We start from the raw sequence: 115343 nt of genomic DNA on the forward strand, positions 1-115343 counted from the left end.
AAACCAGCTTCCGCGTCCCGCTAATTGTAGCGCATCGCCGACAACAACTTGATTCGCGTCCGGTTTTTTCAGCCGTTCGCTCACAATCTGATTAAACAACGCACTGCGGGCCGCCGACAACCAAAAACTGCGTTTATTACGATCGCGCACCGGTGCACCGCTTTGCGCCCAGCGCAGCGCGCCCAGCAGGTTGCTACCACCGATACCAAAGCGCTGAGCGCCGAAATAGTTTGGTACGCCGCGTTCGTTAATGGCCTTCAGGCGTTTTTCAACGTCCTCGCGTTCGGTCACTTCGCGCAACACCAGGGTAAAGGCATTGCCTTTCAGTGCGCCCAGACGCAATTTGCGTTTATGGCGGACATACTCCAGTACCTTACAGCCCTCAAGCTCAAATTTGCTTAAATCGGGCATGGCATTGCCGGGCACGCGGGCGCAAAGCCACTGTTCGGTCACGGCATGTTTATCTTTTTGACCGGCAAAGCTCACTTCGCGGGCGTGAATATTGAGGAATTTTGCCAGCGCGTCCGCCACGAAGCGGGTGTTGCAGCCGTTTTTCAGAATGCGCACCAGGATGTGCTCGCCTTCGCCGTCCGGCTCAAAACCCAGATCTTCCACTACCACGAAATCTTCAGGGTTGGCTTTCAGCAGACCCTTGCCCTGCGGTTTACCGTGCAGATACGTCAGATTGTCGAAATCCGTCATTTGGCCGCCTTCACCAGCAGCGCCACGGCTTCACAGGCAATGCCTTCGCCACGACCGGTAAAGCCCAGCTTCTCCGTGGTGGTCGCTTTGACGTTGACGTCGTCCATATGGCAGCCCAGATCTTCAGCGATAAACACGCGCATCTGAGGGATGTGCGGCAGCATCTTTGGTGCCTGAGCAATGATCGTCACATCAACGTTGCCGAGGGTGTAGCCTTTGGCCTGAATACGACGCCAGGCTTCGCGCAGCAGTTCGCGGCTGTCTGCGCCTTTAAAAGCAGGATCGGTGTCCGGGAACAGTTTGCCAATGTCGCCCAGCGCAGCGGCACCCAGCAGCGCGTCGGTCAGCGCATGCAGCGCCACGTCGCCATCAGAATGCGCCAGCAGACCTTTTTCGTAAGGAATGCGCACGCCGCCAATGATAATTGGGCCAACGCCACCATAGGCGTGTACATCAAAACCGTGTCCAATACGCATTATGCCTTCTCCTGAGGGGTCGTACGGGTAAGATAAAATTCCGCGAGCTGTAAGTCTTCCGGGCGCGTCACTTTTATATTATCAGCGCGTCCTTCAACAAGCGTGGGGTGGAAACCGCAATACTCCAGCGCCGAGGCTTCGTCCGTAATGGTCGCACCTTCTTTAAGCGCTCGCGTTAAGCAGTCGTGGAGTAATTCGCGGGGAAAAAATTGTGGCGTCAGCGCGTGCCATAGATCGACGCGCTCGACGGTGTGGGCAATCGCCGGTTTACCCGGTTCGGCACGCTTCATGGTGTCACGCACCGGGGCGGCCAGAATGCCGCCCACTTTACTGGTTTCACTCAGGGCCAGCAGACGCGACAGATCGTCGTGATGCAGACAGGGACGCGCGGCATCGTGCACCAGCACCCACTGCGCGTTCCCGGCAGCCTGAATGCCCGCCAGAACGGAGTCAGCCCGCTCTGCGCCGCCGTCAACGACGGTAATCTGAGGATGATTCGCCAGCGGGAGCTGCGCAAAACGTGCATCGCCGGGGCTGATGGCAATAACAACGCGTTTCACCCGGGCATGCGCCAGCAGCGCCGCCACGGCGTGCTCGAGGATCGTTTTATCGCCAATTGAGAGATACTGCTTAGGACATTCTGTCTGCATACGCCGGCCAAAACCTGCGGCCGGCACCACGGCACAGACGTCCGAAAAAGTTGCTGCCATGTCGTAATCCTGGGCCTGATTATCGATTGTTTTGTGCGGAGCCCTGATTGCGTTTAGACGCATCCGGAACCAGGCGATAAAACGTTTCGCCCGGCTTAGTCATACTAAGTTCATTGCGTGCGCGCTCCTCAATCGCCTCCTGGCCGCCATTGAGGTCATCAATTTCAGCAAAAAGTTGATCGTTACGCGCTTTAAGTTTGGTGTTTGTCGCCTGCTGTGCCGCGACGTCATCGCTCACCCGGCTGTAGTCGTGCAGTCCGTTTTTGCCGAACCACAGCGAATATTGCAGCCAGACCAGCAAAGCCAGCAACAGCAGCGTTAGTTTACCCATCCTGCCCCCTGAAAAAACGGCATCATCATCCCATAACTTTCCGCTGGACTCTACTGCGGGGTTTTAATTATGCCGTAAGTTAGCCCATCAGCCATAAAAACAGCAGGCCAAAGATGACCACAACGGTGGCGATAGTGATGAGCGTACTATACAGGAGCTTGCCGTTGAAAAGGGAGTGCAGCGCCACGCCCACCACAACCGCAACGGGCATCAGCGCGAGGAAGAAAGGCCAGGTATAGAGGAAGAAAAAGAGGGTGTTTCCACCGTAGATCAAGAACGGGATACCCAGCGCCAGTAGCCACGACACAAAGCCGACAATCGCCCCAGGGAAGGACCAGGTCGTCTCGTCGTCGGTCGTTAACGGTTCCGACCCGGTGGTAATCATGTAGTTTTCACTGTTGCGCATAGCTAATCCTGTGACCGTGACTCATCGCTCGGGAAGACAGCTCCCGAACGATACCGTCTCAGGATCTGATAATATCGTCCCGTCTGAGCAGGTCTAATAATTGGCTTACTAAATTTGTTACCAATTGTTGACCTTCCAGATGAATCTCAGGGGATTCAGGCGCTTCGTAAACCGAGTCAATACCGGTGAAGTTTCGCAGCTTTCCCGCGCGGGCTTTTTTATACAGCCCTTTCGGATCGCGCGCTTCGCAGATTGCCAGCGGCGTATCCACAAACACTTCAATGAAGCGATTCCGGCCCACGCGCTCACGCACCATCTGACGTTCGGCGCGGTGCGGTGAGATAAACGCCGTCAGCACCACCAGCCCGGCATCCGCCATCAGGCTGGCGACTTCTCCCACCCGGCGAATGTTCTCTTTACGGTCTTCATCGCTGAACCCTAAATCGCTACACAGGCCGTGACGCACGTTGTCGCCGTCCAGCAGGTAGGTGCTCACTCCCTGCTGATGCAGCGCCTCTTCCAGCGCGCCTGCCACCGTGGATTTACCGGAGCCAGACAGCCCGGTAAACCACAGCACAACCCCACGGTGACCGTGGAGCTGTTCGCGCTGGGCGACGGTGACCGGATGAGGATGCCAGACGACGTTCTCATCATGGGCAGCCATTACTTGCCTCCCAGCAAATCGCGTGCGCCCCAGTGCGGGAAGTGTTTACGCACCAGCGCATTCAGCTCAAGTTCAAACGCGCTGAACTCAGAGGCCACGGTAGCCTGCGCGTTTGGCTCACGGACCATCCCGGCGCCGACGGTGACGTTGGTCAGGCGGTCGATAAAGATCAGCCCGCCCGTCACCGGATTCTGCTGATACGGATCCAGCACCAGCGGCTCGTCGAAGGTCAGATCCACCAGACCGATGCCGTTCAGCGGTAGCTCGCTCACGTCACGGTGGGTCAGGTTGTTGATGTCCACCTGGAACTGAATGCCGTCCACGCGGGCGCGGGTTTTCTTGCCAGCAATTTTAATGTCATAGCTCTGGCCTGCGGTCAGGGGCTGTTCCGCCATCCACACCACGTCCACGGATGCGCCTTGCACCGCCGCCAGCGTTTCCTGCGCGTCAACCAGCAGATCGCCGCGGCTGATGTCAATCTCGTCTTTTAGCACCAGGGTTACTGCTTCACCTGCCCCTGCTTCGTCCAGATCGCCATCAAAGGTGACGATACGGGCAATGGTCGATTCCACGCCGGACGGCAGCACCTTCACGCGCTGGCCCACGTTGACCGAGCCGGACGCAAGGGTGCCGGAGAAGCCGCGGAAATCGAGGTTCGGACGGTTTACGTACTGCACCGGGAAGCGCATCGGCTGGGTCTCAACCACGCGCTGAATTTCAACGGTTTCCAGCACCTCCAGCAGCGTCGGGCCGCTGTACCACGGCATGTTCGCGCTCTGAGAGGCGACGTTATCCCCTTCCAGCGCCGACAGCGGCACAAAGCGAATATCGAGGTTGCCCGGCAGCTGTTCAGCAAAGGTCAGGTAGCTCTGGCGGATCTCGTCGAATCGCGCTTCGCTGTAGTCCACCAGATCCATTTTGTTCACCGCCACCACCAGGTGTTTGATCCCCAGCAGCGTAGAGATAAAGCTGTGACGACGCGTCTGATCCAGCACGCCTTTACGGGCGTCCATCAGCAGGATCGCCAGGTCACAGGTGGACGCGCCGGTCGCCATGTTACGGGTGTACTGCTCATGCCCCGGGGTGTCGGCGATAATAAATTTGCGCTTTTCGGTAGAGAAGTAGCGATAGGCGACATCAATGGTAATGCCCTGCTCGCGCTCCGCCTGCAAGCCGTCCACCAGCAGCGCCAGGTCGAGTTTTTCGCCCTGGGTGCCGTGGCGTTTACTGTCATTGTGCAGGGAAGAGAGCTGATCTTCGTAAATTTGTCGCGTGTCGTGCAGCAGACGACCAATCAGGGTACTTTTCCCGTCATCAACGCTGCCGCAGGTCAGGAAACGCAACAGACTTTTGTACTGTTGGGCGTGCAGATAAGCTTCTACGCCGCCTTCATCGGCAATTTGTTGGGCAATAGTCGTATTCATGGCGGCTCCTTAGAAATAACCCTGACGTTTCTTCAGCTCCATGGAGCCTGCCTGGTCGCGGTCAATCACGCGGCCCTGTCGCTCACTGGTGGTCGACACCAGCATCTCCTCGATGATCTCCGGCAGCGTCTGCGCACTGGATTCCACCGCGCCGGTCAACGGCCAGCAGCCGAGAGTACGGAAACGGACCATCTGTTTTTTGATCACTTCACCCGGCTGTAAATCAATGCGATCGTCGTCGATCATCATCAGCATGCCGTCGCGCTCCAGGACCGGGCGCTCTGCTGCCAGATACAGCGGAACGATCTCAATATTTTCCAGATAGATGTACTGCCAGATATCCAGCTCGGTCCAGTTGGAGAGCGGGAAGACGCGAATGCTTTCGCCCTTGTTTATCTGGCCGTTGTAGTTGTGCCACAGCTCCGGACGCTGGTTTTTCGGGTCCCAGCGGTGGAAGCGGTCGCGGAAAGAGTAGATACGCTCTTTGGCGCGGGATTTCTCTTCGTCACGCCGCGCGCCGCCGAAGGCCGCATCAAAACCGTATTTATTCAGCGCCTGCTTCAGCCCTTCGGTTTTCATGATATCGGTATGCTTGGCGCTGCCGTGCACGAACGGGTTGATGCCCATCGCCACCCCTTCCGGGTTTTTGTGCACCAGCAGCTCGCAGCCGTAGGCTTTAGCGGTACGGTCACGAAACTCGTACATCTCGCGGAATTTCCAGCCGGTATCCACATGCAGCAGCGGGAACGGCAGCGTTCCCGGATAAAACGCTTTACGCGCCAGGTGCAGCATGACGCTGGAATCTTTACCGATGGAGTACATCATCACCGGGTTAGAGAACTCGGCGGCCACTTCGCGGATAATGTGGATACTTTCCGCTTCGAGCTGCCGCAGGTGAGTAAGTCGTTTTTGGTCCATAACCGTTCCTTAAGCCAAATTTACAACAGAAGCGCCGAAGCCTTCTGTGTCGGTTGTGTGTTGGAACCAGGCGAGCGAGCTGTGCAACTGCACCACTTCTCCCACCACGATCAGGGCGGGCATCGGGGCGTCTTTCGCCAGGGTTGCAAGGTCTTGTAAAGTGCCGATGGCGACATGCTGATCGACGCGTGTCCCGCGGGAGATCACTGCTACCGGCGTCGCCGCATCGCGACCGTGCTGAATAAGCTGTTCGCTGATGTCTGCCGCTTTCATCGTGCCCATATAAATCGCCAGCGTTTGTCGGCTCTGGGCGAGATGCGACCAGTCAAACGGCGTGCTGTCGGCTTTATAATGCCCGGTCACAAAGGTCACGCTCTGGGCGTAATCGCGATGGGTCAGCGGAATACCGGCGTAGGCCGTGACGGCAGACGCCGCCGTAATGCCGGGGACCACCTGGAACGGGACGCCCGCTTCGGCTGCCGCCTGCAACTCCTCGCCACCACGGCCGAAGATAAACGGGTCGCCCCCTTTCAGACGCACCACGCTCTTGCCCGCTTTCGCGGCGGCAATCAGCATTTGATTGGTGTCGTGCTGCGGCACGGAGTGCTCGCCGGCACGTTTGCCGACGCAAATTTGCTCCGCGTCACGGCGGATCAGTTCGCGAATACCGTCGGTGACCAGATGGTCGTAGAACACGACATCCGCATCCTGAAGAACCTGGAGGCCACGCAGCGTGAGCAGCCCGGCATCGCCCGGCCCGGCGCCCACCAGAATGATCTCCCCGCCCGTACTGCCGGGGTTATCCAGTTCGTCCTCGAGAATTTGTTGCGCCGCCGTCTCGTTACCGGCATGCATCAGGCTGGCAAAGCGGCCGCGAAACACACGCTCCCAGAAGCGACGGCGTTCCGTCACGCTGGTCAGACGCGTTTTAAGGTGGTTGCGCCAGTAGCTGGCCTTCTCCGCCATGCGCCCGAGGCTGGTCGGCAGCAGCGCTTCGATTTTTTCCCGCAGTACGCGCGCCAGCACCGGCGCGGTGCCGCCGGAGGAGATCGCCACCAGCAGCGGCGAGCGGTCAACAATCGACGGGAAGATAAACGAGCACAGCGGCTGGTCGTCTACCACGTTCACCAGACGGTGACGGTCCTGAGCTGCGTCGGAGATTCGGCGGTTGAGCGCCCGATCTTCGGTTGCCGCAATCACCAGCACCACGCTGTCGATCTGAGACTCTTTAAAATCCGCCTCTGCAACGACCTGCACCTGCGCCCCGGCGCGTTGCAGGAACGCGATTTTGCGATCGGCAATTTCACCCGTCCCGACAACCAGTACCGGTCGGTCTTTCAAGGCGGCAAAAAGGGGGAGATAGTCCACAGGCAACAACTCACTAACAACCAGGAATAAAGGGACTATAGGGGGCGGCTTAGATCGAATGAAATTACGAATTGGAATGAGTAGTTACTCAATGGAATAACGCCGTGAAAAAGCAAATATCAAAAAGTGCTTAACACGCGAAATTTCGGGCATTTAAGCGCAATTCAAATTGTGTCTACCCGATCACAGTTTCATACTATGCGGGTTAAAATTTTGCTCTGTTTTTAAGGACTCACTATGTTTTCCGCAATGCGCCACCGATTCGTTGCCCTGGCGCTCGGCGTTTGCTTTATCCTTCCGGCTCAGGCAAAAAATCAATCTTACGGTGAAATAGCCAGTATGCAGGCGCGGCATATTGCGACGGTCTTTCCGGGCCGCATGACCGGAACCCCAGCCGAAATGCTCTCGGCAGACTATATTCGTCAGCAATTTGCGGATATGGGCTATGAGAGCGACATTCGCGCTTTCCACAGCCGCTACATCTATACCTCACGCAATAAAACGCAGAACTGGCATAACGTAACCGGCAGCACGGTCATTGCGGCGCACGAAGGAAAGGCGGCTGAGCAGATTATTATTATGGCGCACCTTGATACCTACACGCCGATGAGCGACGCTGATGTCGATAATAACCTCGGCGGGCTGACGCTTCAGGGACTGGATGACAATGCGGCGGGGCTGGGCGTCATGCTTGAGCTGGCCGAACGCCTGAAGAATATTCCGACGAAATACAGCATTCGCTTTGTTGCGACCAGCGGTGAAGAAGAAGGAAAACTCGGCGCTGAGAATCTCCTTAAGCGCATGACCGCTGAGGAGAAGAAAAATACGTTGCTGGTGATTAACCTCGATAATCTGATCGTGGGAGATAAGCTCTATTTTAATAGCGGACAGAGCACGCCGAGCAGCGTACGTAAACTCACCCGCGACCGCGCGCTGGCGCTTGCCCGCACGCATGGCGTCTATGCCGCGACAAATCCGGGCGGTAACCCAGATTATCCCAAAGGCACGGGCTGCTGTAATGACGGTGAAGTGTTTGATAAGGCGGGCATTCCGGTGCTGTACGTCGAGGCAACTAACTGGGCGCTGGGCAAAAAAGATGGCTATCAGCAGCGCGCTAAATCGAAGGCGTTCCCAAACGGGACCAGCTGGCATGACGTGCGGCTGGATAATCAGCAGCACATTGATAAAACGCTGCCGCAGCGGATTGAGCACCGCAGCCGGGATGTCGTGAAAGTGATGCTGCCGCTGGTGAAGGAGCTGGCGAAAGCGGGGAAAGCCTGAGGCCGTTAAGCATAGTGCGGCCTTATGCCCTCACCCCAACCCTCTCCCACGGGGCTGAGGGTTCCCCACAAAATAATGCCTGCACAGACGGCCCCCTCTCCCTTGAGGGAGAGGGCTGGGGTGAGGGGGAACATACGGCTCTGGTGGTCATTCCGTTCACTATATGTTCCTTGCTACTCTGTCACGACATGGCCGGTGAACGTGCCAGGGTGGCTCAGTCGCCACCACCCTGGCGACCCGGGCTTCCGGCGGAAAATCGCCGCTTCGCGGTGCCTTCGGCTCATTCCTTCCGGCTTATCGGGGACGGGCGGAGGTAACATCCCTGTAAAGCCCGCCCTCTCGGCGCATCCCTGCGCCTCGCCCCGGCCTACAGGAAACGCCTCAGCGATTTACAGCCGGACCGAGGCATCGCTGAAAGCCCTCAGTTATTCTGAGGCAACGTTATCGCTTTTGCTTTCAAATTACTGGGGAACCCTCTACCCACGAAGAGAGGGAGAATTAAGCCTTTGTAGGCCCGGTAAGGCGTAGCCGCCACCGGGCGAAAAAACATTACCCTTCGTGCAGCCCGCACTCGCGCTTCAGCCCAAAGAATCGCGTCTCTTCTTCCGCCATTCCCGGTTCCCATTTACGCGTGGTATGGGTGTCGCCTACCGACAGGTAGCCCTGATCCCACAGCGGATGGTACTTCAGCCCGTGCTTTTGCAGATACTGGTACACCGTGCGGTTATCCCAGTCGATGATCGGCAGCACTTTGAACACGCCACGCTGCACCGCCAGCACCGGCAGCGTTGCCCGGCTCCCGGACTGCTCGCGGCGGAGCCCAGCAAACCACGTCTGCGCATGAAGATCTTTCAGCGCGCGGTTCATCGGCTCGACCTTGTTGATCTCATTGTATTTCTCGATGCCCTCAACGCCTTGCTCCCACAGCTTGCCGTAACGCGCCTCCTGCCAGGCCGCGCTTTCGGTTGCGCGATAAACCTTCAGGTTCAGCTTGAGCTTGTCCGTCAGCTCGTCGATAAACTGATAGGTCTCCGGGAACAGATAGCCGGTATCGGTGAGGATCACCGGAATGTCCGGACGGATCTGATTCACCAGATGCAGACTGACCGCCGCCTGAATGCCAAAGCTCGACGAAAGCACATAGTCTCCCGGCAGGTTTTCCAGCGCCCACGCCACGCGCCCTTCGGCGTCGAGCTTTTCCAGTTGGGCGTTAGTTTCTGCCAGAGCCAGAATGCGTTCAACTTTTGGCAGGTCATTAAGGGCGTTTAGATCGAGTACGGACATAAGAACCTCGTTTGCCTGTTTCGCCGGGCGGCACTGCGTTTGCCCGGCCTACAAAACCCGTAGGCCCGGTAAGCGAAGCGCCACCGGGCAAAGGATGGGTTATTCCCAGAAATCCCTTGCGGGATCGAGCACCGGGCGAATGATGCCCGCACGTACCGTAAAGTCGCCGAAGCCTTCACCCGCTTCGCGCTCTTTCGCCCAGCGTCCGATAAGCACGTCGAGGGAATCGAGAATTTCCGGCTCGGTGATGTTCTCGCGGAACATACGCGGAATACGTGTCCCGATACGGTTACCGCCCAGGTGCAGGTTATAGCGACCCGGCGCTTTCCCTACCAGACCGATTTCGGCCAGCATCGCGCGGCCGCAGCCGTTCGGACAGCCCGTCACGCGCATAACAATATGCTCGTCCGGAATACCGTGTTTTTCCAGAATCGCCTCCACTTTATCAGTGAAGGACGGCAGGAAACGCTCGGCTTCGGCCATCGCCAGCGGACAGGTCGGGAACGATACGCAGGCCATGGAGTTTTCACGCTGCGGCTTCACCGCGTTCATCAACCCGTGCTCGTGCGCCAGCTCTTCAATTCTCGCCTTTTCGCTTTCCGGCACGCTGGCGACGATCAGGTTCTGGTTGGCGGTAATACGGAACTCGCCTTTGTGGATCTTCGCGATTTCCAGCAGGCCGGTTTTCAGCGGACGGCCCGGATAATCAAGAATACGGCCGTTTTCGATAAACAGCGTCAGGTGCCAGTTATTGTCGATGCCTTTCACCCAGCCGATGCGATCGCCGCGACCGGTGAATTCGTAAGGGCGGATCGGCTCAAACTTGATGCCCGCGCGACGCTCCACTTCTTCTTTGAACGTCTCGACGCCTACGCGCTCAAGGGTATATTTGGTTTTCGCGTTTTTACGATCGGTACGGTTACCCCAGTCGCGCTGGGTCGTAACCACCGCCTCTGCCACGGCCAGCGTATGCTCCAGCGGCAGGAAGCCGAACTCGCTCGCGGTGCGGGCGTAAGTTTTCTTGTTACCGTGCTCAATGGACAAACCGCCGCCCACCAGCAGGTTAAAGCCGACCAGCTTGCCGTTTTCGGCAATCGCCACGAAGTTCATGTCGTTGGCGTGCAGGTCGATATCGTTCTGCGGCGGGATCACCACCGTGGTTTTAAACTTACGCGGCAGGTAGGTCTGACCGAGGATCGGCTCTTCATCGGTGGTGGCGACTTTCTCCTGATCGAGCCAGATCTCCGCATAGGCGCGGGTACGTGGCAGCAGATGTTCGGAGATTTTTTTCGCCCACTCGTACGCTTCGGCGTGCAGCTCAGATTCGTACGGGTTCGAGGTGCAGAGCACGTTACGGTTCATGTCGTTGGCAGTCGCCAGCGCGTCCAGACCCACGGAGTGCAGCATCTGGTGCACCGGCTTGACGTTCTTCTTCAGAATGCCGTGGAACTGGAAGGTCTGACGGTTGGTCAGACGAATGCTGCCGTAGATTGTGTTTTCACCGGCAAACTTGTCGATCGCCTGCCACTGTTTCGTAGTGATTACCCCGCCCGGCAGACGACAGCGCAGCAGCATCGCGTGACGCGGCTCCAGCTTCTGTTCGGCACGCTCGGCGCGGATATCGCGGTCGTCCTGCTGGTACATACCGTGGAAACGGATCAGCAGGAAGTTGTCGCCTTTGAAACCGCCGGTCAGGCCGTCATTTAAATCTTCGGCAATGGTACCGCGCAGGTAGTTGCTCTCTACCTTCATGCGCTCGGCATCAGTCAGTTTGCCTTCGACCACCAGTGGGCCAGGATGTTTTTCGCTCATTAGTAGACATCTCGCTGATAACGGCGCTCTACGCGCAGCTCACTTAAAAATTCATCCGCCGTTTCGGCATCCATACCGCCGAATTCGGCAATCACTTCCAGCAGTGCCTGCTCAACGTCTTTCGCCATGCGATTGGCGTCGCCGCAGACATAAATGTGGGCGCCGGCATTGATCCAGCGCCACAGCTCTGCGCCCTGTTCGCGCAGTTTGTCTTGTACGTATACTTTTTCTTTCTGATCGCGGGACCAGGCCAGATCGATGCGGGTCAGCACGCCCTCTTTGACGTAGCGCTGCCACTCAACCTGGTAGAGGAAATCTTCAGTAAAGTGCGGGTTGCCGAAGAACAGCCAGTTTTTACCCGGCGCGTCGTCTGCCGCACGCTGCTGCATAAAGGCGCGGAATGGCGCAATACCGGTGCCTGGGCCAATCATAATCACCGGCGTTTCGGGGTTCGCCGGCAGGCGGAAGTTGTCGTTGTGCTCGATAAAGACGCGAATTTCACCCTCTTCTTCCACGCGGTCTGCCAGGAAGCCTGACGCCCCACCCGCGCGCGCGCGGCCTTCGATGTCGTAACGCACCACGCCAACGGTGATGTGGACTTCGTTTTCCACTTCCGCCTGCGAGGAGGCGATGGAGTACAGGCGCGGGGTCAGCGGACGCAGCAGGCCGACCAGCGCGTCAGCATCCAGCTGTGCCGGAGAGAAACGCACCATATCGACAATCGGCGTTGTCGCCGCGTATTGCTGTAACTTTGCCTTGTCCCCGACCAGCGGAAGGAGCGATTCGCTGCGGGTTAAGGTGGCGTAGTTTTCAACGGTGTTGGCGGTGTTCACCGTCAGTTCGAAATGCCACTGGAGCGCCTCGGAGATCGAGAGCGTTTTGCCATCCACGGTAACCGGTTCATCGCCTTTCAGCCACAGCAGCTCGACCAGCTCTTTCACCAGCGCCGGATCGTTCTGATACCAGACGCCCAGCGCATCGCCAGGCTGGTAACGCAGGCCAGAGTCACCGAGATCGATTTCGATATGGCGCACGTCTTTTTCTGAATCACGGCCCGTGATTTTCTGGTTTACCGACAGGCTCGCCGTCAGCGGCGCCTCTTTCGTGTAAGGGCTGGTGTGGATTTCGTTAACGGTGCCGGCTACGGTAACGGCGGCCTGCGCTGGCGTCTCTTTCGGGACGCGGGCCTTCAGCACCTCAACGATGCGCGCCCGCCATTCGGCGGCGGCAGCCTGGTATTCCACGTCAGCGTCTACGCGATCCAGCAGGCGCTCTGCGCCCAGCTCCGCCAGCTTGCTGTCGAAATCTTTACCGGACTGGCAGAAAAATTCATAGGACGTATCACCGAGGCCGAAGACGGCAAAGGCGGTGCCCTCGAGCTTTGGCGCTTTTTTCGAGAACAGGAACTTATGCAGCGCGACGGCTTCTTCAGCAGGCTCACCTTCCCCCTGCGTTGACGCCACCACCACCAGCAGTTTTTCTGACGCGATCTGTTTGAATTTATAATCCCCGGCGTTGACCAGGTTAACGTTCAGCTTCGCGGCGAGCAGGTCATCACGCAGCGCTTCGGCCACACGACGGGCATTACCCGTTTGCGAAGCGGAGATAAGCGTGATGGCAGGAATTTCAACGGCCGTTGGCGGTACGCCTGCCACAGCACCCGGCTGCTGGTTCAGCATTCCCCAGAAATAGCCGGAGACCCAGGCAAGCTGGGTGGGTGAAAAATCGGAAGTCGCGGCCTGGAGGCGCGCCAGTTGCTCCGGGTTAAGGGGAAGCAAATTTGAAGGTGGGGCCTGTGTTGTCATGCGTCGTTATGTTCCAGTAGCAAAGCGGACTTTAAGCGAATAAATCCAAACTGAAGATAAGGTTAACGGCGGGGATAATAACAATTAAAGAAGGGATGGAAATAATAAATAACCAAATGGACTAACCTGTTTTAGTTATCGTTCTTAACGATAAAAGCGATTAAATAACCATATGAAATAAAACAACAAAAATCGATAAACACCATGAATACGAGGCGTTGACCGTTCAGAGCCGTTTTAGTTAATGATAAAAATTGTGCTTTCCGGTACTATGCGGCGGTTTTTTCCGCATTCCTGAGAGCTATGATGTCCACCACACTGTTTAAAGATTTCACCTTCGAAGCCGCACACCACCTTCCACACGTTCCTGCCGGGCACAAATGTGGCCGCCTGCATGGACACTCGTTTATGGTGCGTCTTGAAATCACCGGTGAAGTCGATCCCCATACGGGCTGGATCATGGACTTTGCCGAACTGAAGGCCGCGTTTAAGCCGACCTACGATCGTCTCGATCACTACTATCTGAATGATATTCCGGGCCTTGAAAACCCGACCAGCGAAGTGCTGGCGAAATGGATTTGGGATCAGATGAAACCGCTTGTGCCGCTGCTGAGCGCGGTGATGATCAAAGAGACCTGCACGGCAGGCTGCGTCTACCGCGGGGAGTGAATCTCCTCCGTTTCGGCCTCAAGAGGCACGAGCGGCGTAAACTCATAGAGCACCAGCGCATTACTCTCCAGTGATTCTGTCAGTTGCCAGCCGTCATCAATGCGTTCATCGTATAGGGAAAGCGTTGGACGCGCTTTGTGCGCTATCCAGCGCCACATCTCTTCGTCAGGGCCGCTTTCGCTGCCTACCCCTTCAAGCAACGGATAGAGCGCGCCGTTATGCTGATCGAAAAGATGGCGTTTAATTCGCCAAATACCGCGCATTCCCTTCAGGTGTAAATGATACTGCTGGCGAAAACGCTGGATGAATGCTTCTTCACTGGAAAGGAGCGGATTAAAAACCACCACATTACGCAGCAGCAACTGGTAACCATTGTGATGGCGCGTGAGCAGAACACGCCCGTCGTTTACCAGCACCTCGCCCCGCAGGCGTTGCCAGAGCCAGAGTACCCAATAAACCGGCCGTGGGAGACCATGGTTGTACTGTAGCGCAAGGCTTGACGTATCGATGGTATTGTTCGCACGAGCTTCACCCTGAAGGCCCGAATTGAGCCAGAATCCCCCTAGCCAGACCTGTTCCGATAGCCCGAGCAGGCTCTGCATCAGCAGCGCCCCACGAAAAAACCAGCCGTTTGTCGCCCGCGTGTTCCCGGTTAGGGTATTCCAGGAGAGAAGCCAGACGGGAAGCGAACATTTGCGCAGACGAAGGGCGGCGATAATCTGGCGGATCTTCTGTACCGGATAATTTTCTGTAGAAGAGAGTTGGGCTGGCTCCCGCTGCGCAGGATCGAGAAGTTCATTGGCATCGGCTGAACAGGCAAGAAAATCGGCCTGCATCAGGATGGCTGAGCTGAACAGGGTATTGTCGCTCACGCCCGCGTTGTCGGGTGAAAATCGATGCCATAAACCAAACTTTGCCTGTGGCAGATAGTTGCGTATGACGTTTTGCTGCGCCAGCCAGACCTGCTCCCGGGTCTCCTCACTCGCCTGTGTTGACCAGTGCATGACAAAGTGCCAGCCCGCGGTGATCTCGGGCGAAAAATGATTGACCGACCGTTGTAAAAAACGGGCAAGTAGATCGCGACGGGTCGTTACGCCGGTGTGCAGCAGCACCGTCCATTGCTTTTTTGCCAGCCAGGTGAAGAGCTGATGCAGATTGTACCAGCAGGCGTAGCCCGCCATCTGGGGGTCATCCCACCCGGTGGCAAACAGACGGCTGCTGAGAAAAGGTTCGGCGATATCAATTCCCTCTATGGGAATGGCCTCATTTATCGCTTCAAGATTCTGACGAACGTCCTCACGCAGTAAATCGTCGAGCTCACGCAGGGTAATGACCACCCGCATACGACGCAGCGAGGTGGAGAGAGGATTAAGCTGCTCAAGATCCAGTGTCTGCTCCTGCTGCGGTCGATCGATAAGCGGGGAGGCTCCCCAGCCGCGCGCCACCGGTTCATTGAGCAGGCTAAACAGCTTATCCATGGCCACCGGATAGCGCTGCTCACACCTGTCCGTACGAACACGTGTGGCCTCCGGGTGCTGGCGTCGGGACTTACGAAACTCACCCGGGGACATATTGTGAACACGCCGAAACCGATCGGTCATCATACGCGTGCTGGCGAAACCCTGCTCAAGCGCAATCTGATGCAGCGGTCGGTTCGTCAGACGGAGCGCGTCAGCCGCCTTTTCCAGCCGCAGGGTGGTGATGTACTGCATGAAACTGATCCCCACCTCCTTTCTAAAGAGACGAGAGAGCCAGGCTTCAGAGACATATTCACTCGCGGCGATTTCCGCAAGCGTAATACGGCGAGAATAACTGGCATTGATCCGCTCTATCACCCGGGCAATGCGTTTGCTGTGCGCTGGGGAAAGTTCACGGGACAAAAACCGGGCGGGCTGCTGAAAGCGGCTGGTCAGCAACAGCAATATCTCGCTCAGCCAGCGGTACGCCTCCAGCCGGTAGCGGTGTGGATCGTTGATGAGGGTGACCACAAGAAGCTGGCGCAGCAGATCGCGAAGCGCATCGCATTGGGGCCAGACGCCTCCGGCTTCTGCCGGTATAGCGTAATCATGGACAAAAAAATCATTGCAGAGCTGGACCACCCAGCGCCCGGAAAGGGACACGCGCAGGGTGATATTTGCCGTTTCGCTCGTGAACTGCCAGCGCCGATGACGGTTGATGATGGCAAGGGTATTGGCCTCCAGGATGTCACGTCCCACATCGGTATTCAGCTCAGCCCGCCCTTCCAGCACCCAGAGCAACGTTAGCGTATCGCCTTCATCCTCCACCCAGTGGCGAATGTCCTGGATCTCCACCCAAAATTCATCTCCCCGCTGATTCATCTTTCCCCTCATCAAAGACAAATAATGACCGGCTCTTTTTTGTCATAACGGAATTGTATGAAAAACAATCAAAACAAAACCGTCGCTTTACAACAAAAAAATGCATTTTCTGGCAGTGCGATCGTCATAGACTCGAAATTATCACCGTTTGGCATAAAAAGGATAACAAAAATGACACATCCAATTATCGAAGCTCTGCGCGGCAAAGAAGCCCAGTTCACTGAATTACGTCGCTATTTTCATCAGCATCCTGAAATTGGTTTTGAGGAGCACAATACGAGCGATCGCGTTGCGGCGTTGCTTGAGGAATGGGGATATGAGGTTCATCGCGGCCTGGCGAAAACCGGTGTGGTCGGCACGCTGAAGGTGGGTAACGGGCCTAAACGCCTGGGTCTGCGCGCCGACATGGATGCGCTGCCTATGCAGGAAAACAGCGGCAAGGCCTGGAGCAGTACCGTTGAGGGTAAATTCCACGGCTGCGGTCATGACGGCCACACCACAACGCTCCTGTATGCAGCGGAGTACCTGGCACGCACCCGCAATTTTAACGGCACGCTGCACCTTATTTTTCAGCCTGCGGAAGAACTTCTGTATGGCGGACGCGTTATGGTAGAGGACGGTTTGTTTGATCTGTTCCCCTGCGACCACATTTTTGGTCTGCACAATATGCCGTCACAGCCCGTCGGAAAAATTGGTCTGCGCGATGGCGCCATGATGGCCTCATCGGACACCCTTCATATTGAGGTTAACGGCGTGGGGGGGCACGGCGCGGTGCCAGAACATACCGTAGATGCCACCCTGGTTGCCTGTCATATCACTATCGCTTTGCAGTCCATTGTTTCGCGCAATATCACCCCTTTTCAGCCTGCCGTCGTTACCGTAGGCAGCATTCAGGCTGGACATGCCCCCAACATCATCAACGACAAAGTATTGATGAAACTTACCGTGCGCACGCTGGATGAAAGCGTGCGGCAAACCGTGCTACAGCGCATCCATGATATCGCCGTTGCGCAGGCGGAAAGTTTCAATGCCACGGCTACCATTCGACACATTAATGGCAGCCCGGTACTGAAAAACAATCCGCAAGCCAATGAGATGGTGCGCAGCGTCGCCACCGATCTGTTCGGTCAGGATTCCGTCGCGGAGGTGAATGCGTTTATGGGCAGCGAGGACTTTGCGTTCATGCTCGAGAAAAATCCCAATGGCTGTTATTTCACCCTTGGCGCTGGCGATGAGCCTGACCGCTGCATGGTGCATAACCCGGGCTACGACTTTAACGACACTATTCTCCTCACCGGCGCGGCGCTGTGGGCCGCACTGACCGAACACTATCTGCGCTGATTCGCACCTTCCCGGGAGGGCTGCATTATGAGTACCGTTTCCCTGACAGACGCATCCGCCTACGCCGGTAACGATCGGCTGCTGGCGGGTATCGTCATGAGCGTTCTGACCTTCTGGCTGTTTGCCCAGTCGGTTATCAACGTGGTTCCGGCCATGCAGAATAGCCTCGACATTGCCCTCGAAACCCTTACGCTGGCCGTCAGCCTGAGCGCGTTGTTTAGCGGCTGTTTTGTCGTAGCCTGCGGTGGGTTTGCCGATAAGTTTGGGCGCATGCGCCTGACCATGACAGGCCTGATTTTGAGCATGATCGGAAGCGGTCTGCTGTTCATTTCATGGGAGCCCGTCCTGTTTCTGTTGGGAAGAGCGATACAGGGGCTATCCGCGGCCTGCATCATGCCCGCCACGCTGGCGCTGATTAAGACCTGGTATGAAGGGAAAGCACGCCAGCGCGCAATCAGCTTCTGGGTTATTGGTTCATGGGGCGGGAGTGGCCTGAGCTCGTTTGTGGGAGGCGCAATCGCCACCACGCTGGGCTGGCGCTGGATTTTTATTTTGTCGATAGTGGTGGCTCTGGTCGCGCTATTGCTTATCCGCGCGACGCCGGAAAGCCGCAGCCCTGATGCGTGTCGACACAAGCTGGATATCAGCGGCCTGGTGAGTTTTGTCCTTATGCTGGTGCTGTTCAATCTGTTTATCAGCAAAGGACACAGCTGGGGCTGGAGCAGCAGTTTATCGCTTCTTGTACTGTGTGGAGCCGTGATTGCACTGATGTGCTTTGTCGTTACCGGGCGGCGGAAGGGCGATGCGGCATTGATCGATTTCGCCCTGTTTAAAAACCGTGCCTATAGCGCCTCGGTATTCTCAAATTTCCTGCTCAACGGCTGCATTGGCACCATGATGATCGCCAGCATCTGGTTGCAGCAAGGCCATCATCTGTCACCGCTACAGACCGGTATGATGACGCTGGGGTATCTGGTTACCGTACTGGCGATGATCCGGGTGGGTGAAAAACTGCTTCAGCGCTATGGCGCCAGGCTGCCGATGATGACCGGCCCGCTGCTGACCGCAACAGGTATTACGCTGATTTCATGCACCTTCTTAAGCAAAGAGGTCTACATTGTCACCGTCTTTCTGAGCAATATTTTATTCGGGCTGGGGCTCGGATGTTACGCCACGCCCTCAACGGACACGGCGGTAATGAATGCCCCTGAAAACAAAGTGGGGGTGGCTTCAGGGATCTATAAGATGGGCAGTTCCCTGGGCGGCGCAATGGGGATCGCGGTCACCGCATCGCTGTACGCCCTATGGCTGCCGATGGGAACGGCCAGTGCCGCGCAGTATGCCTTGCTGTTCAACAGTGCGATTTGCCTTGGGTCGGCAGTCGTGACCTGGGCTTTACTGCCAACAACAAAAGCCCCGCGTTAAGCGGGGCCACAAAAGTATCAGGCAATGTTCAGATATTTGTGCGTCTGCATCGACAGGCGCCAGTTGCGGGCGATACAGGTTTCAATGCACAGACGGGTTGCATCGTCTTTCTGGCTGATAGGCTGTAGCGCGATCACGCGCTGCTTCTCATCCGTCAGCGTCGCCAGCAGTTCATCCAGCGCTTCGATGTCACGCACGCGCCCCACCGGATGTTTGATCTCATCCGCACGCTCAAGCGCCTGCGACAACACGTCATAACCGCCGCGCATATTCACTTTCGGTGAAACCGTTACCCACGTTGAATGGGAGCAGCGCACTTCATGGGTACCGCTGGTTTCGATCTGACAGCTATAGCCGTTCTTCTCGAGCAGTTCGGTGAGGGGCATCAAATCGTGAATGCAGGGTTCCCCGCCGGTGATCACCACATGCCGCGCCGTCCAGCCCTGACGACCAATAATGGCAAGCAGATCTTCCGCGCTGCCCGCGCCCCATTTATCGCTCTCTTTGGTTTTCGCCAGAATGCTGAACAGCGACACTTCCCGATCTGCGAGCTTATCCCACGTATGTTTGGTATCACACCAGGCGCAGCCAACCGGGCATCCCTGTAAACGAATAAAGATAGCGGGAACGCCGGTAAAGTAACCCTCGCCTTGCAGGGTCTGGAACATCTCGTTAATCGGGTACTGCATAGTCAACTCTGTTAAGGGAATAAACGATAAGTATCGCAGATCCCCGTCAGATGATCATGCTCCATCGGTGCTTTGCGCGCCAATTGCCGCCATAAACCGTTCCGTAATTTGCTGCGGTCGGGTGATCGCCCCGCCGACGACAACCGTATGCGCCCCCAACTCCAGACACCTGGCCGCGCGATCGGGGGTATCCACGTTACCTTCGGCAATCACGGGGATCGTGACGGCAGACAGCACCTCTTTCAAAAACGCGCAGTCATTATCCGGTAGCGAATGGCCCGCGGTCTCTGCCGTATAACCGTAAAGGGTGGTTCCGACACAATCAAACCCCAGCGCCTGCGCGGTCACGGCCTCCTGCACGGTGGCAATATCCGCCATCAGCAGCAGCGAAGGGTAACGGGTGCGGATCTGCGCGATCAGCATGTCCAGCGATACGCCACCGGGCCGTTTCCGGGCGGTCGCATCCAGCGCAACGATGTCCGGGGCGACCGCCATCAGCTCATCCACTTCTTTGAGCGTCGCGGTGATAAACACCTCGCTATCCGGATAGTCCCGTTTGATGATGCCGATGACCGGCAGTGAGACCAGCCCTTTGATAGCCTTGATATCCACCACGCTATTGGCGCGGATCGCAGCGGCACCGCCCTGGGCTGCCGCCAGCGCCATTCGCGACATAATAAACGGGCTGTGCAGCGGTTCATTTTCCAGCGCCTGGCAGGAGACGACCAGTTTTCCTTTCAGGTTATCCAGTACAGTTTTCATTACGATAAGATCTCTTCCACTTCGTTTTTGATAATGGTGACGTGCGGGCCATAGATGACCTGGACACCGTTGCCGCGGACGATAACGCCGCGCGCGCCGGTCGCTTTCAGTGCTGCTTCATTGACTTTGCTACCGTCTTTCACCGTGACGCGAAGACGCGTGGCGCAGCAGTCAACGTCATCCAGATTGTCTCTTCCACCCAATCCGGCGATCACCGCCGCGGCACGCTCGCTTTGCGGCAGGGTAGCCTCGTCAGCCAACGCCTCCTTTTCACGGCCCGGCGTGGCAAAATCAAAACGTTTAATCAGATAGCGGAAAGTACAGTAGTAAAGGAAGAACCACGGTACGCCTACCAGCGGGACGAACATCCAGTTAGTTTTCGCTTCACCCTGCAAAATGCCGAACAGCACGAAATCAATAAACCCGCCGGAGAAAGTTTGCCCGATGGTGAAATGCAGCATGTGCGCGAGCATAAACGCCAGCCCGTCAAACAGCGCATGAATGACGTACAGCACCGGCGCAATAAACAGGAATGAGAACTCGATGGGCTCGGTAATGCCCGTCAGGAAAGAGGTTAACGCCGCTGACAGCAGCAGCCCGGCTACGCGCTTCTTGTTCTCGGGTTTAGCCGTGTGGTACATCGCCAGGCAGGCGCCCAGCAGGCCAAACATCATCGTAATAAAGCGCCCGGACATGAAGCGCGACGTGCCCTCATAGAAGTGCTGGGTGTTCGGGTCCGCGAGCTGAGCGAAGAAGATCCGCTGCGTGCCCTCAACCAGGTAACCGTTAACAATTTCACTGCCGCCAAGCGCGGTGGTCCAGAACGGCAGATAAAAGATGTGGTGCAGGCCAAACGGGCCAAGCATGCGCAGGATAAAACCGTACAGCAATGTCCCCAGATAGCCGGTGGCATCCACCAGACCGCCAAGGCCAAAGATCAGCTTCTGAAAATGCGGCCAGACCACGGTCATCAGCGCGCCGACGAGTATCGCCGCCAGTGAGCTGATAATGGGAACGAAGCGCGAGCCGCCAAAAAAGCCCAGAAATTGCGGAAGCGCGATTTTATTAAACCGATGATGCAGTGCGCAGGTCACAAGCCCAATAACGACCCCACCAAACACGCCCGTTTCCAGCGTCTGAATACCCAGCGTCATGCCCTGCCCTACGGCGCCCGGGTTCTCATACGCCAGTTTTCCGGTCAGGATCAGCAGCGCATTGATAGTGGCATTCATCACCAGATAAGCGAGTAATGCCGCCAGCCCTGCCGTACCTTTATCATTTTTTGCCAGCCCAACGGCGACCCCAACAGCAAACAGTACCGACAGGTTTGCGAACACAATCGAGCCTGCACTGCTCATGATGGTAAATATGGCCTGTAGCCAGCCAACGTCTAAAAATGGATACGCGGTAAGCGTATTCGGATTCGATAGCGCCCCGCCGATCCCCAACAACAGACCTGCTGCGGGCAGTATGGCGATAGGTAACATAAAGGATTTGCCAAAGCGCTGCGCTTTTTCAAACCATCCGCCGGAAGACGCTCCGCTGAACATTTGCATCATTTTTTTATCCCCCCGGTTGTTGATGAAAATTTTTACCACATATAATTTTAATTGTGAAAATTACCACCAAAAACCAGGACGCCGATCATACTTTTTCGAAATGACTGGCATCTCTCCCCCGCTTTCCGCCACACTAGTTGGCAGAGAAACGCATTAAGGATCTAGCATGTCGGACCATGAAAACCTGCTGCTGAAGCTACGCCAGGAGGCTTCCGGGTACAGCCCAACGCAACAAAAACTGGGGGAGTTTGTTCTCAACGATCCTGCCAGGGTGCTCTACCTGACGATCACCGAGCTGGCGCGTGAAAGCGGCACCAGCGAGGCCAGCGTCACACGCCTTTGCCGCACGCTGGGCTGTAAGGGATATAACGAATTTAAAATGGCGCTTGCGCTGGATATTCAGCAGGGTTTGCCAGAGCGTCAGGCAGGAGATGCGATAGATAACGTGGTGGATGAGTCTGTCCAGGCGCTGCAAGATACCGCAAAACTCCTCGACCGGGCCCAGCTTGAACAGGCGACACTGGCCCTGCATCAGGCGCAATCAGTGCAAATTTACGGGGTGGCGGCCAGCGCGATTCTGGGGGAGTATTTGCATTACAAGCTGCTGCGACTCGGCAAACCTGCACAGCTGTTTAGCGATATGCATCGCGCCGCCATGAATGCGACGACGCTCTCGAAAGAGACGCTGGTGGTGGCCATCTCAAGTTCTGGCTCTACACGGGATCTGCTTCACGTGGTGAAACTCGCCCGCAAGCGTGGCGTTAAGGTACTGGCGCTCAGCAATACACCCCGCAGCCCGCTGGCCTCCCTGAGCGATTTACAGCTGGTTGCAGCCAAGCCCGAGGGACCGCTGAGCGCGGGTGCGCTCAATGCCAAGGTTGGCGTGATGCTGCTGGTTGAACTGCTTACCACTTCCCTTATTGCAGTAGACAGCCATTACGGTGACGTAAGCCAGCAAACGGCCAGCGCCACGCTGCCGCTTCTGCTATAGAAAACAAAAAACCCGCCGAAGCGGGTTTTTTCATAAGAACGAAAGTTCAGGCTTATGCCTGGCCTTTGATCTCTTTACGACCGTTGTAAGGTGCTTTTTCGCCCAGCGCTTCTTCGATACGAATCAGCTGGTTGTATTTAGCAACACGGTCAGAACGGCTCATAGAACCGGTTTTGATCTGGCCAGCAGCGGTACCCACAGCCAGGTCAGCGATGGTAGCGTCTTCAGTTTCGCCAGAACGGTGAGAGATAACAGCGGTGTAGCCAGCGTCTTTCGCCATTTTGATCGCAGCCAGCGTTTCGGTCAGAGAACCGATCTGGTTGAATTTGATCAGGATGGAGTTAACGATGCCTTTCTCGATGCCTTCTTTCAGGATCTTGGTGTTGGTTACGAACAGATCGTCACCAACCAGCTGGATTTTGTCGCCCAGTACTTTGGTCTGGTATGCGAAACCATCCCAGTCAGACTCGTCCAGACCGTCTTCGATAGAAACGATTGGGTACTGTTTGGTCAGGTCTTCCAGGAAGTGGGTGAACTCTTCGGAGGTGAATGCTTTGTTGCCTTCGCCAGCCAGAACGTATTTACCGTCTTTGTAGAATTCAGATGCTGCACAGTCCATCGCCAGGGTGATGTCTTTGCCCAGCTCGTAGCCTGCTGCTTTAACCGCTTCAGCGATAACAGCCAGCGCTTCTGCGTTAGAACCCAGGTTTGGCGCGTAGCCACCTTCGTCACCAACAGCAGTGTTCATACCTTTAGCTTTCAGAACTTTAGCCAGGTTGTGGAACACTTCAGAACCCATACGCACCGCTTCTTTCAGGGATTTCGCGCCAACAGGCTGAATCATGAATTCCTGAATATCAACGTTGTTGTCTGCGTGCTCACCACCGTTGATGATGTTCATCATTGGTACAGGCATGGAGTATTTGCCTGGGGTGCCGTTCAGTTCAGCGATGTGCTCGAACAGTGGCATACCTTTAGCAGCAGCTGCTGCTTTGGCGTTCGCCAGGGAAACTGCCAGGATTGCGTTCGCACCGAAGTTAGATTTGTTTTCAGTACCATCCAGATCGATCATGATCTTGTCGATGCCAGCCTGATCTTTGGCATCTTTGCCAACGATAGCCTGAGCAATAGGACCGTTAACAGCGCCAACCGCTTTCAGTACGCCTTTGCCCATGAAACGGGATTTGTCGCCATCACGCAGTTCCAGCGCTTCGCGGGAACCTGTAGATGCGCCTGATGGAGCAGCAGCCATACCGACGAAACCACCTTCCAGATGAACTTCGGCTTCAACGGTCGGGTTACCACGGGAGTCGATGATTTCACGACCGATGACTTTAACGATTTTGGACATTAGATTTTCCTCAGTACAAGTTAAACTAAAACTCCAGACAAACAACGCGTACCAAGGGTACGCGTTGCCGTTCTAACTTTTTTTACTTCGCCTGACGCTTCTGGTACTCGCTGGCGGCTTTCACGAAGCCTGCAAACAGCGGATGCCCGTCACGCGGCGTTGAAGTAAATTCCGGGTGGAATTGGCAGGCCACGAACCACGGATGGTTAGGCACTTCGATGATCTCGACTAACTGATCATCCCCGGAACGGCCTGCAACACGCAGACCTGCAGCTTCAATTTGTTTCAACAACATGTTGTTGACTTCATAGCGGTGACGATGGCGCTCGGTAATCACCGGCTCGCCGTACAGCTTGCGAACCACGCTATCGTCTGACAGCTGGCAGGCCTGTGCGCCAAGACGCATGGTGCCACCCAGATCGCTCTTCTCGGTACGGACTTCGACGTTACCGTCTTCGTCGCGCCATTCCGTAATCAGCGCCACGACAGGGTACTTACAGTCTGGCACAAATTCCGTAGAGTTCGCGTTTTCCATTCCCGCTACGTTGCGCGCAAATTCAATCAGCGCAACCTGCATACCCAGGCAGATGCCGAGGTATGGAATATTGTTTTCACGCGCATAGCGTGCAGTGGCGATCTTGCCTTCAACACCACGGTAGCCGAAGCCGCCAGGGATGAGAATCGCATCCAGATCTTTGAGAATTTCAACGCCGCGCGTTTCAACATCCTGCGAATCAATCAGCTTGATGTTGACGGAGACGCGATTCTTCAGACCACCGTGCTTCAGCGCCTCGATAACTGACTTATAGGCATCCGGCAGTTCAATATACTTGCCGACCATACCGATAGTCACTTCGCCGCCCGGATTGGCTTCTTCGTAAATAACCTGCTCCCATTCAGACAGGTTAGCTTCCGGACAGTTCAAGCTGAATCGTTTACAAATATAATCGTCCAGACCCTGTGATTTCAACAGGCCCGGGATTTTATAAATGGAATCGACGTCTTTCATTGAAATAACGGCTTTTTCAGGCACGTTACAGAACAATGCAATTTTCGCGCGTTCGTTCGCTGGAATCGCGCGATCGGAACGGCAAACCAGGATATCAGGCTGAATACCGATGGAGAGCAGCTCTTTAACAGAGTGCTGAGTCGGTTTGGTTTTCACTTCACCTGCTGCTGCCATGTAAGGCACCAGCGTCAGGTGCATGAACAGCGCGTTCTCACGACCAATATCTACCGCCAGCTGACGAATCGCTTCGAGGAACGGCAGGGATTCGATATCCCCTACGGTACCGCCGATTTCAACCAGCACAACGTCATGCCCTTCGCCACCGGCAAGGACACGCTCTTTAATGGCGTTAGTGATGTGTGGGATGACCTGCACGGTCGCGCCCAGGTAGTCACCACGGCGCTCTTTACGCAGAACGTCAGAGTAGATACGGCCAGTCGTAAAGTTGTTACGACGGGTCATTTTGGTACGGATGAAACGCTCGTAGTGGCCAAGATCCAGATCGGTTTCAGCGCCGTCTTCAGTAACGAACACTTCCCCGTGTTGGGTTGGGCTCATGGTGCCTGGATCGACGTTGATGTACGGATCCAGTTTCATCATGGTCACATTGAGGCCACGGGCTTCAAGAATGGCTGCGAGGGAGGCTGCGGCAATGCCTTTACCCAGAGAGGATACGACCCCGCCGGTCACAAAAATATAGTTCGTTGTCATGCTGAACCTGAGAAGTTAGGGTGAAACGATGGAATAACCAGGACGGGAAAGTAGTATACCCGAACACGACGAGCGCCACAAACTTTCATTCTCCGTCTCCTTCCCAGGCCATGACAAACATAAGGAGTGAGAAAATAGCCCCTTTTGGGTAAATGTTTTTGACGCAAATCAAGCGCTTGTCATTTAAAAAATCACACAAATTGCGCTTGATCGCAAAATTTCGTTAGAGATCATGTTCCTGGCGTTTTACTTCCTGCCAGACTTCTTCCATCGCCTCGAGGTCAATGCCGCTCATTTCCAGGCCGCGCGAGGCCACAATCCGCTCAACTTCGCGGAAGCGACGTTCGAATTTAATGTTCGCTTTTTGCAGGGCGGTTTCCGCTTTTACACCGAGGTGGCGAGAAAGGTTGACGGTCGCGAACAGCAGATCGCCCATCTCCTCTTCCAGCTTTGCTTCATCCACAACGGCCTGCTGCGCTTCATGCATCACTTCGTCGATCTCTTCGTGCACTTTTTCCAGCACTGGGCCGAGAGAGGTCCAGTCAAACCCTACCGCCGAGCAGCGCTTTTGAATTTTGTGCGCGCGCATCAGCGCAGGAAGGTTCAGGGGAATGTCGTCCAGCGCCGAGTGCTGGGATTTTTCAGCGCGTTCGGCGCTTTTGATCTGCTCCCAGCGCGCCAGCACTTCCGCACTGTTGCCTGCGGAGGCATCGCCAAAGATATGCGGATGACGGCGCTCCAGCTTGTCGCTGATAGCGGCGCAGATGTCGTCAAAGTTAAAGCGCCCCTCTTCCTGCGCCATCTGTGCGTAGAACACCACCTGGAACAGCAGGTCGCCCAGCTCACCGCGCAGGTCGTCGAAATCTTCGCGCGAAATCGCGTCCAGCACTTCGTAGGTTTCTTCCAGCGTGTAAGGCGCAATGGTGGCGAAAGTCTGCTCTTTATCCCACGGGCAGCCGTTTTCCGGGTCGCGCAGGCGTTTCATGATGCCAAGCAGGCGGTCGATTTGAGTCATAGTTCTGTCCTGATGTCAAAATGCCGAGTGGCGGCGTTGCCTTACCCGGCCTACAGAAGAGGATGTTCAGCCGCCGTGCAGACGACGCGCGTCAATCACATCCGGCACCTGGTTCAGTTTACCGAGCACCCGGCCCAGCACCTGCAGGTTATAGATTTCGATGGTCATATCGATGGTGGCAAGCTGCTCGCGGGTATCGCTGCGGCTGGCAACGCCCAGCACGTTGACCTTCTCGTTGGCGAGAATGGTGGTGATGTCGCGCAGCAGGCCACTGCGGTCGTTGGCAGTGACGCGCACCACCAGCGAGTAGCCAGCGGAGTAGCTTTCACCCCAGACGGCTTCCACGATACGTTCCGGCGCATGCGATTGCAGCTCAGCAAGCTGATCACAGTCGGAGCGGTGAATTGAGATCCCGCGCCCCTGGGTGATAAAGCCGACAATATCGTCACCCGGTATCGGCTGGCAGCAGCGGGCAATATGGTGCATGAGGTTACCCACCCCTTCAACCACCACGCGGCCATTGTCCTTGCTGCGCTGCTGCGGAGCGTAGGTTTTCTGCTGGAGCTGTTTCAGCGCTGCCGCATCCTGCTCTGCCGCGCTTGGCTTGTTGAACTGCGCTTGCAGGAAGTTCACCATCTGGTTCAGGCGGATATCGCCGCCGCCAATCGCCGCTAACAGTTCGTCGAGCTCGTTGAAGTTGTAGCGCGGCAGCAGGAACTTCTCCGCCTCTTTCAGGTTTATCCCGATATGCTCCAGCTCGTCGTCAAGGATCTGACGACCGGCAAGGATATTCTTGTCACGATCCTGCTTGCGGAACCAGGCGTGAATTTTAGAGCGCCCGCGGCTGGTGGTCACGTAACCGAGGTTTGGATTCAGCCAGTCGCGGCTTGGGTTTGGCTGCTTCTGGGTGATGATTTCAATCTGGTCGCCCATCTGTAGCTGGTAGGTAAACGGTACGATACGTCCGCCGATCTTCGCCCCGATGCAACGGTGCCCCACGTCGCTGTGAATGTGGTAGGCGAAATCGAGCGGCGTAGATCCTGCCGGCAGATCAACCACATCCCCTTTCGGGGTAAAGACGTAGACGCGATCGTCGAAGACCTGACTGCGCACTTCGTCGAGCATTTCGCCGGAGTCGGCCATCTCCTCCTGCCACGCAATCAGCTTACGCAGCCAGGCGATACGGTCCTCGTGTCCGGAGCGCGCGCCGCCGGAAGTGCCTTCTTTGTACTTCCAGTGCGCGGCGACGCCCAGTTCGGCGTCTTCGTGCATCTGTTTAGTACGGATCTGAATTTCCACAGTTTTGCCGCCGGGGCCAAGCACCACGGTGTGGATGGACTGATAGCCATTCGGTTTGGGGTTCGCGACATAGTCATCGAACTCATCCGGCAGATGGCGGAAGTGAGTATGTACTATCCCCAGCGCGGCGTAGCAATCCTGGAGACGCTCCGCCACGATACGCACGGCGCGCACGTCAAACAGCTCGTCAAAGGCGAGATGTTTCTTCTGCATTTTGCGCCAGATGCTGTAGATGTGCTTCGGACGCCCGTAGACCTCGGCGCGCACATTCTCCTCTTTCATCGACTGGCGCAGCCCGCTGACAAATTCCTCGATATAGTGTTCGCGGTCGATGCGGCGTTCGTGCAGCAATTTTGCAATGCGTTTGTATTCCGCCGGATGCAGATAGCGGAAGCAGTAATCTTCCAGCTCCCACTTCAGTTGCCCGATACCCAGACGGTTCGCCAGCGGCGCATAGATATTCGTACACTCTTTGGCGGCCAGGACGCGCTCGTCTTCCGGCGCATCCTTCACTTCGCGCAGATGGGCAACCCGTTCGGCCAGCTTGATCACCACGCAGCGAAAATCATCCACCATCGCCAGCAGCATGCGGCGGACGTTATCCACCTGCTCGGAAGAGACAGAATCCGTTTGCGCGGCTTTCAGTTGACGGATGGCGGCCATATCACGCACGCCGTGGATGAGCGCCACGACGGACTGGCCGACGCTTTCACGCAGCACGTCTTCCGTCACCACGTTAGCATCTGCCAGTGGGAACAGCAGTGCGGCCTGTAGCGTTTCGATATCCATGTTAAGCATGGAGAGAATTTCAACCATCTCCACGCCGCGCCACAACAGCAGTTCAGCGTCCGGATGCCCCTGCGTTGTGCGTAAACAATAGGCCCAGGTTTCGGTTAAGCGTTCACACGACTGCTGGCTGGAAATCCCCAGACTTGCGATCCATTTTTGAGGGTCAAACTCACCAGCTTTATTTAAATGTGCACTTCTTACCGCAACCATCGTCCTCTCCTTTAGGGACAAGGGCCTGTCGAAGTCGACAAGCCAAACTCATTAGATGTGCTCGAACAACACCATTGATTCCAGATGTCCAGTGTGCGGGAACATGTCCAGCATTGCCAGACGCCGAATCTGGTAACCCCCGCTCAATAATGCTTCGCTGTCACGGGCCAGCGTCGCCGGGTTACAGGAAACATAGACCACGCGTTCAGGCGCGAGTTTAATTATATGCTGCATCACGCCCGGCGCACCTGCGCGCGCCGGATCGAGCAGGATCTTATCAAAGCCCTGCTTAGCCCACGGTTGCTGAGTAACATCATCCTCAAGATTTTGATGAAAGAATGTCACATTTTGCAAGCCGTTCTGTTGGGCGTTCTCCTGGCCTTTCGCCACCAGCGCCTCAACGCCTTCCACCCCGACCACGCTTGCTGCTTTGCGGGCCAGCGGCAGGGTAAAGTTACCCATACCGCAGAACAGATCGAGCACCCGATCGGTGGGCTGGACGTCAAGCCACGCCAGCGCGTTCGCCACCATCTGCTGGTTCACGCCGTCATTGACCTGGATAAAATCCCGCGGGCTGAACGTTAAGCGTAGCCCGTCTGACGCATACCAGGGCGCGTCTCCGCTAACCTGCTCAAGTATCTCGCTTTGCGGCGCGAGGAAAAGCGCAAGCTCATGAGAATGCGAAAAGCGTTCCAGTTTTTCGCGATCTGCCCTGGACAGCGGTGCGGTGTGGCGCAGCACCATCAGCGGGCCGCCGTTGGCCAGCACCAGTTCGACATGGCCCAGCGAACGCACACCATCCAGCGATGCAAGACAGTGGTGCACGGCCGGGAGCAGTGCCTCAAGTTGGGGCACCAAAACAGGGCATTGAGTGATGGAGACGATATCGCTGGAGCTGGCTTTGCGAAAACCCATCTCCAGCCTTTCAGTTTTTGGCTGGTAGCTTAGACTCAGGCGAGCGCGGCGACGGTAGCCCCACGGCTGGTCAGCAACAATGTCACTGACGTCATGTTTTAGCAGGCGGGCCAGCGCGTTGCTTTTACTTTTTTGCTGTAATTCTGTGCTGGCATGCTGTTGCTGACAGCCTCCGCAAACGCCAAAATGGGGGCAGCGAGGCGTCACGCGCTCCGGGCTATCATTAAGACGGCGCTTGACCTGGCCGCGCGCATACTGGCGTTTGTCTTCCGTCAGCGTAATATCTGCGCGTTCTCCTGGCAGCAAACCTGTGATAAACAGTGTCTTACCCTTGTGACGCGCTACCCCCTGTCCAAAAGGATCGAGGTCAGAGGCTTCAACAGTTATGATCTGACGCGTCGTCACGCGTCGTTTTGCAGAGTAGAATTGCGCCATCGCCGAGATTGTTCTCAAATAAACATAATTAGCCTGATTGTCCCATAACGGAACTCCATGACCAACTACAGCCTGCGCGCGCGCATGATGATTTTGATCCTCGCTCCTACCGTTCTCATCGGTTTGCTGCTGAGCATTTTCTTTGTGGTGCATCGCTATAACGATTTGCAGAGACAGCTTGAAGATGCCGGGGCCAGCATTATCGAACCGCTGGCCGTCTCCAGCGAGTACGGTATGAACCTGCAAAACCGTGAATCCATTGGTCAGTTAATCAGCGTGCTGCACCGCCGTCATTCAGAGATTGTGCGCGCCATTTCCGTTTACGATGAGCATAACCGTCTTTTCGTCACCTCGAATTTCCATCTGGATCCCACGTCGCTGAAAATCCCGGAAGGTACCCCTTTCCCGCGTCATCTCACGGTCCTGCGGCGCGGCGATATCATGATCCTGCGCACGCCGATTATCTCAGAAAGCTATTCACCCGACGAATCCGCCCAGTCCGATGCGAAGTCCAGCAATAATATGCTGGGATATGTGGCGCTGGAGCTGGATCTCAAGTCGGTGCGGCTCCAGCAGTACAAAGAAATATTCATCTCCGGCGTGATGATGCTGTTCTGTATCGGCATCGCGTTGATCTTCGGCTGGCGGCTGATGCGCGACGTCACGGGGCCTATCCGTAACATGGTGAATACCGTTGACCGGATCCGCCGGGGTCAGCTGGACAGCCGCGTGGAAGGCTTCATGCTCGGCGAGCTGGATATGCTGAAAAACGGCATCAACTCAATGGCGATGTCGCTGGCGGCTTATCACGAAGAGATGCAGCACAACGTTGACCAGGCCACCTCTGACCTGCGCGAAACGCTGGAGCAGATGGAGATCCAGAACGTGGAGCTGGATCTGGCGAAAAAACGCGCTCAGGAGGCGGCCCGTATTAAGTCTGAGTTCCTGGCAAACATGTCGCATGAGCTGCGCACGCCGCTGAACGGGGTGATTGGCTTCACCCGTCTGACGCTTAAAAGCGAGCTCAACCCGACCCAGCGTGACCACCTGCATACCATTGAACGCTCAGCCAACAACCTGCTGACCATTATTAACGACGTACTGGACTTCTCGAAGCTGGAAGCGGGCAAGCTGATTCTGGAGAGTATCCCCTTCCCGCTGCGCAGCACACTGGATGACGTGGTCACGCTTCTCGCCCACTCCTCGCATGATAAGGGGCTGGAACTGACGCTCAATATCAAAAATGACGTACCGGATAATGTCATTGGCGACCCGCTGCGCCTGCAACAGGTCATCACCAATCTGGTGGGCAACGCGATTAAGTTCACCGAGAGCGGCAACATCGACATTCTGGTCGAAAAAAGGGCGCTCAGTAATAATAAGGTCCAGATTGAAGTTCAGATCCGGGATACCGGCATCGGCATTCCGGAGCGCGATCAGTCGCGTCTGTTCCAGGCGTTCCGCCAGGCCGATGCGAGCATTTCCCGTCGTCACGGCGGAACGGGCCTGGGTCTGGTGATCACCCAAAAGCTGGTGAAAGAGATGGGAGGCGATATCTCCTTCCACAGCCAGCCTAACCGGGGCTCGACCTTCTGGTTCCATATCAATCTTGATCTTAATCCGAACGTGCAAACCGACGGTCCGGTCACCGACTGCCTGAAAGGGATGCGTCTGGCCTATGTGGAACCGAACGCCGCCGCGGCGCAGTGTACGCTGGATGTTTTAAGCAGCACGCCGCTGGAGGTGGTCTATAGCCCGACCTTCTCTGCGCTGGCGAACGATCATTACGATATTCTTTTGCTGGGGATTCCGGTGACGTTTACCGGAGAACTGACCATGCAGCAGGAACGGCTGGCAAAGGCGGCCTCAATGACGGACTACCTGCTGCTGGCTCTGCCGTGCCACGCCCAAATCAACGCCGAAGAGCTTAAAAACGACGGGGCGGCGGCATGTCTGCTGAAACCCCTCACCGCCACACGGCTGTTACCTGCGTTGACCGAATATTGCCGTCTGACGCATCAGTCCCTGCCGCTGGAAAACGACGAACATAAGCTGCCGATGACGGTGATGGCCGTGGATGATAACCCGGCAAACCTTAAGCTGATTGGCGTGCTGCTTGAGGATCAGGTTCAGCACGTTGAACTGTGTACCAGCGGCGCCGAAGCCGTAGAACAAGCCAAACAGATGCAGTTTGACCTGATCCTGATGGATATTCAGATGCCGGGCATGGATGGCATCCGCGCCTGCGAATTAATTCGTCAGCTTCCGCACCAGCAGCAGACGCCCGTGATTGCCGTGACGGCGCACGCGATGGCGGGACAAAAAGAGAAACTGCTGGGTGCGGGCATGAACGATTATCTGGCGAAACCGATTGATGAAGAGAAGCTGCACAGCCTGCTGCTGCGCTACAAACCGGGGCACATTGGCGGGACGTACACCATTTCAGCTGAATCGCCGGAAATCAGCGTTAACCAGAATGCCACGTTTGACTGGCAACTGGCGCTGCGCCAGGCAGCAGGCAAAGCCGATCTGGCCCGCGATATGCTGCAAATGCTGGTGGACTTCCTGCCTGAGATCCGTAACAAGGTTGAAGAACAGCTGGTGGGCGAAAACCCTGATGGGCTGCTGGAGGCCATCCATAAACTGCACGGTAGCTGCGGCTACAGCGGCGTGCCGCGGTTGAAAAATCTCTGCCAGTTGCTTGAACAGCAGCTCCGCGCGGGTACGCCAGAATCCGATCTTGAGCCGGAGTTTCTGGAGCTGCTGGACGAGATGGACAACGTGACGCGGGAAGCGATGAAGGTGTTGGGAAGCTAAGAAAAAGCCCGGTGGCGCTTCGCTTACCGGGCCTACAGGAGCACGAACGTTAACGCGACATCCCCTGTCCCACCTTTATGGCCGCCGCAATATTCCTTGCGGCCATCTGTACATTCTGTTGCGCATTTTCCAGCGCATCCTCCAGCGAGCAGATGGTGTAAATCACGCTGAATACCGCATCCAGTCCGTGCTCGTGCACCACGCCAACATCCGCCGTCAGGCTGCCGGCAATGCCGATAACCGGTTTGTTATAGCGTTTCGCGACTCTCGCCACGCCAACGGGCACTTTGCCGTGGATCGTCTGGCTGTCGATACGCCCTTCGCCCGTGATCACCAGATCGGCGTCCGCGACCTGTTCATCGAGATGCAGGGCATCGGTGACAATCTCAATCCCCCGACGAAGCTGTGCCCCGCAAAATGCATACAGCGCCGCCCCCATTCCGCCAGCTGCTCCGCCCCCCGCCAGGTTTAAGACGTCAATGTCCAGGTCCCTGGCGATAATGTTTGCGTAATGCGCAAGCGCGTTGTCCAGCGTCCTGACCATCTCCGGCGTCGCCCCTTTCTGCGGACCGAATACCGCAGAAGCGCCAGTCTCGCCAATCAGGGGGTTGGTCACATCGCAGGCCACTTCAATTCGACAGTCTGCCAGCCGCTCATCCAGCCCACTAAGATCGATATGCGCAAGGCTTGCCAGTTCGCCGCCGCCCGGCCCAACGGGCTGTGCTTTCGCATCCAGCAGTTTTACGCCCAGCGCCTGCACCATGCCTGCGCCACCGTCATTGGTCGCGCTGCCTCCAATGCCAATAATGATATGCTTAACGCCCGCATCCAGCGCATGACGGATCAGTTCCCCGGTTCCCCACGAGGTGGTGATTAACGGGTTACGCTTTGCAGGAGCAACAAGCTCCAGACCACTCGCGGCCGCCATCTCGATAAACGCGCTTTTCCCGTCTCCGGATAACCCGAAAAACCCTTCCACGCGTTCTCCCAAAGGCCCGGTAACGGGAACATGGACAAGACGCCCATGGGTGGCTGCCACCATCGCTTCCACCGTCCCTTCGCCACCATCGGCAACCGGTAATTTGACGTACTCCGCTGAGGGGAAAATTTCGCGAAAACCGACCTCTATCGCTGTCGCCACCTCCAGCGCGCTCAAGCTTTCCTTATACGAGTCCGGAGCGATAACAATTTTCATAAGCCATCCTTACGCATGTTAGTTACGTTAAGCATACACCACGTAAGGGACCACTCATGGGAGCGGTCCCAGTTGGCTTATCGTACCATGCACGGACGTTTATTGTCGAATGTCCACTCTGGGATCAGGTATTGCATCGCCAGCGCATCATCACGTGCGCCCAGCCCGTGTTTCTGGTAAAGCTCGTGCGCTTTCATGACCTGATCCATATCCAGTTCAACGCCCAGCCCCGGCGTAGCTGGAACTTGCACCATGCCGCCTTTGATCTCAAACGGCTGTTTGGTCAGGCGCTGATTGCCCTCCTGCCAGATCCAGTGGGTGTCGATAGCGGTAATGTTGCCCGGCGCAGCAGCCGCTACGTGGGTGAACATCGCCAGCGAGATGTCGAAGTGGTTGTTGGAGTGCGATCCCCAGGTCAGGCCGAACTCATGGCACATCTGCGCCACGCGAACCGAGCCCTGCATCGTCCAGAAGTGCGGGTCTGCCAGCGGAATATCCACCGATTGCAGCGAGAGCGTGTGCCCCATCTGGCGCCAGTCGGTCGCGATCATGTTGGTGGCGGTTGGCAGCCCGGTGGCGCGACGGAACTCCGCCATCACTTCACGTCCAGAGAACCCCTGCTCTGCGCCGCACGGATCTTCCGCGTAGGCCAGCACGCCTTTGAGCTGCTTACCAATTTTGATCGCCTCTTCAAGCGACCAGGCACCGTTCGGATCCAGCGTGACGCGCGCCTGCGGGAAGCGCTTCGCCAGCGCGGCAATCGCCTCAGCTTCTTCTTCACCCGCCAGTACGCCGCCTTTCAGCTTGAAGTCATTAAAGCCATATTTTTCATACGCGGCTTCAGCCAGGCGCACCACCGCATCCGGGGTAATCGCTTCATCGTGACGCACACGATACCAGTCGCATTTTTCGTCCGGCTGGCTCTGGTACGGCAGCGGGGTGAGTTTGCGGTTGCCGATAAAGAACAGGTAGCCGAGCATTTCCACTTCGCTGCGCTGTTGGCCGTCGCCCAGCAGGGAGGCGACATTGACGCCCAGATGCTGGCCTAGCAGATCCAGCATCGCGGCTTCAATACCCGTGACCACATGGATAGTGGTACGCAGATCAAACGTTTGCAGACCACGGCCACCCGCATCACGATCGGCAAAGGTCGTACGCACGCTGGTCAGCACATTTTTGTACTCGCCCAGCGTTTTACCCACCACCAGCGGAATGGCGTCCTCCAGCGTTTTACGGATCTTCTCCCCGCCCGGGATTTCACCGACACCGGTATGCCCTGAGTTGTCCTTGATCACCACAATATTACGGGTGAAGAACGGCGCATGGGCGCCGCTCAGGTTCATCAGCATGCTGTCATGTCCCGCGACAGGAATGATCTGCATGGAGGTGACTACAGGGGTAGAAAATGTGCTCATCGTTCGATCCTTTTATCAGTGACGTCCAAATACAGGGCGCTTACGGTCAAATGTCCAGCCGGGGATAAGGTACTGCATCGGGCCTGCGTCGTTGCGCGCGCCGCCCGGCAGTTTTTTATACGCTTCATGCGCCTTGTGGATCTGATCCCAGTCAAGCTCTACGCCCAGCCCCGGCGCATCCGGTACGGCAATGGTGCCGTTTTTGATTTCAAGTGGATTTTTGGTCAGGCGCGCTTCGCCTTCCTGCCAGATCCAGTGCGTATCGATGGCGGTCGGGTTACCCGGCGCCGCCGCGCCAACGTGGGTAAACATCGCCAGCGAAATGTCGAAATGGTTATTGGAGTGGCAGCCCCAGGTGAGCCCCCAGTCATCGCACAGCTGCGCCACGCGCACCGCGCCGGAAAGGGTCCAGAAGTGCGGATCAGCCAGCGGTATGTCCACCGCATTCAGCATCACCGCGTGGCCCATTTCGCGCCAGTTAGTGGCGATCATGTTGGTCGCAACCGGCAGCCCGGTAGCGCGGCGGAATTCGGCCATCACCTCGCGGCCAGAAAAGCCCTGCTCGGCGCCGCACGGATCTTCCGCGTAGGTCAGCACGTCGCCCAGTCCTTTGCACAGCGCGATAGCTTCATCCAGCCGCCAGGCGCCGTTAGGATCGACGGTGATGCGTGCCTCCGGGAAGCGTTTTTTCAACGCGCGCACGCTGTCAATCTCCTGTTCGCCCGGCAGAACGCCGCCTTTCAGCTTGAAGTCTTTAAAGCCGTAGCGATCCTGCGCCGCCTCTGCCAGGCGTACCACCGCCTCGCCAGAGAGCGCTTCCTGATGACGCAGGTGATACCACGCGTGGCTGCCCGGCGAGCGTTCCAGATACGGCAGATCGGTTTTCGTCCGGTCGCCAACGTAGAACAGATAGCCCAGCACCGTTACTGCATCACGCTGTTTGCCTGGCCCCAGCAGTTCGCAGACCGGCACGTTCAGCGCCTTGCCCAGTAAATCAAGGAGAGCCGCCTCCAGCGCCGCCACCGCGTTAACGCGCAGTTCAAACGTCCAGGCGCCTTTGCCGAAGGTATCAAAATCAGCCGACTGGTTGCCCTTATGCACCCGCTGAACCACCTTGTTCAGGCGGGCGACCTCCTGCCCAACCACCTGCGGGATGGCGTCGACCAGCGTCTGGTAAATCACCTCTCCGCCCGGCGCTTCCCCGACGCCGGTATTCCCTGCGCTGTCGGTCAGCACCACGATGTTGCGGGTGAACCAGGCGTTATGCGCGCCGCCAATGTTGAGCAGCATGCTGTCCTGACCCGCCACCGGGATGACTTTCATCTCCGTCACAATCGGGCTTGATTGCGTTGTCATCATCCGCGCTCCCCAACAGGTTTCAGTTCGATTCGTTTGATGTCCCCCACCAGCACCAGGTAACTGAGTACCGCCACCAGCGCATGGACGCCTACATAAATCAGCGCACCATTGAAGGAGCCGGTGGTGCCGACGATGTAACCGATAGCGATTGGGGTGACAATGCCGGAAATGTTGCCAAACATGTTGAACAGACCGCCGCTCAGGCCGCTGATCTCTTTCGGCGCGGTATCTGCCATCACCGCCCAGCCCAGCGCGCCAATGCCTTTACCGAAGAAGGCCATCGCCATAAAGCCGATAATCATCCACTCCGCGCTGACGTAGTTACAGAACACCATGGTCATGGAGAGCAGCATGCCGAGCACGATTGGCGTTTTACGCGCAATATTCAGCGAACCGGTGCGACGCATCAGCCAGTCGGAGATGACCCCGCCGAGCACCCCGCCCACGAAGCCGCAGATGGCTGGCACAGAGGCGACAAAACCCGCCTTCAGAATCGACATCCCGCGCGCCTGCACCAGGTAAACCGGGAACCAGGTGATGAAGAAGTAGGTTAAGGCGTTAATGCAGTACTGGCCGAGATAGATACCGATCATCATCCGTGAGCCGACGAGCTGTTTGATCTGCCCCCATTTCTGGCTGAACGGGACTTTTGCTTTCTGGGTTTTCTGATCCATGTTGATCAGCGCCCCGCCTTCAGCAATGTAGTCCAGCTCTTTCTTGTTCACGCCCGGGTGCTGGTTTGGTTCGTGGATCACTTTCAGCCAGATAAAGCTGATGACGATCCCCAGCCCGCCCATGAAGAAGAAGACGTGCGACCAGCCCACTTCGTGCGTCAGCCAGCCCATAATTGGCGCGAAAATAACCGTCGCAAAGTATTGCGCCGAGTTAAAGATTGCTACCGCCGTTCCCCTCTCCTGCGCCGGGAACCAGGCGGCCACAATGCGGCTGTTGCCCGGGAAAGATGGCGCTTCCGCTAAACCCACCAGGAAGCGGAGGGTAAAGAGCGCAATGATAATGCCGAAGCCGCTGAAGATATCCACGAAGCCCTGTAACAGGGTAAACATCGACCAGATGAAAATGGACCAGAAATAGACCCGTTTTGAGCCAAAGCGGTCCAGCAGCCAGCCGCCAGGGATTTGGCCGATTACGTAGGCCCATGAAAATGCGGAGAAAACATAACCCATACCCACCGGATCAAGTCCGATGTCCTTTGCCATCTCAGAGCCGGCAATGGATAACGTGGCACGGTCGCCGTAGTTGAAAGAGGTGACGATAAACAGCATCACCACTATCCAGTATCGGGCGTTGGTGCGCTTCTCAGCGCTGCTCGCCGCGTGGCTTAATGTACTCATTGTTGCACTCCTGAAACATAGCTTTCGCCTGGTTCATTCTGTACAGCACCTGTAGGGTAATCAGAATGAGAGATTTGTGTTTGGTTTTGGTACGGCCCGAAGCCGTTTTATAGTGACGGGAAAAGTATATGAAGGAGTGACCGGTTCTCTCACCGTGCAGGAACACAACATTGACGGGCGTGGGGAACGTGGTTTGGGGCATAAGCCCAAAGTGGTGGAAGATACTTCACGGAATTGAGGATATGGTGCAGCTTCGTTGCCGGGTGGCGGCTACGCCCTACCCGGCCTACAGCTCGTATAGTACAGGGTTAGTTCAGGAGCGTGGCCCAATGTTCAACCCAGGGATTTGACTCGCTTTCCGGTTCGGGGTGCTCGCCAGCATCAATCAGTAACATCTCGCCGACCCGCTGAGCGTGCTGTTCCTGCAACAGCGCGTCGAACTGCTTACCGCCGCCGCAGAAATTGGCGTAAGAGCTATCGCCGAGGGCGATGATGCCATAGTGAACATCTGGCTGATAGCCAAGCTGGTCTTTAATGCCCTGGAAAAGCGGGACGATGCTGTCCGGGAGATCGCCCTGCCCGGTGGTGGAGGTCACCACCAGAATGTATTTATCTTTATACTTTTCCCAGTCCGCCAGCTCCGGGTCTTCATAGACCGTTGCTTTATGGCCCTGATTGACGAGGATTGCTTCTGCTTCCTCCGCAACCAGCAGCGAGTTGCCGTACATCGTGCCGACAAAAATACCTACTTCAGCCATGCTTTGCTCCCGTAATTATTGCGCTTGCTGTTCATCCTGAACGTTGCCTGCGGCAAACTCAACCCTTTCATTTTCGGGGAGTTGTCCCAGCCAGCCAAACTGTGACAGCGCCTGCATCCAGACCTCGTCCAGCCCCGCGCGAATAGTCAGCGGTTCGCCGGTAAACGGGTGCGTCAGGCTTAGCTCGCTGGCGTGCAGCATCAGTCGGTTACAGCCAAAGTGCTCTGCCGCGCTGCGGTTCTGCCGCAGATCGCCGTGCTTGCTGTCGCCGATAATTGGGTGGCGCAGATGTGCAAGGTGGCGGCGAAGCTGGTGCTTGCGCCCCGTTTTGGGCAAAAGCTCAACCAGACTGTATCGCGTAGTGGGAAATTTGCTGGTCGCCACCGGCAGTTCTGTGGTCGCCATACCGCGATAGTCGGTCACCGCAGGCTGCGGACCTTTATCTTCGCGGGCAAATTTATCGGCGATTTTATCCAGTTCCTCCACCAGCGGATAATCCAGCGTGGCGGAATCCGTCAGCCAGCCGCGCACAATGGCGTGGTAGCGCTTCTGGATCTGGTGCTGTTCAAACTGCTGCGACAGCAGGCGCCCGGCCTCACTGGAAAGCCCCATCAGCAGAACGCCAGAGGTTGGCCGATCCAGACGGTGGGCAGTAAAGACGTGCTGACCGATTTGGTCGCGCACGGTTTGCATAACAACCACTTTCTCATCGCGATCGAGCCAGCTTCGGTGTACCAGCCAGCCGGACGGTTTATTCACCGCCACCAGCCACTCATCCTGATACAGGATCTCAAGCGTCATGCATCGTCACCGGCGAAAAGCCCATCCAGCTTTTCCAGCTCAACCAGCATAACGTCGCGCGCCGGGTGGGTCGCCTCCAGCGCCATTTCGTAATAGGGAGAGACGGCAAACGCCTGGGGCAACGCGTGTCCCCCTTCCAGCAGCGCGTGCATGCGCGGAATTAATACCCACTGGAGCCATTCGAATGGAGACAGCGTATCCAGACAAAACGGCTGGGTGCTGGCGAACGCGTCTGGCTGCGGCGCACTTTCCTGCCACAGCTGATGCTGGCGCATAAGGGCTTCGATGGCGTGCAACTGCGCACGAACGCTATCGTGATGCGTCATAGTAACCTCAACTGAAAAACGGAATGGCGCGAAGCATAGCATTGCGGAAGAAAGAAATAAAAAAAGGGAGCACTGTAAAAACAGTGCTCCCGGTTCGTTTCGCAGCATTCCAGCTACAATACGTGCTCCCTGCTCATCCGTGACAACTTTTCCTGATGCCCGAAGGCCTGGTCATCCCTTTACCTTTTGCTTCCTGCTCACATCATCCTGACGTGTAGGTTTCGTCCTGAAACGTCCTGGCCATCCTGACCCACCGACCATCCTGACCGGCTCACGTTCTCCTTCCTGGAGGTGTCCCTTACGCATCCTGCGTGATCCACTTTGCTTCATCCTGAAGCCTTCCTGCGGCGTCGTCCTGACGTGTTCCTGGTGAGAAACGCCATCATCCTGATGTTCGTTTCTCGCGTCGGCATCCTGTCGACACAGATAGAATCCGCTATTCTGCCTCGTCTTACAACCCACCCTGTGAGCAAGGTAAGCCTGGCGAAACGGGGATAATCGTTTCAGGAAATCGCCAACCTGTTGAAAGGGAAACTAATATTAATCTGAAATCTCTAAGACAAAGCTAATTGTTTCGGCGATGTCTCACAGTGCGTGTAAGAGATCTCTCACACGTCCAGTAGCATCATGGATTACAGAAGCGGCTCAAGTCGGGTAAGAAAATCCGCAAGAGAAGGCGCGAGAACGTCGCGATTGCGGGTGCCGAGCGTCTCTTTAATGACCTCGCCAGACAGGTTGCAGACTGAAATGACGTCCAGTTCACTGTCGAGCGTCGCAATAAAGAGAGTCGGGGAGAGCTTAAGGCGTTTTTGCGTGACCAGGTGACCAATGAGGTTTTCCTGAACGCGTTGAAGATCGTCTTCGCTCCAGGTTTGCAGCAGCGTCAGCGGCTGTCCTGCAAAACATGCAGTCATATCCCCGGCAAACTGCGTGGTATAAATTGCATGAAGCGCAGGTTGTATCACAATGTCCATTGCGCGTTCAACCGCATTTACATTCTGCTCGCCCGTGAACGGTTTCGGTTGCCAGATAACGTAATCATCCTGCGAAGCGATAATGCACGGTGACGGCACGCCATATAAGTCAGTACTTTGCGGCCACGTCCCCCGCTTTTCATGCCAGGCATCGCAATAGCGGGTCGTGAAGGACGTCAGGGCATTTGCAGTTTCGATATCCACCGATTTCTCTCTTCTTGTAAGACAGGATAAACTCAGCCCCTAAGTGTACCTGTAAAGTGGCTATGAAACATGTCTTACGAAAATCATCAGGCGTTAACGGGCTTAACGCTGGGTAAATCGACCGATTACCGCGACACCTACGACGCAAGCCTGCTTCAGGGTGTGCCGCGCAGCCTGAACCGCGATCCGCTTGGCCTTCATGCCGACGCGCTGCCGTTCGTCGGCGGCGACATCTGGACGCTGTACGAACTCTCCTGGCTGAATGCGCGCGGTCTGCCGCAGGTAGCCGTGGGCCATGTCGAGCTGGATTACGCCAGCGTAAACCTGGTCGAATCCAAGAGCTTTAAGCTCTATCTCAACAGCTTTAACCAGACCAAATTTAACAGCTGGGACGAGGTACAACAGACGCTTGAACGTGATTTAAGCGCGTGCGCGCAGGGGAACGTAACCGTCTCGTTATACCGTCTGCATGAGCTGGAAGGTCAGCCCATCGCCCATTTCCACGGCACCTGCATCGACGATCAGGACATTGATGTGGAGAGCTACGAATTTAGCACCGACTATCTGGAAAACGCGGCGGGCGGAAAAGTGGTCGACGAAACGCTGGTCAGCCATCTGCTGAAATCCAACTGCCTTATCACCCATCAGCCGGACTGGGGCTCGGTACAGATCCAGTATCGCGGCCCGCAGATTGACCGGGAAAAGCTGCTTCGTTACCTGGTGTCATTCCGTCATCACAACGAATTCCACGAGCAGTGCGTGGAACGCATCTTCAATGACATACAGCGTTTCTGCCAGCCCGAAAAGCTGAGCGTTTATGCCCGCTATACCCGTCGCGGCGGCCTGGACATTAACCCATGGCGCACCAATACCGATTTTGTGCCTGCCACCGGACGGCTGGTGCGCCAGTAAGATAAATATTTTCACAATATGCGGGCGGTATTCCGCCCGAAGTGTTGTGAAACGTCATAAGCCAGGGCTATTGTAATCAACAGGGAAAGACGATAATCGTCCCATAAGGAGCTCACTTGATTACACATATTAGCCCGCTTGGCTCTATGGATATGTTGTCGCAACTGGAAGTGGATATGCTTAAACGCACCGCCAGTAGCGACCTGTATCAACTGTTTCGTAACTGTTCACTTGCTGTACTGAACTCCGGAAGCCTGACCGACAACAGTAAAGAGCTGCTGTCCCGCTTCGAAAGTTTTGATATCAATGTGCTGCGCCGCGAGCGCGGGGTGAAGCTGGAAGTGATCAACCCGCCGGAAGAGGCGTTTGTCGATGGGCGTATTATTCGCTCACTTCAGGCCAACCTTTTTGCCGTGCTGCGCGACATCCTGTTTGTTAACGGACAGATCAGCAACGCCGGTCGTTTCCAGCATCTCGATCTGGAAAGCTCCGTTCATATCACCAACCTGGTTTTCTCCATTCTGCGTAACGCCCGCGCCCTGCACGTTGGCGAAGCGCCGAACATGGTCGTCTGCTGGGGTGGTCACTCTATTAACGAAACCGAATACCTGTACGCCCGCCGCGTGGGTAATCAGCTCGGCCTGCGCGAGCTGAACATCTGTACCGGCTGCGGTCCTGGCGCGATGGAAGCGCCGATGAAAGGCGCGGCAGTAGGACACGCGCAGCAACGCTATAAAGAAGGCCGTTTTATCGGCATGACCGAGCCGTCGATCATCGCCGCTGAGCCGCCTAACCCGCTGGTTAACGAACTGATTATTATGCCGGATATCGAAAAACGTCTTGAGGCGTTTGTCCGTATCGCGCACGGCATTATCATCTTCCCGGGCGGCGTAGGTACGGCGGAAGAACTGCTTTATCTGCTCGGGATCCTGATGAACCCGGCCAACAAAAATCAGGTTCTGCCGCTGATCCTGACCGGCCCGAAAGAGAGCGCCGACTATTTCCGCGTGCTGGACGAGTTTATCGTGCATACGCTGGGGGAAGACGCGCGCCGTCACTACCGCATTATTATTGACGATGCCGCAGAAGTGGCCCGTCAGATGAAAAAAGCGATGCCGCTGGTGAAAGAGAACCGTCGTGATACCGGGGATGCCTACAGCTTTAACTGGTCCATCCGTATCGCACCGGATCTCCAGATCCCCTTCGAGCCGTCGCATGAGAACATGGCGAACCTCAAACTCTATCCGGATCAGCCGGTGGAAGTACTGGCAGCTGACCTGCGTCGCGCCTTCTCTGGCATCGTGGCGGGGAACGTGAAGGAGGTGGGGATCCGCGCGATTGAGGAGTTCGGGCCGTATAAAATCCACGGTGACCCGGAGATGATGCGCCGCATGGATGACATGCTGCAGGGCTTTGTGGCTCAGCACCGCATGAAACTTCCGGGTTCTGCCTATATTCCCTGTTACGAAATCATCAAATAAAGCGTCCTTTCCCTCCTCTCAAGCCGGATTGTCATCCGGCTTTTTTATTAGTGATGTAATTCATAGCGATCTTCAATGTTATTAACAAATCTGGCGTCTGCGCAAACGATTACCTCGTTTTTGAAACCGTAAATAATCAGCCTTAATCGAAATTACCTGCCAGAAAATCCTAAAATCCTATTTCTTTACAGCGAAAGACACCTATCTCGCGGGTCAGCCTTTTCGAAAACATGTCGTTAATGGTAGCCTTCGCGCCCGTAAATCCTCTTTGATGTTTTTTTAACAGATAAATGGTCTAAATATGCCCACATCATAAGTGGATTATTGCATTTGGGATCGCGATCACTGATAGATTCATAACGAGAATGTATCTTTCCGCCCGCCAATAGTTACGGGCAAAAATTATTAAAAAACCGTCACTGAACGAATTTCATATTACCGTCAGGCACTTTTTCATCGGATTTGACTAAAAACCTGACAATTTGCTTCCTCCAGGAGATACAGATGGAAACCACTCAAACCAGCACCGTTGCTTCGATTGAATCCCGAAGCGGTTGGCGCAAAACGGATACCATGTGGATGCTTGGCCTGTACGGCACGGCAATCGGCGCTGGTGTACTGTTCCTTCCTATCAACGCAGGTGTCGGCGGTCTGATCCCGCTGATCATCATGGCCATCATCGCCTTTCCGATGACCTTCTTTGCACACCGCGGCCTGACCCGCTTCGTGCTGTCCGGTAAAAACCCGGGCGAAGACATTACTGAAGTCGTTGAAGAACACTTCGGCGTCGGCGCAGGTAAGCTGATTACCCTGCTCTACTTCTTCGCGATTTACCCGATTCTGCTGGTGTATAGCGTTGCTATCACCAACACCGTTGAAAGCTTCATGATGCACCAGCTGCAGATGACCCCGCCGCCGCGTGCGATCCTGTCCCTGATCCTGATCGTCGGTATGATGACCATCGTGCGCTTTGGCGAGCAGATGATTGTCAAAGCGATGAGCGTGCTGGTATTCCCGTTTGTTGCAGCCCTGATGGTGCTGGCGCTGTACCTGATCCCACAGTGGAACGGCGCTGCGCTGGAAACTCTGTCTCTGAGCAGCGCATCCGCAACCGGTAACGGCCTGCTACTGACCCTGTGGCTGGCGATCCCGGTAATGGTGTTCTCCTTCAACCACTCGCCAATCATCTCCTCCTTCGCGGTGGCGAAGCGTGAAGAGTACGGCAATGGCGCAGAGAAGAAGTGCTCCAGCATCCTGGCTCGCGCACACATCATGATGGTACTGACAGTTATGTTCTTCGTGTTCAGCTGCGTGCTGAGCCTCTCCCCGGCGGATCTGGCGGCGGCGAAAGAGCAGAACATCTCTATTCTGTCCTACCTAGCAAACCACTTTAACGCACCGCTGATTGCGTGGATGGCACCGATCATCGCGATTATCGCCATCACCAAATCCTTCCTGGGCCACTACCTGGGCGCACGTGAAGGCTTCAACGGTATGGTGATTAAATCCCTGCGCGGTAAAGGCAAGAGCATTGAAATCAACCGTCTGAACAAAATCACCGCGCTGTTCATGCTGGTGACCACCTGGGCGGTAGCCACCCTGAACCCAAGCATTCTGGGCATGATTGAAACCCTGGGCGGCCCGATTATCGCGATGATTCTGTTCCTGATGCCGATGTACGCGATTCAGAAAGTGCCAGCGATGCGTAAATACAGCGGCCATATCAGCAACGTGTTCGTTGTTGTGATGGGTCTGATTGCCATCTCCGCTATTTTCTACTCGCTGTTCAGCTAATACCTCCTGCGCCGTCTGCGGATGGCGCACTCCTCCCCTCTGACTGAAGCAATGGACGCATCATGATTAGCGTATTCGATATCTTCAAAATCGGTATTGGTCCTTCCAGCTCTCACACCGTCGGACCAATGAAAGCCGGTAAACAATTCACGGATGACTTGATTGCACGCGGCATTTTGCACGACATCACCCGCGTGGTTGTCGATGTATACGGTTCCCTTTCCCTGACCGGTAAAGGCCACCATACCGATATTGCCATTATCATGGGGCTGGCGGGTAACCTGCCGGATACCGTTGATATTGACTCCATTCCTGGCTTTATCCAGGACGTGAACACCCATGGTCGTTTGCTGCTGGCGAACGGCGAGCACGAAGTTGAATTTCCGGTTGACCACTGCATGAATTTCCATGCGGATAACCTGTCGCTGCACGAAAACGGCATGCGCATTACCGCGCTGGTCGGCGATAAAGCGGTTTACAGCCAGACGTATTACTCCATCGGCGGCGGGTTTATCGTCGACGAAGACCATTTTGGTCAAACCAACGGCTCCGCCGTTGAGGTGCCGTACCCGTACAAAAACGCGGCCGATTTACAGCGTCACTGCCAGGAGACAGGCCTATCTCTCTCCGGCCTGATGATGAAAAATGAGCTGGCCCTGCACAGCAAAGAGGAGCTGGAACAGCACTTCGCAAACGTCTGGGAAGTGATGCGCAGCGGCATTGAGCGCGGGATCACCACCGAAGGCGTGCTGCCGGGGAAACTGCGTGTTCCACGTCGTGCGGCTGCGCTGCGCCGCATGCTGGTCAGCACCGACAAAACCACCACCGACCCGATGGCCGTTGTCGACTGGATCAACATGTTCGCGCTGGCGGTGAACGAAGAGAACGCCGCGGGTGGCCGCGTCGTCACCGCGCCAACCAACGGGGCGTGCGGCATTGTTCCGGCGGTCCTGGCGTATTACGACAAGTTTATCCGTGAAGTGAATGCAAACTCACTCGCGCGGTATATGCTGGTCGCCAGTGCGATTGGCTCACTGTACAAGATGAACGCCTCGATTTCCGGCGCGGAAGTGGGCTGTCAGGGTGAAGTGGGCGTAGCCTGCTCTATGGCGGCGGCGGGCCTGGCCGAACTGCTTGGCGCAAGTCCTGCGCAGGTTTGTATTGCGGCGGAAATCGGCATGGAGCATAACCTGGGGCTGACCTGCGATCCGGTCGGCGGACAGGTCCAGGTGCCATGCATCGAGCGTAACGCCATCGCCTCTGTGAAAGCGGTGAACGCGGCCCGTATGGCGCTGCGCCGCACCAGCGAACCGCGCGTGTGTCTCGACAAGGTTATCGAAACCATGTACGAAACCGGTAAAGATATGAACGCCAAATACCGCGAAACCTCCCGCGGTGGCCTGGCGATGAAGATCGTTACCTGCGATTAAGCTTCTCAGGAAGCCTCGTTTTGCGAGGCTTCTTCCTGTTTTCCCCACCATTCATAGTTTCATGCTGCGCTCAGTGTTACCCTTCCCCCATTAGACATAAGGGAGATTATCTGTGGCCGTTCATTTGCTTATCGTCGATGCACTTAACCTGATTCGCCGTATTCACGCGGTACAGGGCACCCCCTGCAAGGACACCTGTTTACACGCGCTGGAGCAGCTCATTCGCCATAGCGAACCCACCCACGCTGTTGCCGTATTCGACGATGAAGCACGCAATACCGGCTGGCGGCACCAGCGCCTGCCGGACTACAAAGCCGGGCGTGCGCCGATGCCGGACGATCTGCACGCCGAAATGCCCGTTATACGCGCGGCCTTTGAACAGCGCGGCGTTCCGTGCTGGGGCGCACACGGTAATGAGGCTGATGATTTAGCCGCAACGCTGGCGGTTAAAGTCGCGAGCGCCGGGCATCAGGCGACTATCGTTTCAACCGACAAAGGCTACTGCCAGCTGCTCTCTCCAACGGTCCGCATCCGCGACTACTTCCAGAAACGCTGGCTGGACGCGCCATTTATTGCCAGCGAGTTTGGCGTATCGCCTGAGCAATTGCCGGATTACTGGGGGCTGGCGGGGATCAGCAGCTCCAGAGTGCCGGGTGTCGCCGGTATTGGACCCAAAAGTGCCGCACAGCTGCTGACGGAGTTTCAGAATCTGGAAGGGATTTACGCAAGGCTTGAGGAAGTGCCGGAAAAATGGCGCAAGAAGCTGGAGGCGAATAAAGAGATGGCGTTTATCTGCCGGGAAATCGCAACGCTACAGACGGATTTACAGCTGGACGGGAATTTACAGCAGTTAAGGTTAGAACGTTAAAACAACTACACGATTTTGTAGGCCCGGTAAGCGCAGCGCCACCGGGCGTTACAAACGTTATCGCTCGTCGCGACGCCCACCCACGGCCGCCCACCAGCGACGGATATGCACCGTCACTTCTTCACGGTCGTGATACAGCTGACGCGCCTGGATTTCCGCGTTAATCCCGTGTTCGTCCAGTTGCTGCTGAATATAAGCCAGGTTCTGCGACACCTCTTCGTAACGCTTTTTCATCGGCAGCTTGAGGTTGAAAATCGTCTCACGACACCAGCCGTTCACCAGCCAGGAGGCCATCAGCGCCGCGACTTTCGCCGGTTTTTCTACCATGTCGCACACCATCCAGGAGATGTTGTTACGGGTAGGACGGTAGCGGAAACCATCTTCACGCAGCCAGGTGACCTGCCCGGTGTCCATCAGGCTTTGCGCCATCGGGCCGTTATCCACAGACGAAACCCACATGTTGCGTTTCACCAGCTGATAGGTCCAGCCGCCCGGGCACGCGCCAAGATCGACGGCATACATGCCGTTTGCCAGACGTTCGTCCCACTCGTCCGCCGGGATAAAGACGTGGAACGCCTCTTCCAGCTTCAGGGTTGAACGGCTCGGCGCGTCTGACGGGAAGCGCAGACGCGGGATCCCCATAAAGAACGGCGAGTTATTGGTGGTATACGAGTAGCCGGTGTAGCAACATCCTGGCGCAATAAAGAAGATATGCACGACTGGACGCTTTGGCGTTTCGTAGTTTGTCAGCACTCCCGCATCACGCAGTGCCGCGCGGAGCGGCACGGTAAACTTACGGCAGAACTTCATCAGCTCTTTGCTTTCATTGGTGTCAGCCACTTCCACGCGCAAATCGCCGCCCTTCTCCACCACGCCCTGCAACAGGCCAACAATCGGCGTGATGCGATCCTCCGGCGGAAGATCTTTCAGTAATTCGCCCGCGACAAACATCTGACGGGCGAAAATCAGCGAGCTGAACGGCAGTTCGCGCGCCAGCTTGTCGGCATCATCAGGCTGATAGCATTCAAATACCACATAGCCCGCGTTCTCTTTGACGCGAGCGAATCCGAAGACTTCACGCTTCGCCGCTTTATCGGTGATTTCCGCGGCGCACTCTTTCTCAAACCCCGGGCGACAATATAAAACAACCTTATTCATGAACAACGCCCTTGCGTTTCAGACGGATAGCTCCGATAAACATTAAAACCCAACCCGCCAGGAAGCTGACGCCGCCGACAGGTGTAACAAACGCCCACAGGCGTAAATGCGACAGCGCCAGACAGTAGAGACTGCCGCTGAACAGTACGGTACCCAGCGCCAGAAAGACGCTGCTCCAGTAAAACCAGATGCTGATACGGCGCTGCATCGCCACCGCCAGCCCAAAAATTGCCAGCGTGTGGAACGCCTGATATTCAAGGCCGGTCTGGATCCAGCCCATCTCCACAACGCCCAAAGACTTGCTTAAGACATGCGCGCCAAACGCGCCCAGAGCTACAAAAATAAAGCCACTCACCGCGGCGAAAATCAGCATGAATCGGCTGGTCATGTTTAAGTCCTGAATTAATGCGTGCCCGGCACACAAACGTTATTGTTCATACCTGAAGCGGAATTTTTCTTGCTCGCTTGCCGCTTTCGCCAGTATCCACTGCCGGAAAGCGGCTATTTTACCCAGTTCTGCCTGACTGTCATGACAAACCAGATAAAATGCATTCTTGCTGACCAGTACATCGTTAAATGGGCAAACCAGACGGCCTGCCTCAATTTCGGACTGCGCCATGACGTTATTCGCTAATGCCACGCCCTGCCCGTGAATGGCAGCCTGTAACACCATCGCGCTGTGGCTAAAAATGGGCCCCTGCTGCACGTTTATATGATTAAGACCTAACTGGCGGGTATAAGTTTGCCAGTCGCGACGCGACGCATCGTGCAAAAGCGTGTGTTGCGCCAGATCGGCGGGCGTTTTGAGCGCTTTCTCCCCCGTCAGCAGCAGTGGTGAACAGACCGGCAGCAGATATTCTGCGTATAATTTTTCAACACGCAAGCCCGGCCAGTTACCACGACCGTAAAAAATCGCCACATCCACATCGTCTGCAAGCTTGTCTTCCTGACGGTCCACCGCCTGGATTCGGACATCGATTCCCGGATAAGTTGAGTTAAAGCTTGAGAGTCGCGGCACCAGCCACTGAATGGCAAAACTGGGCAATAAACTCACAGTCAGGGCACCTTTTGCGCTCCGTGCCTGAAGCTTACGGGTGGCTTCCGTCAGCTGGGAGAAAATCTCTTTAATATCCTGAAAATAGCTCTGCCCTTCTTCGGTCAACAGCAACGAACGGTTGCGTCGACGGAACAGCTTAAGCCCCAGAAAATCCTCCAGAGACTTGATTTGATGACTTACTGCGGCCTGTGTCACAAAAAGCTCATCGGCTGCGCGGGTGAAGCTGAGGTGGCGTGCTGCTGCATCAAAAACACGTAATGCATTTAGGGGTGGCAATCGCTTGGACATGGTTATCTGGCTTAGATGTTAACGAGATTTAACATATAGGAAACAACGTTTAACCTATTAGTTTTTTTTATCTGAGCCATTATAATTTGTCCGTTGAGGAACTACCAGCAAATACCTATAGTGGCGGCACTTCCTGAGCCGGAACGAAAAGCTTTTTTTGGAATGCGTGTTCTGAAGGGCTTTTGGCTTACGGTTGTGATGTTGTGTTGTTGTGTTTGCAATTGGTCTGCGATTCAGACCACGGTAGCAACGCTACCAATTTTTCACTTCCTGTACATTTACCCTGTCTGTCCATAGTGATTAATGTAGCACCGCCAACTTGCGGTGCTTTTTTTCGCTTATCTAACTGTTAATGCTCGATTTCCTTCATCTCTTTCACGTCACTGCGATTGATCTGCTGTTTGTTCCCGTTAGCATCTTTATATGAAATCATCCCGGTATCATTATCGGTTGTCGGTTTCCCTTCAGAGACGATAGATCGACCATCGTTGGTATGCATTACGTAGTTATTTCCAGAACATGCGCTCAGGGCAAAGGTCAACGCACAGGCAGAAATGATTGCAGCTGTCTTTTTCATGATTATTCTCCTTTAGCAATTAATGCTATTCAAACCTCGATTTATAACAGGCTAAAACATCCGCCTAACACTATTTAGCATAACCTGCTTTTTCAGACTCGCCAGGATAAGCAGACAAATCTGATAGATATCAACTTCCTTGCCCTGTCGATGAATTTGCGCGACGATCGTAGAATCGATATGAGGAATTCCATGAACGCTTTCAGTCCTGCGCAGTTTCGCGCACAGTTTCCTGCGCTGGCCGATGCCGGCATTTATCTTGATAGCGCCGCCACGGCCCTTAAGCCGCAGGCGGTGATTGAGGCGACCCGCCAGTTTTACAGCCTGAGCGCCGGGAACGTGCACCGCAGCCAGTATGCCGACGCGCAGCGCTTAACGGCGCAATACGAAGCCGCACGGGATCAGGTCGCGCGCCTGATCAATGCTGACAGCGGTAAGAACATCGTCTGGACGCGGGGCACTACCGAGGCCATTAACATGGTGGCGCAATGTTACGCGCGTCCGCTGTTGAAGCCCGGGGATGAGATCATCGTCAGCGAGGCGGAACACCACGCCAACCTGGTGCCCTGGCTGATGGTGGCCGAACAAACCGGGGCACGGGTTGTAAAACTCCCGTTGGGTACAGACTTCCTGCCTGACGTGGCGCGTCTGCCTGAGCTGATTACGCCGCGCAGCCGTATTCTGGCGCTGGGGCAGATGTCCAACGTCACCGGCGGCTGTCCGGATCTGGCGCGCGCCATTGAGATTGCCCATGCCAGCGGCGTGGTAGTAATGGTCGACGGTGCGCAGGGTGTGGTGCATTTTCCGGCTAACGTTCAGGCGCTGGATATCGACTTCTATGCCTTCTCAGGGCATAAATTGTACGGGCCAACCGGTATCGGCGCGCTGTACGGCAAACCTGAACTGCTGGCCCGGATGACGCCGTGGCTCGGCGGCGGCAAGATGATTACCGAAGTCACCTTCGACGGTTTCAAAACGCAGGATGTGCCTTACCGCCTGGAAGCCGGTACGCCGAACGTGGCAGGGGTTATCGGTCTGAGCGCAGCGCTCGAATTTCTCGCAGATACGGACGTGGCTCAGGCTGAAAGCTGGAGCCGGGGCCTGGCGACGCTGGCAGAAGAAGAGCTTAAGAAACGCCCCGGGTTTCGCTCGTTCCGCGTCCAGGACTCCAGCCTGCTCGCCTTTGATTTTGCGGGCGTACACCATAGCGACATGGTGACGCTGCTTGCCGGATACGGCATTGCCCTGCGCGCAGGACAGCACTGCGCCCAGCCGCTGCTGGCGGCCATGGGGGTGAGCGGTACCCTGCGCGCCTCGTTTGCACCGTACAACACAAAAAGTGACGTCGACGCGCTGGTTTCCGCCGTCGACCGCGCCCTGGAATTACTGGTGGATTAATGACAAGTTCAGCCTTAGCCGGGCATCCGTTCGGCACCGTTATCACTGAAGAGACGTTAAAACAGACCTTCGTCCCGCTCACGCAGTGGGAAGATAAATATCGTCAGTTGATCCTGCTGGGCAAACAGTTGCCCACGCTGTCAGACGAACTGAAATCGCAGGCGAAGGAGATAGCTGGCTGCGAGAACCGCGTCTGGCTTGGGTTTAGCATATCCGGTGAGAAACTGCATTTCTTCGGCGACAGCGAGGGACGCATTGTTCGCGGTCTGCTGGCGGTGCTGTTGACCGCAATCGAAGGGAAAAGCGCCGCAGAGCTGCTGGTGCATTCTCCGCTGGCGCTGTTTGATGAGCTGGGACTTCGCACGCAGCTTAGCGCCTCGCGCGGTCAGGGACTGATTGCGCTAAACGACGCGGTGCTGGATGCCGCCCGTCAGGCTCAGGCCTGACGTTCCGCCTTCGCCATCATCTTCTTCAGGGCGTGAGAGACCGCCACAAAGCCGAAGGAGGCGGTCACCATGGTGGCCGCTCCAAACCCTGAGGCACAATCCATCCGCTTTGGCCCTTCCGCTGTGCTTTTCATTGCACAGACCGAACCATCCGCCTGCGGATAAACCAGCGCTTCTGTCGAGAACACACAGTCCACGCCCAGCTTGCCTTTACTGTTCTTCACCACGTTGAAGTCGCTTTTTAAGCGCTCGCGCAGCTTAGCGGCCAGTGGATCCTGAATGGTTTTCGCCAGATCTGCCACCTGGATCTGCGTCGGATCAATTTGTCCACCCGCGCCGCCCGTTGTCACCAGCGGCACCTTGTAACGACGACAGTAAGCGATCAGCGCCGCTTTTGGCCGCACGCTGTCGATGGCGTCAATCACATAGCTGTAGCCTTTGCTCATGTACTCCGCGACGTTATCTGCCGTCACAAAGTCGTCAATCACCGTTACGCGGCACTCCGGGTTGATGAGACGAATACGCTCCGCCATCACCTCGGACTTCGCCAGACCGACGTTATCACGCAGGGCGTGGATCTGACGGTTAGTGTTAGTGACGCAGACGTCATCCATATCAATCAACGTAATTGCGCCAATGCCGGTTCTCGCCAGCGCTTCTGCCGCCCACGAACCCACGCCACCAATGCCCACCACGCAGACATGCGCATCCGCGAACAGTTGCAGGGCTTTTTCACCGTATAACCGTGCCGTGCCGCCGAAACGCTGGCGCCAGGCATCGCTGATTACCACAGACATAAAACCTCAGATGTAAAAAGGGTGAGGTATTCCTCACCCTGAACCGTAATCCGTCTTGCGCTCAGAATACCACACTCAGCCGCTAAATACGTTCCCGGTACCCGGCGCTGTCTTCAGCACCCACACGCGCCCGTAGTGGTTATACCAGCCTGCACGGTGGCCGGCATCCGGGCCGATGCCCTGGTAAATATCGAAGTGCTGACCTTTAATCGCCCCGCCCACGTCCAGCGCCACCATCAGGCGTAATTCATACTTGCCGTTGAATTTGCCGTTGTTGTCGAGGAGAGGGACTTCCGCCAGCAGCGTGGTACCCGCTGGGATAATCGAACGATCCGATGCCACAGAAGCGCGGCCAATCAGCGGGACGGCGCTCGCCCCTTTCACCGGCGCAAAGTTCTGCGGTTTGAAGAAGACAAACGATGGATTCTGCTCAAGCAGCTCACGCACTTCCGCTTCGCTGTGTTTTTCGCCCCACTCGCGGATCGCCTGCATCGACATATCTTCTCGTTTCACTTCACCACGGTCGATGAGCACCTTACCGATGCTGCGATAGGCATGGCCGTTTTTCCCGGCATAGCTAAAGAAGTTCAGCGGCGAGCCGTCGCCAAAATCAATATAGCCGCTGCCCTGCACGTCCATGATGAAGTTATCCATCAGCGAGTTGCTGTAGGCCAGCACGTAATTTTCGCTAAGCGCACCGGCATAGATTTCAGCGCGTGACGGGAGACGACCGCGTTTTGGCGGCATGCGGTAAATCGGATACTGGAATTCGCCCTGACGCGTGTGTCGTGCCTGGACAACCGGGGTGTAGTAGCCGGTAAACTGAACGTTACCGTAGTTATCCGCCCCTTCCATCTGCCACGCGTCAATACCAAACTGGCGCATATTGCGCGTATCACCGCCAGCACGCAGCCAGTCCTGCACTGCACTATAAACGTTGTTCTGTGAGCCATACAGGCGCGGCGACGCTTTGCGGATCTGGTACACCTGCTCGGAGAAATCCCCGGCATTGATTGGAGCACCCACGGCATCTGGCTGGTTAACTAAAGAGAAAGGCTGGGATAACTTCCCGTCTTTATACTGTTGACCGCGATCGGTCGGTTTGGAAGAGCAGGCCGCAAGAATCGCTACCATTGCGCCTGTCATCAGATACTTCACCCAACGTCCTTTCATTATATCTCGTCTTTTAGTTGCCCAATTCCGCGTGATGAAGATAACAAACCCACCGTGGTAATGAAATGCGATCGCCTTCCCTTTGGCAAATTCTGGACAAAAAATAGTCCAAAGTGGCTATTCCCGTTCATTTTGCATACAAAATAATGAATTATGCGAAAAAGGGGTTGCATCACAAACCTATCCGAGTATAGTGCGCTTCCACGGACGCGGGGTGGAGCAGCCTGGTAGCTCGTCGGGCTCATAACCCGAAGGTCGTCGGTTCAAATCCGGCCCCCGCAACCAATTAAAATTTGATGAAGTATCTTCTACGACTGTAGAAAGACGGACGCGGGGTGGAGCAGCCTGGTAGCTCGTCGGGCTCATAACCCGAAGGTCGTCGGTTCAAATCCGGCCCCCGCAACCAACACTTCTTAAAACAATAAACACCCTTAAGGGTGTTTTTTTGTATCTGCCGTTTGTGAAAGTGCCGGGCGAGATACCCGGCGTAATACCCTATCCCCGCCGCGCCAGCGTTTCCCCGTCTGAGAAATAGGCCCGAATACCCGCCAGAATCGACTCCGCCACTTCCTGCTGGAATTTAGCCGTCTTGAGCTTGCGTTCCTCTTGCACGTTACTGATAAACGCGGTTTCGACCAGAATGGACGGAATATCTGGCGCTTTCAGTACCGCAAATCCGGCCTGCTCGACGCTGTTTTTGTGCAGCTTGTTGACCCGGCCCAGTTTGCCCAGCACCGCTTTACCAAACTTCAGACTGTCGGTAATGGTCAGCGACTGCACCATATCAAACAGCGTATGGTCGACGTAACGATCCCCGCTTTTACTCACGCCACCGATTAAATCCGAGGCGTTCTGCGTGTCCGCCAGGTATCTCGCGGCGGTACTGGTCGCCCCTTTCGTTGACAGGGCAAACACCGACGATCCGCTCGGCTGGCGGCTGGTGAAGGCGTCCGCATGAATAGAGACAAACAGATCCGCGCGCTGCTTCTGCGCTTTCGCCACGCGGACCTTCAGCGGGATAAAGACATCTTCGTTGCGCGTCATGTAGGCGCGCATATTGCCCTCTTTGTCGATTAACGCCTTCAGACGACGGGCAATTTGCAGCACCACATCTTTTTCGCGGGTGTGATATTTCCCAACGGCGCCGGAATCTTCTCCGCCGTGGCCAGGATCGAGCATGATCACAATCGGACGATCGCGCCCCGCCCTGCCCGGCTTAGGACCACTTTGCGCAGGTGGGACCTGCCGCTGGAGATCGCCTTTGTTGTAATCTTCAAGTAACGCCAGGAGCGGATCCTGAATATCCGTTGCATTCGCCGGATAGAGATCCATTACCAGGCGCTCCTTAAAGGCGGCAACAGGCGCAAGGGCAAAGAGCTGCGGTTTCACGTTCTGCTTCAGCTCAAACACCATGCGCACGGTTTGCGGATCGAACTGCCCGACACGCGCCGATTTGATAAAAGGATCGTCGCCACGGATCTGCGCCGCCATGCCTTTAAGCACGGAGTTGAGATTCACACCTTCGAGATCAACCACCACACGTTCAGGATTGCTGAGGGCAAATTGTTTGTATTTCAGCACGCGGTTGGACTCGACCGTCACGCGCGTATAGGTCGACGACGGCCAGACGCGCACCGCGACTACCTGGCTTGTGGCGGCAAGACCCACCTGGCTGACGCTAAGCAACCACATCGCCCCGGCCCCTTTTAACAGGCGGCGGCGGCTTATTGCTGAATTGGATCCCGACATGCTTCTCCCGAGCAAGAAATCTGATTGATGAACAAAACGCCCAAATTGACCGAAAACTTTAACGAATGACGCATAAACTGTCATCTATAAAAGGGTAAACAATCATACGTTAACGCACGGATTACTTATTATTTTCTGTGGGTCGCAGAAAATTTTGGCTTGCACACGCGGCCACAATCGAATAAAAATACATAAATAACGAATAAACATTCATTAAGGGTTGTGTCATGGTTAAGGAACGCAGAACCGAACTGGTCCAGGGATTCCGCCATTCTGTTCCCTATATCAACACCCATCGGGGGAAAACCTTTGTCATCATGCTTGGCGGCGAAGCCATTGAGCATGAGAACTTTTCCAGTATCGTCAATGATATCGGCCTGCTGCACAGCCTCGGCATCCGTCTGGTGGTGGTGTATGGCGCACGTCCGCAAATCGAAGCCAACCTGGCCGCCCATCACCATGAGCCGATCTACCACAAACATACCCGCGTGACGGATGCGAAAACCCTCGAACTGGTCAAACAGGCGGCGGGTCTGTTGCAGCTCGATATCACCGCCCGCCTGTCGATGAGCCTGAGTAATACGCCGCTGCAGGGCGCGCACATCAACGTGGTGAGCGGCAACTTTATCATCGCTCAGCCGCTCGGCGTGGACGATGGCGTGGATTACTGCCACAGCGGCCGCATCCGGCGCATTGATGAAGAAGCCATTCACCGCCAGTTAGACAATGGCGCGATCGTCCTGATGGGACCCGTTGCCGTTTCCGTAACGGGTGAAAGTTTTAATCTGACCTCGGAAGAGATTGCCACCCAGCTGGCCATCAAGCTGAAAGCGGAAAAAATGATCGGCTTTTGCTCCTCACAGGGTGTCGTGAACGATGAGGGCGTGATTGTGCCAGAACTTTTTCCGAATGAAGCCCAGGCGCGCGTCGAAGCGCTGGAAGCACAAGGCGATTACTATTCCGGTACCGTGCGTTTTCTGCGCGGCGCCGTCAAAGCGTGCCGCAGCGGGGTACGCCGCAGCCACCTGATCAGCTATCAGGAAGACGGCGCGCTGTTGCAGGAACTGTTCTCCCGGGACGGGATCGGTACGCAGATCGTAATGGAGAGCGCCGAGCAGATCCGCCGTGCCACCATCAATGACATCGGCGGCATTCTGGAGCTGATCCGTCCGCTGGAACAACAGGGCATTCTGGTTCGCCGCTCCCGCGAGCAGCTGGAGATGGAGATCGACAAGTTCACCATCATCCAGCGAGATAACCTGACCATTGCCTGTGCGGCGCTTTATCCGTTCCCGGAAGAGCAGATTGGCGAAATGGCGTGCGTTGCCGTGCACCCGGATTACCGTAGCTCCTCGCGGGGGGAACTGCTGCTTGAACGCGTGGCGGCACAGGCGCGCCAGATGGGTCTGAGCAAGCTGTTCGTGCTCACCACGCGCAGCATTCACTGGTTCCAGGAGCGCGGCTTCACGCCGGTGGATATTGATTCTCTGCCGGAAAGTAAGAAAGAGATGTACAACTACCAGCGCCGCTCGAAGGTGTTAATGGCGGACCTGGGATAACAATCACCCTCTCCTGTCGGAGAGGGTGATTACTCAGACAGATTCAAAAATCGCGCTTAATCCGCTTCTGCGCTCGGTGCGAGTGGCAATCGCCTGTCCCAGCACGCGTTCATCCGCATACAGCGACAGACGCTGGCGCGCACGGGTAACGGCGGTGTAGACCAACTCACGGGTTACGACCGGCGAAAGCTGTGTCGGCAGGATCAGCGCCGCATGGTTGAACTCTGAGCCCTGAGACTTGTGTACCGTCATCGCCCATGCCGTTTCATGCTCTGGCAGACGGCTGGGCTGGACGGACTTCACGCTGCCGTCCGGTAGCTGGAACCAGACGCGCAAACCGTTACCGCGATCGAGCGCAATACCGATATCCCCGTTGAACAGCCCCAGCGTACTGTCGTTGCGGGAGATCATCACTGGCCGGCCTTCATACCATCGCGAATGCTGCTGACGGTTAATTTTGCGTTTCTGCACGAGCAGCTGCTCCAGCCTGTCGTTCAGGCCCGCAACGCCGAACGGCCCTTCCCGCAATGCGCACAGAAGCTGGTATTCGCCAAATGCGGCAATGACCTGCCCGGGCTGACTGCGCTGCTGCACGCAGCTCAGAAAACGCTGGTATCCATGGAGAGCCTCCTCAAGCATAGCCTGATACTCTTCTCCGCTTTGCAGCGATTTCTTTTCAATGTCAGTGAAAGAGCCGTCAAACACCGTGCGCGTGGCATGCCGATCGCCACGGTTGACCGCCGCAGCCAGCTGGCCGATGCCGGAGTTGCTACCGAAACGGTAGCTTTTTTGCAGCAGGCACAGGCTGTCACGCAGTGCGCCTGCGACCGGCGAGTGATCGGGTTCAAGCGAGCAGCCGGTCAGGCGGGCAAGCTCCTGCGCCCGCGCGGCGGTATAACCGTAGCTGGCGTAGGTACAGATATCCCCCAGTACCGCCCCGGCTTCCACGGAGGCGAGCTGGTCGCGATCGCCCAGGAAAACCACGCGCGCATGCGGCGGCAGAGCATCGATCAGGCGCGACATCATGGTCAGGTCAATCATGGAGGCTTCATCCACCACCAGCACGTCCAGATGCAGCGGATTACCCGCATGGTAGCGCAGCCGCTGGCTACCCGGCTGCGCGCCGAGCAGACGGTGCAGGGTACTCGCTTCACCCGGGAAAAGCGCAAGCTGCTCCTGAGTGAGCGGCAGCTGTTGCATCGCACCGCCCAGTGATTCGGTCAGTCGCGCCGCAGCCTTCCCGGTGGGTGCCGCCAGACGAATACGGCATCGCTGCTCGCCTGATAGCTGGATCAGGGCTGCCAGCAGCTTTGCGACGGTCGTGGTTTTCCCGGTCCCCGGGCCACCTGAAATCACCGAAATCCGCCGCGTCAGGGCGACGGCCGCCGCCACTTTCTGCCAGTCTGTAGGCTCACCGGAGTCAAACAGCCTGTCCAGTGTCTGGCGAAGCTGCGCTTCGTCGCAGGGAAGCGGCGCGTTGGTCTCACTAAAGAAACGCGCTACCGTCAGTTCGTTTCGCCACAGACGGTTCAGATATAAGCGCTCCCCCGTCAGGATCAGCGGCGCCTGGTTTTCTCCCGGCCCGACGGCCGACGATTCGCGCAAAATTTTCTGCCAGTCCACCCTCTCCCCCAGCAGCGCAAAGCAGGACTGGAGGACAGGCGGCATTTTCTCGTCAACAACCAGACGCGAGAGTGGCAGACACACATGCCCCTCTCCGGCGTCTTTACTCAATAGGGCAGCGGCAAGCATCACGGCGGGCTGGTCAGCGGCAATCATCATGGCAAACTGCACATCCAGCTGACGCAGCACGCGTTGCTCTACCGCTTCCAGCAATAAGTCCTGCATCGTCATGCCATCTCCTCCGTGTTTGCTGCAAACAGGTTATCCATTTTATTAATCAATTCCGCATCCGGACGGGTGCTGAAGATCCCGGAGCGCGGATCGGCAGCGTCGACCCCGCGCAAGAAGAGGTAGATGACGCCACCAAAATGATCGTCGTAGCGGTAATCCGCAATACGGTGGCGCAAATAGCGGTGCAGCGCTAGCGTGTAGAGTTGATATTGCAGATCGTAGCGATGCATTTGCATGGCTGCCGCCATCGCCTGCTGGGTATAGGCTTCGCTGTTCTCGCCCAGCCAGTTCGATTTGTAATCCAGCAGGTAGTACCGTCCTTCGTGACGGAAGACCAGGTCGATAAAGCCTTTCAGCATGCCCTGCACTTGACGGAAGTTCAGCGGCGGGCAACCGGCTGAGAGCGGATCGTACTGACGGATAAGCGCATCGAGCGCGTCGGCCTTAAGCGGGCCTGCGACAGGCAGATAAAACTCCATCTCAACCTGTTTATTTCTGGCCGTTAGCTGACGAAGAGCGAAGCCCTGCTCAGTCAGCGGTGCCTGCAAAATGGCGTTGATCCAGTCAGTGAGAACGGGCTGCCAGTGCGCGTCATAGCCCCCGCTCTGTAGCATCTTCAACACCCACTCCTCACTGACAGGCTGAGTAAAATCAAGCTCTTCAAAGAGGCTGTGCAAAAAGGTGCCCGGCGACGCGCCGCGTGGGAACTGATGCGGAGTTAACGTCGGTTCAACCGGAATATCACCCACCCCTGCGGCATCCACGTCCAGCTTCGGCATGAGATCCAGCGCAATACTTTGCCCGTGCTGTTGCAGGCCAGAATAGCTGGTGACGCGCCAGTCGTCGGCAAGCACCCGCGTGATCTGGCGCGCATTAAGGTCGGTCGCGGGCTCTTGCGCCATTTGCCAGCGGCTATTGTCTGGCAGAGACGGGATATGCAGTGCGATATCGTCACCGCAGAGCGACTCAATGCAGAGGCGCAACCCCGCCGCATCTTTCGGCTCGCCACGCTGAATAAGCCGCCCTAACGCGCTTAAATGGAAATCGCTTTCCCCTGTTTTCTCCCCGCGACGGCGGAAAACCGGGGCGACGCCCAGGCTGCAATGCCAGACAGAACGGGTCAGCGCCACGTAAAGCAGGCGCAAATCCTCCGCCAGACGCTCCGCTTCTGCCAGTTCAACGCTGGTCTCCGCCTTGCTGAGATCGAGCACCGCATCGAAAGTCTCGCGGTCATGGTAAAAGGCCTGATCCTGAACCCGGTAGTTCGCGATGAAAGGCAGCCAGACCAGCGGATATTCGAGACCTTTGGATTTGTGAATGGTGACGATTTGCACCAGATGCTTATCGCTCTCAAGACGCATCTGCTGGCTTGAAGAGTTACTGTTTGGATCCGCGATTTGCTGCGCCAGCCAACGCACAAGGGCATGTTCACTTTCAAGCTGGGTACCCGCTTCCTGTAACAGTTCGCTGATGTGTAAAATATCGGTCAGACGCCTTTCACCGCCGGATGTCGCCAGCATATTTTCGGCAATCTGACGCCGTGTCATCAGCTCGCGCAGCATCGCCATGACGCCGCGCTTTTGCCAGCGTTCACGGTAATGGACAAACTCTTCTACCACCGCATCCCATGCGTTTTCGTCATGGTTGAGTTCATCAATATCCCGTGCGTTCAACCCCAGCATAGAACTGGCCAGCGCGCTTCGAAGCGTATTTTCGCGCTCCGGCGCCAGCACCGCCTGAAGCAACCAGAGCATTTCCTGGGCTTCCAGCGTGTCGAACACGCTGTCGCGGTTAGAGAGATACACTGACGGAATATCCAGCAACGTTAGCGCATCGCGGATTAACGCCGCTTCCTGACGACTGCGCACCAGCACGGTAATATCAGAGGCCTTTACAGGATATGCCTGTTCCCCCTTCCACAGCAGTGCCTCGCCGCGCGCGCCTGCGCTTAGCCAGTCACGGATTTGCGCGGCGCAGTGCTGGGCCATCGCCGCCTGATAATCGGCAACGCCATAGCCTTCCCCCTCAAGCAGCCAGAAGGTCATGGCGGGTTGCACCGCACCGCTGACTTCAAAGCGCAGGGATGCGTTTTTTGGGGCGGATTTCACCGGCAGGAAAGGGATTTCATTGAACATGAATGCCGACGCCATACGGCTGAACAGCGCATTGACGCTCTCAACCATCCCCGGAGCGGAGCGCCAGTTGGTATCTAACGTGTAATGCGCGACCACCTCACTACGGGCTTTCATATAGGTGAAGATATCTGCCCCACGGAAGGCGTAAATGGCCTGTTTAGGGTCGCCTATCAGCAGCAGGGCAGTGTCGGGCTGCTGTCGCCAGATGCGGCGAAAAATGCGGTACTGTTGGGGGTCGGTGTCCTGAAATTCGTCAATCATCGCCACCGGAAAACGGGTACGGATCGCGCTGGCGAGCGCTTCACCATTCTCGCTGGACAGGGCTTCGTCCAGGCGGCTCAGCATGTCATCAAACCCCAGCTCGCCCCGGCGACGTTTTTCGCGCGCGACGGCCTGGCGGATCTCCGTCATGGCGCGGGTGATCATCAGGTCATTGAGCGTTAATGGCTCCGCAAGCAGCGCTTCAATCGCCACAAACAGGGGATGCTCAGGCACAATACCGTCGGCTTTGGTTCGCTCGGTCAAAAAGCGCTGCGAAAATTTTTCCAGTGCGTCCGGAAGCTGGTAACCCCGCGTCTCCTCCTGGGCCCAGGCGCTGATCTTTTCGATCCACTTCCCCTGGTTCCCACGGTTGAACTTGCGTCTGTCGATGCCTGAGTTTTCGATGATTGCATCAATTTCACCAACCGACTCATTCCACTTCTGCTTAAGCGCGGTAATTTTGGCGACGATCTTTTCATGGCGCGAGGCCAGCGTTTCATCGGCAGGCGGAGGAGATTTAATGACCGGCGCTTCGCCTTGCAGGTAACGGTCGATGGCGCGAAGAAGCTCTTCCGGACCTTTCCACAGGGCGTGAACCGCTTCAGCAATGTCGCGCTGCAACGGATAACAGTGACGACGCCAGAAATCCGCACAGGCCTGATAGCGAAGCTCGGATTCATCTTCAATAAGCTGCTGCTCAAAGAGCATGCCGGATTCAAACGCATTCAGGCTCAGCATGCGCTGACAAAAACCGTGAATGGTGAAGACGGACGCTTCATCCATTTGCCGTTCGGCCAGCAGCAGCCATTGCGCAGCCTGTTGCTTATCCGCAATCTCGTCCAGCAGGCTCGCGTAGAGGGGGTTATCCGTCGTCTGACGCAGACAGGCGATGCGCAGCTCATGAATGTTGCTGCGAATACGGCCACGCAGCTCGGCAGTGGCCGCTTCGGTGAAAGTTACCACCAGCAGCTCTTCCACGCTTAACGGGCGCGAAAAAGCGGCGTTGCCGCCGAGCCCCAACAGCAGACGCAGATAGAGCGCGGCGATGGTATAGGTTTTTCCCGTTCCCGCTGAGGCTTCAATCAGTCGCTCACCCTGTAGAGGTAAACTTAGGGGATCAAGCGGCTCAGCGGTATGGGTCATTCTTTCTTACTCCAGGGCATAGTTTGTTGCAGCGCGCTGACGCTCTTCCAGACGGTCCACTCTTTTGATTTTACGTAGTCCGTTTTCCCGTTCTGGCTGCCAGAAACCTGAGACAGGATGGCCATACCCTGCGGTTTAACTACCGCCTGATGGAAGAAATCGGCAACTTTTTGTGGCGTCAGCTGTTTTATTTCGGCCACTATTTTATCACGCGAATCAAATTTCATATTACCGCGATCAAAATCTTTGCTCAGCTGCGAGGCCTCTTCACCCAGCGTCTGCGGCGGTTGCATCACCTGGGCGATAACCGCCTGCTGGATCTGGGCAAACTCTTCCGGCTTCATGGCGCGCAGTTTTGCTTCCGCCTGCGGGAAGAATGCCTGATAACGTTGCCACAGGTAAGCGGGTTGCTTGTCGCTGCTTTGCAGAAGGAAGCCCAACCCCCACTGACGGCCCACATTCATCGAGAAAGCGAATACCGCATAACCCAGCTGCTCTTCGGTGCGCAGCTGGTTGTAAAACCACGGCTGAATAATTTGACCGAGCACCGCACTCTGGGCAGAGCTGGTAAATTCGTCATATCCGACAGGGACAAACACCGCGGCCAGCGCGGAATCCGTGCTGCTTCCCGCTTTTTCGAAGATCGCATTCTGCTTTTTCTCTACCAGCACATCCTGGTTACGGCACCACTCATCGCCTTTTGAACCCAGTTGCGCACGCACGTTTTGTGCCAGCGTTTTAGCCTGATCTTCGCTCATGTTCCCTACAACCAGGAACTCCGGACGAGTATTGGTTTTCAGCGAATCACGGTAAGCCAGCACCTCTTTTAAGGTGACTGAGGGCAATAACGCGCGGCGATCTTCGCGCTGGAAATAAGGAATTTGGGACAACATCTGTGCTGGCATAATCGCCTGATCGTAGGCTTTACCCTTCTCGGCAGAATCCATCATCTGGGCATACCAGGACTTAGCCTGCTCGAGCTGTTCTTCCGTAGGCGTATAGCTGAAATAACCGTCCAGCAGCGCCTGGAACAGCTGCGGCAAACGCTGGGTATAGCCGTTGGCATTCACCATCAGGCCGTTATTGGCATTGGTGGAGAAACTGATACCGCCAACGGCAGCCTGGTTGCTGAGCTGATCGAGGGCAATACCGGCCAGATAATCGTTAAGCGCAAACAGCACCTGGTTTCTGGCGCTGTCCATTGCTTTAGGATTACGCAGCACTACGCTGACATCCGCTTTTGGCTCGTCGCCGAAATAGCGGCTTGGGGTGTAGACCACGCGCAGCGTCGGCTCATCAACAATCAGCTCCGGATGCGGATAGGCCTTTGCGGGTTTGATCAGCGAGAAATCGTCCGGGATGTAGGGGTTAAGCTCCGGTAACTTCAGCGCAATTTCCCCCGCCTTTTTCTGCCAGCCCGCGAAGGTCTGTTCGCTGATTTTTTCAACCTGATACGGGGCATCAACGAAGTAGGCCATTTTGTTATGCGGTTCGTTCGGGCTGATATACCAGACGCGGGCATTCTGCGGAGTCATCATCGCCAGACGCGCTTTGAGCGCCCCGGCGTCATACTGATCGGCAATATTTACCGCATCCAGCGTATGTTCCACCGGCACGCGGATCATGGTATCTGCCAGCCACTCGACGTAGTCCATATCACGCGTAATAGAGGGATAGCGGAAATCGAGATCCAGCACGTGCGCCAGCTCGTCGAAGTAGCGTTTATCGACGCCTTTGTCGCGCAGCAGAGAGAGATAACTGAAAATGGCCGCAACGACGTCGTCACGGTGAGCCAGCCCTTTATCGGTCAGCGTCGCGGAGATGGCCAGCACGCCGCTATTCCCGTTTACGACGGGATCGGAGTCAGCGCGAATACCTTCCACCAGCCCCTGCTTTTGCAGCCAGTCGGAGAGCGTACCCGGGCTGCGGTTACCGATAAGATAAGTCACCAGCTCGTCGGTTTTGCTGCGGAACTGCGCCGTGTTGTTATCAATACGGAATTCAACGCGTAACACCTTGCGCGGCAAGGCCGGCACATAGTGAATAACAATGCCTTTTTGCGCGTCCGTGACAACCGGCACGTTAATCTGCGGCAGATCGATATTTTTATTTGGCACCCTGCCATAGGTCTGCGCAGCCATGTTTGCCAGCGTCGGCAACGGTTTATTGCTGTAAATAACCGCTTTCATCAGATTGGCGGAATAGTATTTTTCACGAAACGCATGCAGCGCATCGAGCACCGGGCTACCCGGCTTGTCGCTCAGCGTTTCAAGGTTGCCGCCTGAGAAGCGCGAACCCGGGTGCGCCGGATTGATGGTTTCAGCGCTAACCTGCGCCATGCGCATACCGTCTCGCGTGCGCGCCATCGTCAGTTCGGCGTTTACGGCGTTGCGTTCCCGGTCAGCATATTTTTTATCCAGCAGCGGTGCGGCGATGGCATCCGCCAGACGGTCCACCGCCCCGTCAAGCGCATCATTTTCCACTTCCAGGTAAAACGCGGTACGATACGGCGCAGTGCTGGCGTTGTGGCTGCCACCATGCATTTTCAGAAATTCGGACAGGCTGTCAGGCTGTGGGTATTTTTTAGACCCCATCAGCGTCATGTGCTCAAGGTAGTGCGCCAGTCCCGGATGGTCATCAGGATCTTCCAGCGATCCGACCGGCACAACCAGTGCGGAGAGCGATTTAACCGCCTGAGGATCGGAAACCAGCAGCACGGTCATCCCGTTATCAAGACGAATCGCCTGATACTGACGGGTGTCCTTATCGCTCTTACGGATTGTTTCCTGGACAGGTTGCCAACCGGAATCGGCCTGAGTGACGGGAGCCCAAAGGGCGATAAACAAAACAAACGCTTTGAACAAGGTGCTGCCTGGCATTACGACCTCTTTATCACGGCTACATCATTAACAACGTGCGTGCTGGACACGCCAGCATCTCTTTCTTTGGGTACATCAGTCCGTGATAAGAGGTGCATCATAAATGAACACCCCGTACTGTGCAATTTTTATACAGCACTCAGGACTGCTTAAATTTGAACAACGGTAACAGGTAGCGTTGCGCCTCTTCCGTGATAATGTCGAAATATTCTGGCTCCAGCGTTCGCCATAAACGTTGATACCAGACATCGTCGCCCTCGCCACGTACCATCATGTTCCCTTCGTAGGCCTGCAAAAACTTGCTGCGCGCTTTCTGGAGCGAAGCCTCATCCGTTAACATGGCATCATTCTGCGCGTCGTAACAGGCTTTTATCCATGCCCCCCCACTTTCAGGCAGCAAAAGCAGAGGCTTGTTCATGCCCTGACGATAACCTTCAATATAAAGCGACAGATACGTCAACGCCTGCTCAGGCTCCATCGGCGGGAAGCGCCACTCGCCGTCCTTACGTACAAACAACCGGCTTTCGCCTTCGTGACCACTCGCACTGTAGACAAGATGTTCGAGCCAGAGTTGCAGGCCATGTGAAACGCTGAGCATAGATGGGCGCCAGCGTAGCAGCCCGTCAGACTGCACGTGCGTGAGCCAGCCGCTGAGGTGCATACCGTTACAATCGAGATCAATTTCAATGCTGCTCGCCGGTTGCCGACACGCGATAACCCGGTCAGCAAGCGCTTGCATCTCCTCACACTGGGCATCCCAGACGATTTCGCCGAACGCACCATACGGCAGTAATCCCGACGCCCTGTAACGTCGGAACAGTTTACTGGCGTCTTCTTCGTCAACCAGCGCATTCAAAAGCTGGGAATTAAGCTTAAAACGCTCCAGTCCATCAAGAATAAACGGTTCCGCATCAGGGATTTCGCTCTCTTCCGAGCGGAAGTTCACCTGCAAGCGTTGCTGGAAAAAAGCCCGAACCGGATGGGCCCAAAAGCGCTGCAGCTGCTCAAACGTAAGGGTGTCTATGGCGCGCGGTTCGAGCGCCTGAATGAAATCGGTTTGCGGTGTGCCCGCGTTCTTCGCAGCGGGAAGCCACTCGCGGGCGTAGCTTTGCAGTTCATCAGGAACGTAATTAACAGGATCAAACGGCATACGGCTATGGTGACAGGTAATATGCGCTTTCACCCGACGTTCGCTCTCGTCGCAGTTACAGGCCTCATCGCCCGGCAGATAGTGACTTTGCCCGATGTAGTCCACCAGCTCCTGCAGCAGCACGGACGGGAAACGCTCGCTGTTGTCCTGAATTGAACGGCCGATATAGCTGATATAAAGCCTGCTTTGCGCAGACATCAGCGCCTCAAGGAAGAGATAACGGTCATCATCGCGGCGGCTGCGGTCGCCCCGCTTCGGCTGTGCGCTCATGAGATCAAAGCCCAGGGGTGGCAGCGCACGTGGATAAATACCGTCGTTCATGCCAAGCAGACAGACTACTTTGAACGGGATTGAACGCATCGGCATCAGGGTGCAGATATTCACCGGCCCAGCAAGGAAGCGCTGGCTGATGCGCTCCTGATCGAGACGTTGCGTCAGCTCATCACGCAGAAGCGAAAGGGGAACCGCCTCGTGATAGTGCGAATTAACCCCCTCATCAACGATGGCCTGCCACTGCTTCTCGATAAGCGCCATGGCGGCTTCCGTTTCGCTGTCCGGCAGGAAGAAGTCATTTAGCATTTCGCGGCAAATCGGCAGCCACTCTTCGAGTGGACGGGGCTGCATCAATGCACGGCGCCAGCGGTTGAGCTGCATCAGCAGCGAGGCTAAGTGACCAACCAGTTCCGCAATTAACCCACTGGACTCATCGTACGGCAGCACGTCATTCCATTCGCCGTGGATGCTCTCCATCGCATACCCCAGCAGCATACGCGTCAGGCCAAACTGCCAGGTATGCTGGCCAGTCGCGGGCAGCTCAAACTCCTGGACGTTATCATCGTCGATTCCCCAGCGGACGCCGGATTCGTTGACCCACTGGCGCAGGTAGCGCAAGCCCTCTTCGTTAATGCTGAAGCGTGCGGCCAGAACAGGCACATCCAGTAATGCCAGCACATCCTCAGAGATAAACCGGCTATCAGGCAGCGAAAGCAGGCTGATAAAGGCCTGTAGCGCCGGGTGTGACTGACGAGCACGGCGGTCAGAGATCGCGTAGGGAAGATAGCGGTCGCCCGTTGCGCTGCCAAATACAGCCTGAATAAACGGGCTGTAGCTGTCGATATCCGCCACCATCACCACGATATCGCGGGGTGTCAGGGTTGGGTCGTCCTGCAACATGGCCAACAGGCGGTCATGAAGAATTTCAACTTCACGCTGTGGGCTGTGGCAAACGTGGATCGCGATACTGCGATCGTCAGGATCCAGTTTTCGCTTCTTATCGCTTCGCGCAAACTCCTCGGCAGTGATCCCGGCCACGGCACGGTTTTCTAAATCCAGAATATCAAGCTGAATATTGTGCAGCAGGCTGTCCGGCGTAATATCCGCAAACGCGTCCACGTCCCCCTCTCCCGAGGAGGTGATATCTGAAAGCAGATAAATATAGTCGCGCCCCAGCTTGCCCCACGAGGCAAGTAGCGGGTTCGGCAGGTTCTGAATCCCCTCTTCATCGAAAAGCTGCGCCGCGTTTTCACTGTCTTTAAACAGCGGCACGGCGCGTTCCTCAAAGAGGCGTTTACGCTGGCGGGTGACCAGCCGTGAAAGCCAGCGCGGATCCTGAATATCTCCCCAATAGTGCCGACATGGGTTGGTAAAGAGGATATGGATATCAATGTGCTTACCGAGCGCTTTTAGCGCGTTCAGGTAGACAGGCGGCAGCGCGGAGATACCGCAAATGAACACGCGTGACGGCAAACGGGCTGGCCGTTCTGCGGTGTTCTCAAGTGTTGAGATAAAGCGATCGTACAAGTTAGCACGGTGCCATTTAGGCTGACCGAGCTGCCCGGTATGCTCGACCAGCGCTTTCCAGAGCGGCGCCTGCCAGATTTGCGCTTCCGGTAACCCATCGACTAATTCTCCCGCTTCCCAGCGAATCAGCCATTCTGCGCGGTAAACCAGATACTGGTCATAGAGGTCAGCAGTGCGTGAGGCCAGCTGAAAAAGTTTGCGCTTGTCGGTGTCGTCATTCAGATAGTGGCGCAGCATGGCGAACTCATCATGCGCCAGCATGTCCGGCAGCAGCGTCATCAGTTTCCAGGCCATGCTTTGTTTGTTGAAGGCACTCTGCTCAGGAATATCCGGCAGGACGCGAACAAACATCTCCCAGATAAAGCTCGCGGGCAGCGGAAAATCGATATTCGCCGCAATGCCAAACTTCTGCGAAAGGGACATTTGTAGCCACTGCGCCATACCGGTGCTCTGCACCAGCACCATTTCTGGCTCAAACGGATCGTCAAGACGCTCTTGCTCAACGATATACTCCATCAGTGCTTCCAGCACATCCAGACGATTTGAGTGGTAAACCCTTAGCATAAACGCTCCCGACTAGCGGCTAACCGGGCAATGCAGACGCGTCAACGCGCCCTGCCGCCCCAGAGGAGAAATAAGTGTGACCGTGATGCTGACACATCCGGACTGTGTTGTCTGCCCCCGACTGACCTGCCAGCCCGGCGGGAGCGTTAATGTTGAGATCTGCGACTGATTCCACGCATGATGCCATAGCTGGCGATACTGGCTAAGCGCCGCATACCGGGCTGCCAGCGCGCGATGATATCCGGATAACGCCGTCACAACTACAACCAGCAACATCATTGCCAGCAAAACCTCAACCATGCTAAATCCTTTTTGTCTGCTCAGGGTAACTGACATAGCGCACTTTCCTTAAGGGGGCAGAAGTCGCTCCAGCCGTGGGCAGAAAAGCGTATTTGTCCTTCCGCGATATCCCCGCCTCGCCATAGCAACAGATCGTCATTTCCGGCAATAAGCAAAACACGCTCCTCAAACAGCCTTACACAGACCCGCAGACCTTGTGTCTGCTTGCACTGAACCTCTGGCTGTAAAGCCCAGTCCTGAACGCGTCCCCACTCCAGTGCAGATTGCAAGGCAGCCTGCTGGCGAACAGACAAACTCTCGCCATTCACCAACGTACTAAAGGTTTGCAACTGCTGGTTTAATCCGGTGAGGATCAGCGTGCCGAGCACCAGCAATAGCAAGACCAGCGCCAGCGATGACATGCCCCGCTGACGATTCACAGATTAAACCCCGTTACGGTGTGGCGAGCCGAAAAGGGTGCGGTCAGTTCACCTTTGCGGCGGGCACGCAGCTCGATACTGATGACCGGCGCAAAGCCAGCACGATCGGTTTTAGTGACCATAAACTGCTCTATCAGGACCCGATCCGGGTCAGTGAGCTTATCCCATCCCTTACCTTCACAGGATGTCGCGCCCCGCAGCGTTTCGAGCGTTCCGGACTCAAGCCGGAATCCCGTGCTGTCATTTTCTGACGCGGTGCTATCCCACTGGCCGTTGCTGTTTGCATCCCACTGCACAATTGCACATCGCCCTTGCCTGCCGATAATTAACCCTTGCCCCTGACAATGCCCTGCACAGTATCCTGCTCGCTGGAGCTGTTTACCCATCGCAAGCAGGCGTTGCCACACCTCATCTTCCAGCTCCCGTTGCCCGGATTGCAGTAAAACACCCCGCTGTAGCCCCGGTAAAAAACGTGACGTGCTGAGTAACAGAATACTGCTTATCGTCATCGCAATCAGGACCTCCAGCAGGGAAAACCCTTTTTGTTTTACTGGCATAGACTTTCTCCTGCGGCATTACACAGCCTGATACGTCCGCCATTTGAGACAATAACCCACCACGCACCGGCGCGGCTCTGCACGCGAATATGTCCGGCCCATGCGGTATCCCTTAAGCCGTAAAATCCCAGCGCAGGCGTTACGTCGCTCAGCGTGACCTCCGGCCATAACGGTTTCATCACGAACGGGTCGCCGCTGTCGCAGCCCGGGACCACAGCGCTGACAAGGCAGGCCTGATTCCCGTCAGCGTGAAGCGCGATCCTGTGCTCGCTGTTGTGACGATTTGCGTCGTTTCGCAAGAACGCCAGGTAATCCCGCACCTGACAGGCTGTCTGCCAGAGCCGCTGCCGCTGTTGCCAGCTGTCCCAGCCATAAAGACCCGTCGCGCTGAGGATCACAACCAGCGAGATGGCGAAAAGGGTTTCGATAAGCGTAAAGCCATGTTCGTTTTTCATGGCGGAAGTGTGGCGGAATGGCAGAAAAGGCGCGAGCGTTAAACCAGAACATTACGAGCCGCTTTCCGGAGATTTTCACCCGTTGCAACGCGTTACATCGTCTCTGGAAACAGGCTCGAAGAACAAAACGAGCGCGAAAAAAAACCGGCGCTAAAGAGCACCGGTTGTGTCAGGATTCGCCGTATCAGATGGCGACAGGGGCTTTGATGCCAGGATGCGGGTCGTAGCCTTCAATCTCGAAGTCATCAAAACGGTAATCGAAGATCGAGTCCGGTTTGCGTTTGATCACAAGCTTCGGCAATGCACGCGGTTCGCGCGTCAGCTGGAGATGCGTCTGTTCCATATGATTGCTGTAGAGGTGGGTATCACCGCCCGTCCAGACAAAATCGCCCACTTCAAGATCGCACTGCTGCGCCATCATGTGCACTAACAGCGCGTAGCTGGCGATGTTAAACGGCAGGCCGAGGAACACGTCGCAGGAGCGTTGATACAGCTGGCAGGAGAGTTTGCCGTCCGCCACGTAGAACTGGAAAAACGCGTGGCAAGGCGCCAGCGCCATTTTATCCAGTTCACCCACGTTCCAGGCAGAAACAATGATACGGCGCGAGTCCGGGTCATTTTTCAGCTGGTTCATGACGGTCGTGATCTGGTCGATATGGCGGCCGTCCGGGGTAGGCCACGCGCGCCATTGCTTGCCGTAAACCGGCCCCAGGTCGCCGTTCTCATCTGCCCACTCGTCCCAGATGGAGACATTGTTTTCATGCAGATAAGCAACGTTGGTATCGCCTTGCAGGAACCAGAGCAGTTCATGAATGATCGAGCGCAGATGGCAGCGCTTCGTCGTCACCAGAGGGAAGCCTTCTTGCAGATTGAAGCGCATCTGGTGGCCAAAAATGGAGAGCGTACCGGTGCCGGTGCGGTCGTTTTTCGGCGTGCCCTCGTCGAGCACTTTTTTCATCAATTCAAGATACTGTTTCATGATTCCTCAGGAAAGTTGTTGCTGTGGACGACGACGATACGCCCAAATCATCATAATGGCACCCGCGACAATCATCGGAATGGAGAGGATCTGCCCCATGCTGATGTACTGTACCCACTCGCCGGTAAACTGTGCATCCGGCTGGCGGAAGAACTCGACGATGATACGAAACGCGCCGTAGCCAATCAGGAACAGACCAGATACTGCCCCCATTGGGCGCGGTTTGCGGATATACAGATTCAGGATGATAAACAGCACCACACCTTCCAGCGCCAGCTCATAAAGCTGAGACATATGACGCGGCAGAACGCCGTAGGTATCGAAAATGGACTGCCACTCAGGATGCGAAGGCAGCAGCGCGATATCCTCTGCGCGGGAGCCCGGGAACAGCATGGTAAACGGCACGCTCGGATCGACACGCCCCCAGAGTTCACCGTTGATGAAGTTGCCCAGACGCCCTGCACCCAGCCCAAACGGGATTAATGGCGCAATAAAATCAGCCACCTGGAAGAAGTTACGTTTGGTGCGTTTGGCGAAGATCACCATCACGAGGATCACACCAATCAGTCCGCCGTGGAAGGACATGCCGCCGTCCCAGACGCGCAACAGATAGAGCGGGTCGTTCAGGAATACCGGGAAGTTGTAGAACAGGACATAGCCGATGCGCCCGCCCAGGAATACGCCAAGAAAGCCAGCATAAAGCAGGTTTTCCACTTCGTTCTTCGTCCAGCCGCTGCCCGGACGACTGGCGCGACGACCAGCAAGCCACATGGCAAAGACGAAGCCCACCAGGTACATCAGTCCGTACCAGTGAAGCGCTACAGGTCCTATTGAGAAAATAACCGGATCGAATTCCGGAAAATGCAGATAACCACTGTTCATCTGTCACCACAAGATGTTGTTATTCCGCTGAAAGTGGACAGCGGCTGAATTGCATTCCCGCCGTTGGCAGGTGCTCCAAAGTTGCGAATCATAGCATAAGGCAGGCGCGGAGGATGCGCCTGAGATGTAAAAGATGTGTATAGGGTTTTATGCGCGCTGTTCCCCCTCACCCCATTCCTCTTCCTCAAGGGAGAGGGGGTCGTCCGAGCAGTCATTATTTTGTGGGGATCAGCGGCCGCCGCGGATCAAACCGCCCATGCCGCGTCGCTCCATAAACGCCGCCACCTGATGGCGCACTTCGGCTGCCAGCTGTGCTTCCAGGCTACGCGCGGCCAGCTCATGCGCCTCATCTTGTTCGATGTGACGTAACAGGTATTTCACGCGCGCAACGGAACGTCCGTTCATTGACAGGTGACGGAAACCGAGGCCAATCAGGATCGCCACGCACATCGGATCGCCGGCCATTTCACCGCACAGGCGCAGGTCGATATTATGCTGCTCGGCTTCGCGGGCGATCATCGCCAGGGCACGAAGCATCGCCGGATGCAGGCTGTCGTAGATACTGGCCACGCGGGTATTGTTGCGATCGACCGCCAGAATGTATTGCGTTAAGTCGTTGGTGCCAACGGAGATAAAATCAACGCGGGTTGCCAGCTGCGGTAACATAAAGACCATCGAAGGCACTTCCAGCATCACGCCAATACGGGGTTTAGGGATCGCGTAGCCGATCATCTCTTCCACTTCGCGCCCTGCACGTTCAATCAACCGCCGCGCTTCGTCGATCTCGTCAATACTGGTGACCATCGGCAGCAAAATGCTGAGATTCCCCGTGGCCGCGTTGGCACGCAGCATCGCACGAACCTGGATAAGGAAAATTTCCGGCTGATCGAGGGTAATGCGGATCCCACGCCAGCCGAGGCAGGGATTCTCTTCACTGATGGGCATATAGGGCAGTTGCTTATCCGCGCCGACGTCGAGGGTGCGCAACGTGACGGGTTTGTCGTTAAACATCTGCAACATGCCCTGATACTGCGCAACCTGCTCCTCTTCTGACGGGAAGCCGCTTTGCAGCATGAACGGTATTTCGGTGCGGTAGAGACCAATGCCATCGATGCGGCTGCCGAGCTTCTCTTCATGCTCGGGGCTTAATCCCGCGTTGAGCATCACCTTTACCCGCTCACCGCTCTTGAGCTGTGCGGGCAGGTTGACGTCATCTTCCGCCAGCTTGCTTAATTCATTCTCTTCGCTGATAAGACGCTGGTACTCCTGAAGGAGAACCGGCTCAGGATCCACCAGCAACTCACCGCGATATCCGTCCACCACCAGCGTACGGCGATGCAGTACGGAGGGCTGAATATCCGCCCCCATCACGGTCGGAATACCGAGCGCACGCACCATAATGGCGGCATGAGAGTTAGCTGCGCCATCGCGCACCACCACGCCCGCCAGCCTGTCCTGCGGTAATTCCGCCAGCGTCGTCGCCGAGAGTTCATCGGCCACCAGCACAAACCGGTTCGGCCAGGCATTCGCCCCCTGAATAGTATCATCGAGGTGGAACAGCAGACGTTGCCCAAGCGCGCGTAAATCGCCGGCGCGCTCTTTCAGATAGCCGTCAGTCAGTACCGCAAACTGCTCGGCAAATTTTTCAATGACCTTTTTAACCGCCCACTCTGCCACCGACCCCTTATCGACCTCGGCAAATAACTCACGACGCAAACGCGCATCGGAAAGCAGGTGTGAGTAGAGATCGAAAATGGCCGCCGTCTCTTTTTGCGCGCCAGCGGCAAAGCGTTTGCTGTAGCGACGAAACTCATTCGCCGCCTCTTCCAGCGCAGCGGTGAGCCGTTCGCGCTCAAGCGCCTCATCCAGCGTAGAGGCTTCGTAGACCTGCTCCATCAGCGGGAGCGTGGCATCCATCCAGCCTTCGGCTATAGCGACCCCCGGCGAGGCCGGAAGCGCGCGAATACGCGTATGACGATACTGACCAAAAAGAGCTGTCAGTTGGGACTGAGAGAGGATCGCCGCCATCTGCGTTGCCAGCGTGACGAGGAAGGACTCCTCGCTTTCATCGTACTGGCGCAGCTCGCGCTGCTGAACAACAAGCACGCCAAGCAGCTGGCGGCGCTGAATAATCGGTACGCCAAGAAACGCGCGGAAACGCTCTTCTTTGACGGAAGGGATATATTTGAAGCTGGGGTGTTTTTGCGCATCGGCAAGGTTGATTGGCTCCGCCAGTCGCCCGACCAGGCCAACAATACCTTCATCAAACGCGAGCGTGACGGTGCGTCCCCGTGGTTTTTTTAATCCGCGGGTTGCCATAAGGTAGTAGCAACGTCGGTCATGGTCGGCCAGGTAGACCGAACAGACCTCGGTTTCCATCGCAAGACAGATGTCCGTCACCAGAATATTCAGCGCCTCGTTGAGGCGAGGCGCACTGGCGACCTTTTCAACTATTTCTCGCAAGCGGGTGAGCATGATTTGCGTAGCTTAACCTCTTTTACGTCGCCAGGCAGGTGCGCTCTGTGGCTTCGGAGTCGTCTCCTGAAGCTGCATCACGACACTTGCGAACTCTTTCATCACCCTACGGTATACATCGCGCTTGAATGACACGACCTGACGAACCGGATACCAGTAGCTTACCCAGCGCCAGCCATCAAACTCTGGCGTGCTGCTGGTTTGCATATTGATATCTGAATCGTTGCCCACCAACTGCAAAAGAAACCACTTCTGTTTCTGGCCGATACAAACCGGCTTTGTGTCCCAACGCACCAAACGTTTCGGTAACTTGTAACGCAACCAGTTGCGGGTCGAAGCCAGGATGCGAACATCTTTTCGGCTTAAACCAACCTCTTCAAACAGCTCCCGGTACATCGCTTGTTCTGGGGACTCTCCAGGATTGATCCCGCCTTGCGGGAACTGCCAGGAGTGCTGACCATATCGCCGGGCCCACATCACCTGGCCCTGACGATTACAAATTACTATTCCTACGTTTGGGCGGTAGCCATCGTCATCAATCACCGGACTACCCCAAACTAAATCTGATATATGAATGATTGTTTCACACTACAGGGAGGCGGTAAACCACTCTCTTACAGGCCTGCAACCTAATAACATTTGAATAACTCACAATTTTGTGAGGAGTTATAAACAGATGAGGGCGACTGAGACCATTTTTATTCACCTTTTCTGTGGATATAGTTGTGAAGAAGTATGGAATTACCGATGAACAACCTTGTGGCCCGGCGAATCGGCAACTTTCATCACTTAAAATAAATTATTTAAATTCATCTAGTTAAACGTAAATTTAGGGTATCAAAGGCGATTAACGTGACGATCGTCACATCAAAGATCTTCCTGGTGATGAAAGATCGAACAGCGTCGGTTTTATCCACAGATTGTGCCAATAAGTTAGGCACAATTTGTGTGAAAATTCGATTTTCATCGCACGTCAAGGCTGTAAATTGAAACAGTAGTGGCGGTTATTCCCAGTTATCCCATTTTTCTGTGGATAACATGGTGTAAGATCCTGTTTATTGTCAGTGACCAGAATTGCACAACCTGTTTTTTAGCCATGGCGCGACGGGATACATTCCTAAAAAACATAATATAAATCATCCACATGGAATATGTACTCAGAAAAAAGTAAACTCTATCCACAAGGGATAAAATATCAGTTCATTTTTTAACCAAAAGGTTGTCAGCATGCATTCTCTCGCCCCACTGCTCTCTCCTCCCGTCAGTGAAGCCCAGTTGCTCCAGCAGGCACAACGTCTGGCAGGCTATGCACTGGGCGAGCTGGCCGTGATGGCGGGGTTGACGATACCCAACGATCTGAAGCGCGATAAAGGCTGGATCGGCGTGTTGCTTGAACGTTGGCTGGGCGCAAGCGCGGGCAGTAAACCCGAGCAAGATTTTGCGGCGCTGGGGGTGGAACTGAAGACGATCCCCATTGATAGCCTGGGGCGGCCACTGGAAACTACCTTTGTCTGCGTTGCGCCGCTAACGGGTAATAGCGGAGTGACATGGGAAACCAGCCACGTCAGGCATAAGCTGAAGCGGGTGTTGTGGGTACCCGTTGAGGGTGACAGGCAGATCCCGCTGGCAGAGCGTCGCGTTGGCGCCCCACTGCTCTGGAGCCCGGATGAAGAAGAAGAGAGACAGCTTTCCCAGGACTGGGAAGAGCTGATGGACATGATTGTGCTGGGACAGGTTGAGCAGATCACCGCCCGGCATGGCGAAGTGCTGCAACTCCGTCCCAAAGCCGCCAACAGCAAAGCGCTCACTGAAGCGGTAGGTGCACAGGGCGAACCGATCCTGACGCTGCCGCGCGGCTTCTATCTTAAAAAGAATTTCACCGGTGCACTGCTGGCACGACACTTCCTGTTGAAAACATAGTTTTTTACCAATTTTGCGCTCCGGCTAACATAATCTCCTCCTTTTTAAGATTTCCCCCCTTTCACCTGTCGTAATATCAGGTTATTACTACACTATGATTTGATACGAGCCAGGTGAGGATGAGAACGATGAAAAAATGGGCAGTAATTATCTCAGCAGTCGGTTTAGCGTTTGCGGTATCGGGTTGTAGCAGCGACTATGTCATGTCAACGAAAGATGGTCGTATGATCCTGACCGATGGCAAACCCGAAGTCGACGACGATACCGGTCTGGTGAGTTACCGCGATCGCGAAGGCAATCAAATGCAAATTAATCGCGACGAAGTCTCCCAGATCATCGAGCGTTAAACAGATAAAGGTCAGTAGCTTGCTGGCCTTTTTGAATTTTTCCTTCCCCTTTTGCCTTCCCTCTGCCATGTTTATATTCCTTTGTCGGGAGGTTCCTGACGCGGTCTGTATGTCTAAAAAAGGAAACCGGCTATGCATTATCACCGTATCCCCCATAGCGCTCTGGAGATCAGCCAACTGGGGTTAGGCACCATGACATTTGGTGAACAAAACAGCGAAGCCGATGCCCATGCACAACTCGATTACGCCGTCAGCCAGGGCATTAACCTGATTGACGTGGCGGAGATGTACCCAGTTCCTCCCCGCCCGGAAACTCAAGGTCTTACCGAAACGTATGTCGGCAACTGGCTGGCGAAACGCGGCAATCGGGAAAAGCTGGTCATCGCTTCTAAGGTTAGCGGCCCTTCCCGTAATAACGATGCCGGGATCCGCCCTAACCAGATCCTCGATCGCAAGAATATCCGTGCTGCGCTGGATGCCAGCCTCAAGCGCCTGCAAACCGATTATCTCGATCTTTATCAGGTGCACTGGCCGCAGCGTCCGACGAACTGCTTCGGTAAGCTTGGCTACACCTGGAACGAGAGTGCTCCGGCCGTCACCCTGCTGGAAACACTGGAGGCGCTTACGGAATGCCAGCGCGCGGGTAAGATCCGCTACATCGGCGTTTCCAACGAGACGGCGTTTGGCGTAATGCGCTATCTGCATCTGGCCGATAAACACGACCTGCCGCGGATCGTGACCATCCAGAACCCGTACAGCCTGCTGAACCGCAGTTATGAAGTGGGTCTCGCGGAAGTGACGCAGTACGAAGAGGTGGAGCTGCTCGCCTACTCTTGCCTGGGCTTCGGAACCCTGACGGGCAAATACCTGAACGGCGCGAAACCGGCTGGCGCGCGTAACACGCTTTTCAGCCGCTTCACCCGCTATAGCGGCGAGCAGACACAAAAAGCCGTGGCGGCCTATGTGGATATCGCGAAGCGTCACGGACTCGATCCGGCGCAGATGGCGCTGGCCTTCGTGCGTCGTCAGCCGTTTGTGGCAAGTACCCTGCTCGGCGCAACGACAATGGATCAGTTAAAAACCAATATTGAGAGTTTCCACCTGAACCTGAGTGAAGAGGTCTTAGCGGAGATTGAAGCGGTGCATCAGGTTTATACTTACCCGGCACCTTAAGTTGACGATTTGCCCGGTGGCGGCGTTGCCTTACCGGGCCTACAAAATCCGCCAACATCACGAAACGTAGGCCGGGTCAGGCGGAGCCGCCACCCGGCAAAGATATCACCGCCGACGCTGCCAGACCCACAGCCCGGTAATCGCCAGCGCGAACAGCGCGCCGAATCCCACCCCGATTGCCACAACCGGCGCACCTGCTTTTACCGCCAGCGAGTAAATCCCCAGCATCAGCAGCATCGCCATGTTTTCGCCAAGGTTTTGCACCGCAATGGCGTTGCCAGCCCCGACGGTCTGCTTGCCGCGCTCCTGCAAAAGCGCGTTGAGCGGTACCACAAAGAAACCGCCTAATACGCCGATCAGTAACAACAGGGCATAGGCTGGCAATATGGCATGTTGCAGGGAGAAGAACAGAACGCCGACGCCGATCAGGATCCCTGCAGGCATGCAGCGCGCAACGGTTTCAAGCGTTACCAGTTTGGCCGCAGCCCCGGCCCCGACCACAATCCCGACGGCGACCATGGCATTCAGGTAGGTCGGCGTGGCGTTGTCTGTTATACCCAGCGCCACCGGCACCCACAGCACCAGCAGGAAACGCAGCGTAACGCCAGCCCCCCAGAACATGCTGGTGCCCATCAGCGAGAAGCGTGTTTCACCGTTACGCCACAGTACGCGGCAGGCGTTGAAGAAGCTGCCGGTCATTGGCCCGAAGCGCCAGGATTGTCCCGGACGCGCCACGGCCAGTTTGGGGATAAACAGGTTGGCGATCACCGCGCCACCGTACATCAGTGCGCAGATGCCAAGCGCGGCGAGCATGTGCCAGTCTGCCAGTACGCCTCCCGCCACCGAACCCAGGAGAATAGCCGCAATGGTGGAGGACTCCATCAGGCCGTTGGCCTTCACCAGCTTATCGCCGGTGGTGAGCTCACCCAGAATGCCGTACTTCGCCGGGGAGTAAGCTGCCGCGCCAATGCCTACCAGCGTGTAGCCAACAAACGGGTTGATACCAAAGCAGATGCTTGCCGCGCCCAGAAGCTTAAGACTGTTGGCAAACATCATGACCCGACCTTTGGGGAAGCTGTCCGCCACCTGGCCAACAAACGGCGCAAATACAATGTAAGCACCCACAAACACCATCTGTAGGATCGGCTGGCTCCAGTCGGGATAAAACTCAGCTTTCAGCAACGCCAGCGTAGCAAACAGCAACGCGTTATCGCCGAACGCGGAAAGAAACTGGGCGGCGATAACCGCCATCATGCCTTTCGACCAGATTGAAGTGTTAGTGTGTACTGACTCACGCATTATGCTGTTCCGCCTCTTCAACCATGCCCTTCAGGGTCACAAAATCGGGTTTACCGCTGCCCAGCACCGGTAACTGTTTGAGGTAACGAATATCGCGGGGGACCGCCAGCTCGGGGATACCATGTTCGCGCGCATACCTGAGAAGCGCATCACGCTTCAGTTCACTGTCAGTAGTAAAGAGCACCAGCGCCTCGCCTTTACTGGCATCACTTTTCACCACGGTCGCATGCATTTTCTCCGCCGAGACTGCGGTCGCCAGCGTCTCGACCATTTCAAGAGAGACCATTTCCCCGGCGATCTTGGCGAAGCGTTTTGCACGTCCCTGGATCTGCACGAAGCCCTGATTGTCGAAGCGCACGATATCGCCCGTGTCGTACCAGCCCGTTTCAACCTCGCCATTGACGTTCTCGGCCGTCGGCGCCTCAAGCACGCCCGGGTTTTCCACACGCAGATAGCCGTTCATGACGTTCGGCCCTTTCAGCTGAAGACGTCCGCCGTCTTCAATACCCGGCACCGCCAGCAGACGCGCGTCCAGTCCCGGCAGAATACGGCCAACCGTTCCCGGTTTTGCCGCCATCGGAACGTTGATGGAGACCACCGGCGCGCACTCCGTCACGCCATAGCCTTCCAGAATCCGCAGGCCAAACTTGTCCTGCCAGATCTGGCGCGTACTGTCCTGGAGTTTTTCCGCCCCCGCCACCACGTAGCGCACGCGGAAGAAATCATACGGGTTGGCGAAGCGCGCGTAATTTCCGAGGAAGGTGGACGTCCCGAACAGCACCGTGCAGTTACGGTCATAAACCAGCTCCGGCACAATGCGGTAGTGCAGCGGGCTTGGGTAGAGGAACACCTCGGCACCAGTCAGCAGCGGCGTAAAGAGACCCACGGTCAAACCAAATGAGTGGAACAGCGGCAGCGCCGACATAAAGCGATCGTTGGCGGTAAAGTCAGCGATGGTTTTAATCTGTTCGACGTTTGCCAGAATACTTTTGTGGCTATGAACCACACCTTTCGGGTTGCCTTCAGAGCCGGAGGTAAAGAGGATAATGGCATCATCCTCCGGCTGCTGCTTAACCTGCGCCAGACGCGGCATCAGCAGGTGCGCGAAAATCCACAGCTTGTCGGCGGTCGTGACGTCTGCTTTCAGATCTTCCAGGAACACCCAGCGCACCTGCGTCAGCTGTTCCGGCAGGTGCCACAGCTTGCCTTTATCCAGGAACTGGCGGGAGGTAAAGATGGTGTTGATTTGTGCTGCGGTAATCGCGCTGGAGAGCCCTTTCACGCCCGCCGTGTAGTTCATCATCGCTGGAATGCGGCCCCGGGAGACGGCACCAAAGATCACCGCCGCGCTGATACCCGCGTTTGGCAGCATCAGGCCGATCTTTTCGCCCTGTTTGCTGTACTTTTCCAGGATACGCCCGACAAACAGCGTTTTGGTCAACAGCTTACGGTAGGTATCCGGCGTAAAGTTGATGTCTTCGATGCAGTTTTTCTTCGCACCGTAGCGATACTGCGCCGACAGCAACGATTCATACAGCGTTTCGCGCGGGCGTACGGCCATGCGCGCTTCCATCATAATCTGGTGCAGCATTTCCCCGGCGATTTTACGGCGGTCACGCGCGCGCGGCGCCTCGGGCATCGGCAGTGACGTCGGCGGTAATATATGCAGCGTAATTTTCGGGAACAGACGCTGCTTCACCAGCCCTTTCAGACGGCTGAAAAAGGTCAGCTCAGCCCCGTCGATGCGTAGCGGCACGACGGTGGCCTGAGACTTCGCCGCGACAAAACCGGCGCCGTCGTAAATTTTCATCAGGGAGCCCGTCACTGAAATCCGCCCTTCCGGGAAGATAACCACCGGACGCCCCTGCCCAATCAGACGCACCAGATGTTTAATCATCATCGGTTTGGTAGGGTCGAGCGGGACAAAATCAATCAGCGGCCTGAGCCAGCGCATGTACCATTTTTCACTGATGGAGCTGTACACCGCAAAGACGGGCCGCACGGGCAAAAAAAGCGCCAGCAATACGCCATCAAGAAAAGAGACGTGATTCGGTGTGATAAGAACACGCTCGCCATAGAGTGCCTGCGTATCGCCAGTCACGCGAATGCGAAACAGGACACGAAACAGTGTGCGGAAGAACCCAAAAAGCATTTCAACTCCCTTTGCCAGCCAGTGTGAAAGGTATAAATGGTGGCAGATTACACGAGAAGTAGTGAGGGAGCGATAGCAAAAACAGAGGCGAAAAAAAACCTGCGCATCCGCGCAGGTTGGTGCAAGTGAAGAGTACGAAAACGTACCAGGAATTCTCACCAATCAATACCTCTGGGATCTTGATTGTGGCCTCCGGCGACAGGCTTCGCCAGCAGGAAAACGCAAGGGAATGAGCCGAAGTGCAACCAGGTGTGAATAATCTCTTTTGCTGTTACAGGTTGAACTTACAGGCAAAAAAAAACCTGCGTAAAACGCAGGTTGGTGTAAATCGTGTTAATCAACCGAAGTTGATTCCACCTATCAATACCTCTGGGATCTCGACTCTAGCAATTCACAACGCATCGTTGCCAACGGACAATCGCAACAGCCTGAGGCAAAGTGTAACTAAAGGTTCAGATTGACATTATTCAGACATGACTGGCCGTGTAACGATTACACCGCGAGGGATGTTCTGCTTCACGTTTGCAGAGGACGCTCACCCGCTCCCCTTGAATGCGCGCCGCTTTTCCGCAACACTAGTTAGTGTGTAAACGCTTACCCCTATAAGAAGGTATTGAATGGCGACAATTAAGGATGTGGCTCGTCTGGCCGGTGTTTCCGTCGCGACCGTCTCCCGCGTGATCAACAACTCCCCTAAAGCGAGTGATGCATCACGCCAGGCCGTGCAGGACGCCATGGAAAACCTGAATTATCACCCTAACGCCAACGCACGCGCCCTTGCCCAACAGTCGACAGAAACCATCGGGCTGGTGGTCGGGGATGTATCCGATCCGTTTTTCGGTGCGATGGTCAAAGCCGTAGAACAAGTTTCTTATCACACCGGTAATTTCCTGCTGATTGGTAATGGCTACCACAATGAACAGAAAGAACGCCAGGCCATTGAGCAGTTGATCCGTCATCGCTGTGCGGCGCTGGTGGTCCATGCCAAAATGATCCCCGACGCCGAGCTGATCCATCTGATGAAACAGATGCCGGGGATGGTGATTATCAACCGTATTATTCCCGGATTTGAAACCCGCTGCGTGGCGCTCGACGACCGTTACGGCGCATGGCTCGCAACCCGTCACCTGATCCAGCAGGGCCATACCCGAATTGGTTATCTGTGCTCCAACCACCCAATTTCCGATGCGGAAGATCGCCTTCAGGGCTATTACGACGCGCTGCGCGAAGCCGGTCTGCCGTGCAACGATCGTCTTGTGGCGTACGGAGAACCGGATGAGAGTGGCGGCGAGCAGGCGATGACCGAGCTGCTGGGCCGCGGGCGGAATTTCACCGCCGTGGCCAGCTATAACGACTCCATGGCCGCCGGCGCGATGGGCGTGCTGAATGATAACGGAATCGACGTCCCGGCAGAAATTTCGCTGATTGGCTTTGATGATGTGCTGGTGTCGCGCTACGTGCGCCCTCGCCTGACCACCGTGCGCTACCCGATCGTGACCATGGCAACGCAGGCGGCAGAACTGGCGTTAGCGCTGGCCGAGCATCGCCCGCCACCGGAAATTACCCACCTGTTCAGCCCAACCTTAGTGCGCCGTCACTCGGTGGTATCGCCCGCGGAAGCCGTGAGCGAACAGCGATAGAGATGGACGGTTTTATCCGGGTATTCCAGGGCATCACCGATGTAGTGCCAGCCGTAACGTTCGTAGAAGTCGCGGCAGGCAGACCAGAGATGAAGCTCGTGATACCCGGCGCGTCGCGCGTAGCCGATAACATGCTGCTGAAGTTTTCCCGCCAGCCCGTTTCCCCGCGCGGCTTCATCGACATACAGCGCAGCCAGCCAGGGATGAAGATCCTGCCGGGAAATTAAATCGCAACGCCACAACCCAACGGTGCCCAACAGCCGGTCTTCCTCAACAGCAATAAAGGTGAGCGGTAACTCGCCCGGCGTCAGGCTGTGCTCGACAATGCTCTGGAAAAAGGCACGCGGCATACCTTCACCAAACGCGTTCCAGATCCAGTCGATCACCTGCTGTGTAAACTGCGGCGCAGCGTGAAGCGGCAGTATATTCACACCAGCTTCCCCTGGAAAAGAGGGACCGATTCGAAGAGATAGCCGTCAAAATCGGGCGCGTCTTCGTCTGACAGCTCAAGCAGGCTCTTTTTGACGTTTTCAAGATGCTGGAACATCGCCTGCCACGCCCCCATCACGTCGCGGCGGCGGAGCGCAGCGAGAATGGTTTGCCTGTCTCCGAGCCACTTCAGGCGCCAGGCGCGGCTGGCGATATGGCCATTGAACTGCTGCCACAGCGGACTGCTGTCCATGTGATGCCAGACGCTCTCAACCGTCGCCAGCAGCATCTGGTTTTGTGTGGCCCCAGCCAGCACCAGGTGGAACATTTTGTTGTTGTCCTGGCTGCGATCGTCGACGGCAATCGCCCGTTGCTCTTGCTCGATAATGCGGCGCAGGTTGTCGATGTCCGCCCGTGTCGCCATTTTTGCGGCAAAGGCAGCGATGTTGCTTTCAAGCAGTTGACGCGCCTGAAGAATTTCAAACGGCCCAACGTCACTGTTCAGAAAACGCTCTTCCTCGTTTTCATGCTCTTCCGGAATGCGCATCACGTACACGCCAGACCCCTGGCGAATATCCACCGTCCCCTGAAGCTCAAGCATCAGCAGCGCCTCGCGCACGATAGTGCGGCTGACGCCATACGTCTCGGCGATGTTGCGCTCCGGCGGCAGACGCGATCCCACGGGATAATGCCCCTGGATAATCTGCGCCCGTAAATCCTCGCCAATCTCCTGGTACTGTTTTTTTTCCGGCAGGATGACAGCCTTATCCACGTTTTCACCTGTGTTTTTCAGTTAATGCGCGGGCCGGACGTCCTCCCGGCCAGTTTGTGCGCTATTTTACCAGAAGGCTTACTTCCATTCATCGTCTACCCTGAGCGTCAGCACACGCTCATCGCGCAGCTGGCGGAACCAGGACGCTGATTTCTTTGCCCGCCGTGCGCGTTGATTTTCAAGGTCGATCTCAATCAGCCCGTAGCGGTTTTTAAACGCGTTCATCGGGGAGACATTGTCGGTGAAGGCCCACAGCATATAACCGTGACAGTTCGCCCCCGCCTCCCGCGCCAGCAGCGTGTAGTAGAGATGTTCACTGATAAACGCGATGCGGTACGTATCGTCAATGACGCCGTCACGATTGCGATACTGCACTTCGTTCTCCACGCCCATCCCGCTTTCCGCCACAAACCAGTCAATGTTGCGATAGTCGTTTTTAATCCGCATCGCCATGTCGTAAATAATGCGCGGAAAGATCTCCCAGCCGCGGGAGGTGTTCATACGCCGTCCGGGCAGCTCAAACGGCTCGTAGTAGTACGCCGGATGGAACGGCGTCTCCGGGTGCCAGGCGCGGGACGGGGCTTTGACGCGATGCGGGTAATAGAGGTTAATGCCCAGCTCATCGACGGTGTTGTCGGCAATCAGCGCCAGCTCGTCAGCCGTGTAGTCCCACTGCACCTGATGCTGCGCCAGCAGGGTAAAGAGCGCCTGCGGATAGCGCCCATGCACCAGCGGGTCGAGAAAGACGCGGTTGTAGAACAGATCGTACATCTCTGCCGCTCGCACGTCATGCGGCGCGCGGGAGCGCGGATAGGTCACTTCCGGGTTAAGAATACAGCCCACCGTGCCGTCATACCCTTTCTCGCGAAACAGCTTCACCACTTTCGCCGTCGCCAGCACCTTATGGTGGTTCCACTGCATCCAGGTGCTGGTGCTCTGCTCATAGGGCCAGCGCAGCGCGTCAAGGTAGACGCGCGTCTGGACCACAATCGGTTCGTTGAAGGTAAACCAGCGGGTGACTTTGCCGTGAAAGCGCTCAAATACCTTTTCCGCATAGCGAACGAACAGCTCGACGACGTGCTTTGACGCCCAGCCGCCGTAGGTTTCCAGCAGCACGCCCGGCAATTCGTAGTGTTCCAGGCAGATCATCGGCTCAATGCCCTGACGGTGCATTTCATCGAACAGCGCGTCGTAATAGGCGGCGTACTCTTCATCTACGGTGGCGTTTTCATAGTCGGTCAAAAAGCGCGACCAGTTGATCGAGGTGCGATAGTGCGTCAGGCCCGCCTGCTTCATCAGCGCCACGTCTTCACGGAAGCGATTAATAAAGTCGGTTGCCACCGCCGGGCCATAGCCGTTGTGCCAGACGTGACGATCGTTCTTGTACCAGAGATCGATCCACGAATCCTGCCCTGGCTTTTTGCCGCTCCAGCCCTCGGTCTGCCAGGCCGATGCCGCCGCGCCCAGCATAAAATCCTGCGGTATAGTTATCTGTTTTATGCTCATCGTATCCTCATGCGTTATCGGTGGCTTGTTGCAGCGCGGCCTGCTCTGCGCGGCGTGAGGCAATTTTCACAAACGGCAGATAGATAATCACCGCGGTCACGATGCAGATAAACTGGGTGATGACCGCCCCCATGGAGCCCGCCGTTGACAGCCAGGCGTTGATCAGCGGCGGCGTGGTCCAGGGCACCATCACCACGGCTTTCCCGGCAAATCCGGTCACGGTGGCAAAGTAGCCAATCGAGCCCGTCACCAGCGGCGTGATGATGAACGGGATAGCCAGGATCGGGTTGAGCATGATTGGCATCCCGAAGATCACCGGCTCATTGATATTAAAAATACCCGGCCCGATGGAGAGCTTGGCTATCTCCTTCATCTCTTTACGTTTGGTGGCAATCATGACGGCTATCAGCAGGCCGATGGTCAGGCCGGAGCCGCCGATGCTCATATAGACGTCCCAGAACGGCATGGTGATGATGTTTGGCACCTCTTTGCCCTGCTCGAACGCGCTCATGTTAACGGTGATTGCCCCCAGCAACAGCGGCTCGCGGATCGGCTTGATCATCTGGTTGCCGTGAATACCAATCACCCAGAACAGCTGGGCGACAAACATCAGCAGCAGGATCCCCGGCAGGCTTTGCACCACGCGCTCCAGCGGCTGTTGCACCACCTGGTAAACCGCGTCGTAGAGATACATGCCGGTAATCTGATGAAACACGAAGCCAAAGGTGGCGATGGCGGTGGTGGTGATAATGGCCGGGATCAGCGCAGAGAACGACGCGGCGACGTTCGGCGGCACCGTGTCCGGCATCCTGATTTTCAGCCCCTTGCGGTTTTCCAGCCAGCAGTAGATCTCCACCGACAGGATGGCGATAAACATGCCGAGGAACAGGCTGCGGGTATCAGAGAACTGGCGCAGCAGCACGTCTTTCACCACGTGCATCTCACCGTCCACCAGCATTTCCACCGTGGTCGGCGTCACGCAGATAAAGCAGATCACCGCCAGCAGGCCGGGGAACAGGGACTTAATGCCGTTAATACGCCCCAGCTCAATGCCGATTAAAAACACCGCGCCGATGTTGAGAAAGTTCAGCGTGGCGTAGTTGAGCGCGCTGGTGATCGGCTTTAAGGCCGCGAGAAACGACAGCGACTGAAAGCTCGCCAGACCGTTTTTCGGATCCAGCACCATATTGGAGATCAATACCGAGAACGCCCCCACTATGATGACTGGCATTAAGGTAATAAACGCAGACTTGATCGCCTGGATATAGCGATAGCTGTTGAAGGTAGTGGCAAAACTGCCCAGAGCGTCGATCAGTTTTTCCTGAAATGCCATAGGGTAATACCTCAGTAAAAGGGCTTTTATTGAATAAGGTGTACAGCCGGATACTATTGGTATGCCAAAAATAGCGTCCACAGGCGATTTGTTCTGTGATTAAGCTCCCAACGCCGTTAGAGGTATTCCAGATTATGATTTATCACCATTTTGGTATACCAATGGCAGGCATTTATTCCGCGGGCGATGATCGTTACTGAAAAGCGTGATCGTTATGGGGTTTTGTCCTTCCCACGTCGCTTATGCGCCGGATGGTCTGTGTTAAACTGCAAACCATTACGTGGAAACAGGAATTTCGAATGGCAACAATGCTGGATGTCTCACTGCGTGCGGGCGTGTCGAAGGCCACCGTTTCGCGCGTGCTGAACGGCACAGGTCAGGTTAAAGAGAGCACGCGCCAGCAGGTATTTCGCGCGATGGAGGAGCTGGGCTATCGTCCGAACTTTCTCGCGCGCTCGCTGGCTAACCAGACCAGCAACAGCATCGGTCTGGTCGTCTCGACGTTCGACGGTTTTTACTTTGGTCGTTTGCTACAGCAGGCGTCACGGCAGACCGAAACGCACGGTAAACAGCTGATTGTTACCGACGGTCACGATGCCCCTGAACAGGAAGAACTGGCGGTGCAGATGCTCGCCGACCGCAAGTGCGACGCCATCGTGCTGTACACGCGTTACATGAGCGAAAAGACGATCCTGAAGCTGATCAACAGCGTGCAGACGCCGCTGGTGATCATTAACCGCGAAGTGAGCCAGGCGGCGGATCGCTGCGTCTTCTTTGAACAGCAGGACGCAGCCTTCAAAGCGGTGGATTACCTGATAAGCCAGGGCCATCGGGAGATCGCCTGTATCACCGTCCCGATCCACACCCCAACGGGTAAAGCGCGGCTGATGGGCTACCGTAAGGCGCTGGAGAAGCACGGTATTCGTCTCGATGAGCGGCGGATTAAATACGGCGATGCAGGCATGACGCGGGGTTACGAGCTGTGCAAGGAGCTGATTGCGGAAAAGACATCGTTCAGCGCCCTGTTTGCCTGTAATGATGATATGGCCCTGGGCGCCTCCAAAGCATTACACCAGGCCGGGCTGAAGATCCCGCAGGATATTTCGCTGTTTGGTTTTGACGATGCCCCCAGCGCAAAGTGGCTGGAGCCTGCCCTGTCGTCGGTGTATTTGCCGATCGACAACATGATCGTCACGGCGATCGACCAGGCGATCCGGCTGGCAAAAAACCAGCCGGTTGAAGCGATCCCACCGTTCACCGGCACGCTGGTGTTACGCGATTCGGTGACAACAGGGCCCTGGTTTAATCAGACCAGCTCTAACGCCAGCAATTCCTGAATGGTCTGGCGACGGCGAATCAGCCGCGCCACGCCATTATCAAACAGCACTTCCGGCAGCAGCGGACGGCTATTGTAGTTCGAAGACATAGACGCCCCGTATGCACCGGTATCATGCAGCACCAGATAATCTCCCGGTTTTACCTCTGGCAGCGAACGGGTTTCGACTTTCCCGCCTTCCTGCTGAGTAAAGACGTCACCGGATTCACACAGCGGGCCGGCAACAACGGTCTCGATGCGCGGGGCGTTGACCAGATCGCGGCCATCGGCGGCAAGCGCGGTGATGTGATGATAGCTGCCGTACATGGACGGGCGCATCAGGTCGTTGAAGCCAGCATCAATCAGCACAAAGTGACGGCTTCCCATCTCCTTCACGCTCCGCACCTGCGCCACCAGCACGCCAGCTTCGGCGACCAGGAAACGACCCGGCTCAATCTCCAGCTTCACCGCATGGCCCAGATGAGTGGCGATGCTGTCACGCGCGGCGCTCCACAGGCCGTAATAGTGATCCGTGTCGATCGCCTCTTCCCCTTCGCGGTAAGGGATCGAAAGCCCTCCCCCGGCGGAGATCGCCTCCAGATCCTGACCAAAATCGATAACCTGACGCACCATCGCGCCACAGACCTGCTCAAGATGGCCATAATCCACGCCGGATCCGATATGCATGTGAATACCCACCAGCTTAAGGTTGTAACGTTGTAAAACCTCCAGCGCCGCAGGCATATCGGCATACCAAATCCCGTGCTTGCTGTTTTCGCCCCCGGTGTTGGTTTTCTGACTGTGACCGTGACCAAAGCCCGGGTTGATGCGCAGCCAGACGCGATGGCCCGGGGAAACCTGCCCAAGCTGTTCCAGCATATCCACCGAACCGGCATTCACCGGGATTTGCAGCTCGTGCACGCGCGCCAGCGTGGCGTCGTCTATCAGGTCAGCGGTGAAGACGATCGCGTCGCTATCGGCCTTTGGATCAAACCCGGCCGCCAGCGCACGTTCGATTTCACCCAGCGATACGGAGTCAACCTTCACGCCCTGCTCGAGCATCATGCGCAGAATATGAATATTGGAGCAGGCCTTCTGCGCAAAACGCACCACGTCAAACTGATGCAGCGCGGCGATTTTCTCGCGAACAATCTGCGCATCGTAGACCCACACCGGACAGCCGAATTCGGCAGGCAGGCGCAGCAGGTTATCGGCGTTTAAATCGGTTTCGGTCTGGTTGAGGGGGCGTGGCATGGTCGTCTCCGGTATTCTGTTTTTTATCATTACGCCATAGCCTGAAGAGAATAAAAAATATCGTTTTATCGTGAGTCTATGCAAAAATGATATGGACCACGCTCAGCCATCAGGTGCCCTATGCCCGCCGTTAACCTACGCCATATCGAGATTTTTCATGCGGTGATGACCACCGGCAATCTCACTGAAGCCGCGCAGATGCTGCACACCTCGCAGCCGACGGTCAGCCGCGAGCTGGCGCGTTTTGAGAAAGTGCTGGGGCTGAAGCTGTTTGAACGCACCCGCGGCAGGCTGCATCCAACGGTGCAGGGTTTACGTCTTTTTGAGGAGGTTCAGCGCTCCTGGTACGGGCTGGACAGGATCGTGAGCGCGGCGGAGAGCCTGAGGGAGTTTCGCCAGGGCGAGCTGTCCATCGTCTGCCTGCCGGTCTTTTCTCAGTCATTCCTGCCGGTACTGCTACAGCCGTTTCTGGCCCGCTATCCGGAGGTCAGCCTGACCATCGTGCCGCAGGAGTCGCCGCTGCTGGAGGAGTGGCTTTCGGCCCAGCGCCACGATCTGGGTCTGACCGAAACCCTCGTCACGCCAGCGGGAACGGAACGCACGGAGCTGCTCTCGCTGGATGAGGTCTGCGTGCTGCCTGCCAGCCACCCGCTTGCTTTCAAAGCAGTTCTGACCCCGGCAGATTTTCACGGTGAGAACTATATCAGCCTGTCGCAGACCGACAGCTACCGGCAGCTTCTGGATGGCCTGTTTGCCGAACATCAGGTGAAGCGGCGGATGGTGATGGAAACGCACAGTGCGGCATCAATTTGCGCGATGGTGCGCGCGGGCGTGGGTATTTCGGTGGTGAACCCGCTCACGGCTATGGACTACGCCAGCAGCGGCGTGGTTCTGCGCCGTTTTAGCGTTTCCGTTCCCTTTACCGTAAGCCTGATCCGCCCGCTGCACCGGCCCGCCTCAGCGCTGGTTGATGCCTTTAGTGAACACCTGATTGCGCACGCGCGTCAGGTGGCGCTTCGCTTACCTGACCTGCAAAAACCTTTATGACAGCATAAACTCCACCGCATCCGCGGCATGGATGGCGGCGGTATCAAAGACCGGTATCGGGCTTTGGTCTGCCGGCACCAGCAGGCCAATTTCGGTACAGCCGAAGATGACTCCTTCCGCCCCCTGCTGCGCCAGTTTCTCAATCACGCTGACGTACCAGGCGCGCGAAGCTTCGCTGAAGGTGCCGAGGCACAGTTCATCAAAAATAATCTGGTTAATGCGCGCCCGGTCTGCCTCCTCCGGGATCAGGCTTTCAATCCCGAACTGGCTACTCAGCCGCCCGCGGTAAAAATCCTGCTCCATGGTGTAGCGCGTCCCCAGCAGCGCCACGCGCGTCATGCCGGCGGCACGTATGGCACGCCCGGTGGCATCCGCGATATGTAAGAACGGCAGCGAACAGCGGTCTTCAATATGCGACGCCACCTTATGCATGGTGTTGGTACACAGCAGAATACCCTGCGCGCCCGCACGCTCCAGGCCAAGTGCGGCGTCTGCCAGCATTTGCCCGGCTTTGTCCCACTCCCCGCTCGACTGGCAGGCTTCTATTTCATGGAAATCCACGCTGTGCAGCAGCAGGCTGGCCGAATGCAGACCGCCCAGACGCTGTTTGACGCCTTCATTAATCAGGCGGTAGTACGGGATCGTTGATTCCCAGCTCATGCCCCCTAACAGACCGATCGTTTTCATCTTTCCTCCTGTACGTTTCACCCAGTGAAGCAAACTTGTGATCGCCTTTCCAGTTATTTGGCTAAACGTTTTCTTTTCGCTGCGGCTGAGATAAGTTAAATGAAACAATGTTTCATTACATAACAGGGCGAAAATATGTTTATTTTCCATAAAGAGACCACGCTTGAGGATTTGGGCAACGGCGTGACGCGTCGTATTCTGGCGCACGATGGCAGGATGATGGCGGTGGAAGTGAATTTCGAGCAAGGTGCGATTGGCCCGCTGCATAACCACCCGCATGAGCAGCTCACCTACGTTCTCTCGGGGGAATTTGAGTTCACCATTGGCGAGGAAAAGCATGTGGTGACGGCGGGCGACACTCTCTATAAAAAGCCGCACGTGATGCACGGCTGCGTTTGCCTCAAACCCGGCACCTTGCTGGATACCTTTACGCCGGTACGCGAGGATTTCCTGAAATAAAAAAAGGCGCTCATCAGAGCGCCTTTTTTCATGTTATTCCGTAACCGGCTCAGGAAGTTGTTCCGGCAGCGGGTTGCGGGAGCGCATTGCTTCGCGCAGCAGCACGCTGCCACAGGCGAACAGCCCACCCAGAATACCCGCCAGCAGCACGATCAGTGCTTTGCCCGGGCCATCTTTTTTCACCGGCATAGAAGGAGAGAGCTGGTATTTGAACGGCTCCAGGCTCACGTCTTCGAAGGAGAGTTTTTGCAGCTGCGCCAGATAGTATTCGCGGTTCTGGAAATCGGCGTTCAGCTCAGAAACATCCTTCAGATTTTTTTCAATCTGCAATTTCTGCGCAATCCCGTCCGCGCCGAGCGCGACGGAGTAATCCGGATCGTCTTTCACCGCCTGTCCGTTACTGTAAACCGGCTTTTTGATCCCTGCCGCGTTCGCCACTTCCAGCGAGTAGTTAAGGCGTTGCAGGTTGGTATTGTGGATATTGGTCAGTCGAACCCGATCCAGCTCCAGCTGCTGCTGAACCGTTTTGGTTCTCAGGATCAGCTGATCGCGGATGTTTTGCATGGTCTCCTGCTCGACGATGCGGGAAATGTACTGAATGTAACCATTCAACACTTTCTGCGCGTCCTCTGCCGTTGGGGCAGTGAAGCTTAACGTCCAGGAGAGATACGGTGCTTTATCAGCATTTTTTTCCTGGGTGTTATCAATAGCCTTCATCTTTTCGGCGATATTGACCACCGCGCGGTGCAGCTCCAGCGGGTCAACCTCGGCGCCATCGAGCTGAGCCATCACGTAAGGAGAGCTCTTCATGTACTCTTCAAGCAGGGACTGAGACTGAAACTTTTTGATAAACAGATTAAATACATCCGCACGGGTAACTTTAACGTCCACATCAAGCACCTGCAGCGTCACCATCATCTGGCGCAGCGAACTCCACTGCGTCTGTTCCGCTGGCGTAATGACCGCTTTACTGGTCCATTTTTGCGGTATCAGGAAGGCGATTGCCAGGCCGACCAGTGCAAATGCAAACACAATGGTAATGATGCGTTTTTTTGCTGCCAGCAGGACGTCCAGCAGACCCAGGAGATCTATTTCTTTAGCGCTGACCGCCGGGGGAGCATAGTGAGGAAAGTTGAGATCCGTATGTTGTTTGAAATCCATTGCTGACATAACTGTTCTTCTTTTAAGGATGCAGTGAAATTCTGCCTGACTGGTTCCGGTTTGAGAAATCATACAAGAATGTAAGAATTATCTGAATGCCGAATTGGTACATCTGTAGACCTGCTATCAGATCTGGTAGTTAGCCACGCTGCGTGACTATTGTTTTTCCCGTTTCCACTTGTGCTTCGTATCGCCTCCTCGCAGCCCCGACGAACGTCCGTGAAAAGGCAAAAATGCCACCTCCCTCACTATATTGAAACAGCGTTTCGACGCTGATCACATTTCCATCATTAAGCGAATGACGCAGAAATAAATCGCAATAATATAAAATAAAACGATGTTTTAGTATCCAAGAACGGCGGTTCAGCTCTTTTGAAACCCAACGCATTTAGCGCAAAGAGGAAGGCAAAAAAGCGTTAAAAAACAATTTTATATTTAGCCGACGCCAGATATTGCACCCTAAAACTCAGCTCTCATGCCGCGCGATGCTGGCCTGGGAAGATGTAACAAAGCAGATTCCGTTTTAAACCATTGATCGCCAGGTAGGTATGTATGAATGAAAACAAGCTGCTGGGGCTCGCATGGATATCACCCTACATCATCGGGTTGATACTCTTTACGGCATTCCCCTTCGTCTCATCATTTTTCCTCAGCTTTACGGATTACGATTTGATGAGTCCGCCGGTGTTTAACGGCATCGAAAACTATCGCTACATGTTTACCGAAGACACGCTCTTCTGGAAATCAATGGGCGTGACCTTTGCATACGTATTTTTAACCATTCCGTTAAAGCTCGCCTTCGCATTAGGGATTGCCTTTGTCCTGAACTTTAAATTACGCGGCATCGGATTTTTCCGTACTGCCTACTATATTCCGTCGATCCTCGGCAGTTCCGTCGCCATTGCCGTATTGTGGCGCGCCTTATTTGCCATCGATGGCCTGCTGAACAGCTTTATCGGCGTATTTGGTTTTGACCCGGTGAACTGGCTGGGTGAACCGTCACTGGCACTAATGTCCGTTACCCTGCTGCGCGTCTGGCAGTTCGGTTCCGCGATGGTCATCTTCCTGGCCGCGCTGCAAAACGTACCGCAGTCCCAGTATGAAGCGGCGATGATCGATGGCGCATCGAAATGGCAGATGTTCATGAAGGTGACCGTGCCGCTGATTACGCCGGTGATCTTCTTCAACTTCATCATGCAGACCACGCAGGCGTTCCAGGAATTTACCGGGCCGTACGTGATCACCGGCGGCGGGCCGACCTATTCGACCTACCTGTTCTCGCTCTACATCTACGACACCGCGTTTAAGTATTTCGATATGGGTTATGGCGCGGCGCTGGCGTGGATCCTGTTCCTGGTGGTGGCCGTCTTCGCCGGTATCGCCTTTAAGTCGTCGAAATACTGGGTGTTCTACTCCGCCGATAAAGGAGGCAAAAATGGCTGATATTCAACAACTCTCCACGGCAAGAAGCATCGCCGAACGCGAAGTAGCCCGCACGCTGCGCAGAGAGAAAATCAATGCCACCGTTCGCTATGCGATCCTGCTGTTTGTCGGCCTGCTGATGCTTTACCCGCTGGTGTGGATGTTCTCCGCGTCGTTCAAACCGAACCACGAGATCTTCACCACCCTGAGCCTGTGGCCTGCCCATGCCACCTGGGACGGCTTCATCAACGGCTGGAAAACCGGCACCGAGTACAACTTCGGCCACTACATGCTGAACACCTTTAAGTATGTGATCCCGAAAGTGATCCTGACCATTATCTCCTCCACCATCGTGGCGTATGGCTTTGCCCGCTTCGAGATCCCGTGGAAGAAGTTCTGGTTCGCCACGCTCATTACCACCATGCTGCTACCCAGCACCGTGCTGCTGATCCCGCAGTACCTGATGTTCCGTGAAATGGGCATGCTGAACAGCTATATGCCGCTGTACCTGCCGCTGGCCTTCGCCACCCAGGGGTTCTTCGTCTTCATGCTGATCCAGTTCCTGCGCGGCGTCCCGCGTGACATGGAAGAGGCGGCGCAGATTGACGGCTGTAACTCCCTTCAGGTGCTGTGGTACGTGGTTGTGCCGATCCTTAAACCGGCCATTATCTCCGTCGCCCTGTTCCAGTTCATGTGGTCCATGAACGACTTTATCGGGCCGCTGATTTATGTCTACAGCGTGGATAAATACCCGATTGCACTGGCGCTGAAAATGTCCATCGACGTCACCGAAGGGGCGCCGTGGAACGAAATTCTGGCAATGGCGAGCATCTCCATTCTGCCATCCATCATTGTCTTCTTCCTGGCACAGCGCTACTTCGTACAGGGCGTCACCAGCAGCGGAATTAAAGGTTAAGAGGGAAATACCATGGCTGAAGTTATTTTCAACAAGCTGGAAAAGGTCTACTCCAACGGTTTTAAAGCGGTACACGCTATCGATCTTAAAATCGCCGAAGGGGAATTCATGGTGATCGTCGGCCCATCCGGCTGCGCCAAATCCACTACTCTGCGCATGCTGGCGGGACTGGAAACCATCAGCGGCGGCGAGGTGCGTATCGGCGACAAGATCGTGAACAACCTCGCGCCGAAAGAGCGCGGGATTGCGATGGTGTTCCAGAACTACGCCCTCTATCCACACATGACGGTGCGCGAGAATCTGGCCTTTGGCCTCAAGTTGAGCAAGCTGCCGAAAGATCAGATTGAGTCCCAGGTGAATGAAGCCGCCAAAATTCTTGAGCTTGAAGAGCTGCTCGACCGCCTGCCGCGCCAGCTTTCCGGCGGCCAGGCGCAGCGCGTGGCGGTAGGCCGTGCGATTGTGAAAAAACCGGATGTGTTCCTGTTCGATGAGCCGCTTTCAAACCTCGACGCCAAACTGCGCGCCTCGATGCGTATCCGTATTTCCGACCTGCATAAGCAGCTGAAGAAATCCGGAAAACCGGCCACCACCGTTTACGTGACCCACGACCAGACCGAAGCGATGACCATGGGCGACCGCATCTGCGTGATGAAGCTTGGCCATATCATGCAGGTGGATACGCCGGACAATCTCTACCACAAGCCGAAGAACATGTTCGTGGCGGGCTTTATCGGCGCGCCGGAGATGAATATACGCAAAAGCGTGCTGGTCGAAAAAGCGGGACAGCTGCACATCGCCATTGGTGATGAAAGCATGCCGCTGAATGCGGAGAAGCAGGAGAAAGTCGCCGCTTACGCGGGTAAGGAGATCTTCTTCGGCGTGCGCCCGGAATTTGTGTCGCTCTCTGATGAGCCCTTCCCGAACGGCGGCTGTAGTGGGGAGATGGTGCGCGTTGAGAACATGGGCCACGAATTCTTTGTGTACCTGAAGGTCGCGGACTACGAACTGACCGCCAGAATCCCGTCCGATGAAGCTAAGCCAATGATTGATAAGGGACTTCATCGTAAGGTGTATTTCACGTTTGATATGAATAAGTGTCATATTTTTGACGCAAAAACTGAACAGAACCTCTCTCTCTGATGGAGTGATAAAAATGAAAAAAGTGCTTTTAAGCGCAGCTATCTCCGCGACCCTGGGCCTTACCGCTTTGCCATCGATGGCGCAGAATGTGGATTTACGGATGTCCTGGTGGGGCGGCAACGGCCGTCACCAGGTCACCCTGAAAGCGCTGGAGGAGTTCCATAAGCAGAACCCGGACATCAACGTGAAAGCGGAATACACCGGCTGGGACGGTCACCTCTCCCGTCTGACCACCCAGATTGCGGGTGGAACCGAGCCAGACGTAATGCAGACGAACTGGAACTGGCTGCCGATCTTCTCCAAAACCGGTGACGGCTTCTACGATCTAAACAAGATGAAAGAGGTGATCGACCTGTCGCAGTTCGATCCCAAAGAGCTGCAAACCACCACCGTGGATGGCAAGCTGAACGGCATTCCGATCTCGGTGACGGCGCGGGTGTTCTACTTCAATGACGAAACCTGGAAAAAAGCGGGTATTGCGTACCCGAAAACCTGGGACGAGCTGATGGCGGCCGGTAAAACCTTCGAGAGCAAGCTCGGTAAGCAATACTATCCGGTGATCCTCGAGCACCAGGATACGCTGGCGCTGCTGAATTCGTACATGATCCAGAAGTACAACATTCCTGCGGTGGATGAGAAAACCAAAAAGTTCAGCTACACAAAGGAACAGTGGGTGGAGTTCTTCCAGACCTACAAAAAGCTGATCGACAGCCACGTCATGCCGGACACCAAATATTATGCCTCATTTGGTAAGAGCAACATGTATGAGATGAAGCCGTGGATCCAGGGAGAATGGGGCGGCACCTATATGTGGAACTCCACCATCAACAAATATTCCGACAACCTGAAGCCACCGGCGAAACTGGAGCTGGGCAGCTACCCAATGCTGCCGGGCGCCACCGACGCGGGCCTGTTCTTCAAACCGGCGCAAATGCTGTCGATTGGTAAGTCGACCAAAAACCCGGAAGCGGCGGCGAAGCTGATTAATTTCCTGCTCAACAGCAAAGAAGGGGTCGATACGCTGGGTCTTGAGCGTGGCGTACCGCTGAGCAAAGTAGCGGTGCAGTATCTGACTGAAGACGGCACCATTAAAGAGGACGATCCTTCCGTGGCAGGCCTGCGTCTGGCGCAGTCGCTGCCGGCGAAACTCACCGTCTCGCCATACTTTGACGACCCACAGATTGTGGCGCAGTTCGGTACTTCTTTGCAGTATATCGACTACGGGCAGAAAACCGTGGAAGAGACGGCCGCTGACTTCCAGCGTCAGGCGGAGCGTATTTTGAGACGTGCGATGCGGTAAACACTAAGCCGCTTACCCGGCCTACACGGTATCGTAGGCCCGGTAAGCGAAGCACCACCGGGCAATTACATTACACGCCGATATTACGTAGTTTCTCCCCTCTCATCAGCTTGCGTTCAATATGCTCCAGGGTCACGCCCTTGGTTTCGGGGATCAGCCAGAAGGTCACACCGATAAACGCCACGTTCAGCACCGTATAGAGCCAGAAGGTGCCTGCCGCGCCAATCGCATCCAGCAGCGTCAGGAAGGTCGCGCCAATGATCATGTTCGACACCCAGTTGGTGGTGGTGGAACAGGTGATACCAAAGTCGCGGCATTTCAGCGGCTGTATTTCAGAGCACAGGATCCACACCACCGGCGCGGCGCTCATCGCGTAACCGGCGATACACATCATGGTCATGCCCACGGAGAGCCAGGAGAGGCCGCTTGACGCCGTGCCGTTATCGAACTGCATCAGGCAGTAGCCAAGGATTAAGGTGCCGAGCGCCATCACGCTAAAGCCAATTTTCAGGGCGGGTTTACGTCCGGCCTTATCAACGGTGAACACCGCGATAAAGGTGGCGAACATAAAGGTCAGCCCCACCACCAGCGTGGCGATCATCTGCTGTTCGGTGGTGGTAAAACCGGCCATTTTAAAAATGCGCGGGGCGTAATACATAATGATGTTCATCCCCGTAAACTGCTGCATCGCCTGTAACAGCATGCCGAGGAACACTGCGCGGCGCACGTTGCGGTTCGCCTTAAACAGGGACCAGCCGCCCTGCTTCAGCTTCAGGCTTTCACGGATTTCGTTCAGCTCTTCACGCGCTTTTTCAGACGTGTCGCGCAACATGCGCAGTACCTCTTCCGCCTCCACGTGACGCCCTTTTTGCGCCAGCCAGCGCGGGCTGTTCGGCAGGAAAATGACTAACACAATCAGCAGCAGCGCAGGCAGCGCCAGCACGCCAAGCATTGCCCGCCAGTTGCCGCTGTAGCTGAAGTACGTATCCGACAGAAACGCCAGCACGATACCGAGCGTCACCATCAGCTGATACATACTGATCATCTTCCCGCGCACGTTCTCGCTTGCCATTTCAGAGAGATAAAGCGGCGCGGTGTAGGACGCGATACCCACCGCTACGCCAAGCAGCACGCGTGAAAGCAGCAGCACTTCTATGTTTGTCGCAAACGCGGAGCCGATGGAGCCTGCGACGAACAGGATCGCCCCAACCATCAGGCTGTATTTGCGCCCGAGACGGAACGACAGCCAGCCGTTAAACAACGCGCCGATGGCCGCGCCCAGCATCATGCTGCTTACCACCCACTCTTGCAGGCGGTTGCTTAACGTAAAGTGGTCGGTAATAAAGGGCAGTGCGCCAGCGATAACGCCGATATCCAGACCAAACAGTAGACCGGCTACGGCGGCCGCAACAGAAACAAACTGGTTCATGCGTCGGGTATCGCGCAGCGCAGCGGGCATAAGGGTAGAGTCATTTATAGATGTCATAGTTTCCTGCCTCAACAGCGAAATTCGTTAAGTGAAATTACGAGATACCGGAAGAAAGTGTCAGGTCGGAACTGGTGAAGATATGGATTATTTCGCTACGACATACCGTTCTGTGATGGACATTACAATTTCAAATCAGGGTGGTTTAACCTTATTTTTTATTAATTAGTTAATATTTAAGCAATAAATGTGTGATACCCGTCATTTATTCCTTTTTAGTATGGATTTTTCATCTTTAAGGATATGGATAAAGCCAATTTTGGCGCAAAAAAAACCTCCACCCGAGGGCAGAGGTTCTTTATTAAGGCTGAATTAACGTGCCAGCCAGCCGCCGTCAACGGCGACGGTATAGCCGTTAATGTAATCCGAAGCCGGAGAAGCCAGGAACACAACCGGGCCCATCAGATCGCTCGGCAGACCCCAGCGACCCGCTGGAATACGTTCCAGAATTGCCGCGCTGCGCTCTTCATCAGCACGCAGCTGCTGGGTATTGTTGGTGGCCATGTAGCCCGGCGCAATCGCGTTGACGTTGATATTGTGCTGCGCCCACTCGTTCGCCAGCAGACGGGTCACGCCCATCACGGCGCTCTTCGATGCGGTGTAAGACGGTACGCGGATGCCGCCCTGGAAAGAGAGCATGGAGGCAATATTGATGATCTTGCCGCCTTTCCCCTGCGCGATGAAGTGCTTCGCAGCCGCCTGGGACATAAAGAACACGCTCTTGATGTTCAGGTTCATCACGTCGTCCCAGTCCGTTTCGCTGAAGTTAATCGCATCTTCACGGCGAATCAGGCCCGCATTGTTGACCAGAATATCGATATGTCCGAACTCCGCCACCGCGCGATCCAGCAGTTCAGGGATCGCATCGATTTTGCGCAGGTCCGCGGTCAGGCTCAGGAAACGACGGCCCAGCGCGGTGACGCGCTCGATGGTTTCCGTTGGCTCTACGATGTTAATCCCGACGATATCACAGCCCGCTTCCGCCAGACCTAACGCCATACCCTGCCCCAGCCCGGTGTCACACCCGGAAACCACAGCCACTTTACCCTGCAGAGAAAATGCATCCAGAATCATGTTTGTTCCTTAATCGTTCAGCGCCTGTCACCAACAGGCAGATGTATGCTTAACTGCCTGCGACTAGCGCAGATCCTTAACAGCGACGTGGTCCATGTCATCGAAGACCTGGTTTTCACCGACCATACCCCAGATAAAGGTATAAGCTTTCGTTCCCACGCCAGAGTGGATGGACCAGCTTGGCGAAATGACCGCCTGCTCGTTGTGCATCACGATATGGCGAGTTTCCTGCGGCTGTCCCATCATGTGGAACACGCAGGCATCTTCATCCATGTTGAAGTAGAAATAGACTTCCATGCGGCGCTCGTGGGTATGGCACGGCATGGTGTTCCACAGGTTGCCCGGCGCAAGCTCGGTCAGCCCCATGCTGAGCTGGCAAGTTTCCAGCACATCCGGTACGAAGTATTTATTGATGGTGCGGCGGTTGCTGGTGAGGTTGTCACCAAGGGTCACCGGGGCAACGTCCGCTGGCGTGACTTTTTTGGTTGGGTAAGTCGTATGAGCCGGGGCGCAGTTGTAGTAAAACTTCGCCGGTTTGCTGCCATCGATGCTGGCGAACACCACTTCTTTCGCGCCTTTTCCGACGTACAGCGCGTCACGGTGACCAATTTCGTAGCACTGGCCATCGACGGTTATGGTGCCCGGCCCGCCAATGTTAATCACGCCCAGTTCACGGCGTTCGAGGAAGTAGCTCACGCCCAGCTGTTTGCCCACTTCACCGCCCACGGAGACGGTTTTCGCCACCGGCATAATCCCGCCCACAATAATGCGGTCAATATGGCTGTAGACCATGGTGTACTTGTCGGCTTCGAACACTTGCTCAACTAAAAACTCACTGCGCAACCCCTGAGTATCCAGCGTTTTTGCGTGCGCACTGTGGATGCTTTGTCTGACGTCCACGTAAACCTCCAGAATTGATCGTGCCCGAAGGCAAAGATGAATAACGAAACAATGTTCCGTTTTCGTGATGAACACATATTATCCCCTGTACATGGGGTTTTCAATTACATTTAAAACAACGTTTCATTTTTTCTGTATGTTTATGCCAGAAATGGTGTTTCGATCACGATAAATCTTTAAGCCCCTCAATCTGGCTAAAGAAACTGAGAATTTGCGCTGTCAGTCACACACAATGAAACGACGTTTTGATAATTTAACACCTAGTTTTCAACCTATATTACGCGTTCAAAGGAGTGCATTATGGCTAAAGGTATGCGGGTCAAGCTGAACTACGAGGTCAGCCGCGATCCGGATACAGGCGTGGAAGTTACCCGCCTGACCCCACCGGAAGTAACCTGTCATCGCAACTACTTTTACCAGAAGTGCTTCTTTAACGATGGCAGCCACCTGCTGTTCGCCGGGGAGTTCGACGGTCACTGGAACTATTACCTGCTGGATCTGAAAAACGCCGAAGCGGTGCAGCTGACCGAAGGCGCGGGCGATAACACCTTTGGCGGGTTCCTCTCTCCGGACGATCAATCCCTCTACTATGTGAAGAACGATCGCACCCTGCTTGAGGTGGATTTACAGACGCTGGCAGAGCGCGAAGTGTACCGCGTCCCGGAAGAGTGGGTTGGCTACGGCACCTGGGTCGCGAACAGCGACTGCACCAAACTGGTAGGTATTGAGATTGCCAGACGTGACTGGACGCCACTCAACGACTGGAAAATTTTCCACGACTTCTTCCACAAAGGGCCGCACTGCCGCCTGCTGCGCGTTGATCTAAAAACGGGTGAAAGCACCACCATCCATGACGAGAAGATCTGGCTGGGACATCCGATTTATCGCCCGTTCGATGACAATACCGTGGCCTTCTGTCATGAAGGGCCACACGACCTGGTTGACGCCCGCATGTGGCTGGTCAACGAAGATGGCAGCAACGTGCGGAAAGTGAAAACGCACGCGGAAGGGGAAAGCTGCACGCATGAATTTTGGGTGCCGGACGGGTCCGCGCTGATCTACGTCTCTTACCTGAAAGGTCAGCAAGGGCGCACCATCTCCCGCTTCAATCCGGACACCGGCGTGAATGAAGCGGTAATGAACATGCCCGCCTGTTCGCACCTGATGAGCAATGTTGACGGCACCATGCTGGTTGGCGACGGTTCCGGCACGCCTGTCGATGTGAAAGACACCGGCGGCTACACCATTGATAACGATCCTTATCTGTATGCCTTTGACGTGGCGAAGAAAGCCTATTACCGCATTGCCCGTCATGACACTTCCTGGGCTACGGTGGCGAACAGCCGCCAGGTAACCCACCCGCATCCGTCCTTCACGCCGGACGAAAAAGCGGTGCTGTACAGTTCCGATAAAGACGGCAAACCGGCCCTCTATATCGCGAAACTCCCCGAGCAACCTGAAATGTTGCATGCCTGAATGAGTTAGTGTTTCTGTAACTGGCCTTGCCCTCCGATTCGGAGGGCTTTTTTTTGGGTGATTGCGGCGCTTTTTGCCGGGTGGCGCTAACGCTTACCCGGCCTACGAAACGACTGATTCGAGAGAAAGTGTAGCCGGGTAAGCGCATCGCCATCCGGCATACGAAACGACGGAGTGGAAGGAAAGTGTAGGCCGGGTAAGCGAAGCGCCACCCGGCGGTTTTTAGCGAAGAAGCTGGATTATCAGAAGGAGTACGCCACGCCTAAACGGAAACGGGTCTGGCGTTCGTCAGTGTCTTTAACCCCCACGTTGCCCACCTCAACATACGGTGCCCAGTTTTTATCCCATTTGTAGGCGAGCTTGGCGTTATATTCATTGGAATAATCTTTATTGTTATTTCGGGCCACGCCTTCAGAGCTTTTCGCGTAAACATAGTTCAGCTCGGTACGCCAGTCACCTAATACCCAACCGACCCACGCATCACCACGGTTAACTTTATCATCGTCCTTATTTGAGCTTGACGGGTAGCGGGTATATTCATAACGGTAACGCGCGGCCACGTAGAAGCCATTATCGAAACTATATTGCACATGCAGATTCGGTTTATAAATGGTACGACTGTCTGTGCTTTCAATCGTAAACGCAGGCGTCAGGGCGATATTGTCTGTCGCTTTCCAGCGCCAGCTAATCTGATCTTCGTGACCGTTCCCCACCACATCCGCGAATGGCTGATCTGCCTTGTCCCCGCCTGATTTCCACTTCGCCTCGACTGAAAAACCGAAGCCATTGTCAAAGCGGTGCGAGACGGCAACACGGTCGGCATTCGAGCCGCTGTCAATATATTCGTGACGCAGATCGACGGTAACGGCGCTAGCCGCAAAAGAGGCACTAATAAGGGAAGCAAGGAGCAGAGATTTCTTAAACATGAAAAAACCCTCAATTAAAATAACGTTTCGTTTTTATGAAACTTGAGTTTATTTTTTATGTACCGTTATTTTAGTGACAAGGATCGAAATTATTTGTTTCATTTTTTTTGGCAAAGATCGACGTGAACCTCATCAACAAAAAAGGCGTATAACGCATAAATTCCAGGCGTGAGATCACACTAAGAACTTCACAAAGCGAATAATTCACCGCGCAATAATTATTGTGGGCTTAAGAAAGAACGCAGAAGTGTTAAAAAAGGATTCTGCGGACATAAAAAAACCTCCCGAGGGAGGCTTTCTGTGCGCAGAGGGGGAAATTACCGTTCGATAGCCAGGGCTACCCCCTGCCCTCCGCCAATGCAGAGCGTTGCGATCCCTTTTCGGGCGTTACGCTTTTTCATTTCGTGGACTAGCGACACCAGAATGCGGCAGCCGGAAGCGCCAATAGGATGACCGAGCGCGATCGCACCGCCGTTGACGTTGACCCGCAGCGGATCCCATTCCAGCATTTTCCCGACCGAGATCGCCTGTGCAGCAAAGGCTTCATTGACTTCAATCAGATCTACATCGTTCAGCTGCCAGCCCGCCCGCTCAAGACAGCGGCGCGTGGCATAGACCGGGGCGATCCCCATTAACGCAGGATCAACACCCACGCTGGCAAACGCTTTGATGCGCGCCAGCACCGGCAGCGCCAGCTCCTGGGCTTTGCTTTCACTCATCATCATCACCGCCGCCGCACCGTCGTTAATGGATGATGCGTTACCTGCCGTTACAGAACCGAGCGTTTCGAAGGCCGGATCGAGTTTTGCCAGCCCTTCTGCGCTGGCATCGGTGCGCGGCTGCTCGTCGGTATCAACGATGAGCGCTTCGCCGTTCTGGCGCAGGGTACTGACCGGGACAATTTCATCGCGAAAACGGCCGGAGTCGATCGCCGCGCGTGCTTTTTGCTGCGAGCTAAGCGCATACGCATCCTGAAGCTCGCGGCTGATGCCGTATTCCCGCGCCAGGTTTTCCGCCGTTACGCCCATATGGTAGTCGTTGAAGGCGTCCCACAGCCCGTCATGAACCAGGCTGTCAAGCAGTTGACTGTTCCCGAGCTGCGCGCCGGTCCGGCTGTCGGTCAGGACATGCGGGGCGCGGCTCATGTTTTCCTGCCCTCCGGCAATGACCACGTCCGCTTCACCGCACTGGATGGCCTGCGTCGCAAGATGGAGCGCTTTCAAACCTGAACCACAGACGTCGTTGATGGTAATCGCCGAAACGGTGTTAGGCAGGCCGCCTTTCAGCGCCGCCTGGCGCGCAGGGTTTTGTCCCGCGCCAGCGGTCAGCACCTGGCCGAGGATCACCTCATCAATTTCATGTGCGGCAACCCCGCTGCGTTCCACCAGCGCTCTTACCACCACGCTGCCGAGATCAACCGCAGAGTGACGCGCAAGCGCTCCCTGAAAACAGCCGATAGCCGTACGTAACGCACCCACTATAACGACATCTTTCATCACGACCTCTGTGCAAAATGACATGACGATAGTAGAGGATTGTTATCAACAATTGACGCAAATGTTTAAAATTAGTGAGTTTAGTCACAGGATTATCGTGCGTCCTGCAAGTACTGGCGCAGCCAGCTTCCGGCGACGCCGGGCGGGGTTCTTTTGTTCCATACCAGATCGATGGCAATCGACCTCGGCCAGCCCGGCACGTTCAGCTGCACCAGCGATTTCGATGCGGCAAATTCGTCGACCAGCGCGCAGGGTAAGGCGCACCAGCCAAAGCCCTGTACCGCCATGCTCAGCAGCAGCAGGTAGTTCGGCGCAGACCAGACCGGCCCGCGCGCAAGGGGCGCTTCCCGTTCAAGATAGGTACTCAGCCGCAGCTCGCGCCAGCCATGCAGCTCGTCCGCCTGCGTCTCATGTTGCCCTGCCAGAGGATGTCCGGCAGAAACGTAAATAGCCATCCGCGTCTGCATAGGCAGGCGGGTCGCGCCAATATCGGTCGGGTAGCTGTCGCGTGCTTCCGTCAGGCCAATTTGCGCCCGCTCCTTTTGCAGCAGATCGATCACGTCCTCCTCTTCCCCAATCAGACACTCGAATTCGGTGTGCGGAAAACGCTGGTCGAACTGGCTCATCATCTCTTCCAGTACGGCCGGGTTAAGCGTATCGGAGAGAACAAAGGTAAAACGCGCCTCCGTTTGCGCCGTTAAGGATACGGCCAGCTCATCAAGGCGCGCGCTGGCGGCGAGGATTGACTGGACATAGCCCAGCACCTGTTCACCCTGGGCGGTTAACACCGGGTGACGGCCCGAGCGATCAAACAGCTCAAAGCCAAGGTCAGCTTCAAGGTTGGCGATGGAGGTGCTGATGGTGGACTGGCTTTTACGCAGCCGTCGTGCCGCAGCTGAAAACGAACCTGCAGCGACAGTTTCAACAAACGCGGTCAGTGCTTCGGGAGAATAACGCATGATGTATCTACTTTATCGATGGATACCATCTTTTATATATCACCTTAAGCGATAAGAATAGGCCGCATCAACGCCCATACTGGCGTCTATATGAGGTAAATATGCAACATCAGGATGCACTCCAACGTAAATTGCCGGAGCGGATCTTCCATGCCGTCTGTTTTGAAGGTATTGCTACGGCGATCCTCGCCCCTACGGCCGCGTGGCTAATGCAGCGCTCGGTGGTTGAAATGGGGGGTCTCACTATTATTCTGGCGACCACGGCAATGCTCTGGAACATTATCTATAACTTTGGCTTCGACCGTTTCTGGCCCGTTCAGCGGGTGAAGCGCACGGCAAAAGTGCGCGCCCTGCATGCGCTGGGTTTTGAATGCGGCTTTATTGTGATTGGCGTAACCATCGTTGCCGCCGTGCTGGGCGTGACGCTGCTCCAGGCCTTCACGCTGGAGATTGGTTTCTTCCTGTTCTTCCTGCCGTACACCATGCTCTACAACTGGGTGTATGACACCCTGCGGGAGAAAATTATCAAGCGCCGCCAGCAACGTCGCGCCCTGGCAAGCGAATGACCTTCCGGCCGGAGACCTTCTCCGGCCCAACCCCAGCGAAGCAACGGCGACCTCAACGCATAATTATGGTAAATTGCACTCCTTTTTGTTCGTTTTATAGTTGATACGTTGCTCTAATGTCGAAAATTTGGTCAAAAGAAGAGACTCTCTGGAGTTTCGCCCTCTACGGCACTGCCGTGGGCGCAGGAACCCTGTTCTTGCCCATTCAGCTCGGCTCTGCTGGCGCAATTGTCCTGCTGATCACCGCCCTTGTGGCGTATCCCTTAACCTACTGGCCGCATAAAGCGCTGGCGCAATTTATTCTGTCGTCGAAGACGAAAGGCAACGAAGGGATCACCGGTGCCGTTTCCCATTACTACGGCAAAAAGATCGGCAACCTCATCACCACGCTCTATTTCGTGGCCTTCTTTGTGGTGGTTCTGATTTACGCGGTGGCGATAACCAACTCACTTACTGAACAGCTGGCGAAACGGATGACGGTGGATACCAGCGTGCGGATGCTGGTGAGTTTTGGCGTGGTGCTGATTTTGAATCTGATCTTCCTGATGGGGCGGCACATCACCATTAAGGTGATGGGTTTCCTTGTCTTTCCGCTGATCGCCTATTTCCTGTTTGTCTCGCTGTATCTGACGGGCAGCTGGCAGCCGTCGCTGCTGACCAGCCAGATGGCCTTCGACCAGCATACGCTGCACCAGGTGTGGATATCGATCCCGGTGATGGTTTTCGCTTTTAGCCATACCCCGATCATCTCGACCTTCGCCGTAGATCGTCGCGAGAAATACGGTGAAGAGGCTATGGGTAAATGCAAAAAAATCATGAAAGTGGCGTACCTGATCATCTGCCTCAGCGTGCTGTTCTTTGTGTTCAGCTGCCTGCTTTCGATTCCACCGTCCTATATCGTGGCGGCAAAAGAGGAAGGGGTGACGATCCTGTCCGCGCTGTCGATGATGCCTTCGTCCCCGGCATGGCTGGGCATTTCCGGCATTATCGTGGCAATTATAGCGATGTCGAAATCGTTCCTCGGCACCTATTTTGGCGTGATTGAAGGGGCAACGGAAATTGTGAAATCGTCACTGAATCAGGTGGGTGTGAAGAAAAGTCGTGCCTTTAACCGCGCGGTTTCGATTCTCGGCGTGTCGCTGATTACCTTTGCGGTCTGCTGCATCAACCCGAATGCGATCTCCATGATTTACGCCATCAGCGGTCCGCTTATCGCCATGATCCTGTTCATCATGCCGACGCTGTCGACGTACCTGATCCCGTCGTTAAAACCGTACCGCTCCATCGGCAACCTGCTGACGCTGATTGTGGGTGTGCTGTGTGTGTCGGTGATGTTTGTCGGTTGAGTGTGCTGCCCGGCGCAATGCCGGGCATCTGTTTTACGCCCGAATATCGTCATACTCCCGCGTATTATCAAACTCATGCTTCGCAAACGGACACAGCGGGATAATTTTACGGTTCTCCCCGCGCATCTTCTCTACCACCTTCGCCACCAGCTGCTTACCCACACCCTGCCCTTTCAGGCTCGGATCCACATCGGTGTGCTCGATGATGCTCAGATGCTCGCCGGTCGGGACAAAGACGATCTCCGCAACCTGATTGCCTTCGGCGTCGTTGACATAAAACTTGTTATGGCCTTCAAGAATATCCATGGTTCCTCACTTATTTTAGGCGGTACTTCAGCGCACCGCTCGGGCAGGTATCAATTACGCGCGCAACAGTTTCTGCATCCACTTCATCCGGTGCGATCCAGGGTTTACGCTTCAGGTCGAACAGCGCCGCGCTGCCGCGTACGCAGTTGCCCGAGTGTTTGCAGATCCCTGTGTTGAAGTAGACATCGATTTTCTCACCGGTATAGGCCCGGTACCCTGCATCCAGTAGCTCCTGATCCATGACATTGCCTCTGTAATGATTGTGGTGACAAATGCAGCATACCCTCACCCGATCCGCCTGACCACGTCAAAAACGACGATCGGATACACTGTTTCGGCTCGTTATTTTACTTCCCGCTTAAGACTATTCCGATTATAAAGACTCAGGTCGGTAAGATATATTTTTGCGCTACGTCAATTCTTGTAATCATTTCCGCCGCGTTCACATTAAGATTATTAGCTAAGCGGAATCCTAACGACATAATTTATTTCCCCCTAAGCAATGGATTTACTTCCGATTTTCAAAAATCGTAACGAAGCGGTATTTCCCCCGCATCTCTGGAAATGGTGCAAAACAACCCAGACAGGAAATTTGACTCTTCTCACATAACGACTAATGTTAATTTCTGAACGACAACTGATACGAATTACTTATCGTATCACCTGACATAAACGCAACATGAGGGTTGATATATGGCAGAGCAACATCGTGGTGGTTCCGGTAATTTCGCGCAAGACCGTGAAAAAGCATCAGAAGCTGGACGTAAAGGCGGCCAGCACAGCGGCGGTAATTTCAAAAACGATCCGCAACGCGCATCTGAAGCGGGTAAGAAAGGGGGACAGAACAGTCACGGCGGGGGCCGTAAATCTGATAACTCCTGATCTTATTTAAAGCTCTTCTAAATATACCGAGAGCATGCTGCGGGCCTGTCGGCTCGCAGTACCTTCCCTTTATTTCACTGGAGCGAATATATGAATATGAAAACTGTTGAAGATGTATTTATTCACCTGTTATCCGATACCTATAGCGCCGAGAAGCAGCTGACCCGCGCGCTAAGCAAGTTAGCCCGCGCCGCATCAAGCGAGAAGCTGAGCGCTGCCTTCACGGCTCACCTTGAGGAGACGCAGGGACAGATCGAACGTATCGATCAGATTATTGAGCAGGAATCCGGCCTCAAGCTGAAGCGCATGAAATGCGTTGCGATGGAAGGCTTAATTGAAGAAGCCAACGAAGTTATTGAGAGCACTGAGAAAAATGAAGTGCGTGACGCTGCATTAATTGCCGCAGCTCAGAAAGTTGAACATTACGAAATTGCCAGCTACGGCACCCTGGCCACCCTGGCTGAACAATTAGGCTATAAAAAAGCCGTTAAACTTCTTGCCGAAACGCTGGAAGAAGAAAAAGAAACCGATCTCAAATTAACCGATCTGGCTGTCGGCAATATTAATCAAAAAGCCCAGAAAGGATAAATATTAATTTGATGAGCATCAGCACCAACAATTAACCAGATAATAAATCACAGGAGTTAATTATGAATCATGTAGAACACTACCATGATTGGCTACGCGATGCCCATGCGATGGAAAAGCAAGCCGAATCCATGCTGGAATCAATGGCCAGCCGTATTGATAATTATCCCGACTTACGTGCACGAATTGAACAACACGTTAATGAAACTAAACACCAAATTACCGTGCTGGAAGAAATTCTCGACCGCAATGATATTTCCCGTTCGGTCATAAAAGATTCCATGAGCAAAATGGCGGCGCTCGGCCAGTCCATTGGCGGCATGTTCCCTTCCGACGAAATTGTTAAAGGCTCCATCAGCGGCTACGTTTTTGAGCAGTTTGAAATTGCCTGCTACACCTCTCTGCTGGCTGCGGCCAAACAAGCAGGCGATACCGCCTCCATTCCAGCCCTTGAATCCATTCTGGAAGAAGAGCGCCAGATGGCAGACTGGCTGCTCCAGCATATTCCACAGACGACGGAACAGTTCCTGCTGCGCTCCGACGCGGACGGCGTTGAAGCGAAAAAATAACGAAATAGGGAGAATGTATGTTTCGACACGTAAAACAGCTGCAATACACGGTACGCGTAGCCGAACCGAATCCGGGCCTGGCCAATCTTCTGCTTGAGCAGTTTGGCGGGCCACAGGGCGAACTTGCCGCGGCATGTCGTTACTTTACGCAAGGATTGAGCGACGACGATCCCGGTCGTAAAGATATGCTGATGGATATCGCGACCGAGGAGTTAAGTCACCTGGAAATTATCGGCACCCTGGTGGGTATGCTTAATAAGGGTGCGAAAGGTGAACTGGCGGAAGGCGTTGAAAATGAAGCGGAGCTGTACCGGTCCATGACCGAAAACGGCAATGACAGTCATATCACTTCCCTGCTCTACGGGGGCGGTACTCCGCTCACTAACTCCGCAGGCGTACCGTGGACGGCGGCGTACGTGGATACCATTGGCGAACCCACCGCGGATCTGCGCTCTAACATTGCGGCCGAGGCGCGCGCCAAAATTATCTACGAACGGCTTATTAACGTAACGGACGATCCAGGTGTTAAAGATGCGCTGGCGTTTTTAATGACGCGTGAGGCAGCACACCAGCTTTCGTTTGAGAAGGCGCTCCAGTCGATCCGTAACAACTTCCCACCGGGTAAATTGCCTCCAATCGAAGAGTACACCAACAAGTACTACAATATGTCTGAGGGGGGAGAAGTTCGCGGAAGCTGGAACAGTGACAAGCACTTCGACTACGTGGAATCTCCTCAGCCAGCGGTCGATGGCGGTGACGGCGGCGCAAGCGTAACGCTCACAACAGAGCAGGCTACGCTGGTCAAAGCAATGTGCGCACGTACGAAATCCGATCCTAAAGCCGATCCGCTTACCAGTGCCGAGCTTGGCGCGGGTAAGAAAAAACCGTAACCGGTTTTGCCAGGCAGCCTGAGGCTGTCTGGCAATGCCTTGTGGGCTATCAGTTCCAGAGGTACGGAGCATGTTCGAGCTTGATGCGTTTCATCTGGCCAGGATACAGTTCGCCTTTACCGTCTCTTTCCATATTCTCTTTCCGGCAATCACCATCGGGCTTGCGAGCTATCTGGTGGTTCTCGAGGGCATGTGGCTTCGCACAAAAAATGATGTCTGGCGCTCGCTTTACCATTTCTGGCTGAAAATTTTCGCCGTTAACTTTGGTATGGGCGTGGTTTCCGGGCTGGTAATGGCTTACCAGTTTGGGACTAACTGGAGCGGATTTTCCCAGTTCGCAGGCAGCATAACCGGCCCTCTGCTCACTTATGAAGTCTTAACCGCCTTCTTCCTTGAAGCCGGATTCCTGGGCGTGATGTTGTTCGGCTGGAACAAGGTCGGGCCCGGCCTGCACTTCTTTGCCACCTGCATGGTGGCGCTGGGCACGCTGATGTCCACCTTCTGGATCCTCGCCTCCAACAGTTGGATGCACACCCCGCAGGGCTTCAGTATTCAGAACGGTCAGGTCATTCCCGAAGACTGGCTGGCCATTATTTTTAACCCCTCATTCCCTTACCGTCTGATCCATATGTCCATCGCCGCCTTCCTGTGCAGCGCCTTGTTTGTGGGCGCGTCCGGGGCATGGCATCTGCTGCGCGGCAACGACACGCCCGCTATTCGCAAAATGTTCTCCATGGCCATGTGGATGGCGCTGCTGGTCGCGCCCATCCAGGCAGTCGTTGGGGATATGCACGGCCTGAATACGCTTGAGCATCAGCCTGCCAAAATCGCCGCGATTGAAGGCCACTGGGAAAATCCGCCCGGCGAGGCTACCCCGCTGCTGCTGTTCGGCGTACCGGATATGGAGGAGGAGCGCACCAAATACGGGCTTGAAATTCCGGCGCTCGGCAGCCTGATCCTGACGCACAGCCTGGATAAACAGGTCCCGGCGCTGAAAGATTTCCCGAAAGAGGACCGCCCGAACTCGCTCATCGTCTTCTGGTCTTTCCGCATTATGGTCGGCATGGGACTGCTGATGATTACGCTTGGCGTGCTGAGCGTCTGGCTGCGCTATCGCCGCCGACTCTATCACTCGCGACCATTCCACTGGTTTGCCCTGTGCATGGGGCCAGCCGGACTGCTTGCGCTGCTCGCCGGGTGGGTCACTACCGAAGTGGGCCGCCAGCCGTGGGTCGTCTACGGCTATCTGCGCACGATAGATGCGGTGTCTCTGCACAGCACGTTGCAGATGAGCATCAGCCTGCTGGCCTTTATCGTGGTCTACTGTTCGGTATTTGGCGTGGGTTATGTGTATCTCGCCCGGTTGATAAAGAAAGGGCCGCAGCCTGTCGGCACGCTAACGTCTAATACGTCGGGCACCCCTGCCCGTCCGCTGTCCGCCGCCGAGTCTGTTCCGGAAGAGGAGAAGATCTGATGGGCGTCGATATCCCGGTCATCTGGTTTGCCATTATTGTCTTCGCCACGCTGATGTACATCATCATGGACGGTTTCGATCTCGGTATCGGCATGCTGTTCAGCTTTGTGGGCGATGCCAAAGAACGCGACGTGATGGTGAACAGCGTCGCACCGGTCTGGGACGGAAATGAAACCTGGCTGGTTCTCGGCGGCGCAGGGTTGTTCGGCGCGTTTCCGCTGGCCTACGCGGTGATTATCGATGCCCTGACCATCCCGCTGACGGCCATGCTGATCGGGCTCATATTCCGCGGCGTGGCGTTTGAGTTTCGCTTTAAGGCGACCCCTTCCCACCGCAAATTTTGGGACTATTCTTTTGCTGGCGGTTCCCTGCTCGCAACCTTCAGCCAGGGGATCGTGGTCGGCGCGATGATCAACGGCTTTGACGTGGAAGGGCGACGCTTTGTGGGCTCCTCGCTGGACTGGTTAACCCCGTTTAACCTGTTCTGCGGGCTGGGTTTGATTGTCGCCTATACCCTGCTGGCTACCACATGGCTGATCATGAAAAGCGAAGGCGCGCTGCAAAACCGGATGCGTGAGCTGACCCGCCACGTGCTGCTGGCACTGATCGCCGTCATTGCGGTGGTGAGTATCTGGACCCCGCTCGGCTGGCAGTTTGTCGCCGAGCGCTGGTTTACACTGCCTAACTTCTTCTGGTTCCTGC

The 115343-nt window shown here is 55.7% G+C and carries 100 protein-coding genes, 2 tRNA genes and 1 pseudogene (2 of these 103 running past the window's edge); 38 read left to right on the forward strand and 65 right to left on the reverse strand.

Annotated elements, in window-relative coordinates; genetic code table 11:
• From truD to cysG, 9 genes are all read right to left on the reverse strand, one after another.
• On the reverse strand, positions 1-702 hold the 5' portion of the coding sequence (truD, locus tag L350_RS07135) for a tRNA pseudouridine(13) synthase TruD (protein ID WP_032625985.1). It extends 348 nt beyond the left edge of the window; only the first 702 of its 1050 coding nucleotides appear in the window; the start codon lies at positions 700-702; its stop codon lies beyond the left edge, outside the window.
• Positions 699-1178 carry a 2-C-methyl-D-erythritol 2,4-cyclodiphosphate synthase gene (gene ispF / locus L350_RS07130; protein ID WP_032625988.1) on the reverse strand — a complete coding sequence of 160 codons (480 nt, stop codon included), beginning with the start codon at positions 1176-1178 and terminating at the stop codon, positions 699-701. The genes truD and ispF overlap by 4 nt, the downstream gene beginning before the upstream one ends.
• Entirely contained in the window at positions 1178-1888 is a 711-nt protein-coding gene (ispD, locus tag L350_RS07125) for a 2-C-methyl-D-erythritol 4-phosphate cytidylyltransferase (protein ID WP_000741569.1), read from the reverse strand. Before ispD ends, ispF begins: the two co-directional genes overlap by 1 nt.
• Before the next feature lie 19 nt (positions 1889-1907).
• Entirely contained in the window at positions 1908-2219 is a 312-nt protein-coding gene (gene ftsB, locus L350_RS07120) for a cell division protein FtsB (RefSeq protein WP_032625990.1), read from the reverse strand.
• 79 nt (positions 2220-2298) lie between these two features.
• Positions 2299-2625, reverse strand: a complete 327-nt coding sequence (locus L350_RS07115) for a DUF3561 family protein (protein WP_006811767.1) — start codon at positions 2623-2625, stop codon at positions 2299-2301.
• A gap of 58 nt (positions 2626-2683) precedes the next feature.
• Positions 2684-3289, reverse strand: a complete 606-nt coding sequence (gene cysC, locus L350_RS07110) for an adenylyl-sulfate kinase (protein WP_032625992.1) — start codon at positions 3287-3289, stop codon at positions 2684-2686.
• The gene (cysN, locus tag L350_RS07105; RefSeq protein ID WP_022649189.1) at positions 3289-4713 is read right to left on the reverse strand and encodes a sulfate adenylyltransferase subunit CysN; all 1425 of its coding nucleotides are present in this window, start codon (positions 4711-4713) and stop codon (positions 3289-3291) included. Before cysN ends, cysC begins: the two co-directional genes overlap by 1 nt.
• Positions 4714-4722: 9 nt before the next feature.
• Positions 4723-5631 carry a sulfate adenylyltransferase subunit CysD gene (cysD, locus tag L350_RS07100; RefSeq protein ID WP_006811770.1) on the reverse strand — a complete coding sequence of 303 codons (909 nt, stop codon included), beginning with the start codon at positions 5629-5631 and terminating at the stop codon, positions 4723-4725.
• 9 nt (positions 5632-5640) lie between these two features.
• Positions 5641-6999 (reverse strand): siroheme synthase CysG, encoded by a 1359-nt coding sequence (cysG, locus tag L350_RS07095; protein WP_032625995.1) that lies wholly within the window; start codon positions 6997-6999, stop codon positions 5641-5643.
• Between the two features lie 237 nt (positions 7000-7236).
• Here cysG and L350_RS07090 point away from each other — a divergent pair, with 237 nt between their 5' ends.
• The gene (locus tag L350_RS07090) at positions 7237-8280 is read left to right on the forward strand and encodes an aminopeptidase (RefSeq protein WP_023298484.1); all 1044 of its coding nucleotides are present in this window, start codon (positions 7237-7239) and stop codon (positions 8278-8280) included.
• 549 nt (positions 8281-8829) lie between these two features.
• Here L350_RS07090 and cysH read toward each other — a convergent pair.
• The 3 genes from cysH to cysJ form a co-directional block, all read right to left on the reverse strand.
• The gene (gene cysH, locus L350_RS07085; RefSeq protein WP_023298485.1) at positions 8830-9564 is read right to left on the reverse strand and encodes a phosphoadenosine phosphosulfate reductase; all 735 of its coding nucleotides are present in this window, start codon (positions 9562-9564) and stop codon (positions 8830-8832) included.
• Between the two features lie 99 nt (positions 9565-9663).
• On the reverse strand, positions 9664-11376 hold the full coding sequence (cysI, locus tag L350_RS07080; RefSeq protein ID WP_032625998.1) for an assimilatory sulfite reductase (NADPH) hemoprotein subunit: 1713 nt from the start codon (positions 11374-11376) through the stop codon (positions 9664-9666).
• Positions 11376-13181: an NADPH-dependent assimilatory sulfite reductase flavoprotein subunit gene (gene cysJ, locus L350_RS07075; RefSeq protein WP_032626001.1), complete on the reverse strand. Its 1806-nt coding sequence runs from the start codon at positions 13179-13181 to the stop codon at positions 11376-11378. The genes cysI and cysJ overlap by 1 nt, the downstream gene beginning before the upstream one ends.
• Positions 13182-13484: 303 nt before the next feature.
• Between cysJ and queD the strand changes: the two genes are divergently transcribed.
• On the forward strand, positions 13485-13850 hold the full coding sequence (gene queD, locus L350_RS07070) for a 6-carboxytetrahydropterin synthase QueD (RefSeq protein ID WP_006811776.1): 366 nt from the start codon (positions 13485-13487) through the stop codon (positions 13848-13850).
• On the opposite strand, the gene L350_RS07065 is transcribed toward queD, so the two are convergent.
• Positions 13835-16189, reverse strand: coding sequence for a helix-turn-helix domain-containing protein (locus L350_RS07065; protein WP_032626003.1), 2355 nt, complete (start codon positions 16187-16189; stop codon positions 13835-13837). The genes queD and L350_RS07065 overlap by 16 nt on opposite strands.
• Positions 16190-16360: 171 nt before the next feature.
• Between L350_RS07065 and L350_RS07060 the strand changes: the two genes are divergently transcribed.
• Both L350_RS07060 and L350_RS07055 read left to right on the forward strand, forming a co-directional pair.
• Positions 16361-17530, forward strand: a complete 1170-nt coding sequence (locus L350_RS07060) for a M20 aminoacylase family protein (RefSeq protein WP_022649197.1) — start codon at positions 16361-16363, stop codon at positions 17528-17530.
• A gap of 27 nt (positions 17531-17557) precedes the next feature.
• Positions 17558-18955: an MFS transporter gene (locus L350_RS07055; RefSeq protein ID WP_032626005.1), complete on the forward strand. Its 1398-nt coding sequence runs from the start codon at positions 17558-17560 to the stop codon at positions 18953-18955.
• A 17-nt stretch (positions 18956-18972) separates the two neighbouring features.
• Here the strand turns inward: L350_RS07055 and queE are convergent, their stop codons facing one another.
• From queE to L350_RS07040, 3 genes are read right to left on the reverse strand one after another with little or no spacing between them, the layout of a single operon-like run.
• Entirely contained in the window at positions 18973-19644 is a 672-nt protein-coding gene (gene queE / locus L350_RS07050) for a 7-carboxy-7-deazaguanine synthase QueE (RefSeq protein WP_006811780.1), read from the reverse strand.
• A 54-nt stretch (positions 19645-19698) separates the two neighbouring features.
• Positions 19699-20406, reverse strand: a complete 708-nt coding sequence (locus L350_RS07045; protein WP_032626007.1) for an N-acetylmannosamine-6-phosphate 2-epimerase — start codon at positions 20404-20406, stop codon at positions 19699-19701.
• Entirely contained in the window at positions 20406-21965 is a 1560-nt protein-coding gene (locus L350_RS07040; protein WP_032626202.1) for a maltose/glucose-specific PTS transporter subunit IIC, read from the reverse strand. Before L350_RS07040 ends, L350_RS07045 begins: the two co-directional genes overlap by 1 nt.
• A gap of 166 nt (positions 21966-22131) precedes the next feature.
• On the opposite strand from L350_RS07040, the gene L350_RS07035 reads away from it, so the two are divergent.
• On the forward strand, positions 22132-22956 hold the full coding sequence (locus L350_RS07035; protein WP_015571725.1) for a MurR/RpiR family transcriptional regulator: 825 nt from the start codon (positions 22132-22134) through the stop codon (positions 22954-22956).
• 52 nt (positions 22957-23008) lie between these two features.
• Here the strand turns inward: L350_RS07035 and eno are convergent, their stop codons facing one another.
• The 5 genes from eno to rlmD all read right to left on the reverse strand — a co-directional run bounded on the left by eno (position 23009) and on the right by rlmD (position 30690).
• Positions 23009-24307 (reverse strand): phosphopyruvate hydratase, encoded by a 1299-nt coding sequence (gene eno / locus L350_RS07030; RefSeq protein WP_022649201.1) that lies wholly within the window; start codon positions 24305-24307, stop codon positions 23009-23011.
• An 82-nt stretch (positions 24308-24389) separates the two neighbouring features.
• Entirely contained in the window at positions 24390-26027 is a 1638-nt protein-coding gene (gene pyrG / locus L350_RS07025; protein WP_022649202.1) for a glutamine hydrolyzing CTP synthase, read from the reverse strand.
• Between the two features lie 223 nt (positions 26028-26250).
• On the reverse strand, positions 26251-27042 hold the full coding sequence (mazG, locus tag L350_RS07020; RefSeq protein WP_022649203.1) for a nucleoside triphosphate pyrophosphohydrolase: 792 nt from the start codon (positions 27040-27042) through the stop codon (positions 26251-26253).
• A gap of 66 nt (positions 27043-27108) precedes the next feature.
• The gene (gene relA / locus L350_RS07015; RefSeq protein ID WP_022649204.1) at positions 27109-29340 is read right to left on the reverse strand and encodes a GTP diphosphokinase; all 2232 of its coding nucleotides are present in this window, start codon (positions 29338-29340) and stop codon (positions 27109-27111) included.
• Between the two features lie 51 nt (positions 29341-29391).
• Positions 29392-30690: a 23S rRNA (uracil(1939)-C(5))-methyltransferase RlmD gene (gene rlmD, locus L350_RS07010; protein ID WP_022649205.1), complete on the reverse strand. Its 1299-nt coding sequence runs from the start codon at positions 30688-30690 to the stop codon at positions 29392-29394.
• 57 nt (positions 30691-30747) lie between these two features.
• On the opposite strand from rlmD, the gene barA reads away from it, so the two are divergent.
• Positions 30748-33507, forward strand: a complete 2760-nt coding sequence (gene barA / locus L350_RS07005) for a two-component sensor histidine kinase BarA (RefSeq protein ID WP_032626010.1) — start codon at positions 30748-30750, stop codon at positions 33505-33507.
• 49 nt (positions 33508-33556) lie between these two features.
• Here the strand turns inward: barA and L350_RS07000 are convergent, their stop codons facing one another.
• From L350_RS07000 to L350_RS06965, 7 genes are all read right to left on the reverse strand, one after another.
• On the reverse strand, positions 33557-34702 hold the full coding sequence (locus L350_RS07000; protein ID WP_032626012.1) for a glycerate kinase: 1146 nt from the start codon (positions 34700-34702) through the stop codon (positions 33557-33559).
• A gap of 77 nt (positions 34703-34779) precedes the next feature.
• Entirely contained in the window at positions 34780-36117 is a 1338-nt protein-coding gene (gene gudD, locus L350_RS06995) for a glucarate dehydratase (protein WP_032626015.1), read from the reverse strand.
• Between the two features lie 15 nt (positions 36118-36132).
• Positions 36133-37473: an enolase C-terminal domain-like protein gene (locus L350_RS06990; protein WP_023298498.1), complete on the reverse strand. Its 1341-nt coding sequence runs from the start codon at positions 37471-37473 to the stop codon at positions 36133-36135.
• On the reverse strand, positions 37473-38828 hold the full coding sequence (gudP, locus tag L350_RS06985) for a galactarate/glucarate/glycerate transporter GudP (RefSeq protein WP_003862734.1): 1356 nt from the start codon (positions 38826-38828) through the stop codon (positions 37473-37475). The genes L350_RS06990 and gudP overlap by 1 nt, the downstream gene beginning before the upstream one ends.
• 308 nt (positions 38829-39136) lie before the next feature.
• Complete coding sequence (locus L350_RS06975; RefSeq protein WP_022649212.1) at positions 39137-39586, reverse strand: flavodoxin; 450 nt, start codon at positions 39584-39586, stop codon at positions 39137-39139.
• A gap of 15 nt (positions 39587-39601) precedes the next feature.
• Entirely contained in the window at positions 39602-40387 is a 786-nt protein-coding gene (gene truC / locus L350_RS06970) for a tRNA pseudouridine(65) synthase TruC (protein WP_023298500.1), read from the reverse strand.
• On the reverse strand, positions 40384-40713 hold the full coding sequence (locus L350_RS06965; protein WP_032626018.1) for a YqcC family protein: 330 nt from the start codon (positions 40711-40713) through the stop codon (positions 40384-40386). The genes truC and L350_RS06965 overlap by 4 nt, the downstream gene beginning before the upstream one ends.
• A 321-nt stretch (positions 40714-41034) precedes the next feature.
• Here L350_RS06965 and L350_RS24480 point away from each other — a divergent pair, with 321 nt between their 5' ends.
• Positions 41035-41211: a hypothetical protein gene (locus tag L350_RS24480; protein WP_154816618.1), complete on the forward strand. Its 177-nt coding sequence runs from the start codon at positions 41035-41037 to the stop codon at positions 41209-41211.
• Between the two features lie 134 nt (positions 41212-41345).
• On the opposite strand, the gene syd is transcribed toward L350_RS24480, so the two are convergent.
• Positions 41346-41891, reverse strand: coding sequence for a SecY-interacting protein (syd, locus tag L350_RS06960; protein WP_022649215.1), 546 nt, complete (start codon positions 41889-41891; stop codon positions 41346-41348).
• A 69-nt stretch (positions 41892-41960) separates the two neighbouring features.
• Here syd and queF point away from each other — a divergent pair, with 69 nt between their 5' ends.
• The 5 genes from queF to xni all read left to right on the forward strand — a co-directional run bounded on the left by queF (position 41961) and on the right by xni (position 48376).
• Complete coding sequence (gene queF / locus L350_RS06955) at positions 41961-42803, forward strand: NADPH-dependent 7-cyano-7-deazaguanine reductase QueF (RefSeq protein WP_023298501.1); 843 nt, start codon at positions 41961-41963, stop codon at positions 42801-42803.
• Between the two features lie 116 nt (positions 42804-42919).
• Entirely contained in the window at positions 42920-44284 is a 1365-nt protein-coding gene (gene ppnN / locus L350_RS06950; protein WP_023298502.1) for a nucleotide 5'-monophosphate nucleosidase PpnN, read from the forward strand.
• Between the two features lie 504 nt (positions 44285-44788).
• Positions 44789-46078, forward strand: coding sequence for an HAAAP family serine/threonine permease (locus tag L350_RS06945; protein WP_022649218.1), 1290 nt, complete (start codon positions 44789-44791; stop codon positions 46076-46078).
• 62 nt (positions 46079-46140) lie between these two features.
• Positions 46141-47508 carry an L-serine ammonia-lyase gene (locus tag L350_RS06940; protein ID WP_022649219.1) on the forward strand — a complete coding sequence of 456 codons (1368 nt, stop codon included), beginning with the start codon at positions 46141-46143 and terminating at the stop codon, positions 47506-47508.
• A gap of 112 nt (positions 47509-47620) precedes the next feature.
• Complete coding sequence (gene xni, locus L350_RS06935) at positions 47621-48376, forward strand: flap endonuclease Xni (RefSeq protein ID WP_032626021.1); 756 nt, start codon at positions 47621-47623, stop codon at positions 48374-48376.
• Between the two features lie 57 nt (positions 48377-48433).
• On the opposite strand, the gene rlmM is transcribed toward xni, so the two are convergent.
• From rlmM to L350_RS06915, 4 genes are all read right to left on the reverse strand, one after another.
• Positions 48434-49534, reverse strand: coding sequence for a 23S rRNA (cytidine(2498)-2'-O)-methyltransferase RlmM (gene rlmM / locus L350_RS06930; protein WP_022649221.1), 1101 nt, complete (start codon positions 49532-49534; stop codon positions 48434-48436).
• On the reverse strand, positions 49527-49922 hold the full coding sequence (locus tag L350_RS06925; protein WP_003862756.1) for a DUF423 domain-containing protein: 396 nt from the start codon (positions 49920-49922) through the stop codon (positions 49527-49529). The genes rlmM and L350_RS06925 overlap by 8 nt, the downstream gene beginning before the upstream one ends.
• Before the next feature lie 39 nt (positions 49923-49961).
• A complete protein-coding gene (gene gcvA / locus L350_RS06920; RefSeq protein ID WP_022649222.1) occupies positions 49962-50879 on the reverse strand; it encodes a glycine cleavage system transcriptional regulator GcvA in 918 nt (305 codons plus the stop codon).
• A 349-nt stretch (positions 50880-51228) separates the two neighbouring features.
• A complete protein-coding gene (locus L350_RS06915; protein WP_015571738.1) occupies positions 51229-51456 on the reverse strand; it encodes a YgdI/YgdR family lipoprotein in 228 nt (75 codons plus the stop codon).
• Between the two features lie 192 nt (positions 51457-51648).
• Here L350_RS06915 and csdA point away from each other — a divergent pair, with 192 nt between their 5' ends.
• Both csdA and csdE read left to right on the forward strand, forming a co-directional pair.
• Positions 51649-52854, forward strand: a complete 1206-nt coding sequence (gene csdA / locus L350_RS06910) for a cysteine desulfurase CsdA (RefSeq protein WP_032626023.1) — start codon at positions 51649-51651, stop codon at positions 52852-52854.
• Positions 52854-53300 carry a cysteine desulfurase sulfur acceptor subunit CsdE gene (csdE, locus tag L350_RS06905; RefSeq protein WP_023298505.1) on the forward strand — a complete coding sequence of 149 codons (447 nt, stop codon included), beginning with the start codon at positions 52854-52856 and terminating at the stop codon, positions 53298-53300. Before csdA ends, csdE begins: the two co-directional genes overlap by 1 nt.
• Here the strand turns inward: csdE and tcdA are convergent.
• Positions 53291-54097 carry a tRNA cyclic N6-threonylcarbamoyladenosine(37) synthase TcdA gene (tcdA, locus tag L350_RS06900; protein ID WP_006811804.1) on the reverse strand — a complete coding sequence of 269 codons (807 nt, stop codon included), beginning with the start codon at positions 54095-54097 and terminating at the stop codon, positions 53291-53293. The two genes, csdE and tcdA, sit on opposite strands and share 10 nt — an antisense overlap.
• Positions 54098-54172: 75 nt before the next feature.
• On the reverse strand, positions 54173-55270 hold the full coding sequence (gene mltA, locus L350_RS06895) for a murein transglycosylase A (RefSeq protein WP_022649225.1): 1098 nt from the start codon (positions 55268-55270) through the stop codon (positions 54173-54175).
• 208 nt (positions 55271-55478) lie between these two features.
• On the opposite strand from mltA, the gene L350_RS06890 reads away from it, so the two are divergent.
• Both L350_RS06890 and L350_RS06885 read left to right on the forward strand, forming a co-directional pair.
• A tRNA-Met gene (locus tag L350_RS06890) sits at positions 55479-55555 on the forward strand.
• Positions 55556-55599: 44 nt separating this feature from the next.
• Positions 55600-55676: transfer RNA gene (locus L350_RS06885), tRNA-Met, on the forward strand.
• An 89-nt stretch (positions 55677-55765) separates the two neighbouring features.
• On the opposite strand, the gene amiC is transcribed toward L350_RS06885, so the two are convergent.
• Complete coding sequence (gene amiC, locus L350_RS06880; protein WP_022649226.1) at positions 55766-57019, reverse strand: N-acetylmuramoyl-L-alanine amidase AmiC; 1254 nt, start codon at positions 57017-57019, stop codon at positions 55766-55768.
• A 227-nt stretch (positions 57020-57246) separates the two neighbouring features.
• Between amiC and argA the strand changes: the two genes are divergently transcribed.
• A complete protein-coding gene (gene argA, locus L350_RS06875; protein WP_022649227.1) occupies positions 57247-58578 on the forward strand; it encodes an amino-acid N-acetyltransferase in 1332 nt (443 codons plus the stop codon).
• Positions 58579-58611: 33 nt separating this feature from the next.
• Here the strand turns inward: argA and recD are convergent, their stop codons facing one another.
• From recD to rppH, 12 genes are all read right to left on the reverse strand, one after another.
• The gene (gene recD / locus L350_RS06870; RefSeq protein ID WP_032626026.1) at positions 58612-60432 is read right to left on the reverse strand and encodes an exodeoxyribonuclease V subunit alpha; all 1821 of its coding nucleotides are present in this window, start codon (positions 60430-60432) and stop codon (positions 58612-58614) included.
• Positions 60429-63971 carry an exodeoxyribonuclease V subunit beta gene (gene recB / locus L350_RS06865; RefSeq protein ID WP_032626028.1) on the reverse strand — a complete coding sequence of 1181 codons (3543 nt, stop codon included), beginning with the start codon at positions 63969-63971 and terminating at the stop codon, positions 60429-60431. Before recB ends, recD begins: the two co-directional genes overlap by 4 nt.
• On the reverse strand, positions 63968-66850 hold the full coding sequence (gene ptrA, locus L350_RS06860; RefSeq protein WP_032626031.1) for a pitrilysin: 2883 nt from the start codon (positions 66848-66850) through the stop codon (positions 63968-63970). Before ptrA ends, recB begins: the two co-directional genes overlap by 4 nt.
• A gap of 139 nt (positions 66851-66989) precedes the next feature.
• Positions 66990-70364 (reverse strand): exodeoxyribonuclease V subunit gamma, encoded by a 3375-nt coding sequence (gene recC, locus L350_RS06855; protein ID WP_032626033.1) that lies wholly within the window; start codon positions 70362-70364, stop codon positions 66990-66992.
• 12 nt (positions 70365-70376) lie between these two features.
• The gene (locus L350_RS06850) at positions 70377-70700 is read right to left on the reverse strand and encodes a prepilin-type N-terminal cleavage/methylation domain-containing protein (protein WP_023298509.1); all 324 of its coding nucleotides are present in this window, start codon (positions 70698-70700) and stop codon (positions 70377-70379) included.
• Positions 70685-71083, reverse strand: coding sequence for a DUF2509 family protein (locus L350_RS06845; protein ID WP_032626037.1), 399 nt, complete (start codon positions 71081-71083; stop codon positions 70685-70687). The genes L350_RS06850 and L350_RS06845 overlap by 16 nt, the downstream gene beginning before the upstream one ends.
• Positions 71080-71640 carry a prepilin peptidase-dependent protein gene (locus tag L350_RS06840; RefSeq protein WP_032626039.1) on the reverse strand — a complete coding sequence of 187 codons (561 nt, stop codon included), beginning with the start codon at positions 71638-71640 and terminating at the stop codon, positions 71080-71082. Before L350_RS06840 ends, L350_RS06845 begins: the two co-directional genes overlap by 4 nt.
• Positions 71631-72095 (reverse strand): prepilin peptidase-dependent protein, encoded by a 465-nt coding sequence (locus L350_RS06835; RefSeq protein ID WP_032626041.1) that lies wholly within the window; start codon positions 72093-72095, stop codon positions 71631-71633. The genes L350_RS06840 and L350_RS06835 overlap by 10 nt, the downstream gene beginning before the upstream one ends.
• Positions 72096-72279: 184 nt before the next feature.
• Positions 72280-73074 carry a thymidylate synthase gene (gene thyA, locus L350_RS06830; protein ID WP_006811817.1) on the reverse strand — a complete coding sequence of 265 codons (795 nt, stop codon included), beginning with the start codon at positions 73072-73074 and terminating at the stop codon, positions 72280-72282.
• A 6-nt stretch (positions 73075-73080) separates the two neighbouring features.
• The gene (gene lgt / locus L350_RS06825; protein ID WP_032626044.1) at positions 73081-73956 is read right to left on the reverse strand and encodes a prolipoprotein diacylglyceryl transferase; all 876 of its coding nucleotides are present in this window, start codon (positions 73954-73956) and stop codon (positions 73081-73083) included.
• A gap of 228 nt (positions 73957-74184) precedes the next feature.
• The gene (gene ptsP / locus L350_RS06820) at positions 74185-76431 is read right to left on the reverse strand and encodes a phosphoenolpyruvate--protein phosphotransferase (RefSeq protein ID WP_023306854.1); all 2247 of its coding nucleotides are present in this window, start codon (positions 76429-76431) and stop codon (positions 74185-74187) included.
• 12 nt (positions 76432-76443) lie between these two features.
• Positions 76444-76974, reverse strand: a complete 531-nt coding sequence (rppH, locus tag L350_RS06815) for an RNA pyrophosphohydrolase (protein WP_032622373.1) — start codon at positions 76972-76974, stop codon at positions 76444-76446.
• Positions 76975-77428: 454 nt separating this feature from the next.
• Between rppH and L350_RS24760 the strand changes: the two are divergent.
• The 4 genes and pseudogenes from L350_RS24760 to L350_RS06800 all read left to right on the forward strand — a co-directional run.
• Positions 77429-77503, forward strand: a pseudogene (locus L350_RS24760) (hypothetical protein); the annotation flags it as partial.
• Between the two features lie 155 nt (positions 77504-77658).
• A complete protein-coding gene (gene mutH, locus L350_RS06810) occupies positions 77659-78351 on the forward strand; it encodes a DNA mismatch repair endonuclease MutH (RefSeq protein ID WP_022649239.1) in 693 nt (230 codons plus the stop codon).
• Positions 78352-78479: 128 nt separating this feature from the next.
• Positions 78480-78698, forward strand: a complete 219-nt coding sequence (locus L350_RS06805) for a YgdI/YgdR family lipoprotein (RefSeq protein WP_003862794.1) — start codon at positions 78480-78482, stop codon at positions 78696-78698.
• A gap of 132 nt (positions 78699-78830) precedes the next feature.
• The gene (locus L350_RS06800; protein ID WP_015571754.1) at positions 78831-79871 is read left to right on the forward strand and encodes an NADP(H)-dependent aldo-keto reductase; all 1041 of its coding nucleotides are present in this window, start codon (positions 78831-78833) and stop codon (positions 79869-79871) included.
• A 105-nt stretch (positions 79872-79976) separates the two neighbouring features.
• On the opposite strand, the gene lplT is transcribed toward L350_RS06800, so the two are convergent.
• Both lplT and aas read right to left on the reverse strand, forming a co-directional pair.
• Entirely contained in the window at positions 79977-81170 is a 1194-nt protein-coding gene (gene lplT / locus L350_RS06795; RefSeq protein WP_032626048.1) for a lysophospholipid transporter LplT, read from the reverse strand.
• Positions 81163-83322 carry a bifunctional acyl-ACP--phospholipid O-acyltransferase/long-chain-fatty-acid--ACP ligase gene (aas, locus tag L350_RS06790; protein WP_032626050.1) on the reverse strand — a complete coding sequence of 720 codons (2160 nt, stop codon included), beginning with the start codon at positions 83320-83322 and terminating at the stop codon, positions 81163-81165. The genes lplT and aas overlap by 8 nt, the downstream gene beginning before the upstream one ends.
• Before the next feature lie 617 nt (positions 83323-83939).
• Between aas and galR the strand changes: the two genes are divergently transcribed.
• Positions 83940-84962 (forward strand): HTH-type transcriptional regulator GalR, encoded by a 1023-nt coding sequence (galR, locus tag L350_RS06785; protein ID WP_003862806.1) that lies wholly within the window; start codon positions 83940-83942, stop codon positions 84960-84962.
• On the opposite strand, the gene L350_RS06780 is transcribed toward galR, so the two are convergent.
• The 4 genes from L350_RS06780 to L350_RS06765 form a co-directional block, all read right to left on the reverse strand.
• Complete coding sequence (locus L350_RS06780; RefSeq protein WP_032626051.1) at positions 84917-85393, reverse strand: GNAT family N-acetyltransferase; 477 nt, start codon at positions 85391-85393, stop codon at positions 84917-84919. The two genes, galR and L350_RS06780, sit on opposite strands and share 46 nt — an antisense overlap.
• A complete protein-coding gene (locus L350_RS06775; RefSeq protein WP_022649243.1) occupies positions 85390-86163 on the reverse strand; it encodes a GntR family transcriptional regulator in 774 nt (257 codons plus the stop codon). The genes L350_RS06780 and L350_RS06775 overlap by 4 nt, the downstream gene beginning before the upstream one ends.
• Before the next feature lie 78 nt (positions 86164-86241).
• The gene (locus tag L350_RS06770; protein WP_032626054.1) at positions 86242-87669 is read right to left on the reverse strand and encodes a glycoside hydrolase family 1 protein; all 1428 of its coding nucleotides are present in this window, start codon (positions 87667-87669) and stop codon (positions 86242-86244) included.
• Between the two features lie 7 nt (positions 87670-87676).
• Positions 87677-89002: a PTS sugar transporter subunit IIC gene (locus tag L350_RS06765; RefSeq protein ID WP_003862812.1), complete on the reverse strand. Its 1326-nt coding sequence runs from the start codon at positions 89000-89002 to the stop codon at positions 87677-87679.
• 299 nt (positions 89003-89301) lie between these two features.
• On the opposite strand from L350_RS06765, the gene L350_RS06760 reads away from it, so the two are divergent.
• Complete coding sequence (locus tag L350_RS06760; RefSeq protein WP_022649245.1) at positions 89302-90339, forward strand: LacI family DNA-binding transcriptional regulator; 1038 nt, start codon at positions 89302-89304, stop codon at positions 90337-90339.
• Here L350_RS06760 and lysA read toward each other — a convergent pair.
• A complete protein-coding gene (gene lysA / locus L350_RS06755; protein ID WP_032626057.1) occupies positions 90309-91571 on the reverse strand; it encodes a diaminopimelate decarboxylase in 1263 nt (420 codons plus the stop codon). The genes L350_RS06760 and lysA overlap by 31 nt on opposite strands.
• Positions 91572-91691: 120 nt before the next feature.
• On the opposite strand from lysA, the gene L350_RS06750 reads away from it, so the two are divergent.
• A complete protein-coding gene (locus L350_RS06750) occupies positions 91692-92618 on the forward strand; it encodes a LysR family transcriptional regulator (RefSeq protein ID WP_022649247.1) in 927 nt (308 codons plus the stop codon).
• Here the strand turns inward: L350_RS06750 and L350_RS06745 are convergent.
• Complete coding sequence (locus tag L350_RS06745) at positions 92613-93305, reverse strand: aspartate/glutamate racemase (protein WP_023306862.1); 693 nt, start codon at positions 93303-93305, stop codon at positions 92613-92615. The two genes, L350_RS06750 and L350_RS06745, sit on opposite strands and share 6 nt — an antisense overlap.
• 135 nt (positions 93306-93440) lie before the next feature.
• Between L350_RS06745 and L350_RS06740 the strand changes: the two genes are divergently transcribed.
• On the forward strand, positions 93441-93764 hold the full coding sequence (locus L350_RS06740; RefSeq protein ID WP_022649249.1) for a cupin domain-containing protein: 324 nt from the start codon (positions 93441-93443) through the stop codon (positions 93762-93764).
• A gap of 33 nt (positions 93765-93797) precedes the next feature.
• Here L350_RS06740 and wzz(fepE) read toward each other — a convergent pair whose 3' ends face one another.
• Positions 93798-94934 (reverse strand): LPS O-antigen length regulator Wzz(fepE), encoded by a 1137-nt coding sequence (gene wzz(fepE), locus L350_RS06735; protein ID WP_023298520.1) that lies wholly within the window; start codon positions 94932-94934, stop codon positions 93798-93800.
• A gap of 543 nt (positions 94935-95477) precedes the next feature.
• On the opposite strand from wzz(fepE), the gene L350_RS06730 reads away from it, so the two are divergent.
• Genes L350_RS06730 through L350_RS06715 form a run of 4 tightly spaced genes read left to right on the forward strand, consistent with a single transcriptional unit; the run spans position 95478 to position 99703 of the window.
• Complete coding sequence (locus tag L350_RS06730) at positions 95478-96368, forward strand: carbohydrate ABC transporter permease (protein WP_003862825.1); 891 nt, start codon at positions 95478-95480, stop codon at positions 96366-96368.
• A complete protein-coding gene (locus L350_RS06725; RefSeq protein ID WP_022649251.1) occupies positions 96361-97263 on the forward strand; it encodes a carbohydrate ABC transporter permease in 903 nt (300 codons plus the stop codon). The genes L350_RS06730 and L350_RS06725 overlap by 8 nt, the downstream gene beginning before the upstream one ends.
• A 12-nt stretch (positions 97264-97275) precedes the next feature.
• Entirely contained in the window at positions 97276-98403 is a 1128-nt protein-coding gene (locus L350_RS06720) for an ABC transporter ATP-binding protein (RefSeq protein WP_032626059.1), read from the forward strand.
• Between the two features lie 13 nt (positions 98404-98416).
• Entirely contained in the window at positions 98417-99703 is a 1287-nt protein-coding gene (locus L350_RS06715; RefSeq protein WP_032626062.1) for an ABC transporter substrate-binding protein, read from the forward strand.
• Positions 99704-99773: 70 nt separating this feature from the next.
• Here the strand turns inward: L350_RS06715 and L350_RS06710 are convergent, their stop codons facing one another.
• The 3 genes from L350_RS06710 to kduI form a co-directional block, all read right to left on the reverse strand.
• Complete coding sequence (locus L350_RS06710) at positions 99774-101189, reverse strand: arabinose-proton symporter AraE (protein ID WP_023298523.1); 1416 nt, start codon at positions 101187-101189, stop codon at positions 99774-99776.
• Between the two features lie 312 nt (positions 101190-101501).
• Positions 101502-102263, reverse strand: coding sequence for a 2-dehydro-3-deoxy-D-gluconate 5-dehydrogenase KduD (gene kduD / locus L350_RS06705; RefSeq protein WP_003862835.1), 762 nt, complete (start codon positions 102261-102263; stop codon positions 101502-101504).
• Between the two features lie 63 nt (positions 102264-102326).
• Entirely contained in the window at positions 102327-103163 is an 837-nt protein-coding gene (kduI, locus tag L350_RS06700; RefSeq protein ID WP_017382863.1) for a 5-dehydro-4-deoxy-D-glucuronate isomerase, read from the reverse strand.
• Positions 103164-103463: 300 nt separating this feature from the next.
• Here kduI and L350_RS06695 point away from each other — a divergent pair, with 300 nt between their 5' ends.
• Positions 103464-104639: an oligogalacturonate lyase family protein gene (locus tag L350_RS06695; protein ID WP_023298524.1), complete on the forward strand. Its 1176-nt coding sequence runs from the start codon at positions 103464-103466 to the stop codon at positions 104637-104639.
• A gap of 242 nt (positions 104640-104881) precedes the next feature.
• Here the strand turns inward: L350_RS06695 and L350_RS06690 are convergent, their stop codons facing one another.
• From L350_RS06690 to L350_RS06680, 3 genes are all read right to left on the reverse strand, one after another.
• Entirely contained in the window at positions 104882-105565 is a 684-nt protein-coding gene (locus L350_RS06690) for an oligogalacturonate-specific porin KdgM family protein (protein ID WP_003862842.1), read from the reverse strand.
• A gap of 317 nt (positions 105566-105882) precedes the next feature.
• A complete protein-coding gene (locus L350_RS06685; RefSeq protein WP_032626064.1) occupies positions 105883-107061 on the reverse strand; it encodes an acetyl-CoA C-acetyltransferase in 1179 nt (392 codons plus the stop codon).
• Positions 107062-107153: 92 nt separating this feature from the next.
• Entirely contained in the window at positions 107154-108020 is an 867-nt protein-coding gene (locus tag L350_RS06680; protein WP_032626067.1) for a LysR family transcriptional regulator, read from the reverse strand.
• A gap of 101 nt (positions 108021-108121) precedes the next feature.
• Between L350_RS06680 and L350_RS06675 the strand changes: the two genes are divergently transcribed.
• Together L350_RS06675 and L350_RS06670 are read left to right on the forward strand one after the other, a co-directional pair.
• On the forward strand, positions 108122-108586 hold the full coding sequence (locus L350_RS06675) for a multidrug/biocide efflux PACE transporter (protein WP_032626069.1): 465 nt from the start codon (positions 108122-108124) through the stop codon (positions 108584-108586).
• A 116-nt stretch (positions 108587-108702) separates the two neighbouring features.
• Entirely contained in the window at positions 108703-109932 is a 1230-nt protein-coding gene (locus L350_RS06670; RefSeq protein WP_022649259.1) for an amino acid permease, read from the forward strand.
• A 33-nt stretch (positions 109933-109965) separates the two neighbouring features.
• Here the strand turns inward: L350_RS06670 and L350_RS06665 are convergent, their stop codons facing one another.
• Positions 109966-110238, reverse strand: coding sequence for a GNAT family N-acetyltransferase (locus tag L350_RS06665; protein ID WP_006811846.1), 273 nt, complete (start codon positions 110236-110238; stop codon positions 109966-109968).
• 10 nt (positions 110239-110248) lie between these two features.
• Complete coding sequence (gene yjdI, locus L350_RS06660; RefSeq protein ID WP_022649260.1) at positions 110249-110479, reverse strand: 4Fe-4S mono-cluster protein YjdI; 231 nt, start codon at positions 110477-110479, stop codon at positions 110249-110251.
• Positions 110480-110931: 452 nt separating this feature from the next.
• Here yjdI and L350_RS06655 point away from each other — a divergent pair, with 452 nt between their 5' ends.
• The 6 genes from L350_RS06655 to cydB all read left to right on the forward strand — a co-directional run.
• Positions 110932-111120 (forward strand): con-10 family general stress protein, encoded by a 189-nt coding sequence (locus L350_RS06655; RefSeq protein ID WP_022649261.1) that lies wholly within the window; start codon positions 110932-110934, stop codon positions 111118-111120.
• A 90-nt stretch (positions 111121-111210) separates the two neighbouring features.
• Positions 111211-111708: a YciE/YciF ferroxidase family protein gene (locus L350_RS06650; protein ID WP_003862851.1), complete on the forward strand. Its 498-nt coding sequence runs from the start codon at positions 111211-111213 to the stop codon at positions 111706-111708.
• A 62-nt stretch (positions 111709-111770) separates the two neighbouring features.
• Positions 111771-112277: a ferritin-like domain-containing protein gene (locus L350_RS06645; protein WP_017382870.1), complete on the forward strand. Its 507-nt coding sequence runs from the start codon at positions 111771-111773 to the stop codon at positions 112275-112277.
• A gap of 17 nt (positions 112278-112294) precedes the next feature.
• Positions 112295-113167: a manganese catalase family protein gene (locus tag L350_RS06640; RefSeq protein ID WP_032626071.1), complete on the forward strand. Its 873-nt coding sequence runs from the start codon at positions 112295-112297 to the stop codon at positions 113165-113167.
• 70 nt (positions 113168-113237) lie between these two features.
• Positions 113238-114641, forward strand: coding sequence for a cytochrome ubiquinol oxidase subunit I (locus tag L350_RS06635; protein ID WP_003862857.1), 1404 nt, complete (start codon positions 113238-113240; stop codon positions 114639-114641).
• Positions 114641-115343: the 5' portion of a cytochrome d ubiquinol oxidase subunit II gene (gene cydB / locus L350_RS06630; protein ID WP_022649265.1), read on the forward strand. 308 nt of this gene lie beyond the right edge of the window; only the first 703 of its 1011 coding nucleotides appear in the window; the start codon lies at positions 114641-114643; its stop codon lies beyond the right edge, outside the window. The genes L350_RS06635 and cydB overlap by 1 nt, the downstream gene beginning before the upstream one ends.

It is taken from the genome of Enterobacter sp. MGH 4 (assembly GCF_000534735.1).
Taxonomy (GTDB): Bacteria; Pseudomonadota; Gammaproteobacteria; order Enterobacterales; family Enterobacteriaceae; genus Enterobacter; species Enterobacter intestinihominis.

Excerpts from the sequence above, each read along its gene's own strand:
- cysC (WP_032625992.1), bottom strand. The coding sequence starts at position 3,289 with ATGGCTGCCCATGATGAGAACGTCGTCTGGCATCCTCATCCGGTCACC.
- rlmM (WP_022649221.1), bottom strand. The coding sequence starts at position 49,534 with ATGAATAAGGTTGTTTTATATTGTCGCCCGGGGTTTGAGAAAGAGTGC.
- pyrG (WP_022649202.1), bottom strand. The coding sequence starts at position 26,027 with ATGACAACGAACTATATTTTTGTGACCGGCGGGGTCGTATCCTCTCTG.
- L350_RS06740 (WP_022649249.1), top strand. The coding sequence starts at position 93,441 with ATGTTTATTTTCCATAAAGAGACCACGCTTGAGGATTTGGGCAACGGC.
- L350_RS06940 (WP_022649219.1), top strand. The coding sequence starts at position 46,141 with ATGATTAGCGTATTCGATATCTTCAAAATCGGTATTGGTCCTTCCAGC.
- thyA (WP_006811817.1), bottom strand. The coding sequence starts at position 73,074 with ATGAAACAGTATCTTGAATTGATGAAAAAAGTGCTCGACGAGGGCACG.
- L350_RS06840 (WP_032626039.1), bottom strand. The coding sequence starts at position 71,640 with ATGCCAGTAAAACAAAAAGGGTTTTCCCTGCTGGAGGTCCTGATTGCG.
- mutH (WP_022649239.1), top strand. The coding sequence starts at position 77,659 with ATGCATTCTCTCGCCCCACTGCTCTCTCCTCCCGTCAGTGAAGCCCAG.
- L350_RS06675 (WP_032626069.1), top strand. The coding sequence starts at position 108,122 with ATGCAACATCAGGATGCACTCCAACGTAAATTGCCGGAGCGGATCTTC.
- L350_RS06805 (WP_003862794.1), top strand. The coding sequence starts at position 78,480 with ATGAAAAAATGGGCAGTAATTATCTCAGCAGTCGGTTTAGCGTTTGCG.
- L350_RS07065 (WP_032626003.1), bottom strand. The coding sequence starts at position 16,189 with ATGAATCAGCGGGGAGATGAATTTTGGGTGGAGATCCAGGACATTCGC.
- galR (WP_003862806.1), top strand. The coding sequence starts at position 83,940 with ATGGCGACAATTAAGGATGTGGCTCGTCTGGCCGGTGTTTCCGTCGCG.
- lysA (WP_032626057.1), bottom strand. The coding sequence starts at position 91,571 with ATGCCACGCCCCCTCAACCAGACCGAAACCGATTTAAACGCCGATAAC.
- ftsB (WP_032625990.1), bottom strand. The coding sequence starts at position 2,219 with ATGGGTAAACTAACGCTGCTGTTGCTGGCTTTGCTGGTCTGGCTGCAA.
- ispD (WP_000741569.1), bottom strand. The coding sequence starts at position 1,888 with ATGGCAGCAACTTTTTCGGACGTCTGTGCCGTGGTGCCGGCCGCAGGT.
- argA (WP_022649227.1), top strand. The coding sequence starts at position 57,247 with ATGGTTAAGGAACGCAGAACCGAACTGGTCCAGGGATTCCGCCATTCT.
- L350_RS06745 (WP_023306862.1), bottom strand. The coding sequence starts at position 93,305 with ATGAAAACGATCGGTCTGTTAGGGGGCATGAGCTGGGAATCAACGATC.
- L350_RS06650 (WP_003862851.1), top strand. The coding sequence starts at position 111,211 with ATGAATATGAAAACTGTTGAAGATGTATTTATTCACCTGTTATCCGAT.
- L350_RS06635 (WP_003862857.1), top strand. The coding sequence starts at position 113,238 with ATGTTCGAGCTTGATGCGTTTCATCTGGCCAGGATACAGTTCGCCTTT.
- yjdI (WP_022649260.1), bottom strand. The coding sequence starts at position 110,479 with ATGGATCAGGAGCTACTGGATGCAGGGTACCGGGCCTATACCGGTGAG.
- gudD (WP_032626015.1), bottom strand. The coding sequence starts at position 36,117 with ATGAGCACATTTTCTACCCCTGTAGTCACCTCCATGCAGATCATTCCT.
- gcvA (WP_022649222.1), bottom strand. The coding sequence starts at position 50,879 with ATGTCCAAGCGATTGCCACCCCTAAATGCATTACGTGTTTTTGATGCA.
- recB (WP_032626028.1), bottom strand. The coding sequence starts at position 63,971 with ATGACCCATACCGCTGAGCCGCTTGATCCCCTAAGTTTACCTCTACAG.
- L350_RS06760 (WP_022649245.1), top strand. The coding sequence starts at position 89,302 with ATGGCAACAATGCTGGATGTCTCACTGCGTGCGGGCGTGTCGAAGGCC.
- relA (WP_022649204.1), bottom strand. The coding sequence starts at position 29,340 with ATGGTTGCGGTAAGAAGTGCACATTTAAATAAAGCTGGTGAGTTTGAC.
- aas (WP_032626050.1), bottom strand. The coding sequence starts at position 83,322 with ATGCTTTTTGGGTTCTTCCGCACACTGTTTCGTGTCCTGTTTCGCATT.
- csdE (WP_023298505.1), top strand. The coding sequence starts at position 52,854 with ATGACAAGTTCAGCCTTAGCCGGGCATCCGTTCGGCACCGTTATCACT.
- L350_RS06715 (WP_032626062.1), top strand. The coding sequence starts at position 98,417 with ATGAAAAAAGTGCTTTTAAGCGCAGCTATCTCCGCGACCCTGGGCCTT.
- L350_RS07060 (WP_022649197.1), top strand. The coding sequence starts at position 16,361 with ATGACACATCCAATTATCGAAGCTCTGCGCGGCAAAGAAGCCCAGTTC.
- cysJ (WP_032626001.1), bottom strand. The coding sequence starts at position 13,181 with ATGACAACACAGGCCCCACCTTCAAATTTGCTTCCCCTTAACCCGGAG.
- L350_RS07115 (WP_006811767.1), bottom strand. The coding sequence starts at position 2,625 with ATGCGCAACAGTGAAAACTACATGATTACCACCGGGTCGGAACCGTTA.
- L350_RS06730 (WP_003862825.1), top strand. The coding sequence starts at position 95,478 with ATGAATGAAAACAAGCTGCTGGGGCTCGCATGGATATCACCCTACATC.
- L350_RS06990 (WP_023298498.1), bottom strand. The coding sequence starts at position 37,473 with ATGACAACGCAATCAAGCCCGATTGTGACGGAGATGAAAGTCATCCCG.
- queD (WP_006811776.1), top strand. The coding sequence starts at position 13,485 with ATGATGTCCACCACACTGTTTAAAGATTTCACCTTCGAAGCCGCACAC.
- ptsP (WP_023306854.1), bottom strand. The coding sequence starts at position 76,431 with ATGCTCACCCGCTTGCGAGAAATAGTTGAAAAGGTCGCCAGTGCGCCT.
- L350_RS06645 (WP_017382870.1), top strand. The coding sequence starts at position 111,771 with ATGAATCATGTAGAACACTACCATGATTGGCTACGCGATGCCCATGCG.
- queF (WP_023298501.1), top strand. The coding sequence starts at position 41,961 with ATGTCTTACGAAAATCATCAGGCGTTAACGGGCTTAACGCTGGGTAAA.
- queE (WP_006811780.1), bottom strand. The coding sequence starts at position 19,644 with ATGCAGTACCCGATTAACGAGATGTTCCAGACCCTGCAAGGCGAGGGT.
- lplT (WP_032626048.1), bottom strand. The coding sequence starts at position 81,170 with ATGCGTGAGTCAGTACACACTAACACTTCAATCTGGTCGAAAGGCATG.
- recC (WP_032626033.1), bottom strand. The coding sequence starts at position 70,364 with ATGCTAAGGGTTTACCACTCAAATCGTCTGGATGTGCTGGAAGCACTG.
- L350_RS06685 (WP_032626064.1), bottom strand. The coding sequence starts at position 107,061 with ATGAAAGATGTCGTTATAGTGGGTGCGTTACGTACGGCTATCGGCTGT.
- L350_RS06915 (WP_015571738.1), bottom strand. The coding sequence starts at position 51,456 with ATGAAAAAGACAGCTGCAATCATTTCTGCCTGTGCGTTGACCTTTGCC.
- kduD (WP_003862835.1), bottom strand. The coding sequence starts at position 102,263 with ATGATTCTGGATGCATTTTCTCTGCAGGGTAAAGTGGCTGTGGTTTCC.
- L350_RS06680 (WP_032626067.1), bottom strand. The coding sequence starts at position 108,020 with ATGCGTTATTCTCCCGAAGCACTGACCGCGTTTGTTGAAACTGTCGCT.
- lgt (WP_032626044.1), bottom strand. The coding sequence starts at position 73,956 with ATGAACAGTGGTTATCTGCATTTTCCGGAATTCGATCCGGTTATTTTC.
- ispF (WP_032625988.1), bottom strand. The coding sequence starts at position 1,178 with ATGCGTATTGGACACGGTTTTGATGTACACGCCTATGGTGGCGTTGGC.
- L350_RS06710 (WP_023298523.1), bottom strand. The coding sequence starts at position 101,189 with ATGACATCTATAAATGACTCTACCCTTATGCCCGCTGCGCTGCGCGAT.
- L350_RS06765 (WP_003862812.1), bottom strand. The coding sequence starts at position 89,002 with ATGGCATTTCAGGAAAAACTGATCGACGCTCTGGGCAGTTTTGCCACT.
- cysI (WP_032625998.1), bottom strand. The coding sequence starts at position 11,376 with ATGAGCGAAAAACATCCTGGCCCACTGGTGGTCGAAGGCAAACTGACT.
- L350_RS06770 (WP_032626054.1), bottom strand. The coding sequence starts at position 87,669 with ATGAGCATAAAACAGATAACTATACCGCAGGATTTTATGCTGGGCGCG.
- gudP (WP_003862734.1), bottom strand. The coding sequence starts at position 38,828 with ATGAGTACATTAAGCCACGCGGCGAGCAGCGCTGAGAAGCGCACCAAC.
- tcdA (WP_006811804.1), bottom strand. The coding sequence starts at position 54,097 with ATGTCTGTGGTAATCAGCGATGCCTGGCGCCAGCGTTTCGGCGGCACG.
- ptrA (WP_032626031.1), bottom strand. The coding sequence starts at position 66,850 with ATGCCAGGCAGCACCTTGTTCAAAGCGTTTGTTTTGTTTATCGCCCTT.
- L350_RS06835 (WP_032626041.1), bottom strand. The coding sequence starts at position 72,095 with ATGAAAAACGAACATGGCTTTACGCTTATCGAAACCCTTTTCGCCATC.
- L350_RS06655 (WP_022649261.1), top strand. The coding sequence starts at position 110,932 with ATGGCAGAGCAACATCGTGGTGGTTCCGGTAATTTCGCGCAAGACCGT.
- L350_RS06850 (WP_023298509.1), bottom strand. The coding sequence starts at position 70,700 with ATGTCAGTTACCCTGAGCAGACAAAAAGGATTTAGCATGGTTGAGGTT.
- L350_RS06640 (WP_032626071.1), top strand. The coding sequence starts at position 112,295 with ATGTTTCGACACGTAAAACAGCTGCAATACACGGTACGCGTAGCCGAA.
- L350_RS06690 (WP_003862842.1), bottom strand. The coding sequence starts at position 105,565 with ATGTTTAAGAAATCTCTGCTCCTTGCTTCCCTTATTAGTGCCTCTTTT.
- L350_RS06965 (WP_032626018.1), bottom strand. The coding sequence starts at position 40,713 with ATGACGCATCACGATAGCGTTCGTGCGCAGTTGCACGCCATCGAAGCC.
- cysH (WP_023298485.1), bottom strand. The coding sequence starts at position 9,564 with ATGTCCGTACTCGATCTAAACGCCCTTAATGACCTGCCAAAAGTTGAA.
- L350_RS07055 (WP_032626005.1), top strand. The coding sequence starts at position 17,558 with ATGAGTACCGTTTCCCTGACAGACGCATCCGCCTACGCCGGTAACGAT.
- L350_RS06720 (WP_032626059.1), top strand. The coding sequence starts at position 97,276 with ATGGCTGAAGTTATTTTCAACAAGCTGGAAAAGGTCTACTCCAACGGT.
- amiC (WP_022649226.1), bottom strand. The coding sequence starts at position 57,019 with ATGTCGGGATCCAATTCAGCAATAAGCCGCCGCCGCCTGTTAAAAGGG.
- rlmD (WP_022649205.1), bottom strand. The coding sequence starts at position 30,690 with ATGGCGCAATTCTACTCTGCAAAACGACGCGTGACGACGCGTCAGATC.
- L350_RS07000 (WP_032626012.1), bottom strand. The coding sequence starts at position 34,702 with ATGAAAATTGTTATCGCTCCGGACTCGTATAAGGAAAGCTTGAGCGCG.
- L350_RS06945 (WP_022649218.1), top strand. The coding sequence starts at position 44,789 with ATGGAAACCACTCAAACCAGCACCGTTGCTTCGATTGAATCCCGAAGC.
- cysN (WP_022649189.1), bottom strand. The coding sequence starts at position 4,713 with ATGAATACGACTATTGCCCAACAAATTGCCGATGAAGGCGGCGTAGAA.
- cysD (WP_006811770.1), bottom strand. The coding sequence starts at position 5,631 with ATGGACCAAAAACGACTTACTCACCTGCGGCAGCTCGAAGCGGAAAGT.
- mltA (WP_022649225.1), bottom strand. The coding sequence starts at position 55,270 with ATGAAAGGACGTTGGGTGAAGTATCTGATGACAGGCGCAATGGTAGCG.
- truC (WP_023298500.1), bottom strand. The coding sequence starts at position 40,387 with ATGACGCTTGAGATCCTGTATCAGGATGAGTGGCTGGTGGCGGTGAAT.
- L350_RS06695 (WP_023298524.1), top strand. The coding sequence starts at position 103,464 with ATGGCTAAAGGTATGCGGGTCAAGCTGAACTACGAGGTCAGCCGCGAT.
- L350_RS06750 (WP_022649247.1), top strand. The coding sequence starts at position 91,692 with ATGCCCGCCGTTAACCTACGCCATATCGAGATTTTTCATGCGGTGATG.
- L350_RS06925 (WP_003862756.1), bottom strand. The coding sequence starts at position 49,922 with ATGACCAGCCGATTCATGCTGATTTTCGCCGCGGTGAGTGGCTTTATT.
- L350_RS06725 (WP_022649251.1), top strand. The coding sequence starts at position 96,361 with ATGGCTGATATTCAACAACTCTCCACGGCAAGAAGCATCGCCGAACGC.
- recD (WP_032626026.1), bottom strand. The coding sequence starts at position 60,432 with ATGACGATGCAGGACTTATTGCTGGAAGCGGTAGAGCAACGCGTGCTG.
- L350_RS07045 (WP_032626007.1), bottom strand. The coding sequence starts at position 20,406 with ATGAAAACTGTACTGGATAACCTGAAAGGAAAACTGGTCGTCTCCTGC.
- L350_RS06975 (WP_022649212.1), bottom strand. The coding sequence starts at position 39,586 with ATGGCTGAAGTAGGTATTTTTGTCGGCACGATGTACGGCAACTCGCTG.
- csdA (WP_032626023.1), top strand. The coding sequence starts at position 51,649 with ATGAACGCTTTCAGTCCTGCGCAGTTTCGCGCACAGTTTCCTGCGCTG.
- L350_RS07040 (WP_032626202.1), bottom strand. The coding sequence starts at position 21,965 with ATGATGCAAATGTTCAGCGGAGCGTCTTCCGGCGGATGGTTTGAAAAA.
- eno (WP_022649201.1), bottom strand. The coding sequence starts at position 24,307 with ATGTCCAAAATCGTTAAAGTCATCGGTCGTGAAATCATCGACTCCCGT.
- L350_RS06665 (WP_006811846.1), bottom strand. The coding sequence starts at position 110,238 with ATGGATATTCTTGAAGGCCATAACAAGTTTTATGTCAACGACGCCGAA.
- barA (WP_032626010.1), top strand. The coding sequence starts at position 30,748 with ATGACCAACTACAGCCTGCGCGCGCGCATGATGATTTTGATCCTCGCT.
- L350_RS06670 (WP_022649259.1), top strand. The coding sequence starts at position 108,703 with ATGTCGAAAATTTGGTCAAAAGAAGAGACTCTCTGGAGTTTCGCCCTC.
- mazG (WP_022649203.1), bottom strand. The coding sequence starts at position 27,042 with ATGACTCAAATCGACCGCCTGCTTGGCATCATGAAACGCCTGCGCGAC.
- L350_RS07035 (WP_015571725.1), top strand. The coding sequence starts at position 22,132 with ATGTCGGACCATGAAAACCTGCTGCTGAAGCTACGCCAGGAGGCTTCC.
- L350_RS07090 (WP_023298484.1), top strand. The coding sequence starts at position 7,237 with ATGTTTTCCGCAATGCGCCACCGATTCGTTGCCCTGGCGCTCGGCGTT.
- L350_RS06800 (WP_015571754.1), top strand. The coding sequence starts at position 78,831 with ATGCATTATCACCGTATCCCCCATAGCGCTCTGGAGATCAGCCAACTG.